Consider the following 112,765-nt stretch of genomic DNA (forward strand, 5'->3'; position numbering starts at 1 on the left):
AAAAAAAGATCGCAGCCTTCGGCAGCTCCTACAAAAGGCAACTGATATTTCTTTTAGGTCTTAATAAATAGCTTCTTATTCCTTAACGAATATAAATCCCGTCCCTATACTCGATCAGGAACAGACACGACGCAGGAGAGCTCCCCATGCGCAACGAATCAATCCGCTACCTGATTGTGCCGGGCTGGCAAGGATCGCCAGAAGATCATTGGCAAACCCACTGGCAGAACAGTCTGCCCAACAGCGCACGCGTGGAGCAGGCCGACTGGCTGACGCCGCGCCGTGAAGACTGGGTTGCGGCGCTGGCCGAAGCGATTGCCGCCGACAGCACGCCAGTGATCCTGATTGCTCACAGCCTGGGTTGCATCACCGTTGCACATTGGGCGGCTACCGCGCCTGTGCAATACCTGCGTCAGGTGCGCGGTGCGTTGCTGGTCGCACCTGCCGATGTCGAGCGTCCGGCCTGCGCGCCTGCGTTGCGCAATTTCGCGCCGATCCCGACCGATCTGTTGCCGTTCCCGAGCCAGGTGGTCAGTTCCGACAACGACGCCGCGGTCAGCGCCCCGCGCGCTCTTGAGCTGGCGCGTAACTGGGGCGCCGAGGCGGGAATTCTTGCCGGGGCGGGGCACATCAACGTCAAGTCCGGGCATCAGCGCTGGGAGCAGGGTTTCGCTTATCTGTATCGCCTGCAAAACCGCATGGAACACCACGCCCGGCGTCGCGCTTGAACCTTTTTCTTTTCTGAACGCCCCCGTCTGCCGGCGGTTCTGGGCGGGAGTCTGCCATGAGTTTCGAAACGTTCGGTCAGCCGTTGCTGACCTTTCCCGATGCGGAAAAAAGTCCCCTGAGCATCCGCGCCAAGGCGCTGGTTTTCGTCGATCCCCGGTCCCGCCAGTTGCGCGAAGAACTTGAGCACCTGGCGCCGCGTGCCATCTCGGTATTGATCCGTGGCGAGACCGGCACCGGCAAAGAATTGCTCGCGCGCCACATCCACCGTGCCAGTGATCGCAGCGGTCTGTTCGTCTCGGTCAATTGCGGCGCGATCAGTCCGACCTACGCCGATGCCGAGCTGTTCGGCTATGCCGCCGGCAGCTATACAGGTTCGGCGAGCAGTCGGGCCGGCTGGTTCGGTTCGGCCAACGGCGGCACCTTGTACCTCGATGAGATCGGCGATCTGCCGTTGCCGATCCAGATCAAACTGCTCGCCGCCCTGGAAAATCATGAAGTCACCCGCGTTGGCGCGCATCAGCCAAGCCCGGTGGATGTGCGGTTGGTCGCAGCCACCAGCATCGATCTGGCACAAGCGGTGGACGCCGGGAAATTCCACGAACGGCTCTATCACTACCTCAGCGAAGGGCAGCTGGAATTGCCGGCCCTGCGCGAGCGGATTGGCGACATCCTGTCGCTGGCCGAGTATTTCCTCGGCATCTACAGCCAGCGCCTGGATCTGCCGGTGCCGTTGATCAGCGAAGCGGCGCAGCACCTGCTGGAGCGCCACAGCTGGCCGGGCAACACCCGCGAGCTGGAAAACGTCATTCACTTTGCGCTGCTGGTCAGCACCGGCGACGAAATCCTCCCGGAGCACCTGAATCTGCCCGAAGTGTCTGGGCCGCAGCTTCAGATCGAACGACTGGTAGCACAAATCAATATCGGCGGTAGCGTTGACGAACGTAAGGCTTTGAAAGATCTGCTGATTGGTTTGAGCCAGCAGTTGTAGCCGTTTGGTTCTGTATGAACGAAATGGAATATCAAAGTGAATAAACGTTATTGTCCGGGAATAAAAAATCCCGGTATTGTCCGCTCCACGCCAGAGATAGCACTTCACTGGCACTCGTATTAATAGCCGTCGCCATTCGCGACCGTGATTCTCGATAAGGACACTGCATGAAAAAGGTTCTGTTGTTTACCGCATTGGCGGCTGCTCTGACTGCTTCCCTGGCCCAGGCCGGCGAGAAACTGGTGGTGGCGGCGACTCCGGTGCCGCACGCGGAAATTCTCGAGCTGATCAAACCGACCCTGGCCAAAGAAGGCGTGGATCTGGAAATCAAGGTCTTCACCGACTACGTGCAGCCGAACGTGCAGGTTGGCGAGAAGCGTCTGGATGCCAACTACTTCCAGACCAAGCCTTACCTGGACAGCTTCAACGCCGGCAAATACAAGGACGACAAGTCCAAGTACCTGGTGACCGTGCAAGGCGTGCACGTTGAACCGTTCGGTGGCTACTCGAGCAAATACAAGAAACTGGCTGATCTGCCAGACGGCGCGACCATCGCCATCCCGAACGAAGGCAGCAACAGCGGACGTGCGCTGATCCTGCTGCAGAAGGCTGGCCTGATCGAACTGAAAGATCCGAAAAATGCGCTGGCAACGCCGAAAGACATCGCCAAGAACCCGCACAACTTCAAGTTCAAGGAACTGGAATCGGCCCTGCTGCCACGCGTCCTGAAGGAAGTTGATCTGGACATGATCAACACCAACTACGCACTGGAAGCCAAGCTGAACCCGACCAAGGATGCGCTGGTGATCGAAGGCGCTGACTCGCCGTACGTGAACTTCCTGGTGGCCCGTGAGGACAACAAGAACAGCGACGCGATCCAGAAACTGGCCGCTGCCCTGACCAGCCCGGAAGTCAAAGCGTTCATCGAGAAGAAGTACAACGGCGCGGTACTGCCGGCGTTCTGATCCGACGCTTGAACCACCCCTTCAAGGTATGAAAACGCCGATGGCCAGTGATGGTCATCGGCGTTTTTGTGTGTGCTCGATTTGTGCGATCGACACAAAATCTATAGCCAGAAGCAAAAGATCGCAGCCTTCGGCAGCTCCTACAGAGGAATGCGATCTCCTGTAGGAGCTGCCGAAGGCTGCGATCTTTTGATTTTTTCGCTGACTCAGGCCACTTGAGTCTTCAACGCCCGGCGCAACGCCACGAGCAATTTCACGATGTCCTGCGGGTCCAGTCGCTGCGGCACTTTTACGTCCATGTTGTCTTCCTTGTAATGGTTTGGCCGGAGGAGTCTGGCCAAAAGCTGTTCGTCCTTGGAGGGCTTTCATGCAAAAAAGATCCTTCCTACAGCGCAAGGGAAAATAGCCTTCTTATTCCTTCCCGGCAAACCCACAGGATAGTTTTTTGGGTGATATCAATATGCTTTAACGGTATTTAAATTCTTGTTTTTATACCTATAAAGTCAGTGCCTGCCGGACAGCCACCCGCTGTCCATGGACTGCACCACCGCCACTTACCGAGTGGCGTCAGGACGTTTCATGACATTCGATTACGCATTTATCCTCAGCACCCTGCCGGCCTTTCTCAAAGCCGTGGGCGTGACGCTGCAGGTCGGTTTCATCGCTATCGGCACGTCGTTGCTGGTGGCGCTGCTCAACGCGACGATTCTGGTGTTTCGCACGCCTTACCTGCAGCGCGCCGTCGGCCTGTATGTAGAACTGGCGCGCAATACGCCGCTGCTGATTCAACTGTTCTTCGTCTACTTCGCCCTGCCGGCGCTGGGGATCAAGGTTTCCGGGTTCACCGCTGCAATCATCACCATGACCTTCCTCGGCGGTGCTTACCTCACTGAGGTGCTGCGTGCCGGTGTCGACGCGGTGCCGCAGGCGCAACTGGAATCGGGGCGTTCCATCGGCCTGTCCCACGGGCAGTTGCTGCGCTACGTGATCCTGCCGCAAGCGGGGATTCTCAGCCTGCCGTCGCTGTTCGCCAATTTCATTTTCCTGCTCAAGGAAACCACCGTGGTCTCGGCGGTGGCCGTGCCGGAAATCCTCTACACCACCAAGAGCTACATCGCGCTCTACTACAAAACCTACGAAATGCTCGCCGTGCTGACGCTGATTTGCGTGCTGTTGTTCTTGCCGCTGTCGCTGCTGCTCAGCCGTCTGGAAAGGAGGCTCCAGCATGGCCAGTTCGGGTCTTGAACTGCTTTGGGTGTCGTTGCCGCAACTGGCAAAAGGCGCCGGGCAAACCTTGTCGATCTCGTTCCTGAGCATTGCGATCAGCACCATTGGCGGCGTGCTCTACGGCGTATTGCGCACGCTCAACGTGACGTGGCTGAACGCGATCCTGCGGGTCTATCTGGAACTGTTCCGGGCGATCCCGGTGCTGGTCTGGCTGTACCTGCTGTTTTTCGGCCTGCCGATTTTCTTCGGTCTGAGCTTGCCGAGCTTCTGGTGCGCGGTGCTGGTGCTGTCGCTGTGGGGCGCCAGCGAGGTCGGCGAAGTGGCCCGTGGCGCGCTGCATTCGTTGCCGCGCGGGCAGCGTGAGGCGGGATTGTCGATCGGCCTCAATGCGGCGCAACTGTATGGCTACGTGTTGTTGCCGCAAGCGCTGAAACGCATGACGCCGCCGACCATCAACGTCTACACGCGGATCATCAAGACCAGCTCGCTGGCGGTGCTGATCGGCGTGGTCGATGTGATCAAGGTCGGCCAGCAGATCATCGAGCGCACCTACGAATCGGTGCTGATCTACGGCGCGCTGTTTCTGTTTTTCTTTTTCATCTGCTACCCGCTGTCGGCCGCCTCGCGCGTGCTGGAGCGGCGCTGGACGCAAGCATGAGCGCATTGATCGAGTTTCACGGTTTCAACAAATTCTACGGCGAACAGCAGGTGCTCAAGGGCATCGACCTGCAAGTGCGCAGCGGCGAAGTGATCGTCATCCTCGGCCCGAGCGGTTGTGGCAAAAGCACCTTGCTGCGTTGCCTCAATGGTCTGGAGGAGGCCCACAGCGGCAGCCTGAAATTTGTCGGCCGCGAGCTGCTGGACAAGGCCACCGACTGGCGCGAGATCCGCCAGCAGATCGGCATGGTGTTCCAGAGTTATCACCTGTTCCCGCACATGAGCGTGCTCGACAATTTGCTGCTCGGCCCGCTCAAGGTGCAAAAGCGCCAGCGCCGTGAAGCGCAGCAGCAAGCCGAAGCCTTGCTCGAACGGGTGGGCCTGGCGGACAAGCGCGATGCCTTCCCGCGCCAGCTCTCCGGCGGCCAGCAGCAACGCATCGCCATCGTCCGTTCGTTGTGCATGAACCCGCGGGTCATGCTCTTCGATGAAGTCACCGCTGCCCTCGACCCGGAGATGGTCAAGGAAGTGCTGCAAGTGATTCAGGGCCTCGCTCGCGAGGGCATGACCCTGCTGATCGTCACCCATGAAATGGCCTTCGCCCGCGCGGTGGCCGACCGTATCGTGTTCATGGATGCCGGACGCATCCTTGAGCAGAACCCGCCCGAGATTTTCTTTACGAACCCGCAAACCGCACGCGCGCAGCAGTTTCTGGAGAAGTTCTCCTTCGTTGCAACACTGCCTGAAACGAATCCGACAAAGGAACTGGAACCGCTATGAAAACTGCCAAGTCATCCCTGTTTTTACTGCCGCTGCTGGGGCTCGCGCTGCTCGCCGGCTGCAACAAATCCGAAGAACCGGCCACGCCGAAAGTCGCCAGCGAAAGCACCGCGCCGGCCAGCTATCTGGACAAGATCAAGGCCCGCGACAAACTGATCGTCGGCGTATTCACCGACAAGCCACCGTTCGGTTTCGTCGATGAAGCCGGGCGCTACGTCGGCTTCGACACCGATATCGGTCGGCGTTTCGCCAAGGATCTGCTGGGCGACGAGAACAAGGTCGAGTTCGTGGCCGTGGAGCCGGCGAGCCGCATTCCGTTCCTGCAAAGCGACAAGGTCGACCTGATCCTCGCCAACATGACCGTGACCCCGGAGCGCAAGGAAGCGGTGGAATTCACCAACCCGAACCTCAAGGTCGCAGTCCAGGCGCTGGTACCGCAGGGCAGTTCCGTGAAGAGCCTCGATGACCTGGCCACCCGCACCACTATCGTCACCACCGGCACCACCGCCGACATCTGGCTGACCAAGAATCACCCGGACTGGAAACTGCTGAAGTTCGAGAAAAACTCCGAGTCGCTGCAAGCTCTGGCCAACGGTCGCGGCGATGCCTACGCGCAGGACAATCTGGTGCTGTTCAGCTGGGCCAAGCAGAACCCGGGCTACCGCGTGCTGGACGAAAAACTCGGGGCTGAGGCGCCGATTGCGCCGGCAGTGAAGAAGGGCAATATCGAGCTGCGTGACTGGGTGAATACCGAGCTGGCCAAGTTGGGTGAAGAGAAATACCTGCTCAAGCTGTATGACCAATACGTGCGTAAAGAGCTGAGCGATGACACCAAGCCTGAGAGCGTGATTGTCGAGGGTGGCAAGTGGCAGGGGTGATTGGCCGTTAAATCTGCGCTGACCTGAAGGTCCTCTTCGCGAGCAAGCCCGCTCCCACAGTTGGAATGCATGTCCCTGTGGGAGCGGGCTTGCTCGCGAAAGCGGTGGTTCAGGCGCCGCTCAATCCGGCCAGTTCCACGCCGGCTCATCCAGCACCCGCTGGCCGACAATCCCGGTCTGCCCCAGCGTCTTCTCCAGCACGATGCAGTTGCACTCGGGATCTTCCTGCAACGCCGAAATCAACCGCCGCGCGTGGGACACCACCCACACCTGACACTCCTGCGAAGCGTGAATGATCAAGCGTGCCAGCGCCGGCAGCAGATCCGGATGCAGACTGGTTTCCGGTTCGTTGAGCACCATCAACGACGGTGGCCGCGGCGTCAGCAGCGCCGCGATCAGCAGCAGATAACGCAACGTGCCGTCCGACAGCTCCGCCGCCGACAGCGGTCGCAGCAATCCTTCCTGATAGAACTCGATGGCAAAGCGGCCGCCGGCCAGCGGCGCGATGTTCAGTCGTGCGCCGGGGAAGGCATCGCTGATCGCTGCCTGCAACGCTTCGGGGTCGCCGATTTCGCGAATGGTCTGCAACGCTGCGGCCAGATCCCGACCGTCGTGATGCAGCACCGGCGTGCGCGTACCCAGTTGCGGCTGGCGCACCGGGGCGTCGGCGTCGCTGCGAAAGTGATCGTAGAAGCGCCAGCGGCGGATGAATTCGCGCATCTGGAACACCTCCGGTGAACTGCGCAGGCTGCCGACCTGATCGAACAGGCTGTCGAAGTTCGGCGTGTGCTGGGCCAGCACGTCCCAGCCGCGCCCTTCGCGGGCGCGAATCATCGGGCCGTGGCGATCCACCAGCAGGCTCGCCGGACGATAGAGCGGCCCGGCCCAGATGCACTCCTTCTTGATCTCCGGATCGAGGGAGAAGAACGAAAGGCTCGGCTCCGGCAAGCCGAGAGCGATCGCGTAGCTGAAGTCTTCCCCGGCAAACCCCAGACGCAGGCGTTTGACGCCCTGACGCACGGTCGGCTCGATCGCCACTTCGCCGTTGCGCATGCGCCGGCTGATGGTTTCCGGCCCGGCCCAGAACGTCGAATCCAGCCCACCCTCGCGGGCCAGCGCATTGACCACGCCACCCTGCGCGGTTTCCGCCAGCAGGCGCAGCGCGCGGTACAGGTTGGACTTGCCACTGCCGTTGGGGCCGGTGATCAGATTCAAGCGGCCCAGCGGAATCACCAATTTATTGATCGAGCGGTAATTGGCTACCGCGAGGGTCTTGAGCATGGGCGTTTCCTTCTGCCGGAACCGATAGTGTGCCGTGCTGGTACCCCTGTGGCGAGGGAGCTTGCTCCCGCCGGGCTGCGAAGCGGCCCCAACCCCCGATTCGAGAGGTTTGCGCCTGCTTCGCAGTCGAGCGGGAGCAAGCTCCCTCGCCACGGCAATCAATGTGGAAAATGCGTTATTCCCGCGAGCGAAGGTTGAACCCTGTTCTAAGCTCACAGTCGTATCGTCACTTGCACGTTCGTACACAGGAAGGAGTCTGCATGGCGAGTCCCGGATTGAAAACAGTGGTCGTGCTGAGCCTGCTCACGGCGCTGACCGCTTGCGGCAAGAAAGAGGCCCCGGCGGAGTACTTGCCCCGGGTCTTTGTGCAAGTGGTGAAACCGGCTGACTATGCCGCTGCCGTGACCCTCACCGGTGACGTGCAGGCGCGGGTGCAGACCGAACTGTCGTTCCGGGTCGGCGGCAAGATCATCCAGCGCATGGTCGATGTCGGCGACCGGGTGAGCGCCAAACAGGTGCTGGCCAAGCTCGATCCCAAGGATTTGCAGACCAACGTCGATTCCGCCCAGGCGCAGGTTGTCGCCGAGCAGGCGCGGGTCAAACAAAGCGCTGCGGCGTTCGTGCGGCAGCAAAAACTGTTGCCCAAGGGCTACACCAGCCAGAGCGAATTCGACTCCGCCCAAGCCGCGTTGCGCAGCAGCCAGAGCGCTCTGAGCGCGGCCCAGGCGCAACTGGCCAATGCCAAGGATCAGTTGAGCTACACCTCGCTGATCGCCGATGCCCCCGGCATCATCACCGAGCGCCAGGCTGAAGTCGGCCAGGTGGTCCAGGCGACCGCGCCGATTTTCAAACTGGCCCGCGATGGCGACCGCGATGCGGTGTTCAACGTCTACGAATCGCTGCTCTCGGAACGGCCTGCCGATCGCTCGATCGTCGTCAGTCTGCTCGACAACCCCAACATCAAGACCACCGGCACCGTACGTGAAATCACCCCGGCGGTGTCGGCGCAATCGGGCACGGTGCAGGTCAAGGTCACCCTCGACAGCCTCCCGCAAGGCATGCAGCTCGGCTCGGTGGTCAGCGCCACCGCCAAGGGCACTGGCAAAACGGCGGTGGAATTGCCGTGGTCGGCGCTGACCAAGAACATCAGCGACCCGGCGGTGTGGATGGTCGACGACAAGGGGCAAGCGCAATTACATAACGTCACCGTCGGCCGCTACCTGACCGGTAAGGTGATCATCAGCGGCGGCCTCAACGGCGGCGAAAAAGTCATCGTTGCCGGTGGACAACTGCTGCACCCGGGCATGAAAGTCGAAATCGCCGAAAACACCTACAAGGATCTGCAACCGGGAGCACAGCCATGAAGCGTTTGGGGCTGTTGTCCATTGGCGTGCTGCTGGCTGCCTGCTCGAAAAGCGAACCACCGCCGGAGCCGGTGCGGCCGGTGCTGTCGATCAAGGTGCAGGCGCTGAACGAAGAAACCCTCGGGCGCTTCGCCGGCAGCATTCAGGCGCGTTACGAGAGCAATACCGGGTTTCGCGTTGGCGGGCGCATCGCCAGTCGCAACGTCGATGTCGGCGCCGAAGTGGATAAGGGCACGCTGCTTGCCACCCTCGACCCGACCGATCAGCAGAACCAGTTGCGCTCGGCCCAGGGCGATCTGGCCAAGGTGCAGGCGCAACTGATCAACGCTCAGGCCAATGCCCGGCGGCAGCAGGCGCTGTTCGATCGCGGAGTGGGCGCCCAGGCACAACTGGACATCGCCACCACCGACCTGAAAACCACCCAGGCTTCGCTCGATCAGGCGCGGGCGGCGGTCAACCAGAGCAAGGATCAGCTCGGCTACACCGAACTGCGCGCCGACCACAAAGCCGTGGTCACGGCATGGAATGCCGAGGCCGGCCAAGTGGTAACTGCCGGCCAGCAAGTGGTGACCCTGGCGCAACCGGACATCAAGGAAGCGGTGATCGACCTGCCGGATACGCTGGTCGATCAGATCCCCGCCGACGTGGTGTTTCTGGTGGCCGCGCAGCTCGACCCGAGCATCAGCACCACGGCGATCATTCGCGAAATCGAACCCCAGGCACAGAGCGCCACGCGTACCCGTCGTGCACGCCTGACCCTGAGCGAAACCCCGCCCGGGTTTCGTCTCGGCACGGCGATCAGCGTGACCCTCAGCTCGGCCATCAAGTCGCGGATCGAATTGCCCGCGACGGCGTTGCAGGAAGTCGACGGCAAGACCCGCATTTGGGTCATCGACCCCCAGAGCAAAACCGTCTCCCCCCGTGACGTCAGCGTGACCAGCCGCACTGACAGCACCGTGGTGCTGGCCGGCGGGGTCAAAAGTGGTGAGCAGGTGGTCAGCGCAGGCGTCAACAGCCTCAAACCCGGACAAGCCGTGAAACTCGACGAGGACAGTCAATGAAAGGCTCTTTCAATCTCTCCGAATGGGCCCTCAAGCATCAGTCGTTCGTCTGGTACCTGATGTTCGTCGCGCTGCTGATGGGGGTGTTTTCCTACTTCAATCTGGGGCGCGAAGAAGACCCGTCGTTCACCATCAAGACCATGGTGATCCAGACCAAGTGGCCGGGCGCGACCCAGGAAGAAACCCTCAAGCAGGTCACCGACCGCATCGAGAAAAAACTTGAGGAACTCGACTCCCTCGATTACGTGAAAAGCTACACGCGGCCCGGTGAATCGACGGTCTACGTGTACCTGCGCGATACCACCAGCGCCCAGGACATTCCGGAAATCTGGTACCAGGTGCGCAAGAAGATCGATGACATTCGCGGGCAGTTTCCCCAAGGGATTCAGGGACCCGGATTCAACGATGAGTTCGGCGACGTCTACGGCTCGGTCTACGCCTTTACTGCCGATGGCCTGACCATGCGCCAGTTGCGCGACTACGTGGAACAGGCCCGCGCCGAGATCCGCAACGTGCCGGGGCTGGGCAAGATCGAGATGGTCGGCCAGCAGGACGAAGTGATCTACCTGAACTTCTCCACGCGCAAACTCGCCGCGCTGGGCATCGATCAGCGCCAGGTGGTGCAGAGCCTGCAATCGCAGAACGCGGTGACCCCGGCGGGTGTGATCGAGGCCGGTCCGGAGCGGATTTCCGTGCGCACCTCGGGGCAGTTCGCTTCGGAGAAGGATCTGGCCGAGGTCAATCTCAAGCTCAATGACCGCTTCTATCGTCTGGCCGATGTCGCCGACATCAGCCGTGGTTACGTCGACCCGGCCACCCCGGAATTCCGCTTCGACGGCAAACCGGCCATCGGCCTGGCGATTGCCATGCAGAAGGGCGGTAACGTGCAGGCGTTCGGTAAGGCGCTGCACGCACGCATTGATCAACTGACGGCCGACCTGCCGGTGGGCGTCGGCGTGCACACCGTGTCCGATCAGGCGGTGGTGGTGGAAGAGGCCGTCGGCGGCTTCACCAGCGCGCTGTTCGAAGCGGTGATCATCGTCCTGGTGGTCAGCTTCATCAGCCTCGGCGTGCGCGCCGGGCTGGTGGTGGCGTGCTCGATTCCGCTGGTGCTGGCGATGGTCTTCGTGTTCATGGAGTACAGCGGCATCACCATGCAGCGGATTTCCCTCGGTGCGCTGATCATCGCCCTCGGCCTGCTGGTCGACGATGCGATGATCACCGTGGAGATGATGGTCACGCGCCTGGAAATGGGCGAGACCAAGGAGCAGGCGGCCACGTTCGCCTACACCTCCACAGCGTTCCCGATGCTCACCGGTACGCTGGTGACGGTCGCCGGGTTTGTGCCGATCGGCCTCAACGCCAGCTCGGCCGGTGAGTACACCTTCACCCTGTTTGCGGTAATCGCGGTGGCGATGCTGGTGTCGTGGATCGTCGCGGTGCTGTTCGCACCGGTGATTGGCGTGCACATTCTCAGCACCAACGTGAAACCCCACGCAGCCGAGCCGGGGCGCATTGGCCGGGCATTCAATCACGGCTTGTTGTGGTCGATGCGTAACCGCTGGTGGGCGATCGGCATCACCGTGTTGTGCTTCGTGCTGGCAGTGTTCTGCATGCGCTTTGTGCAGAACCAGTTTTTCCCGTCCTCCGATCGCCCGGAAATCCTCGTCGATCTGAACCTGCCGCAAAACGCCTCGATCGACGAAACCCGCAAGGCCGTGGACAAGCTCGAAGCCACGCTCAAGGGCGACCCGGACATCGTGCGCTGGAGCACTTACATCGGTCAGGGCGCGATCCGTTTCTACCTGCCGCTCGACCAGCAATTGCAGAACCCGTACTACGCGCAACTGGTGATCGTCAGCAAAGACTTCAAAGCCCGCGAGGCTCTGAGCCAACGCCTGCGTGAGCGCCTGCACAAGGACTTCGTCGGCATCGGCAGTTACGTGCAGGCGCTGGAAATGGGCCCGCCGGTGGGCCGGCCGATCCAGTACCGGGTCAGCGGCAAGGACATCGATCAGGTGCGCAAGCACGCCATCGACCTGGCGACCGAGCTGGACAAGAACGAACACATCGGCGAGATCATTTACGACTGGAACGAACCGGGCAAAGTCCTGCGTATCGACATCGCCCAGGACAAGGCGCGTCAGCTCGGGCTGTCGTCGGAAGACGTGGCGAAGTTGATGAACAGCATCGTCAGCGGTTCGCCACTGACCCAGGTCGATGACGATATCTACCTGATCAACGTGGTCGGGCGCGCGGTGGATTCCGAGCGCGGCACCCCGGAAACCCTGCAGAACCTGCAGATCGTCACGCCCAACGGCACCTCGATTCCGCTGCTGGCCTTCGCCACCGTGCGGTATGAGCTGGAGCAGCCGCTGGTGTGGCGTCGCGACCGTCTGCCGACCATCACCATCAAGGCCTCGGTGCGCGACGAGATCCAGCCGACCGACCTGGTGAAACTGCTCAAGCCATCAATCGATGCCTTCGCTGAAAAGCTGCCGGTCGGCTACAAAGTCGCCACCGGCGGTACGGTCGAGGAAAGCGGCAAGGCCCAGGGGCCGATCGCCAAGGTGCTGCCGTTGATGCTGTTTTTGATGGCGACCTTCCTGATGATCCAGCTGCACAGCGTGCAGAAGATGTTCCTGGTGGCGAGTGTCGCGCCGCTGGGTCTGATCGGCGTGGTGCTGGCGCTGGTGCCGACCGGCACGCCGATGGGCTTCGTGGCGATCCTCGGGATTCTGGCGCTGATCGGCATCATCATTCGCAATTCGGTGATTCTGGTGACGCAGATCGATGAGTATGAGAAGAAGGGCTATGCGCCGTGGGATGCGGTGGTGGAAGCGACCGAACACCGCCGCCGACCGATCCTGCTGACCGCCGCGGCGGCGAGCATGGGCATGATCCCGATTGCCCGCGAAGTGTTCTGGGGGCCGATGGCTTACGCGATGATTGGCGGGATCGTAGTCGCGACGTTGCTGACGCTGCTGTTTTTGCCGGCGCTGTATGTGGCCTGGTACAAGATTCGCGAGCCGAAGAAAGAGGACGCTTAAAAGCGAGTGCTGCGCACTCATCGCGAGCAGGCTCACTCCTACAGGGGAGCGCATTCCAACTGTGGGAGCGGGCTTGCTCGCGAAGGCGTCAGAATTGACTACGCAGATTTACGCCAAACGCTGGCCAGCCAAGGCTGCTGCTCGCGCGGCAACCCCGCGGGCCGGTAGTAATGCTCCAGCTCGACAAACCCCGCTGCCGTGAGCAACCCGCGCCACGCTTCCAGATCGTGGTACGAACCATAGCGCGGCCCGTTCCAGCCCTCACGGTTATCCCCGCGCGGATTCGAACTGAACAACACCCCGCCCGGTTTCAACGTGGCATGCAGCTGCTTGAGCACTCGCGGCAACTCCTGCAACGGCACATGAAACAGCACCGCATTGGCGAAGATCCCGTCGAAGCGCTCAGCCGGCAGATCGAGTTTCAGAAAGTCCTGACACCACACTTCACAGCCACTGTCTGCCCGTGCCATTTGCGCGAATTGCTCTGCACCGTCGAGGCCGACCGCAACGTGGCCCATGCGGGTGAACGTGCGCAAGTCACGCCCCGGCCCACAGCCGAAATCGAGAATGGAGAACGGCGCCGTGCCCTGGATATGGCGAAGCAAGGCGTCGATGTTCTGGCTGACATCGTGATCGCGGGTGCCTTCTCGAAAGTCTTCGGCCACCGAGTTGTAGTGGCCGAGGGTGGTGGCGGTGATCTGTTCCAGATCGGTGGGGGTTTGCTTCATGGTCGAGGGCTGCGCGGGCAATGAGGATTTGCCGAATATACGCCATCAGGTCTGGGGCTGCTGCGCAGCCATTCGCGAGCAGGCTCGCTCCCACAGGCGAACGCATTCCAAATGTGGGAGCGAGCCTGCTCGCGAAAGCGGTTTCAAAAGCGTCGAATGAGCCCTGCTGAAATCAGCGCTTGTTCAGGCCCCGCGCCAGACGATCCCCACCCAACTGAATCACCGCCACCAACGCCACCAGCAACACAATCACCGTCAGCATGATCTGGCTGTCAAAGCGCTGATAGCCGTAGCGATAAGCGATGTCGCCGAGGCCGCCGGCACCAATCGCCCCGGCCATGGCCGACGAGTTGATCATCGTCACCAGCGTAATCGTGAACCCGCCAACAATCCCCGGCAGCGCTTCAGGCAACAGCACATGCCAGACGATGTGCCAGCGTCGGCAGCCCATGGCCTGCGCCGCCTCGATCAAACCGTGATCGACCTCACGCAAACTCACTTCGGCAATCCGCGCAAAGAACGGCGTCGCGGCAATCGTCAGCGGCACCACCGCCGCCCACACACCGTACGTGGTGCCGACAATCAGCCGGGTGAACGGAATCAGCGCGACCATCAGAATCAGAAACGGGATCGAGCGGAACAGGTTGACGAACGCGCCCAACGCTTTGTTGAGTACGGGCGCTTCATAGATCCCGCCCTTGTCGCTGGTGACCAGAATCACCGCCATCGGGATCCCCACCAGCAAGGCGATCAGCGACGACACGCCGACCATCAGGAAGGTGTCGATGAAACCCTGGAGCAAACGATCAAACCACATAACCCGATACCTCCACCCGTTGTGCCCACTGCGCGGCGCGCTCGCGCAATTGTTCGGCGCTCAAGGGTGAGCCGCTGACCGCCAACAACAGTTGTCCCAGCGCGTGCCCCTGAATCCGTTCGACGCCGCCCTGCAGCAACTTCACCCGACCACCGAGGGCGGCGAACAGGGCTGCCAGATCCGGCTCGTCGCCGGCACTGCCAGTGAACTGCAAACGCAGCACCACCGCTGCGCCCGGGGAGGGCGGCTGGGCATGCAGACGGCTTTGCAGTTCTTCCGGCAAGGCGTGTTGCAGCGGCGCGAGCAAGGTCTGGCTGACCTCGTGCTGCGGATTGCCGAACACCTCCCAGACGGGGCCCTGCTCGACGATCCGTCCGTGTTCCAGTACCACCACGCGGTCGCAGATTTCGCGGATCACCGCCATTTCGTGCGTGATCAAAACAATCGTCAGGCCCAGGCGCTGATTGATCTCGCGCAGCAGGCCGAGGATCGACTGAGTGGTCTCGGGATCAAGCGCTGAAGTGGCCTCGTCGCAGAGCAGAATGTCCGGGTCATGCACCAATGCGCGGGCGATGCCGACGCGCTGCTTCTGCCCGCCGGACAGCTGCGCCGGGTAGGCCTTGTGCTTGGCTTGCAGGCCGACCAGTTCGAGCAGTTCACGCACCTTCTGCTCGCGTTGCGCCTTCGGCACGCCCGCGACTTTCAGCGGCAGCTCGACGTTCTGCCACACGGTCTTGGCCGACATCAGGTTGAAGTGCTGGAAGATCATGCCGATGCGCCGGCGCAGGGCGACCAGACGGTCTTCGTCGAACTCGCCGATGTCGACCTGATCGATCAGCACCCGCCCCGCGGTCGGTTGTTCCAGACGATTGATGGTGCGAATCAGCGACGACTTGCCGGCGCCGCTGCGACCGATGATGCCGAACACCTCGCCGCGCTGGATCGCCAGATCGATGCCTTGCAGGGCCGCGACCGGGCCTTGCCGCCCCTCGTAGGTTTTACCCAGGCCGATGAAGCGCACGTGGGCGCGATTCAGCTCGGGATGCAGTTCGGTTTTTTCAGCATTTTTGGGCTCTGGAATATCCAGTCGCCGTTGGATCGCGGCGGTCATGCTCAGCTTTCCCAACCGGCCTGATACAGCTTGCCGTGGGCCTTATCCAGCGCGGCGCGAACGGCCGGCGAGTGCTGATAGATGTCGACGAATTTGATCAGGCGCGGGTCGTCCTTGCTTTTGGGCTGGATCACGAACTGAATCACGTATTCCTTGTGGTCGAGACCGTCGAACAGCAACGCGGAGCCGGCGTCAAAAGTCTTCGCCAGACGGATGTAGGCCGGGTAGCCCTGGACCAGATCGGCGTCATCGTAGGCGCGCACCAGTTGCACGGCTTCGACTTGCAGGATCTTGATCTTCTTCGGGTTGGCGACGATGTCGTCCTCGGTGGCCTTGTAGCCGACCCCCGGTTTCAGGGTGATCAGACCGGCCTTGGCCAGCAGTTGCAGACCGCGACCGCTGTTGATCGGGTCGTTGGCGATGGCGACGCTGGCGCCTTCAGGCAACTCGTCGAAGCTTTTGTATTTTTTCGAATAGAGGCCGACGTTGTTGATGATCCCCGGGGCGAACGGCACCAGGTCAAAACCGGCGGCAGCCTTGGCATTTTCGAGGAACGGGATGTGCTGGAAGTAGTTCACGTCGATGTCGCCGGCGGCGAGGCTGACGTTCGGTGCGATCCAGTCGGTGAACTCCACCAGCTCGACTTTCAGGCCTTGCTTGGAGGCCTCTTCGACGGCGGCTTCCAGCGGAATGGCGAAGGCGGCGGTGGTGCCGATTTTCAGTGGAGCGTCGGCAGCGAACACCGCCGAGCTGAACAGGCCGAAGGCCAGGGCCAGTGCTTTGACTGGGTGGGACAGGAATTTCTGGGTCATGGTGTGGTTTCCAGTCAGTGCATGAATTTTGTGGTGTCTGGTCGGGCCTCATCGCGAGCAGGCTCACTCCTACATTTGGAATGCGTTCCCCTGTAGGAGTGAGCCTGCTCGCGATGCTTTTAGCGGCGGTACGAAGAACCGGTGTGTTGCTCAGGCAAATGCGCTTCACCGCGGAATAACTTCTCGCGCAAGCTGCCGTTGTCATACGCGGTCTTGTACGACCCGCGCCGTTGCAGCTCCGGAATCACCAGCTCAATGAAATCGACATAGCTTTCCGGGGTCACGATGCGCGTCAGGTTGAAGCCGTCGAGTCCCGTTTCAGCGATCCACGATTCCAGTTCATCCGCCACTTGCTCAGGCGAGCCGACCACGGTGATGTAGCGGCCACCGAGGGCGTGTTGCTCGAGCAATTTGCGCCGGGTCCAGTCGTTGTTCTGCAGGTTCTTGGTCGCGGACTGGATGGCATTGCTCTTGACGTACTGGATCGGTTCGTCGATTTCGTACTGGGAAAAGTCGATGCCGGTGGAGGCTGAGAAATGCGCGACGCCAGCCTCGGCGCTGGCATAACTCAGGTACTCGGCGTGCTTGGCCCACGCGGCTTCTTCGGTCGCGCCGACGATCACGTTGAGGCCCATGAACACCTTGATGTCCTCGGGATTGCGTCCGGCTTCGACGGCGCTGGCGCGGACCTTGTCTACCTGCACTTTGGTCGATGGCTTGTTCTGGCCGCTGATGAACACGCACTCGGCGTGACGCCCGGCGAACAGCAAACCACGATCGGAACTGCCAGCCTGGAACAGCACGGGTGTGCGCTGCGGCGACGGCTCGCAGAGGTGATAACCCTCGACCTGATAGAACTCGCCGTGGTGTTCGACCTTGTGCACCTTCTCCGGCTGCGCATAGATGCGCTGCTCACGGTCATTAAGCACCGCGCCGTTTTCCCAACTGCCTTCCCAGAGTTTGTAGAGCACTTCGAGGTATTCGTCGGCCTGATCGTAACGACGGTCATGCTCGACCTGTTCGCGCAGGCCCATGGCTTTGGCGGCGCTGTCGAGGTAACCGGTGACGATGTTCCAGCCGACCCGACCGCGGCTCAGGTGGTCGAGCGACGACATGCGACGGGCGAACAGATAGGGCGGTTCGTAGGTGAGGTTGGCGGTCAGGCCGAAGCCGAGGTTTTTCGTCACGGCGGCCATCGCCGACACCAGCAGCAGCGGGTCGTTGACCGGCAACTGGATCGACTCTTTGAGCGTGACGTCCACCGAGTTCTGGTAGACGTCATACACGCCGACGATGTCGGCGATGAACAGCCCGTCGAACAAGCCGCGCTCCAGCAACTGCGCCAGTTCGGTCCAGTATTCGAGCGTGTTGTAGCGCGTCGAGGTATCGCGTGGATGCGTCCACAACCCGTGGTTGATGTGGCCGATGCAGTTCATGTTGAACGCGTTGAGCAGGATCTTCTTTTTCGCGGTGCTCATCAGATCGTCCCTCGCAGCGGAGGGTTTTCATCGTTGAGGTAGTAATTGCCCACCGCGTGATACTTCCAGCGCACCGGGTCGTGCAGGGTGTGCACCCGGGCGTTGCGCCAGTGGCGGTCGAGGCCGTGTTCGATCAGGGTCGCCTGACTGCCTGCCAGTTCGAACAGGGTGCTGCCGGCGGCGAGCGAGATTTCAGTGCTGATCGCCCGTGCTTCGGCGACGGCAATCGACGCGGCGGCGACGGTTTCGGCGTTGGTCTCGGCCTGGGCCTTGTCGAGGAATTCGCCAGAGCGCTCAAGCAGCGCTTCGGTGGCGTGCAGACGAATGCTCAAGTGGCCGAAACTCTTCAGGGTCAGCGGGTCTTCGGTGGCCTTGTCGTTGCCGGAGTCGATCCACGGCCGGGTCTTGCTGCGCACGAAGTGCAGGGCATCTTCATAAGCAGCGCGGGCGATGCCGGTATCGATGGCGGCGTGAAGAATCTGCGCCAGCGGGCCGACCGTGGTCGGGCGCTCGAAAGCGCTCTGGAACGGGATCACGTCCTCGGCAGCGACATAGACGTCTTCGAACACCACCGAACCGCTGCCGGTGGTGCGCTGGCCGAAGCCGCTCCAGTCGTCGATCACCGTCAGGCCTTGGCTGTCACGCGGGACGAAAGCCAGTTGCTGCACGCCGTTTTCATCGACGACGGAAGTCGGGATGCGCTGCGCGTAGATCGCGCCGGTCGCATAAAACTTGCGACCGTTGATGCGATAGCCGTCGCCGTCACGCTTGAGGCTGGTGACGCGGTCGTGAGCGGTTTTGGTGCCCAGTTCCGCCAGGGCGTTGCCGAAACGTTGACCGGCCAGCACCTCGGCGTACAGCCGTTGCTTCTGCTCGTGGCTGCCGTTAACGCGCAGCACTTCGAGGGCGTAGAAATGGTTCTGCGGAATCTGTCCGAGGGAGCCGTCGGCCTGAGCGATCAGGGCGATGACTTTGGCCAGGGTCACGTTGGACACACCGGCGCCGCCGTATTCCTTGGGCACGCTGATGCCCCAGAGGCCGGAGCGGGAAAACACGTCGAGTTCCGGCAGTGGCAGGCGGCGTTCACGGTCGCGCACGGCACTGTCGCGTTTGAAATCTTCGGCCAGGTCGCTGGCGACGATCAGGGCTTGCTCATCGCTGGTGATGACCGCGACGTGATGAGAATAAGTCATGTGTTTCTCCAGAGATCTGGTCAAAAGTGTGCGGTCGTTAAATCCAGGAATGGCGAGCCGGCAAAGTACCGTTCAGGCGATAGGCGCCGACCGCGTGATACTTCCAGCGCACCGGGTCGTGGAGGGTGTGCACCCGGGCGTTGCGCCAGTGACGGTCGAGGTTGAATTCGGCGAGGGTGGCGCGGCTGCCGGCCAGTTCGAAAAGCTTCTCGCTGGCGAGCAAGGAAATCTCTGTAGTCAGCACTTTGGCTTCTGCCACCGCAATTGAAGCGCGGGCGGCGGACTCGGCGGTGAGCGGTGCAGCGTGCACCTGATCCAGCACGTGCCCGGCCTTGCGCAGCAACGCTTCAGCGGCGTGCAGTTCGATTTTCAGTTTGCCGATGTCGGCGATCACGTAGAGGTCATCGCTGGCGCGTTCGACCTTGGCGTCGATCCATGGCCGCGCGCGGGTTTTGACGAATTCGATGGCGTCGTCGATCGCGCCACGGGCGATGCCGGCGTCGATGGCCGCCTGAATCAGCTGCGACACGGCGCCTTGGGTATTCGGCTTCTCGTTGATCTTCCAGTTGTCGACGACCAGGCTCGACTCGACGCGCACGTTATTCAGCAGAATCGTGCCGCTGGCGGTGGTGCGCTGACCGAAGCCCGACCAGTCATCAACGATGCGCAGACCCGGGGTGCCACGGCGGACGAAGGCCAACACTTGCTTGCCGTCGTCATTGAGCGCCTTGACCGCCACCCAGTGCGCGAACAGCGCGCCGGTGGAATAGAACTTCTGGCCGTTGATCACGTAGTCATCGCCGTCGGCGGTGATGCGGGCTTTCAATTCCAGAGTATTTTTGGTGCCGCGCTCAGGGCCGGCATTGCCGATGCGCCAGCCTTCCAGAACACTCTGGAACAGCTGCTTTTTCTGCGCCTCGGTGGCGCTGCCGAGTACCAGGTTGATGATGCCGAACTGGTTCTGCGGGATCTGTCCCAGCGCCGGGTCGGCTGCGGAAATGATCGCGAATACCTCGGCCAGGGTGACGAATGAAACTTGTGGGCCACCGTATTCGCGCGGGATCGCAATGCTGCCCAGACCGCTGCGGGTGAACTGTTCGATTTCCGACCATGGCAGCTTGCGCTGGCGGTCGCGCTTGGCGGCCTGCACACGGGCAACCTGCGCCAGTTCGTGGGCAGCCTTGATGGCTTGGGCGTCGTTGCGCAAGACCTGCGCGGGCAACAACAGTGGGGCGATGTCCAGATCAGACTGGACGTTTGCATCGGCCAGACTGGACATCAATGCCGCTCCTTGGCTGCACGCAATGCCCTGGCGATCTGCACTGGGGTGATTGTGTTCCGGACCATACTACCTACCTCACATCTCATGAAAAACGCCGCAAAAGTGCGGCGAACGAAAGAATGTCCGGTGGTCCGGTTCATATACCCTAAGCGTGTATAAATATTAAATAAACTAACTTTTAGGAATATGTATAGAAGGGGTGGTGGTCGGGTTGGTTAACAACTTTGTTTCGGTGACTGGAGTCTGTGGCAAGGACGCTTGTCGAATCCTCGCACCGTCCCGTTCGGCTGCGCAGCAGTCGCGAAACCTGATCCCACCTTTCATTTGAATGAACGCGGTGCGCAGGTCTGGGGGCGCTTCGCACCCCAGCGGGAGCAAGCTCCCTCGCCACAAGGTTCAGCGTTCTTCTTGGCGCGATTCAGCGGTCTTCAGCTCCTGGCGCAGCGGCACCTTCAGATAAGGGTTCATACAGCCGATCTTCAGCGTTCGTGGTGGTGCCCAGCGTGAGTTGTTGCCCACCCAGTCGAGGACGCAATAGGTCACGTCCAGGCGCAGATCCTCACCTCCCTCGACGATCACCGCCGGTGGCACCCAGACCTGAATCGGCAGGCCGATATCGGCGGCGGTGATCGGTGCCAGGTCCATTCGCACGTCGCCCCAGCGCAAGGTGATTGCGTCATCCTCGGCCATGTTCAGGTAGGGTTCGATGGTCAGGGGCACACCGCGTTTGATCTGATTGGGGTTCACGCCCTGACGGCGGATGGTGTCGGGAAACGTGACTGGCGCGAGTTGCTGATTTTCATCACCGCACAACGGCGAAGGCTGGCCGCCGGGGCAGTCGAGCTTGACCTGCACTCGGGTTGCCGCCGACAGCGCCGGTCCCTGGCCGATCTGCATCACCCGATAATGAATCCGCGCGGTGCCACTGGCGATGAAACTCTCCGGCACCCGCAGGCTGACCGTTGCGCCAAAGTCTTCACTGGTCAGGACCCGCGAGGCGACGTAACAGTTGTTCCAGAACAGTTCGATCAGATCGCCGACGTCCATGCCGGGGTAGGGCATGACATCAATCAGCAAGTGCGCGGCAGCGGCCAGGTTGATGGCGTTTTTCTGCGCGGATGCGAGGTTCGGCGCTGCCAGTTCGGGGGTAGGCGAAGTGCGGGTCATCGGGTTCTCTCCTTGAAGTCTTGCGGCGAAGTCCGTTTCTTGAAAAAACAAAAGGCGTGATGAATCGGTAATGCAGCCATGAACTTTTGTTCGGGCTGAGTACGGATTGATTCAACTAATGGGTGCCGGTTGGCGACTAGATAAGAGCGTGCGGGAAAGAGTGTCAATAGAGCGCCTTAGTTAATCCATGAATTACGGATTAATCAGAAGCTTCCTACGCTGATGAGGCATGCTGCCTAGCGTTGATTGCGAATGGAACTACGGTTTTTCGCGAGTTTTTGCGATTTTTGTGCGGGCTCATCCAGTTCATTTCACAGGCGCGCAAGCGCGCATCAGATTAGTTGTATCTGTTGCAGAACATATATGAATTGTTTTGACAGGTTTAAGGTTGGAGCGGTTTAGATGTTTTTTTCAAATCGGGGGAAGTATAACTTCCATCCATGGAAGTTAATGATGCAAAACAATGATGCTCTCAGGCGTGATTCAGAAACTTGCTGAGAAACTGTTGGGTGCGCTCTTCTTTCGGGTTGGCAAACAACGCCTTGGCTTCGCCTTGCTCGACGATCACGCCCTTGTCGAAAAACACCACACGGTTGGCCACGTCGCGGGCGAAACCCATTTCGTGGGTGACGATGACCATGGTGCGTTTTTCTTCAGCGAGACCGCGAATGGTCGCCAGCACTTCGCCCACCAGTTCCGGGTCGAGGGCCGAGGTCGGCTCGTCGAACAGGATCACTTCCGGCTCCATCGCCAGCGCCCGGGCAATCGCCACGCGCTGTTGCTGACCGCCGGACAGACGACGCGGATACGCATCTTCCTTGCCGGCCAGACCGACCTTGGCCAGCAGCTTCATGCCCAGGGCAACGGCTTGCTCGCGCGGCATCTTCTTGACCACGATCGGCCCTTCGATGACGTTTTCCAGTGCGGTGCGGTGGGGGAACAGGTTGAAGTTCTGGAACACGAAACCCACGTGCTGGCGCAGGTTGCGCACCAGACTCTGCTGCTGGCTCAACGGGCGGCTGGTATCGATTTCGATATCGCCGACCTTGATCCGGCCGCTGGTGGGTTGTTCAAGGAAGTTCAGGCAGCGCAGGAACGTGGTTTTACCCGAACCGCTGGGGCCGATGATGGCCACGACCTCGCCTTCCTTCACCTCAAGATCGATGCCTTTGAGCACCTCTTGACCCTTGAACTGCTTTGTCAGTTTTTCCACGACAATCATGGGGTCAGGACTCCTGGTCGTGCCGATTGGCCCGCTCTTCCAACTTGTTCTGCAGGTGCGACAGCACCGTGGCCAGAATCCAGTAGATCAGTGCGGCGGCAAGATACATGGTGAAGACTTCGAAAGTCCGGGCGGTAATCAGTTGCGCCTGGCGGAACAGTTCCGGCACCTGAATGGTGGCGGCCAGTGCCGTGTCCTTGACCAGCGAAATGAAGCTGTTGCCCAGCGGCGGCAGCGCCGTGCGCATCGCTTGCGGCAGGATGGCCCGGCGCAGGGTTTGTGCACGGGTCATGCCGATGCTCGCAGCGGCTTCCCACTGACCACGCTCGATCGAACCGATCGCGGCCCGCAGGATTTCACAGGCGTAGGCGGCCATGTTCAGCGAGAAGCCGATCAGCGCCGCCGGGAGCGGATCCAGTTCCAGACCCAATTGCGGCAAGCCGTAATAGATCACGAACAGTTGCACCAGCAACGGCGTGCCGCGAAAGAACGACACGTAGATGCGGGCAATCCAGCTCACCAGTTTGAAGCGCGACAGGCGCATCAAGGCCAGGCCGAAGCCCAGCAGCAAGCCGAAGAACATGCCGCCCAGACTGAGGATGACCGTGTAGTACGCGCCCTTGAGCAGAAAGGGCGCAGAGTCCAGTGCGAGTTGGAAAGCTTCTTCCATTATTTGGTGACGTCAGCTTGGAAGTATTTTTCCGAGATCTTCGCCAGGGTACCGTCGGCACGCAGCTCATCGAGAGCCTTGTTCACCGCAGCCAGCAGCTCAGGCTCGCCTTTGCGCAGGGCGATACCGGATTCCTGACGGGAGAACGCTTGACCGGCAGCCACGGTTTTCGGGGCTTTCTTGGCGTATTCAAGCGCAGCCAGACGGTCGATCAGGATGGCGTCGGTGCGGCCGTTGTTCAGGTCGGCGAACTTGGTCGGATCATCATCGTAGGTACGCACGTCAGCGCCCGGCACATTGGCGCGGACCCATTGTTCGTAGTTGGTGCCCAGGCCGACACCGACTTTCTTGCCGGACAGGTCGGCAGCAGTCTTGATGTTCAGCGCGGCTTCCTTGCTCTTCAGCACCAGCGCCTGAATCCCGGAAATGGTGTACGGCTCGGAGAAGTCATACTTCTTCTTGCGCTCGTCGGAGATAGTCACCTGGTTGACCACGATGTCCAGACGCTTGGATTCCAGCGCTGCGAGAATGCCGTCCCACTTGGTCGGCTGAATCTTGGCTTTGACGTCCAGCTTTTTCGCCAGGGCTTCGGAAAGCTCGACTTCGAAACCGGACAGCTTGCCGTCGGCGTCAACGAAGCTGAACGGTGGGTAAGTGCCTTCCAGGCCGACGTTGATAACGCCCTTGTCCTTGATCTGTTGCAGTTGCTCACCGGCGGTTGCCTGGCCGATCAGGCCGGCGCTCAGTGCAAGGCCCAGCGAACCTACCAGCAGATTGCGACGTAGTGCGGAAAAATTCATGACAAGCCCCTGTGTTTTCTTATGGAAGACGCTTAAGGAAAGTTGGCGAATTCGGGATTTGAACGACTGCGTTATCGTGCCCTAAAGCAGCTTATGCGTCTTGCCCGAAATTCGCCTGCGGCGAGACTATAAGATGTCTGCTTTAGACTTGAAAATACTTAATATCTAATTTGATATTCGTATATGGAATATGTGGCATCTACCTGTGGCGAGGGAGCTTGCTCCCGCCCGACTGCGCAGCAGTCGCAATACCTTCCGCCAGTGTTCAACTGAAAATGGGGAAGCAAGTTTGGGGGCGCTGCGCGCCCCAGCGGGAGCAAGCTCCCTCGCCACAAAGGCGCTTCAACCGCTCAAAGCGTCCTTGTAGGCAAACAACGCCGGCGCCCCACCGGTGTGCAGGAAGATGATCGGGCCATCGTCGAAACGCTGGCGGCCGATCCCGTCGAGCAACCCGGCCATGGCCTTGCCGGTGTACACCGGGTCGAGCAGCACCGCGTCCTGACTGGCCAACAGTTTCACCGCCGCCAGTGTCCCGGCATTCGGCTCGCCGTAACGCGGGCCGAAGTATTCGTCCCACAACTCGACCTTGAAGCTCTCCGGCAATTTCACGCCCAGCAGGTCTGCCGTGCGTTCGGCCAGACCCTGCACTTTTGGTCGCTGATCTTCCTCAGTGCGCGATACGGTCACGCCGATCACTGGCAATTTCGGCAGTGCTTCGCTCAAGGCCAATGCCAGACCGCTGTGGGTTCCGGCGCTGCCCGAGGCCAGCACCACGGCGGCGAAATCGAGGCCGGTGTCCTTGATCTGCTCGGCCAGTTCCAGACCGGCACGCACGTAGCCCAATGCACCGAGAGCATTCGAGCCACCGATCGGCACCAGATACGGCTTCTTGCCATTGCTGCGCAGGCGCACGGCGAGGGCGGCGAGTTGTTCGTCGGCGTTGTCGAGGTTGTCCACCAGCTCGACCTTGGTGTCGAACAGATCCAGCAGCAGGCGGTTGCCGTTGCCGGTGTAGTTGCTGTCGTCGGTGCCCAGCGGATTTTCCAGCAGCGCCACGCAACCCAGGCCGAGTTTGGCCGCCAGCGCGGCGGTCTGGCGCACGTGGTTCGATTGCAGGGCGCCGGCGGTGATCAGCGTGTCGGCGCCCTGAGCGAGGGCATCGGCGGCGAGGTATTCGAGTTTGCGCAGCTTGTTGCCGCCCATGGCCAGCGGCGTCAGGTCATCGCGTTTGATGTACACATCGCGGCCCAGCCAGGCGGACAGGCGTTCGAGTTTTTCCAGCGGCGTGGGTTGGCCGAGCAGGTCGAGACGGTTAAAGCGATCCAGCTGTTGTTTGATCATGAGCCCGTACTGGCGGAGAAAGATGACAGGACTATAGGCACGCCGTTTTACCGGGGCAACCGTGAATCGCTTATAGCCAAATGTGCTTAACCCAGCACTATCGGTTCTTAATTCGCCTTCGTTGGCATGCCGTAAAGTAGTCGCCGTTGACGCGGCCCGACCGTCCGGCCGCCCGTGAGGAGTCTTTACCGTGAGCGAGCGTTCCAGCCATTGGCAATTGCAGACCATCGTCAGCCAACTGCGTACCGCGCGGGATCAGTGGCGTACCCAGAATGGCCGGGCCAGCGGCGAGCAGGGTGGCCGTGAGTTACCGTCTCGCGCCGCGATGGCCGAGATTCTCGAGGCGCTGTGTGGTGCGTTGTTCCCGATGCGGCTGGGGCCGGTGGACCTGCGTGAGGAGAGTGAGGACTTCTATGTCGGGCATACCCTCGATGCAGCCCTGAATGCGTTGCTGGGGCAAGCGCGGCTGGAGTTGCGTTATGTCGCCCGGCACAGCGCTCAAGGTGACGCTGACGTCGAAGCTCAGGCGATCCGCATCATTCAGGATTTCGCGCTGGCCTTGCCGGGCCTGCGCAGCCTGCTCGACACCGACGTGCTGGCCGCCTATCACGGTGATCCGGCAGCGCGCAGCGTCGATGAAGTGCTGCTCTGCTATCCGGGGATTCTGGCGGTGATTCACCATCGTCTGGCGCACCATTTGTATCGCGCCGGGCTGCCGTTGCTGGCGCGGATCAGCGCGGAGATTGCGCACTCGGCCACCGGTATCGATATCCATCCGGGTGCGCAGATCGGCCGCAGTTTCTTCATCGACCACGGTACCGGTGTGGTGATCGGCGAGACCGCGATCATCGGCGAGCGGGTGCGGATCTATCAGGCTGTGACCCTCGGGGCCAAGCGTTTCCCGGCGGATGAAGACGGGCAGTTGCAGAAGGGCCATCCACGGCACCCGATTGTCGAGGACGACGTGGTGATTTATGCCGGGGCGACGATTCTCGGGCGGATCACCATCGGCCAGGGTTCGACCATTGGCGGTAACGTCTGGCTGACGCGCAGCGTGCCGGCGGGGAGCAACCTGACGCAGGCCAATCTGCAGCATGATGACGGCACGCAGAAGTAAGATTTCCAGTTCGTTTGTGGCGAGGGAGCTTGCTCCCGCTGGAGGCCGCAGGACTCCCAATTGCGACTGACGCCGGATTGGGACTGCTGCGCAGTCCAGCGGGAGCAAGCTCCCTCGCCACAATTTGCCCATCAATTCAGGTTGATGGCATTCAGCCAATTCTCCATTGAACGAATCCCCTCAAACCCGCGTCATACCCCTCCTTGGGCTACTGTAGGAAAACTACCGCCTGGCCCTGCGATTAGTCCTTAGCGCCCTATCCATGTTTAACTTGAACGTTCATTCAAGTTAAACCGGTGGTTCGCTGCCCGCTCACAACAGGAGGCTTGCCTTTGCTGAGTCCGATCATTTCAGCCACGTTTCAACCCCTCGAGGTGCACGTTTCATGAGTGCATCGTCTACCCCCGCCAGCGGTCTGGTACGCATGAATCCGCCGGTGTTCTACTTCGCCGCGACGGTCATTCTGCTGTTTGGTCTGGTTGTCATCGCCATGCCGGAGCAGGCCGGTGCCTGGCTGCTGCAAGCGCAAAACTGGGCGGCCAACACGGTCGGCTGGTACTACATGCTCGCGATGACGCTGTATCTGGTCTTCGTGGTGGTCACCGCGTTATCGGGCTACGGCAAGATCAAACTCGGTGCCGACCACGACGAACCCGAGTTCAGTTACCTGTCCTGGGCCGGCATGCTGTTTGCCGCCGGGATCAGCATCACGCTGTTTTTCTTTTGTGTCTCTGAACCGCTGACGCATATGCTCCAGCCGCCACAAGGTGAGGCCGGCACGGCGGACGCGGCGCGGCAGGCGATGCAGATTCTGTTTCTGCACTGGGGCCTGCACGGCTGGGGCGTGTTTGCCTTCGTCGGCATGGCGCTGGCCTATTTCGCCTACCGACATAACCTGCCGCTGGCCTTGCGTTCGGCGCTGTATCCGCTGATCGGCAAGCGCATCAACGGCCCCATCGGTTACGCGGTGGACGGCTTCGGCATCATCGCCACGGTGTTCGGTCTGGGTGCCGACATGGGCTTCGGCGTGCTGCACCTCAACTCCGGTCTGGACTACCTGTTCGGCATCGCTCACACCCAGTGGATTCAGGTCGGCCTGATCACGCTGATGATGGGCGCGGCGATCATCGTCGCCGTGTCGGGTGTGGATAAAGGTGTGCGGGTGATGTCCGACATCAACATGCTGCTGGCCTGTGCGCTGCTGCTGTTCGTGTTGTTCGCCGGCCCTACCCAGCACCTGCTCAACACCCTGATCCAGAACCTCGGCGATTACCTCGGCGCGTTGCCGATGAAGAGTTTCGACCTCTACGCCTACGACAAACCAAGCGACTGGCTCGGTGGCTGGACGGTGTTCTACTGGGCCTGGTGGATCGCATGGTCGCCGTTCGTGGGCCTGTTCATCGCACGGATTTCCCGTGGTCGGACCATCCGTGAATTCGTCTTCGGCGTGCTGTTGATTCCGCTCGGCTTCACTCTGGCGTGGATGTCGATCTTCGGCAACAGCGCCATCGATCAGGTGCTCAACCACGGCATGTCGGCGCTGGGTATGTCGGCCATCGACAACCCGTCGATGACCCTCTACCTGCTGCTGGAAACCTACCCGTGGAGCAAGACCGTCATCGCGGTGACGGTGTTCATCAGCTTCGTGTTTTTCGTCACTTCCGCTGATTCCGGCACCGTGGTGCTCTCGACCCTGTCGGCCAAGGGCGGCAACCCGGATGAAGACGGGCCTAAGTGGCTGCGGGTGTTCTGGGGCGCGATGACCGCGCTGATCACCAGTGCGCTGCTGTTCTCCGGCAGTATTGATGCGCTGAAGTCAGCGGTGGTGCTGACCTCGCTGCCGTTCTCGCTGATTCTGTTGCTTATGATGTGGGGGCTGCACAAGGCTTTCTATCTGGAATCGCAGAAGCAGATCGCGCAGTTGCATTCGCTGGCACCGGTCTCCGGTTCGCGGCGTGGCAAGGGTGGCTGGCGCCAGCGTCTGAGTCAGGCGGTGCACTTCCCGTCGCGCGACGAGGTGTACCGCTTCATGGACACCACGGTGCGTCCGGCGATCGAAGAAGTGACGGCGGTATTCGTCGAGAAGGGCCTGAACGTGGTCACCCAGCCGGATCCGGCGCACGACAACATCAGCCTGGAAATCGGCCACGGCGAGCAGCATCCGTTCATCTACCAGGTGCAGATGCGCGGCTATTTCACGCCGTCGTTCGCCCGGGGCGGCATGGGTTCCAAGCAGCTCAACAACCGCCGCTATTACCGCGCTGAAGTGCACTTGAGCGAGGGCAGTCAGGACTACGATCTGGTCGGCTACACCAAAGAGCAGATCATCAACGACATCCTCGACCAGTACGAACGCCACATGCAGTTCCTGCACCTGGTGCGTTGATCGGCAACTGAGCGCCGGGACGTTTCACGACTCGGCGCTCAGCACCATGAACAACACCATCGCCGCCATCGGCACCCCGAACACTGCACTGCCTACCGCGATTTCCGACCCCAGCGGCTGCCCGGCATGCACCACCCCCACCGCACCATTGATCACCGTCAACGCCAGCCACAGCGCGGCGAAACTGTAGGCCAACGTTTGTCGGCTGAAGCCAACGCGCTCGCCGATGTAGAGCATCAGGGCGAGCAGGACCAGGCCGAAGAAGATGATGATGGCGGTGTGCATAGGCGTGCCTGCGGGTCATGCGGTGCTTGATCGGACGCCTTCGCGGGCAAGCCCGCTCCCACAGTGATCTCGGTCATTCACAGATTCTGTGTACAACCAAAATCCTGTGGGAGCGGGCTTGCTCGCGAAGGGGCCACCTCGGTGTTACTTGGAGCATAGCCAATCCAGCCTAGGCCATTTTGGTCAGGTGCTCTCGCGCTCAATCACCTTGCACTGCAACAGATTCAGCCGCTGCACCTCATCGCTCGGCAACACCCCAAGACTTTCCAATACCCGCGTTGCCGCCAGCACGCCGATCTCCAGTGCCGGTGGTTTGATCGTGCTCAGGCTCGGCAGGAGCATTTCGGCGAACGGGTAATCGCCGAAGCCGAGCACGGCGCAGTCTTCGGGGATCTTCAGGCCGGCGCGTTGCCCGGCGAGCAGGCCGCCGGCGGCGAGGTTGTCGTTGGCGAAGATGATGGCGTCGGGGCGGGGTGAAGCGTTCATCAGTGCTTCCATCGCTTGCTTGCCGGCTTCGAACGGCGCGCGGTCGGCGTCCGGGGCGAACACCCACGGCTGCAGTCCGAACTCGCGCACGGTGGCGGCGTAACCATCGCGGCGTTCCAGTGCGCTGAGGTCGCCGGGGGCACTGTTTTGCACGAAGGCGATGCGGCGATAGCCTTTGCCGTGGAGATATTGTGCAGCCGTGACGCCGACTTCGTAGTGCGAGAAGCCGATCTGCATCGGCTCGCGATCCGGCTGGTAATCCCAGGTCTCGATCACCGGAATGTCTGCCTCGGCGATCATCTTTTCCGTGCCCGAACTGTGGAAGTGGCTGGTCAACACCAGCGCCGCCGGCGACCAGCCGAGAAATGCGCGCACGGCGTTTTCTTCCTGGTCGGTACTGAAGTAACTCGACGCCAGCAGCAGTTGATAACCGTGGTGGCTGAGGGTGTCGCTGAAGCCCTGGATGGTGTTGGCAAAGATCGGCCCTGAGATGTTCGGCATCACCATGCCGACGATTTTGCCCCGCGCCGAGGCCAGCCCGCCGGCCACCAGGTTCGGCACGTAACCCAACTCGGCGACCACCGCCGCAATCCGCTCGCGGCGCTCCGGCGAGACGGTTTCCGGCTGATTGAAATAGCGCGACACGGTAATCGCCGACACCCCGGCCTCGCGCGCTACCGCATTGAGGGTCACGCGTCCGGCGCCACGGCGTTTGCGGGGCTTTTCCTGGCTCAAGGCTTGATCCTTCTTAAAAACCAAAACGCATATAAAAGTAATTTTTCAGTATTGGACGCTCTATGCCGAGCTTGCCGATACTGGCGATGTTAGCGCTAACAAAGCGCATTGTCTGCTACTCGCTCGAGCGAATGCCCAAGACACCGATTCAGGCGCTGTCGTCGCAGAACGGCAGCGGTTCAGGGCCAATTTCGAGCGGGCAAACATGCACAACATTCCTGGGGCGACACACAAACTGGCGCAATCGATTCGCGCCGCTGGCTGGATCCTTACCGGGCTGGCGGCGTTGCCGCTGACCAATGCTTTTGCCGCTGACAGCAGCGATCAAGAGCCGACCCTCAAGTCCGTCACGGTCACCGCCACCCGCCGCGAAGAGTCGCTGCAGAAGGTGCCGGTGGCGGTTTCGGTGATCGACGGCGAACAACTGGAGCGCGACAACCGCAATGGCGTGGGGAGCATCGTCCAGCAAGTGCCGTCGCTGAATTTCCGTACCGGTGCGTCGAACAAGGACACCTCGTTGTTCGTGCGTGGCGTCGGCACGATTTCCACCTCGCCCGGCGTCGAGCCAACGGTGGCCACGGTGATCGACGGCGTGGTCTACGCCCGTCCCGGTCAATCGACTCTCGACCTGCTGGATCTGGAGCGCGTCGAAGTGCTGCGTGGCCCGCAGGGCACCTTGTTCGGCAAGAATGCCTCGGCCGGTGTGCTCAACATCACCAGCAAGGCGCCGACCAACGAGACCCACGGCTACATCGATCAGTCGTACTACAGCGGCAACGAAAGCCGCACCCGCTTCGGCATTGGCGGCAGCCTGATTCCGGATACGTTGAAGGGCTCGATCAGCACCCTGGTCAGCAGCTACGACGGCAACGTCGACAACAAATACAACGGCCAGGAGGTCAACGGCTACAACCATCGCGGCGTGCGCGGCAAGCTCGAATTCACCCCGAATGACGACGTCACCTTCACCCTGATCGCCGACTACATGCAGTCCCACGACGACGGTCCCAACGGCGTCGTCAGCAAGTCGTTGACCCCGGCCTTCGCCAACGCGCTGAGCCCGGTCTATGCGAGCAACCACAACCGCGATATCAACACCGATACCCGCACCCACGTCGAGGACACCAACAAAGGCCTGTCCGGTCAGCTCGACTGGCAACTGGGCGATTACACCCTGACGTCGATCACCGCGTGGCGCGGCTGGGACAACACGCAATATCAGGACGGCGATCGGCTGAGCACGATCACCACCGCGTTCCCCGGCACCGCCGACAAGGGCGATCTGGCCTTCGATCAGTACTCGCAGGAGCTGCGCCTGGCCTCGCCAAAAGGTGAGTTCCTTGAATACGTCGGCGGCCTGTTCTACATGCACGGCAAGGATGACGAGACCTACCAGCGCACCCTGACGACGCCGACCAGCGTCAACCGTGGCGTGGCTGACTACAGCACCACCAGCGACAGCTACGCCGCGTTCGGTGAGACCACGCTGAACTTCACCTCGGCTTTCCGCGGCATCGCCGGCCTGCGCTACACCCACGATGATCTGGAATACGATCACCGTCGTGTCTCGACCTCGGCGACCACGGTCAGCGGCATCCAGCCGGCCACCAGCAGTTCCGGTTCGGTGGACGAGGACGGCTGGTCCGGCCGCCTCGGCGTGCAGTACGACCTGAGCGCTGCGGTCACCACGTACCTGACCTACTCGCGCGGCTACAAAGGCCCGGCCTACAACGTGTTCTTCAACATGCAGCCGCGTGACACCGAAGCGCTGAAGCCGGAAACCTCGAACACCTGGGAGGCGGGGATCAAGGCCACCAGTTGGAACAACCGGCTGACCACCAACCTCGCCGTGTTCCATAGCGATTACGACAACTATCAGGCGAACTTTTTCGACACCGTCGCCGGGCAAGTGGTGACGCGCCTGATCAACGCCGGCAGCGTCAGCACCGAAGGCGTCGAACTCGATTACGCCTTGCAGGCGACCCAGCAACTGAAGTTCTCCGGGGCGCTGGCCTACACCCGCGCACGCATCGACCAATTCAGCTGCCCGGCGGGCGCGGCGGCCTCGTGCAACGTCAATGGCAAACCGTTGCCGTTCAGTCCGGACTGGAAAAGCTACGTGCGTGCCGACTACACCATCCCGCTGGAAAACGGTCTGGATATCGAGCTCGGCACCGACTACAGCTGGCAGAGCGAAGTGCAGTACGACATCAGCCAGAACGCCGATACCAAGCAGGGCGCCTACGGCATCTGGAACGCCAGTGTGGCGCTGGCCGATTACAGCAACGGCTGGCGCGTGGCGCTGCTGGGCAAGAACCTCGCCGACAAATCCTACTCGCCGCTGCTGGCCAGCGGCGGCAACTACATCTACCGCGCCGTGCCACGGGATGACGAGCGCTACTTCGGCGTGCAACTGCGCAAGGATTTCTGAGATGAGCAGACAGCTGAAACTCGGCGCCTTTCTCATGGTCACCGGGCACCACGTCGCCGCGTGGCGTCACCCGCAGGTTCCGGCGAATGCCGGGTTGGATTTCGCCCACTACAAGCGTCTGGCGCAGATTGCCGAGGCGGCGAAGTTCGACACGCTGTTCGTCGCCGACAGTGTGGCCGCGCCGACCCAGGACATCGCCAGCCGCATGGCGCGCTCGGATCACTTCGAACCGCTGACCTTGCTCTCGGCCCTGAGTGCGGTGACCGAGCACATCGGCCTGATCGCCACGGCGACCACCAGCTACAACGAGCCGTACCACGTGGCGCGTAAATTCGCTTCGCTCGATCATCTGTCGGGTGGCCGCGCCGGGTGGAATCTGGTGACCTCGGACAACGCCGCCGAGGCGCTGAATTTCGGTCGCGACGAGCACATCGGCCACGCCGAACGCTACAGCCGCGCCCGCGAGTTTCATCAGGTGGTCACCGGGCTGTGGGACAGTTGGGAGGACGATGCTTTTGTCCGCGACAAGGCCAGTGGCGCGTATTACGACCCGTCGAAATTGCATGTGCTGGATCACGTCGGTGAGCATTTTCGGGTGAAAGGCCCGCTGAACGTGGCGCGTTCGCCGCAGGGACAACCGGTGATCGTGCAGGCAGGCTCGTCCGAAACCGGGCGTGAATTGGCGGCGCAGACCGCCGAAGTGGTGTTCACCGCGCAGACTTCGCTGGCCGGCGCGCAGGCGTTCTACGCCGACCTCAAGGGCCGCTTGGCCAAGTACGGGCGCAGCGCCGATTCGCTGAAAATCATGCCGGGGGTGTTTGTCGTCGTCGGGCAGACAGAAGCCGAAGCGCAGGAAAAATGTGAAACGTTTCAGCAATTGGTCGAACCGGAGGTTGGCGTGGCGTTGCTTGGGCGTATGCTGGGCAACTTCGACTTGTCGAAGTACCCGCTGGACGGACCGCTGCCGGCGTTGCCGCTGACCGACAGCGGCCAGCAGAGCCGGCAGAAATTGCTGACTGAACTGGCAGGGCGGGAGCATCTGACCCTCGCCGAATTGGGCCGCAGGATTGCCGGTGGGCGCGGGCATTACAGCCTGGTGGGCACGCCGGCGCAGATCGCCGACCGCTTGCAGGAGTGGTTCGAGCAGGGCGCGGCGGATGGCTTCAACGTGCTGGTGCCGCACCTGCCGGGCGGACTCGAAGACTTCGCTGATGGCGTGGTCCCGGAACTGCAGCGCCGTGGGCTGTTCAGAACCGAGTATGAGGGCCGAACCTTGCGCGAAAACCTGGGCCTGGCCCGACCCATAAACAAATTTGTGTAGAGCACTTTTGTGGCGAGGGAGCTTGCTCCCGCAGGTCTGCGAAGCAGACCCAAAACCTGCCATCGCATTCAGACAGGCATAGCGCGCTGGATGGGTTTGCGGTTGCTGCGCAACCGAGCGGGAGCAAGCTCCCTCGCCACAGGTTTGGGATTCACCCTCAATTTGCTGGCAATCAAACAAGAGAGGATTCGATGACTTACACCGCTGCCGAAAACCGCTACGACTCCATCCCTTACCGCCGCGTCGGCCGCAGTGGTCTGGTACTGCCGGCGCTGTCGCTGGGCCTGTGGCACAACTTCGGCGACAGCACGCCGATCGACACCCAGCGCGCCTTGCTGCGCACCGCGTTCGACCTGGGGATCAACCACTTCGACCTGGCCAACAACTACGGCCCGCCGTACGGCAGCGCCGAGATCAATTTCGGTCGCCTGCTGCGCGAAGACTTCAAGCACTACCGCGACGAGCTGATCATCTCCAGCAAGGCCGGTTGGGACATGTGGCCCGGCCCGTACGGTCAGGGCGGCGGTTCGCGCAAATACGTGCTGGCCAGTCTCGATCAGAGTCTGCAGCGCCTCGGTCTGGACTATGTGGATATCTTCTATTCGCACCGCTTCGACCCGGACACCCCGCTGGAAGAAACCGCCAGCGCCCTCGCCACCGCCGTGCAGCAGGGCAAGGCGTTGTACATCGGTATCTCGTCGTACTCCGGGGTGAAAACCCGCGAGATCGCTGCGCTGCTCAAGGAATGGAAAGTACCGCTGCTGATTCATCAGCCGGCGTACAACCTGCTCAATCGCTGGGTGGAAAAAGACCTGCTCGACACCACCGAAGAACTCGGTACTGGCGTCATCGCCTTCACGCCGTTGGCGCAAGGTCTGCTGACCGACAAATACCTCAACGGCGTGCCGGCGGATGCGCGGGTCAATCGTCCGGGCGGTGGTTCGCTGCAGGCTTCGCACCTGTCCGAGGCCAACATTGCGCATGTTCGCGCATTGAACGAGATCGCCAAGCGTCGCGGTCAGAGCCTGGCGCAACTGGCACTGGCCTGGACCCTGCGTGATCCACGCGTGACCTCGGCGCTGATTGGCGCGAGCCGGCCGGAGCAGATCATCGAGAACGTCGGGGCGTTGAAAAACCTGAGTTTCAGTGCCGAGGAACTGGCGGAGATCGACCGGTTTGCCCAAGAGGGCGGGATCAATCTTTGGGAGAAGCCTTCGACGGCGGAGTGAGTCACCCTCACCCCAGCCCTCTCCCGGAGGGAGAGGGAGCCGACCGAGGTGTCTTGCGTCATAAATCGACCTGAGAAACCGGGTCGATTATGGATTCAGCACAGATTGATCAGGTTGGCATACTTCTGATGCATCCCCCAATCAGTCCCCTCTCCCTCCGGGAGAGGGTTAGGGTGAGGGGCTTTTGATTCTGCTCTGGCCTTCAACGCTCAGCGAAAAAACGGCACATCCCCCAACACCGTAGCCCGTTGCATCACCCGTCGTGCCGGACGGTAATCATCCACCGCGTAATGCTGGGTCACGCGGTTGTCCCAGAACGCAATATCGTCCTTCTGCCAGCGCCAGCGAATGGTGAATTCCGGTCGGGTCGCATGAGCGAACAGGAATTTCAGAATCGCTTCGCTCTCGGTGTCCGACAATTCGTTGATCTTCGAGGTGAAGCCTTCGTTGACGAACAATGAGCGCCGTCCACTGACCGGATGGGTACGGATTACCGGGTGTGACAACGGTGGGTTCTTGCGTCGCGCCTCTTCCCACTGGGCCAGTGCTTGCGGCGTATTGCCGTAACGTTCCAACGGGAAAGAGCGGGTGAAATCGTGAGTCGCGGTCAGCCCTTCGAGCAGGTTTTTCATCGGTGCCGACAGCGCTTCATACGCGGCAATCCCGCTGGCCCACAGGGTGTCGCCGCCAAACTCGGGCAGCAGCTTGGCGCTGAGCACCGCGCCCATCGCCGGGGTCGGCAGGAAGGTCACGTCGGTGTGCCAGATCGCGTTGTCGCGCACGTCGGTGACGGCGGTGTCGAGGATCAGCACTTCGGGCTGCTCCGGCACGTTCGGGTAGATCGGGTGAATGTGCAGGTCGCCGAAGTACGCGGCGAAACGCGCCTGTTGCGACGGTTCGATCGGCTGGTCGCGAAAAAACAGCACTTGATACTTGAGCAGCGCCTGCTCGATGGCGTCGCGCTGTTCCGGGTTCAACGGCTGGCTGACGTCGACGCCGCTGATCTGCGCGCCGAGGGCCGAGCTTAATGGGGTGATGGTCAGGCTGCTCATGGTGGGTCTCTGGAATTCGGGTTTTGAGCTTTTGGTGGGAGCGGGCTTGCTCCGGGCGGCGTTCCGACGAATGCGGTGTGTCAGAAGACATTTCTGTGACTGATACACCGCATTCGCGAGCAAGCCCGCTCCCACAGGTTTTGGATGGCAAGTATTCAGTGGGTTTGGCCGTGCCACGGCACCAGTTTGCGCTGCAGGGCACGCAGGCCCATTTCCATGGCGAAGGCGATCAGGGCGATCACCAGGATCCCCAGCACCACCACATCGGTGACCAGGAACTGCGCGGCCGATTGCACCATGAAGCCCAAGCCGCTGGTGGCGGCGATCAGCTCGGCGGCGACCAGGGTCGACCAGCCGACGCCGAGACCAATGCGCACACCTGTGAGAATATCCGGCAACGCGCTGGGCAAAATCACATGACGAATCAGCTGTGCGCGAGTGGCACCGAGCGACTGCGCGGCGCGCAATTTAGCCGGGTCAACGGTGCGCACGCCGGTCGCGGTAGCGATGGCGATCGGCGCGAAAATCGCCAGGTAGATCAGCAGCACTTTCGACAACTCGCCGATGCCGCACCAGATCACGATCAGCGGCAGATAAGCCAATGGCGGAATCGGCCGGTAGAACTCGATCAGCGGATCTAGCACACCACGGGCAATACGGTTGGCACCGATGGCGATGCCCACCGGCACCGCGGTCAGAATCGCAAAACCAAGGCCCAGGCCAATGCGGCTCAGGCTCGCGCCCAGGTGCTGCCACAGGGTCGAATCCATGTAACCGGTGGTCGCGAGCAACCAGCCTTTTTGCAGCACGGCGGACGGTGGTGGCAGGAACAGCGGTTCGATCAAACCGCTGGCGGTCACGGCCCACCAGATCACCAGCAAGGCGAACAGTGTCAGCAGGCTGATGCAGCGGGTGTTGAGGCTGCGCCGCACCGGAATCACCACCGACGAAGCTTTTGCTACCGGGGCGGAAACGTCGTAACTGCTCATGCGCGCTCCTGCCGTTGAACGGCGCTGCGTTGCGAGAACACTTTGCTCAGCACGTGCTCGCGGGTCTCGATAAAACGCGGGTCGGATTTGATCGCCCGTGCCGATTCACCGGCGGCGTAGCGCTGACCGAAATCCAGGTGCAGGCGCTCGACGATCTGCCCAGGATTCGGTGCCAACAGAATCAGGTCAGTGGCGAGAAACACTGCTTCTTCGATGTCGTGGGTAATCAGGAACACCGGTTTGGCGGTGCGCTGCCAGACCTGTAGCAGCAGCTCCTGCATCTGCTCGCGGGTGAATGCATCAAGGGCGCCGAAGGGTTCGTCCATCAGCAGCACGCGCGGGTCGGCGGCGAGGGCGCGGGCCAGGCCGACACGCTGTTTCTGGCCGCCGGAAAGCTGCCAGATACGGCGGTGTTCAAAACCTGTGAGGTCGACCAGCGCAAGCATCTCGCGGGCGCGCTGTTCGCGTTTGTCCTTGGCAACGCCAGCCAGTTCCAGACCGAAGGCAACGTTGGCCAGCACGTCCTGCCACGGCAGCAGGGCGTCATCCTGGAACACCACGCCACGTTCGGCGCTCGGGCCTTTGACCGGCACGCCGTCGAGGGTGATGCGCCCGGCGCTGGGTTCGACGAAGCCGGCAATCAGGTTCAACAGCGAAGTCTTGCCACTGCCGGACGGGCCGAGGGCGACCAGCAATTGCTGAGGCCCGAGGGTCAGGGAAATGTCCGCCAGCACCGGTTCCGGGCTGCCTGGGTACTGTGCGCTGATGCGCTCCAGCTGTAGCAAGGCCATCGCAGTTAACTCCCGATCAGTTGGTGATGTATTTGGCGCTGACGTACGGCGCGTAGTCCGGCAGTACGGCTTCGACCTTGCCTTGCTCCTTGAGGAACGCGGCGGTGTCGGTGATGGCTTTGGTGGTCGGCGCGCCGAGGGTGATCACCTGATCAGCCGCCAGCGGGTAGACGTTGCCTTGCAGCAGCAATGGAATGTCGCTGGCCTTGGCGCCGGAGAGCTTCACCAGCTTGTCGACGTGGGACTGGTCGGCGAGCCAGGCTTTCGGGTCCTTGCGGTAATCGGCGTAGGCGTCGAGGGTGACCTTGGCGAACGCGGTGACGATTTCCGGGTGCTTCTCGGCAAAGTCTTTGCGCACGATCCAGGCATCGAAGGTCGGCGCGCCGAACTTGGCCAGTTCGCCGGAGGTGATCAGCACTTTGCCGTTTTCCTTGGCCACACCGAGGGCCGGATCCCAGACGTAAGTGGCGTCGATGTCACCGCGTTTCCATGCGGCGATGATCGCTGGCGGCGCGAGGTTGAGCACGGTGACTTTCGACGGATCGATGTTCCAGTGCTTCAACGCCGCGAGCAGGCTGTAGTGACCGGTGGACACGAATGGCACGGCGATCTTCTTGCCGACCAGATCCTGCGGGGTCTTGATCCCGGAACCGTCGCGAGCGACCAGCGCTTCGGCGGCACCGATCTGGGTGGCGATGAGGAACGTTTCCACCGGGACTTTGCGGGTGATGGCGGCGGTCAGCGGGCTGGAACCGAGATAGCCGATCTGCACGTCACCGGAAGCGATGGCGGCGATGATGTCGGCGCCGTTATCGAACTTGCGCCAGCTGATGTCGGCCTTGGTGGCTTTCTCGTAGGCACCATCGGCCTGGGCGACTTTCGCCGGATCAACGGTGGTCTGGTAGGCGACGGTGAGGTCGGCGGCCTGCGCCAGAAAGCTCGCAGCAGCCAACGAGGCCACGGCCAGCAGGCGAAGCGGGAAATTCAGTTTCATGGGGAGTGCTCCAAGTCAGGCGACCGATGATCGGCGTGAAAGGAGACTAAATGATCTAAGAATCTAAAAATAAATAACTTTTTAGACTTAGCTTATGAGCGGAAAAATCGAAGGCGTGAGGGATTGCTGGTGAGGTCATTGTGGCGAGGGAGCTTGCTCCCGCTGGAGGCCGAAGGACTCCAATATCAATTCATCACGGTGCTTCTTATGCACCGGGGGACTGAAATTGCGACTGCTGCGCAGCCGAGCGGGAGCAAGCTCCCTCGCCACAGGGAATAGTGGTTAGTTACTGATCGCCAGAATGCTCGCCTGATACGACCCGACAAACACATCGAAATCGCCCACCTCGTTCTGTTCCAGCTCCGCCTGTTGCGCTAGCGACGAACGCGCCAACTCCTCAAACTTCGCTTGCTCAGCCGCCGCCAACGGTTCGCTGCGGAAGAACTCGGCATGCGCCTGGCTCTGACGCAGGGAGAATTGCGCGAAGCTCTCCTTGTGCTCGGCCATCGCCGCCAGCACTTGGGCCGAAGGGGTCAGGGACGAATCCTTGACCTTGGCCAGTTGCGCGTCCAGCGCCTTGCTATGCGCGTCGCCGCCATGGCTCTGATCGAGCAGGGCCGCCAGTGGAGCGATTTTTTCCAGCAGCTCGGCTGCCCAAACCTTCAGCTCGACCGCTTCGCCGTCACGCTGCAATTGCAGGCCCGGACGGCGTCCTTCCTTGACCACGCTGAGGAAGTTCGAGGTGGCGTTGCTGCAGGAATTGCTGGTCAGCAACGGACTGTCGTTCAGCGCGCAGTACAGCAGGAACGCGTCAAGGAAGCGTGACTCGGTAAGGTCGATGCCCATCGGCAGGAACGGGTTGATGTCCAGGCAACGCACTTCGACGTACTGAATGCCACGGGCCATCAGGGCCTGGATCGGCCGTTCGCCGGTGTAGGTCACGCGTTTCGGGCGGATGTTGGAGTAGTACTCGTTTTCGATCTGCAGGATGTTGGTGTTGAGCTGTACCCACTCGCCATCCTTGTGCGTGCCGACCTCAACGTACGGCGCGTACGGCGTGGCGACGGCCTTGCGCAGGCTGTCGGTGTAGCTCGCCAGATCGTTGTAGCAAGGCGTCAGGCCGGCCTGGGCGTTGCTTTGGTAACCAAGGTCGCTCATGCGCAGGCTGGTGGCGTACGGCAGATACAAAGTATCCGGATCGAGCTGTTCCAGTTGATGCGAGCGCCCACGGAGGAAACCGGCATCCAGCGCCGGCGAAGCCCCGAACAGGTACATCAGCAGCCAGCTGTAGCGGCGGAAGTTGCGGATCAGCGCGATGTATGACGATGACTGGAAGTCGCGGTCGGTGCCGACAAAACCCTCGGCCTCGCGCAGCAGCGGCCAGAGCTTTTCCGGCAGGGAAAAGTTGTAGTGAATCCCGGCGATGCACTGCATGGTCTTGCCGTAACGCAGGGCCAGGCCCTTGCGGTAGACGTACTTGAGCTGACCGATGTTGGACGTACCGTAATAGGCGATCGGGATGTCTTCCTCGGCCGGCAACGGGCACGGCATCGATGGACTCCACAGGTACTCGTTGCCGAGCTTGCTGTAGGCAAAGCGATGAATCTTGTCCAGGCTCGCCAGCGTATCGGCCGGATCGGGCAGGGCGGGGGTGATGAATTCCAGCAGCGACTCGGAGTAGTCGGTGGTGATCTGTTCATTGGTCAGCGCGGAACCCAAGGCTTCCGGGTGCGGCGTTTGCGCCAGACGACCTTCACTGGTCACGCGCAGGCATTCACGTTCGATACCGTGGAGGCACTGTTCGAGCAGAGAGAGGTTGGCGCGCTCGCCGAGCAGAGCCAGGCGGCGGTTGAGAAGTTCGCTCAATTTGGATTCCTTCACGCGTCAGTCGCCCCAATATGGGGGTGGGCAGGACGGTCTACAAGGGTGAAGTTGAAACTGGCGTTTTCGCCTGGTTTTGTAGCGGCAGGCCATTTGCCGGTCAGTCAGGAACTGCACAATCCCTGTGGGAGCGAGCTTGCTCGCGAAGAGGGTTTATCAGTCAACATTTCGGTTGCCTGATACACCGCCTTCGCGAGCAAGCTCGCTCCCACAAGGTTCGTTGCGCCGAAATTAACTCAAAATGATGAAGAACATCTACAGGACAGCGAACGTGCCTTGCGCTTTTGCGACCAGTTTGTCGCCCTGCATCACGTCGGCCTCGACCACCAAAGTGCGGCGGCCCGGGTGGATGACCCGCGCCGTGCACAGCACCTCGCCGTCGGACACGGCGCGGATGTAGTTGATCTTGCACTCGATGGTCGCGCTCTGCTGATCGAAGCCGTGGGTGCTGGAACAGGCCAGCCCCATGGCGATATCGACCAGACTGAACAGCGCGCCACCGTGCAACTTGCCGCCGCGATTGCGCAGTTGTGGTTCCAGCACCAGGGCGACTTGCGCCACCCCGGTTTCCAGGCTGTGCAGGCGGCAGCCCAACAGCTTGAAAAACGCGCTCTCGACGAGCCCGGCCGGAACTTCCATCAGCGTTTCTTCAACTGCTTGGCGTTGGCGAACAGCGAGGCCATGGCGTTGTTCACCGGAGCGGCTGTGGCCGTTTCCTTACGCGGTGCGTTGCCCGAAGACTGGCGCGGTGCCGAGCCTGGACGCGAACCACGGGCGCCGTCGATTTTCTCGCCAGGAGTGTCGCTCATGCGCATCGACAGACCGACGCGTTTGCGCGGGATATCGACTTCCATGACCTTCACTTTCACCACGTCACCGGCCTTCACCGCTTCGCGTGGGTCCTTTATGAACTTTTCCGACAGCGCCGAGATGTGCACCAGACCGTCCTGATGCACGCCGATGTCGACGAACGCGCCGAACGCGGTCACGTTGGTGACGACGCCTTCAAGGATCATCCCCAGTTGCAGGTCTTTCAGGTCTTCGACGCCTTCCTGGAACTCGGCAGTCTTGAACTCCGGACGCGGGTCGCGACCCGGTTTTTCCAGTTCTTGAAGAATGTCGGTGACGGTTGGCAGACCGAAGGTTTCGTCGGTGAATTTCTTCGGATCCAGACGCTTGAGGAACGCGGCGTCGCCGATCAGCGAGCGAATGTCGCGGTCGGTTTCAGCGGCAATACGCTGCACCAGCGGATAGGCTTCCGGGTGAACAGCCGAGGAATCCAGCGGGTTGTCGCCGTTCATCACGCGCAGGAAGCCTGCGGCCTGCTCGAAGGTTTTCTCGCCCAGACGCGCGACTTTCTTCAGCGCTGCGCGGGTCTTGAACGCACCGTGTTCGTCGCGGTGAGCGACGATGTTCTGCGCCAAAGTCGCGTTGAGGCCGGAGATCCGCGCCAGCAGCGCCACCGAAGCGGTGTTCACATCGACGCCGACGGCGTTCACACAGTCCTCGACCACCGCGTCCAGGCCGCGCGCCAGTTTCAGTTGCGACACGTCATGCTGGTACTGGCCGACACCGATGGATTTCGGATCGATCTTCACCAGTTCGGCGAGCGGATCCTGCAAGCGGCGAGCAATCGACACCGCACCACGGATCGACACGTCCAGGTCCGGGAATTCCTTGGCCGCCAGTTCCGATGCCGAGTACACCGATGCACCGGCCTCGGAGACCATGACCTTGGTCATCTTCATCGCTGGGTATTTTTTGATCAGCTCGATCGCCAGTTTGTCGGTTTCACGGCTGGCGGTGCCGTTGCCGATGGCAATCAGGTCAACCGAGTGCTTGGCGCACAGGGCGGCCAGAATCGCGATGGTCTGATCCCACTTGTTGTGCGGCACGTGCGGGTAAACCGTGGCGTGATCGAGCAGTTTGCCGGTGGAGTCGACCACCGCGACCTTGCAGCCGGTACGCAGGCCCGGGTCGAGGCCCAGGGTGGCGCGCGGGCCGGCCGGCGCGGCCAGCAACAGGTCGTGCAGGTTATGGGCGAAGACGTTGATCGCCTCGGTTTCGGCACTGTCGCGCAGTTCGCCGAGCAGGTCGGTTTCGAGGTGGGTGTAAAGCTTGACCTTCCAGGTCCAGCGCACCACTTCGCCGAGCCATTTGTCGGCGGGGCGGTTCTGGTTCTGGATGCCGAATTGCTGGCCGATCATGCCTTCGCACGGGTGCATGGTGCCCGGCAGTTCGTCGCCGACTTTCAGCGCGGAACTGAGGATGCCTTCGTTGCGGCCACGGAAAATGGCGAGTGCGCGGTGCGACGGCATGCTTTTCAGCGGCTCGTCGTGTTCGAAGTAGTCGCGGAACTTCGCGCCTTCTTCTTCCTTGCCGGCGATCACGCGGGCGCTGATGGTCGCTTCCTGCTTGAGGAAGTTACGCAGCTTTTCCAGCAGGCTGGCGTCTTCGGCGAAGCGCTCCATCAGGATGTATTTGGCGCCTTCCAGCGCAGCCTTGACGTCGGCCACGCCTTTTTCGGCGTCGACGAAGCGGGCGGCTTCGGTTTCCGGCGTCAGGTTCGGGTCGTTGAACAGGCCGTCGGCCAGCTCGCCGAGGCCGGCTTCCAGGGCAATCTGGCCCTTGGTGCGGCGCTTCTGCTTGTACGGCAGGTACAAGTCTTCGAGGCGGGTCTTGGTGTCGGCGAGCTTGATGTCGCGCTCAAGGGCCGGGGTGAGTTTGCCCTGCTCCTGGATGCTGGCGAGGATGCTGATGCGCCGTTCGTCGAGTTCTCGCAGGTAGCGCAGACGCTCTTCCAGATGACGCAACTGGGTGTCATCGAGGCTGCCGGTGACTTCTTTCCGGTAACGGGCGATGAAGGGAACGGTAGAGCCTTCATCGAGTAGCGCGACGGCCGCTTCGACCTGTTGCGGGCGTACGCCGAGTTCCTCGGCGATGCGGCTGTTGATGCTGTCCATAAAACCACCTGACATATTGTGAAAGCAGGCTCGCAGGCACGGAAATAAAGGCCCGGAGTCTGGTTGAGCGGCTAGAAAATTGCCGCTGCCTGGGTCAAGAGGCAGCCCATTGACCCGTGAAATCGAACCATTACTGCGGCCACCGGGAAAAAAGCCCGGCCACCTGCGGTAACGATTCAGACGTTGCCTGGCACAAAACGCCGCGCATTATAACCAGCGTTCTGTCATTCGGGGGTGTAGCAGTCTGTAGGCATAAACCCCGGTTTTCTGGCAGTGAAGGAAAAATCTGCTAACAATGCACACGGTGCGTATAACGGCAGCTACGCCATAATGCGCGCCGAGCTAAAAGGAGCATCCAATGAGCAGCACTGCAAACAATGCTGAAGGCGAAAAAATTCTTATTGTTGACGACGATCCGGGGCTGAGCAGCCTGCTGGAACGTTTCTTCGTCAGCAAGGGCTACCGTGCCCGTGCCGTACCGAACACCGAGCAAATGGACCGTCTGCTGTCGCGTGAAGTGTTCAATCTGGTCGTCCTCGACCTGATGCTGCCGGGCGAAGACGGCCTGACCGCCTGCCGTCGCCTGCGGGCGGCGAACAATCAGATTCCGATCATCATGCTCACCGCCAAGGGCGATGAGATGAGCCGCATCAAGGGCCTGGAACTGGGCGCCGATGACTATCTGGCCAAGCCGTTCAACCCGGACGAGCTGATGGCTCGGGTCAAAGCGGTTCTGCGTCGTCAGGCCGCACCGGTGCCGGGCGCGCCGGGCAGCGAAGACGAAAATGTCACCTTCGGTGATTACGTGCTGTCGCTGGCGACCCGCGAGCTGAAACGTGGCGAAGAAGTGCACATGCTCACCACCGGTGAGTTTGCGGTACTCAAGGCACTGGTGATGAACGCGCGTCAACCGCTGACCCGCGACAAACTGATGAACCTGGCCCGTGGCCGCGAGTGGGATGCCCTGGAGCGTTCCATCGACGTGCAGATTTCCCGTCTGCGCCGGATGATCGAGCCGGATCCGTCGAAACCACGCTATATCCAGACTGTCTGGGGTGTGGGCTACGTGTTCGTACCGGACGGCGCCGCCACCAAGTGATCGGCGATTTGTAGGAGCGGGTCTGCGCATCGGGTTGATCGACCCTCTACGCAGACTCGCAATCCGCAATATGCGAGCATTGCTCGCTCCTGCAAGTGTTTAACGGTTATCGATGAAAACCCCCGTCTGGTTCCCCCAAAGTTTTTTCTCCCGCACCCTTTGGCTGGTGCTCATCGTCGTGCTGTTTTCCAAGGCACTGACCCTGGTTTATCTGTTGATGAACGAGGACGTGCTGGTGGATCGTCAGTACAGCCACGGCGTCGCCCTGACGCTGCGCGCCTATTGGGCGGCCGATGAAGAAAACCGCGCGAAGATCGCCGATGCCGCGACCCTGATCCGGGTGGTCGGCGCCGGGGTGCCGGAGGGCGAGCAGCACTGGCCGTACAGTGAAATCTATCAGCGGCAGATGCAGGCGGAGCTGGGCGCCGACACCGAAGTGCGTTTGCGCATGCACTCGCCGCCGGCGCTGTGGGTGCGTGCGCCAAGCCTCGGCGACGGTTGGCTGAAAGTGCCGCTGTACCCGCATCCGCTGCGCGGGCAGAAAATCTGGAACGTGCTCGGCTGGTTCCTCGCCATCGGTTTGCTGTCCACCGCCTCGGCATGGATTTTCGTCAGTCAGCTCAACCAGCCGTTGAAACGTCTGGTATATGCCGCGCGGCAACTCGGTCAGGGTCGCAGCGTGCGCCTGCCGATCAGCGATACACCCAGCGAGATGACCGAGGTGTATCGCGCCTTCAACCAGATGGCCGAAGACGTCGAGCAGGCCGGCCGTGAGCGTGAGCTGATGCTGGCGGGGGTGTCGCATGACTTGCGCACGCCGCTGACCCGCTTGCGACTGTCGCTGGAGCTGATGGGCGACCGCAACGATTTGACCGACGACATGGTGCGCGACATCGAAGACATGGACGCGATTCTCGACCAGTTCCTCGCGTTCATTCGCGATGGTCGCGACGAGTCGGTGGAAGAGGTGGACCTGAGCGATCTGGTGCGTGAGGTGGCCGCACCGTACAACCAGAACGAAGAGAAGGTGCGCTTGCGTCTGGAGCCGATCCAGCCGTTTCCACTGCGCCGGGTGTCGATGAAACGCCTGCTGAACAACCTGATCGGCAACGCCTTGAATCACGCTGGCAGCGGCGTCGAGGTTGCGGCTTATGTGTCCGGCGATACCAGCGCGCCGTACGTGGTGCTGAGCGTGATGGACCGTGGCGCTGGGATCGATCCGTCGGAGCTGGAAGCGATCTTCAATCCGTTCACCCGTGGCGACCGTGCGCGGGGCGGCAAAGGTACGGGGTTGGGCCTGGCGATCGTGAAGCGGATTGCTTCGATGCATGGCGGCAATGTCGAGTTGCGCAACCGCTCCGGGGGCGGACTGGAGGCGCGAGTGCGATTGCCGTTGGGGTTGATGTTGCCGCGGGATGCCGTCTGACAGCCGAGATATTCAGTGGGGCTGATGGCCTTTTCGCGAGCAAGCCCGCTCCCACAGGGGAACGCATGCCAAAATGTGGGAGCGGGCTTGCTCGCGAACGCGGCCGCCCAGCCACCACATTTCTGACGGGTTAACCCTTGCCTTTGGTCCGAGTCATATTCGGCCCGCCATTCTTCTCAAGGTGCTCGATGATGATCCCCGCCACGTTCTTGCCGGTGGTGGTCTCGATCCCTTCCAGCCCCGGCGACGAGTTCACTTCCATCACCAGCGGCCCGTGATTCGAACGCAGAATATCCACGCCCGCCACCGCCAGGCCCATGACCTTGGCCGCACGCAACGCGGTCATGCGTTCCTCCGGGGTGATCTTGATCAGGCTGGCGCTGCCGCCGCGGTGCAGGTTAGAGCGGAACTCGCCCGGCTTGGCCTGACGTTTCATGGCCGCGATCACCTTGTCGCCGACCACGAAGCAGCGAATGTCGGCACCGCCGGCCTCCTTGATGTATTCCTGGACCATGATGTTCTGCTTCAGACCCATGAACGCCTCGATCACCGATTCGGCCGCGGTCGCGGTTTCGCACAGCACCACGCCGATACCCTGAGTGCCTTCCAGCACTTTGATCACCAGCGGCGCGCCGTTGACCATGTCGATCAAGTCGGGAATGTCATCCGGCGAGTGGGCGAAGCCGGTTACCGGCAGGCCGATGCCGCGCCGCGACAGCAGTTGCAGCGAACGCAGTTTGTCCCGCGAACGGGCGATGGCTACGGACTCGTTGAGCGGAAACACTCCCATCATTTCGAACTGGCGCAACACGGCGCAACCGTAGAACGTCACCGACGCACCGATCCGCGGGATCACCGCGTCGAAGCCTTCCAGCGGCTTGCCGCGATAGTGGATCTGCGGCTTGTGGCTGGCGATGTTCATGTAGGCGCGCAGGGTGTCGACCACTACCATTTCATGCCCGCGTTCGGTGCCGGCTTCGACCAGACGACGGGTGGAATACAGACGCGGATTCCGCGACAGCACAGCGATCTTCATGCAACACCTGTGGAGGAGGTAGATACCGGGAACACCGGCTTGTCTTGTACATACTTGATGCCCGGATTGACCACCAACTGGCCATCAATCAGGGCTTTGGAACCGAGCAACAGGCGATATCGCATGGACTTGCGGCAGGCGAGGGTGAACTCGACTGCCCAGACCCGATCACCGAGGGCCAGGGTGGTGCTGATCACATAGCGCACCTGGGCCTGGCCGTTGGAGCTTTTAATGGTTTTGCGCGTCACCAGCGGTGCTTCGCAGCGCCGGTGACGCAACTGCACCACCGTGCCCAGGTGCGCGGTGAAGCGCACCCACTTCTCGCCGTCGCGTTCGAACGGCTCGATGTCGGTGGCATGCAGGCTGGAGGTGCTGGCGCCGGTGTCGATTTTCGCCCGCAGGCCCGCGACTCCCAGATCAGGGAGCGCCACCCACTCGCGCAGACCGACAACGGTCAAATGGTCAAATGTCTTCAAAGGTACTCAACCGGCAGAAACCGCTCGGGCCACGTACGGCCGAATTCGCGGTATTCACGCAGAATAATGGTTAAAAGGCGACAGATATCTACGGCCCGGATTGCCGACGCCTCAAGCGGGTGTCGGCTGCTGCGCATTGTAATCCGGGACGGCGTAATTCATGGCACGACAGAAACGGTAGTACAGTTCATCAATATTTCAGAATGAGGAAATTCCATGGCACAAAAAAGCGAAGAGGACGACAAGGTCCGTCTCGACAAGTGGTTGTGGGCGGCGCGCTTTTATAAAACCCGGGCCCTGGCCAAAGCGGCCATCGAGAGTGGCAAGGTGCATTGCCGAGGTGACCGCTGCAAGCCTGGCAAAGAGCCACGCATTGGTGATGAATTCGAGATTCGTACCGGTTTTGAAGAGCGCACGGTGAGGGTCGAAGCCTTGTCGATCGTGCGTCGCGGCGCACCCGAGGCGCAGACGCTGTATACCGAGACCGAGGCGAGTATTGCCAAACGTGAAGCGGCAGCGGCGATGCGCAAGGCCGGGGCGTTGGGCGTGAGCACCGATGGCAAGCCGAGCAAGAAGCAGCGGCGGGATCTGTTTAAGTTTCGTGGCAGCAGCAACGAGTAGTGTGCGACGAACACACTTGTGGCGAGGGAGCTTGCTCCCGCTGGCGGCCGAAGGACGCCCTGTACAGGCGAGCACGTATTTCAAAATACAACTGCATCGACGGGTAAAGCGACTGCTACGCAGCCGAGCGGGAGCAAGCTCCCTCGCCACAGGTCTTCACACAACTGTCAGTTTGCGGCAGACACCACACTCATCCGCGAAACCACCGGCAGCTTGCCCAGCAAAGCGAAAATCGGCGCTGTTACCTTCAGCCAGAAATTCGCCGCGTGACAGGCAAACGGCGTGTAGTAACCCCAGCCCAACGCCCACACCGCCAGCAGCAGGCCGCCGATGTAATCGTCCTGCCCCCAATGCGCGCCGGCCACCAGACGCGGCAGCATGAACAGCAGCGCCAGGCCCCAGACCGTCAGGAACTGCCCGACCGTACGGCTGAACACGCCCATGAACAGCGCCCAGATCAGCAACACTGAAGCATGGTCACCGGGGAAGCTCTGGCTTGAGCGATCCTTCAGCTCCCAGGCTTTTTCCAGTTGCGGGAAGTAGTCACTCAGGTGCACCGCGCCTTCCAGCACCATCGACGGACTGTTGTGTTGCCAGTCCATGTAGTCGGCGAATTTGGAAAACAGCGCACGGATCACCACCATCAACAGCAGAATGGAAAAAAAACCGAAGAAGGCGCGACGCACATCAATCGCCTTGAACACCCAGTCGCCCTTGATCAGCAGCGTCAGCAGAATCAGTCCGACAACGATGTCGAACGGGCGCAGACTTGCAATTGCCCAGATGTGGAGCCATATGGGGTTGCTGGCCAGTGGTGCATTGAGTGAGCGAAACAGCCACTCGTCGAAAATCACACACAGCATCTGGCCCGTAGGCCATAACCAGAAAGCCAGTAGTGCTAATGGCACTACGTTACACAGAACCAGCCGGCCGAGGTTCCACCTTGATTGGAACAAACCCGGATTGTTCATAAAATGCCTCCCGTGGCTGAACGTTTTGCACCAAACAGGTGCGAAGAAAGCGCGGGATTTTCATCTTTTGTAACCTTTTTGTCATCAATTCAGATACCCAGACCTATGACCGACCTACCGGATACCGACTACACCCAACGCTTCATCTTCGATGACAGCGACACTCGCGGCGAACTGGTGGCGCTGGAACGCAGTTACGCCGAAGTCCTCGCCAAGCACCCGTACCCGGAGCCGGTCGCGCAGTTGCTGGGCGAACTGATGGCGGCCGCTTCGTTGCTGGTGGGCACCCTGAAGTTCGACGGCTTGCTGATTCTTCAGGCGCGCTCCGAAGGCCCGATTCCGCTGCTGATGATCGAATGCTCCAGCGAGCGCGAGATCCGTGGTCTGGCGCGATACAACGCCGAGCAGATCGCGGCGGATGCCACGCTTGCCGACCTGATGCCGGGCGGTGACCTGACCCTGACCGTCGACCCGACGATCGGCCAGCGTTACCAGGGTATCGTCGACCTCGATGGTGAAACCCTGTCGGAATGCTTCACCAATTATTTCGTCATGTCGCAACAGGTCGGCACGCGCTTCAAGCTGTTCGCCGACGGCCGTCGTGCCCGTGGCATGCTGCTGCAGCAACTGCCGGCCGACCGTCTGAAAGACGAAGAAGACCGCGCCGCCAGCTGGCAGCACATCACCGCGCTGGCCAGCACCCTGACCGCCGATGAATTGCTCAGCCTGGACAACGAAACCGTGCTGCATCGCCTCTACCACGAAGAGCAGGTGCGCCTGTTCGATGTGCAGAACCTGCGCTTCCGTTGCAGCTGCTCGCGGGAACGCTCGGGCAATGCGTTGGTCAGTCTGGGTCTGGAAGACGCGCAGGCACTGGTGGCCGAACGCGGTGGCGAAATCGAGATCGATTGCCAGTTCTGCAACCAGCGTTACCTGTTCGATGCGGCCGATATTGCTCAATTGTTCGCTGGCGCAGGCGTCGACACGCCGTCAGATACCCGGCACTAAAACGGTTCAGCGCAGGTAAATTCACTGCGTAACGACGGAATTTCGCCGTTACGACGGGAGGACCCTACTCTTTTTGGGCTTTTCTGGCATAATCCGGCCCACTTTTTTCGCGGTAGTAGTGCACGACTTTCTACTACAAAACGTTTGGAGCACACTCGGCCACTGGCCGACGGGGAACCTCATGACGCAAGCCAATAACGCCGTGTACACCGATCTGAGTGTTGATGATCTGGTAAAAGAAGCCCTGCAACGCGGTGAGGGCGAGCTTGCCGATACCGGCGCTCTGGTCGTTCGCACCGGGCACCGTACCGGTCGTTCGCCAGTCGATCGTTTCATCGTTGAAGAGCCTTCCACCCAGGCCGCTATCGCCTGGGGCCCGATCAACCGCAAGTTCCCGGCCGACAAGTTCGACGCGCTGTGGGCTCGTGTCGAGGCGTTCAACAACGCGCAAGAGCACTTTGTTTCCCATGTGCATGTAGGTGCGGCTGAAGATCACTACCTGGCCGTGAAAATGACCACCCAGACTGCCTGGCAGAACCTGTTCGGTCGTTGCCTGTTCATCAACCCGGCCCAGTACAACCCGGCCGGTCGTGACGAGTGGCAGGTGCTCAACGTGGCCAACTTCGAGTGCGTACCAGAGCGTGACGGCACCAACTCCGATGGTTGCGTGATCATCAACTTCGCGCAGAAAAAAGTGCTGATCGCCGGCATGCGTTACGCCGGTGAGATGAAGAAAGCCATGTTCTCCGTGCAGAACTTCCTGCTGCCGGCCGCTGACGTGCTGCCAATGCACTGCGCTGCCAACATCGGCGAAGAAGGCGACGTGACCCTGTTCTTCGGTCTGTCGGGCACCGGTAAAACCACCCTGTCGGCCGACGAAAGCCGTTACCTGATCGGTGACGACGAACACGGCTGGGGCGAAGGCGTTGTCTTCAATATCGAAGGTGGCTGCTACGCCAAGTGCATCGACTTGTCCGAGAAGAACGAGCCGGTCATCTGGAAAGCCATCAAACACGGCGCGGTGCTGGAAAACGTGGTCATCGACGACGCCAAACACGCCGACTATACCGATGTCAGCCTGACCCAGAACAGCCGCGCGGCCTACCCGCTGGAGCACGTTGCCAAGCGTTCCGAGCAGAACCTGGGCGGCGAGCCAAACGCTGTAATCTTCCTGACCTGCGACCTGACCGGCGTGCTGCCGCCAGTGTCGATCCTCAACGAAGAACAAGCGGCCTACCACTTCCTGTCCGGCTACACCGCTTTGGTGGGCTCGACTGAAATGGGTTCGGGCAGCGGCATCAAGTCGACCTTCTCCACCTGCTTCGGCGCGCCGTTCTTCCCGCGTCCGGCTGGCGAATACGCCGAACTGCTGATCAAGCGCATCCGCGGCTTCGGCTCCAAGGTCTACCTGGTCAACACCGGCTGGACCGGCGGCGGCTACGGCGTCGGCAAACGCTTCAACATCCCGACCACCCGTGCGGTGATCGCTGCAATCCAGAGCGGCGCGCTGATCGGTGCCGCCACCGAGCACCTGGACACCATCAACCTCGACGTGCCATTGGCCGTACCGGGCGTTGAAACCAACCTGCTCAACCCACGCAACACCTGGGCTGACAAGGCTGCCTACGACGAAGCTGCCAAGGCCTTGGCCGGTCTGTTCATCGAGAACTTCAAGAAGTTCGAAGTGAGCGACGCGATCAAGGCTGCGGGTCCTAAGTTGTAAGATTGGTTCGTTGTGAAGTAAGAAGCCGCCTCCAGGGGCGGCTTTTTTGTGGGCATTAAAGGGCACTAAACGCTGTTGCCATAAGGTCCTGTTCACGCTTGGATAGTCCCAATACACGTGCTACTTCCGGCCAGTTGCTGATCTCGGATTTAAAGTGCTCAATTATTTCTTCTGCATGTATCGAGCTCACTCGAAAATACCCCGCCACTTCCCTCGCCAGCTCCAGATCCAACGCGTTGTCAGCATCAGTGATGTTCAGCTTCAACCCATCTGCATGCGCTACGGGGTTCATGTCATACGCTGCCGACAAGCGCCATCCCCGACCGGGATCCAGAATAAATCCGTGATTACGCAGGTGGTCGTCGGTGTTGGATACCAGGATGTTGAAGACGATTCTCGACCATAACTCGCGAAGGTCTGCATTGGGCTCCGAACCGTGTTCCATGAGTACTTCCGCCAACTCAAGGTAGCTGGCGCCTGTTGAAGCGTCGTCGCCGTCGGTGCGGTTGGTCAGGGTCATGGCTGAGGCGAAGTGGTGGCGCCCACCGCGTTCGGTTCGGTCGAAGCGTTTGACCAGAAAACAGTGGTGGTCGCTCGCGTAACGTCGTGCCATGCCGGTTGCGACACGTAGCCCGCAGTTGACCGCCAAGGCGTTCACCAGCATTTCCCAGCCACCTACATCGTGGTCGTCTCGCGTACTGGGAAACTTGGCGATCCACAGTTGACCATGCTCGTCGACCACACTGGCTTTTGGTCTGGCGCCGCCCAGTGAGCCACCCGGCGCGATGAGCATTCTTAGCCATTCGCGGCCATCGAGTGCGGTGTTGTCCGTGTCGTTTTCCAAGGCCAGACTCGCCTGTTCCAGCGCACGTAATTCAACAAAGGGTGGGGCAGCAACGCCATCGCGATCGTCGAGAAAATTACCCTCGTCGTTGAGCTTGTAGCGGATGGCGCCGACGCGGAACTGGTCATGCACGCCAAGGAGATAGTCAGACTCGAATAGCTTGCTGCCCTTGGGAATCAAACCGTCGCGTATATCCCTCTCCAGGCGCCGCTTCATTAGCAGTTGGCCCCAACGATCAGGGCTTGAGTCAGCGAAGACGCCAAAACGAGTCTGATGTTGACCAGGAAACTGACGTCCTTGAAAAAGTCCGATTCGTGGGTCCAGCTGTGTGAAGCTTAACTCGGGGTCGGCCAGCGCTACGGGATCGTATTCAAACTCGAATACGTTGGTGTTGCGTGTCTTACGGGCATGCAGGAAGCCGAGACGCCTGGCGCCGTTCAACGATTCCCAATCTGCATAAACAGCGATCAGCGTCATTTTTCACCTGTCGTGGAGCCTGGCTTTTTCTTCTTCAACAGATTGGAGAGAGTGTGCGTGTTGATTGGAAAATCGTCCGGAAGTTTTGTTGTAGTAGCGGCATCGATGACGCTTGAAGTCTCGCTGTGATCGGATGCAGCTTTTTTTAACGCGCTGACTCCGCGTACTCGCTGTGGCTTTTTGATTGGGGATCTTGATGCAGGCATTAACTGAGCATCCTGTAGCTGTCGGCCCATTTCATCGGTCGCGGCAAGCTGATTCAGATCCTTTTCCAGGCCCAGCACCTGCATGACCGACAGATAAGCGCCGATGGTTACTCCTGATTCGCCTGACTCCAGATTGCGCAAGGTGGTCAGCGACATGCCTGACCGTTCAGCGACCTGCTTTGCCGTCAGCTTGCGGCGCAGACGAGCCAGCTTCAGCCGTTCGCCAAATTCCGACAGCAGTCGAGCGGAGGCGGGCAGAAGTGGCGCTGTTTTCTTGGCCATGTGGCAGTATTCCTTCATTTTTTTTCCTTAACTGCCAGAATAATAGCACTTAAGTAGAAGGTTGCCTCTTTGCGTGGAGTCGGCAATAACGGCTCCTGTTAACTGCCATTATTCAAGATTTTTTTCATGTAAGCAGCCAGAATAATGCCACTTAAGCGCCGCAGATCACTCTCTGGGGTCAGCTAGTGTTGTGACGGTATCGATCAAGGATTTGCTGCCGAACAGGCAATGATTCAGCCGCATCGGCAGGCACCGTTTCAAAGCCTTCAATGCGTAAACTAGCGAGATAATTCGAGCGGCATACCTTGTCGTAATAGGCTTGTTTCTGCTGAAAAGTCAGCGTGTTCTTTTCAGATATTTTCGGAGCAAGGGGCGAGTTGCAGCGCTGCGCGTGCAAGATCTCGTCCATTTCCTGAACGCTTTCCATCAGTGCATCAAAAAACTCGCTCATGGTTGCTCCAATGTTTGATCACGTTTTTATTGATCGCTCTCAGGTGAGGCGGCAGAGCGATCCGAACATTGTCAATCTCAGGCCGGTGCTTTCCAGCCGAGCATCTGCTGCTGCGCGACCTGCAGCAGGTCACAGCCATCCTGCGTCAGCAGATAGAGGGCGTGGGTGATATGGGGGATGTCTTCGACGTCGCCTTGTTTGAAGCTGAGGCAGTAGAGGGTTTTCAGCAGGTCGCTGGAGGCGCGCAGGCGCTGGACGGCGCATTCGAGGATGTCTTGCGGGTTGGCCTCTGTGTCGATGATCAGGGGCTTGGTGTCGGTGAGGCTGGATTCGAGTGAGCGGTAGCGATCAGCGGCTAATTGATTCCATGTTTTCATTTTGTTGATCCTCAAATGCTTCAAGTGAAGCCACCACATCGTGACCAAGCGACAGGAGGCGACTGTGTTCGGGTTGGTCAACCGGTGAGGATCGTGCACAGACCCGGCACACCCGTAGGTGTCCCAAACACAGCCACCATAAAACTGCAGGCAATTGAGTGCCGGCAGCATACAGCGGACGCGTATGCACGATCCATTCAGGTGACCAAGCCCGAGCCGCTGATTTGCCAGCGACAGTCACGACTATAGATAGGTGCCCTCAAGCCGCGATAGGCGACAAAGAGTCGTGGCATGTAGGAACGGGATGAAGATCTCATCGGACGTTCCTACCGGTCTTTCGTCGTTTTTCAACGTAAATGCTGATACGCCGAAATATCCAGCAAGCTGGTTGCCAGGCCGGTCGCCGGCTTGTAGATCTCGCCCTTCACGCTGGTGAACGGTACACCTTTGCTGCCCAGCGAAACGTAGCGTTCGCCTTGATCCAGCTCGGTGAAGTAGGTGTAGGAAAGTTTGTGCATCAATTTGTATTTGGCTTCATCGCGTGCGATGCCGTTGGTGAGGTTTTCCAGATCGGCCTGGGTCAGATTCAACGTTTTTTGCAGTCGTACGCCCCATCGTTTGAGGCAGGTTTCAGCGAGGTGGCGCACGATGCGTCCGGGCTCGGACAGCGCTTTCAGATCACTGGCGCCGGTCGGGACGCCGCCGCTGCTGGTGGCATTGCCGGCCATGGTGGCGTGGCGGCCAGCCATAGGATAGATGTAGGTTTTGGTGCCGGTAGCGGTCTGCGGGATGACGCAGCTGAAACCTTTGGAGCGTTCGTCACGAGCATAGAACGCTACATACTCTTTGACATTGCCCGCGAGTTTGACGCGCTCTTCCTGAAAGTTACCAATGCCTGGCACGGGATCAAGCGCAAAGATATTGACCGGGATGTTTTTCAGCAGACTGTCCTTGAACATTGCATTGGCCAACATATGGCAACTGATGCCGCCTCGGCTCCAACCGACGAGATTGACTTGAGTAGGAATAACACCATCCTTGCGGTGGGTTTTGATGATTCCTTCCTGTAATTGCTGCTGGGTAATGCTGCGATTACCGTAATTATATTTGCGCCAAAACCACGAACCTTCGGCTTTTACATCTTCAATCGGAATGCCGGCAGCCTTCAGGCGATTGTATTCGGCTTCAGTCAGTTGCTCGCGTTGCCAGTCGCACTTGCCCTTGATGATATTGAGCGCGTGCAACACGTTTTCTTCCCAGCCCTTGCCGAACAAGGTGCCGCTCATGCCGTATTCCTTGGTCTTGGTGAATAGATCGTCGGCCTGCATGTTGCCGCTGCCGGGGCCATCGACCACGATCCACTCGGCAAACTCGTAACCTGTATGATTGGCAGCCAAGGTGGAAATCAGTTCGCCGTTCCAGAAGTTTTCGTGGGCGACGTCGAATTTATTGGAGCCAGTGCCGCAAAAAAAGATAGTTAAAACAGTCATTGTGTTGCTCTCGGTGAAAGTAAGAGTCAACAACTTAGTTCTATTTTGGTTGTTTATTAAAGCATTCTGTTGTTTCTGGATTTTAGTTGTTTTCAGTGTGGGTCTGGTTGTTGGGGTTTATGTTTTGCTACTTCGAGCAAGTCACAGCCATCCTGCACTAATAAATAAAGAGCATTGACGATGTTAGGTATATCTTTCACGTCGGCCTGTTTGAAACATAAACAGTAAAGGGTTTCCAGCAGATCGCTGGCGGCACGCAGTCGCTGGTCAGCGGCATCAAGCAGATCGCGATGGCTGGAGTGAGTATCGATGACCAATACGGGATTTTCGTTGTAGCAAGTCTTCAACGGGCGATAGCGGGTAATCATGGTCAGGCTTGTCCTTTACAAAGGCACTTGGGCGGGGCTGATTCAGTGGTCAGTCGCGCCGGCCACTATAGAAGTGCGTGGCGAGCACTCACAAGAGCGCCGCGATGGACAGAGTTCGTAGGGGTTTTTCCGAGGATCGGGCATATGCCCTACAAGGTTTTGCGGCTTTTTCGAGGTGAAACCCCTAGCGCTGAAAATTCCCACAGGATTCACAGGCGTTTCTTGGTAAACGTCTGTATGGTGCGCGCCAGAATCTGTAGGGCGTTTCCAAGCGTCCGATACGCACTTAAAGGGAATTAGGTATGCAGTGGCTACGTTTGGCCTCGATTTTATTGCTGTGGGCCAGTGGTTGTCGTTCGGTCCTGGCGTCGGACGTCGGTAACGGCTGGATGTTTGCCGACCTTGAACGCACCGGTTGGCCCGATGCGCTCTCCAGCCAGACCAGTATCGATACCGCCTCGCGTGCCGAGGTGTTGATGTTCGGTAAAGCCCTGCTCGCCAGCGAAGCGCTGGACGAGGCAGGGCTTGAGCAGCGGCTGGGTGTGCCGCATGTGCAGCTCAAGTCGATCAGACAGGTGCGTGATAGGTGGTGGGAGCGTTTGCTGAGTACCTATCGCAACGCCAGTCAGGACTGTGACGGACAGCCATTCTGCCCGCGCGTGCGCAGTGTCGCGGAACTGCGGCAGTTGGCGGCGGCCTTCACGGGTGACATCAGCCCGGCTCATGCGTTGTGGGCAAGCAAGAGCCAGGGCGTGCATGAGCAGATGTTGAACGAGCAACTGCGAGTGGCGGTTTTGCGGCCCTGAATGGTTTGTTTTGGTGTTGTTCGGCAGGGCCTCTTCGCGAACGGGTTCGCTCCCAGAGGGGACCGAGGTGTTTGCGCCATTGGCTGTATCATCCCGTATTGAATTGACCCCCGGCCTTTTCTCGACGCGCTGCGATCGCCCGCTAGGCTGTTGGCATCACAGCGGTCAACGGAGTGACAGCGCATGCACAACATCCTGGAACAGGTTTTCGGTTATCCACAGTTTCGACCCGGGCAGGAAGCCGCGATCAGCGCGGTACTGGCCGGGTGCTCGGCGGCAGCGATTTTCCCCACCGGGTCTGGCAAGTCGCTGTGCTATCAAGTACCGGCACTGTTGCTGCCACATCTGACCCTGGTGGTCTCGCCACTGTTGGCGTTGATGCAGGATCAACTGGCATTCCTCAAGGGCCACGGCATCAGTGCCGGCAGCATCGATTCGGCACAAAACCGCGATGACGCCAATGATGTGATGGCCCGCGCCCGTTCGGGTGAATTGAAGATCCTGATGATCTCGGTGGAGCGCCTGAAGAACGAGCGTTTTCGCAATTTTTTGCAGCAGGTGCCGATCTCGCTGCTGGTGATTGACGAGGCGCACTGCATCTCGGAATGGGGCCACAACTTCCGCCCCGACTACCTGAAACTGCCGGACTATCAACGCCAGTTCAACATCCCGCAAACGCTGCTGCTGACTGCCACGGCGACGCCGAAGGTCATCGCCGACATGCAGACCAAATTCGCCATCGCCGAAGCGGATGTTGTGACCACCGGTTTCTATCGACCCAATCTCAATCTGCTGGTGGAGCCGGTGCGCGGCCAGGACAAACGCCGACGTCTGGTGGAGTGGATGAGCGAGCGTCCGGGCCAGCCGAGCATCGTTTACGTCACGTTGCAGAAAACCGCCGAGCACATCGCTGAACATCTGGGGCGCAACGGCATACAGGCCGAGGCTTATCACGCCGGGTTGCCCAACGATCAGCGCGAGGCGATTCAGAAGCGCTTCATGGCCGGGCAGTCCAATTGCATTGTCGCGACCATTGCGTTCGGCATGGGGATCGACAAGAGCGACATCCGCAACGTAGTGCATTTCGACCTGCCGAAATCCATCGAAAACTACAGTCAGGAGATCGGTCGCGCCGGGCGTGACGGGCAGCCCTCGGATTGTCTGGTGCTGGCCAATCGCGACAGCCTCAACGTGCTGGAAAACTTCGTCTACGGCGATACCCCGGAGCGCGAGGGGATTCGTTGTGTGCTGGAGGAAATGCAGGCTGCCGCACCTGAAGGGCAGTGGGAATTTCTGCTCGGGCCGTTGGCGGATCAGAGCAACATTCGCACGCTGCCGCTGAAGACGTTGTTGGTGCAAATGGAGCTGCGCGGCTTGATTGCTCCGCGATATGCCTATTACGCCGAGTACCGTTTCAAATACCTGCTGGAGCCGGAAGCGTTGCTTGAGCGTTTCGACGGTGAGCGCAGGGATTTTGTCGCGGCCATCATCCAGACCTCCAGCCGTGCACGCACCTGGGCGACGGTGAATTTCGAGGCGATGTACACGCAGTATTCAGCTGAGCGCAATCGGGTGGTGAAGGCGCTGGATTACTTTCAGGAGAAGGGCTGGGTCGAGCTTGAAAGCAAGCAGATGACCGAGGTCTACAACGTGCTGCACAGTGATTTCGACAGCGCTGTATTGAGCGCTGAGTTGCATGCCTGTTTCACCCGGCATGAGCAGACTGAAATCGCGCGGATTCACGCCATGCTCGAACTGTTCGGCACTGAGCGCTGCCTGGGTTATCGCCTGGCCGAATACTTCGGCGATCACAACGCGCCCGAGCGCTGCGGGCACTGTTCGGTGTGCCACGGTGATGTCGCACGGCTTCCGGCCCCTCCCGAGTTGCCAGCGCTTGTGGATAAAAACTTCGCGGCGCTGTGCGGTGATTTTATCCACAGGCACGAACAGCACACCGGCAGTGTGCCGACGGCGGAGCGCCTGACGCGGTTTCTGTGCGGGATCAGTGTGCCGTTGTTTACCAGGTTGAAGGCGCGAACGATCTCGGGGTATGCGGCGCTGGAGGAGTATCCGTACGCGCAAGTCCGCAGTTGGGCTGACAATCATCTGCCCGAGTAAGTACAAACCCTGTGGGAGTGGGCTTGCTCGCGAAGGCGTCATGTCAGTTGAAATATCCATGCATGACACTCCGTTTTCGCGAGCAAGCTCGCTCCCACAGGGGAAGTGCGGTGCCCTGACGGCCTCATCCATGCGCTGAATGTCGCTCATCACGGTAATAAACTTCAAAAATGCCCGGTGCCTGACTATGGTGAAGGCTGTCTTCGGATCGCCAACAAGAGAACAACATGAGCCAGACATCGTTCGATATTCAGCAAGCTGCCGTGATCGGCGCGGGCACCATGGGCCGTGGCATCGTCATGTGCCTGGCGAATGCCGGCATTGCCGTGCAGTGGGTCGATAACAATCCACAGATGCTTGAACAGGCGTTGGGCACGGTGGCCGACACTTATGCTCACAACGTGCGCCAGGGCCGGATTGATCAGGCCGAAGCGGATGCGCGGATCGGCCGAGTTCGTGCAGCGGCGGATTATGCGGCGATCCGTAATGTCGATCTGGTGATTGAAGCGGTGTACGAAAATCTTGAGCTCAAACAGAAGATCTTTCGTGAACTGGACAGCGTGCTCAAGCCTGCGGCGTTGTTGGCGAGCAACACGTCGGCGCTGGATATCGACGCGATTGCCGCTGTAACAAAGCGTCCGTCGCAAGTACTCGGCCTGCATTTCTTCAGCCCGGCGCACATCATGAAGCTGCTGGAAATCGTTCGTGGGGCGCAGACTTCTCCAGCCGTGCTGGAAGCGGCACTGGCGCTCGGCAAACGCATGGGCAAGGTCAGTGTGATATCGGGTAATTGCCACGGGTTTATCGGCAATCGCATGTTGCATCCGTACGTGTTGGAGGCGCGCAAGATGCTGCTCGAGGGCGCTTTTCCACAGCAGGTCGATGCGGCGTTGCAGGGCTTCGGTTTCGCGATGGGGCCGTTCCGCATGTACGACGTGGTCGGCATTGATCTGGAATGGCGTGCGCGCGAATTGGCCGGCAAGGGCCAGGATGCGCCGGAGGTTCAGGTCGACAACCGCTTGTGCGAGTTGGGCCGCTTCGGGCAGAAATCCGGCAACGGTTATTACCATTATGAGCCGGGCAGTCGTCAGGCCGAACATGATCCCGAGGTCGATGCGCTGATATTGAGCGTCAGCGAAGGCCTCGGCTTTCAGCGCCGGGAGATTGGGTCCGAGGAAATCCTCGAGCGGTGTCTTCTGGCGCTGGTCAACGAGGGCGCGAAAATTCTGCAGGAAGGCATTGCCGGATCGGCCCATGACATCGATCTGGTGTACCTCAATGGCTACGGCTTCCCGGCGGACAGAGGCGGCCCGATGGCCTGGGCGGACGATCAGGGGCTGGCAGACATTCACAAGCGCTTGCTGGCGCTGGAGACGCGACAGGGCGATCAATGGCGGCCGGCGCCACTGATTGGCGAGTTGGCGGCGCGAGGGAAAGGTTTTTACCTTTAGACTGGGCAGAAACTCAAGGAATCGACACCGATGTCCAGCACCATGCCGCAACGCACCGATTACCCGCATTTCCAGCCGATCACCACCCGCTGGCACGACAACGATGCTTACGGACACATCAACAACGTTACCTACTACAGCTTTTTCGATACCGCGGTGAACACTTACTTGATTCAGGTCGGTGGCCTGGATATCCACGATGGCGAGGTAGTGGGGTTCGTCGTGAGTTCATCTTGCGATTACTTCGCCTCGATCGCGTTCCCGGATCAGATCGAGGTCGGTCTGCGGGTCGGCAAGCTGGGCAACAGTTCGGTGCAATATGAACTGGCGGTGTTCAAGGCTGGCGAAAGCGAGGCGTGTGCGGCGGGACGTTTCGTCCATGTGTTTGTGGATCGGGCGAGCAATCAACCGGTGCCGATTCCCGGCCAGTTGCGCCAGGCGCTGGAACGTTTGCTGGTTTGCTAAACGCAAAAAAGATCGCAGCCTGCGGCAGCTCCTACAGGGTTCGACTGTAGGAACTGCCGCAGGCTGCGATCTTTTGATCCGTTGCCCGCAAGGCTTGGCAATCAGCGGTGGTTGTAATACCGATGATGCTTGCGATGGCCGTAAGCATGGCCGCGACCGCGGTGGTCGTCGCGGTAGTAGCGACGGTCGTCGCGACCACGATCATAACGACGATCGTCTTCATTGCTCTTGTTGCCCATGTAATTGCCCAGCGCGCCACCGGCACCGCCACCTGCGGCGGCGCCGATCAGGCTGCCGGTGGTGCCGCCCATGCTGCGACCAACCACGTTACCGCCGGCTGCGCCCAACGCACCGCCAATGGCCGCTTCGCCACGGCTGTGTTTGTTGGCGCCGACCGCGCTACCACCCGCGCCGCCCAGGGCTGCGCCAATGGTTGAACCTGTGCTGCCGCCTAAAGACTGACCGACGACCGAGCCAAGAACCCCGCCCAATGCGCCGCCCACACCTGCTTCGGTGGTGCCTCCAGCAGATGCAAAACCACTGACCAGGCCAAGGGACAACAAGAGAATCGAGGAGAACTTCATAGAGGAGCCTCAAAGGGATGACGGCGCGATCCTGAAGTGGTGTAACAAGGCTGACAATCGAATTCCGACGAATAACACGACTTGTATACAATTCTGCAAGTTACTGTTTTTTATGCGGAACTTAAGCGATTTTTGCCGGTCTTTAGCTACTTCGGACAGGCCGCTTTTGTGAAAAAGCGGCCTTTTTTGTGGGCGTTTGAAAGGTGCAGGGTACAAAGGATTTTGTTGAATGAGCCACCGCCTTCGCGAGCAAGCCCGCTCCCACATTGAAATGCATTTCAAATGTGGGAGCGGGCTTGCTCGCGAAGGGGTCAGTCCAGGCACCGCATTACGCGGACTTGGCCATGATCAACCCCGTCTCACTCGCCGCTTCAAGGCGAATCGCAATGAACTTCGACGTCGGCGTATGGCTGCCATCACCGGTGCTTTCCAGCGGCACCAGCGGATTCACTTCCGGGTAGTAAGCCGCTGCCTGACCCGCCGGAATATCAAACGCCAGCAAGGTAAAACCCTTCACCCGACGCTCACGGCCATCGTCCCAGATCGACACGATGTCGGCCTTCTGTCCCGGGCGGAAGCCCAGACGAATGATGTCGGCCTCGTTGGCGAACAACACATCGCGCTGGCCCTTGACCCCACGATAACGGTCGTCGAGGCCATAGATCGTGGTGTTGTACTGATCGTGGGAGCGCATCGATTGCAGGATCAGGTCTGGCAGTTGTCCGGTGGCGCGGGTGCGCTCATGCACCAGATCTTTCGGCAACAGGTTCGCGCGGAAATTGGCGCGGCCCGATGGAGTGTTCCACTTGCGCGCGCCAGCGCTGTTGCCGAGGTAGAAACCGCCCGGGTTCTTGACCTTCTCGTTGAAGTCCTTGAAGCCCGGAATGGTATCGGCGATCAGGTCGCGGATGCGCCGGTAATCGGCCACCAGCCAGTTCCAGTCCACCGGTTTGCTGCCCAGCGTGGCGGCGGCGATGCCGGCGATGATCGCCGGTTCCGAGCGCATCTGGTTCGACAGCGGCTGCAACTGGCCGTTGGACGCGTGAACCATGCTGAACGAGTCTTCCACGGTGACCGCTTGCGGGCCTTCGCTCTGGATATCGATGTCGGTGCGGCCCAGGCACGGCAGGATCAGTGCATCTTTACCGTGGGCCAGGTGGCTGCGGTTGAGCTTGGTGCTGATCTGCACGGTCAGGTCGCAATTGCTCAGCGCCGCGAAGGTGCGCGGGCTGTCCGGCGTGGCCTGGGCAAAGTTGCCGCCCAGACCGATGAAGACCTTGGCGCGGCCTTCGGCCATCGCATGGATCGCCTCGACCACGTTGTGCCCGTTTTCGCGCGGCACCTTGAACTGGAAGCGCCGCTCAAGGGAATCGAGGAACGCCACCGGCGGACGCTCGTTGATGCCCATGGTGCGGTCGCCCTGCACGTTACTGTGACCGCGCACCGGACACAGGCCGGCGCCCGGCTTGCCGACGTTGCCACGCAGCAACATCAGGTTGGCGATTTCCTGGATGGTCGGCACCGAATGGCGATGCTGAGTGATACCCATCGCCCAGCACATGATCACGTTCTTGCCTTTGGCGTACATGCGCGCCGCTTGCTCGATCTCCACCAGAGTCAGGCCGGACTGCGCGACGATCTGCTCCCACGGCGTGTCATCGACCACGCCCAGATACTCCAGCACGTTGGCGCTGTGCGCATTGAGGAAGTCATGATCGAACACTGCCGGCGTGCCGGCCTTCTGCGCATCGCGCTCCCACTGCAGGAGGAACTTGGCCATGCCGCGCAGCACCGCCATGTCGCCGCCCAATGCCGGACGGAAATACGCGGTGTTGGTCGGCTTGTCGCCGTTGGTGAGCATTTCGATCGGGTGCTGCGGGTGCTGGAAGCGTTCCAGACCACGCTCCTTGAGCGGGTTGATGCACACCACTTGCGCGCCGCGCTTCACCGCTTCACGCAGCGGTTCGAGCATCCGTGGGTGGTTGGTGCCGGGGTTCTGGCCCCAGACGAAAATCGCGTCGGCGTGTTCGAAGTCGTCGAAGGTCACGGTGCCTTTGCCGACGCCAACACTCTGTGCCAATGCCACACCGCTGGCCTCGTGGCACATGTTCGAGCAGTCCGGGAAGTTGTTGGTGCCGTAGGCGCGCACGAACAGCTGATAGAGATACGCGGCTTCGTTGCTGGCACGGCCCGAGGTGTAGAACTCGGCCTGGTCGGGGCTCGACAGTGCTTGCAGGTGTTTGCCGATCAGGGCATAGGCATCGTCCCAGGCGATCGGTTTGTAACGATCGGTCTCGGCGTCGTAGACCATCGGCTCGGTCAGGCGACCCTGATATTCGAGCCAGTAGTCGCTCTGCTCCAGCAACGAGGTCACGCTGTGTTTGGCGAAGAACTTGCTGTCCACCCGGCGCTTGGTCGCTTCCCAGTTCACCGCTTTGGCGCCGTTCTCGCAGAACTTGACCATGCCGCTTTCCGGCGAGTCGCCCCAGGCGCAACCCGGGCAGTCGAAGCCGCCGTTCTGGTTGGTCTTGAGCATCATGCGCAGGTTTTTCAACGCGTTGTCGCTGGTCAACCAGGCTTGGGCCACGCTGATCAGCGCACCCCAGCCGCCGGCTGCACCTTTGTAAGGTTTGTAGCGCGGGACAGGTTTCTGGTCGGCTTGATGATGTTGGCTCACGCTTGATTCTCCATCGCTGGGCTGTAGACCCGCGGCGCATTCTTCTGCGGCAGGTGGATGAGATTGAGGTTGTGGCGACGGGCCCATTGCACGGCAAGGCCCGTGGGCGCGGACAGGCTGACCAGAGTCTGGATGCCGGCGCGTAAAACTTTCTGGATCAATTCGAGACTGCAACGGCTGGTGACAATCGCCAGACCGCCTTCTGTGGAAATCTTCTGACGGATCAGGCCGCCGATCAGTTTGTCGAGGGCGTTGTGCCGGCCGATGTCTTCACGGCCCAGCAACAGTTCACCACTGGCGTTCATGAACACCGCCGCGTGTACCGCGCCACAATGCTGGCCGAGGGGCTGGAACGCCCCGATGCGCTGGCGCAGACCGTCGAGCCACACGGCTGGCGGCAGCGGTGCGCCGGGCAAAACTTGCAGATCGGGCAAGGCTTGCTCGACAGCTTCAACGCCACACAGGCCGCAACCGCTGGTGCCGGCCAGTTGTCGGCGCTGTTGCTTGAGGTTCCAGAACGCGCGGTTGGCGATGGTCACCTGCGCGTATTGCGCCGAGCCCGCGCCGGTCAGTTGCAGGTCATAAATGTCGCCGGCGTCTTCGATGATGCCGCTGCCGAGGCTGAAACCGACGATGAAATCTTCCAGATCCGTCGGCGTCACCAGCATCACCGCCTGACTGATGCCGTTGTAGGCGATCGCCAACGCAACTTCCTCGGCGAGCGCGGTGCTGGCCGATTCCACAAGGGGCAGATCGCTGTAGCTGTAGGTCTGGCTGGCGGCGGGCGCGGGCGTTTCGAGTGCAGGCGCCGCGCAAGTTGGGCGCTTGGCGTTCATGGCATCACCGACGGATTGATCAACGCTAAGACTAGGCGCGGCAACTTGTCGCGTCTAATCGGTACTGTCGATCTATTGATAGATGGCGTCGATCAAGCGGCTGCCGGGTCATTGGTCGGCCCGGAACCGGGTTGGTCTGGTGTGGTCTAGGCTTGGACGTCTGGAATCCCAATCAAGGAGTGTGCGCTATGAGTCTGTTGAGCTTTGTGAAAGAAGCCGGTGAAAAGCTGATCGACCTGCTGACCCCGGGCAATGCCAATGCCAGCGAGCAGTTGAAGGAACATATCGACAAGGTCGGTCTGGGCGATCCAAATGTTCAGGCGACGGTGGATGGCGACAAGGTCACGGTTAAGGGTGAAGTCGCGAGTCAGGAAGAGAAAGAAAAAATTCTCCTGGCTCTGGGCAATATTGCCGGGATTGGCAGTGTTGATGACCAGATTACCGTTACGGGGCCGGTAGTGGTGGCTGCGGAATTTGTCGAGGTGAAGGCAGGTGACACGCTCAGTGCGATCTCCCTGCGGGTTTACGGCAACGCCAACCAGTACCAGAAAATCTTCGACGCCAACAAACCGATGCTCAAGGATGTGAACAAGATTTATCCAGGGCAGAAGCTCCGTATTCCGAAGTAATAACCACGCTGTGGCGAGGGAGCTTGCTCCCGTTCGGCTGCGCAGCAGTCGTGAACATTTGGGGCCGCTTCGCGGCCCATCGGGAGCAAGCTCCCTCGCCACAGTGGTGTTGCTAGAGTCCCCGAATCAAATCGCGGTAGTCCTCGACCGCCGCAAACTCGGCGGTGTCCTTCGGCCCCTTGCGGCTGTCCGGCTCTTTCACCGCCAGCAGATGTGCCACACCGAAATCCCGTGCACTACGCAGAATCGGCAACGTATCGTCGATGAACAGACTGCGCGCCGGATCAAAAGCGATATCCGCCTGCAAGGCATCCCAGAACTGCGGGTTCTCCTTGGGATAACCGTAATCGTGGGAGCTGATCAGCCGTTCGAAATACGGCGCCAGTTCGATCCGTTCCAGTTTCAGCGAAAGCGAGTCCCGGTGGGCGTTGGTGATCATGATCACCCGCTTGCCGGCCTGTTTTAGCGCGTGCAGAAAGGTATCGGCATCCGGGCGCAGCGCGATCAGGTGTGCGGTTTCCAGTTTCAGTTCACGCACCGAGAGCTTGAGTTCGGCACTCCAGAAATCCAGGCAGTACCACTGCAGTTGCCCGGCATGGCGCTCGAACAGCGGCTGCAGTTCCATGTCGGCCATGGCCCGGCTCACACCGTGCAATTCGGCGTAGCGTTGCGGCAGGTGTTCCAGCCAGAAATGGTTGTCGAAGTGCAGATCCAGCAGCGTACCGTCCATGTCCAGCAGGACGGTATCGATGTCAGACCACGGTAAAGAAGGCATGGCAACGTCTCGAGCGGTAGAAAGATATCCGACACAAACAATCGGGAAAGCCGCGTTATAGTAGCGCGTTCACGCCAAGGAGCTTTGCATGCGCCAGAAACCCACTGTACTCGCCCGCGAGATCGTCGCCACCAGTCGTCTGTTCTGCGTCGAAGAACTGAAACTGCGTTTTTCCAATGGCGTGGAACGCACTTACGAGCGTCTGGTCGGCAAAGGCGCGGGCTATGGCGCGGTGATGATTGTGGCAATGCTCGATAGAGAACACGCAGTGCTGGTCGAGGAATACTGCGGCGGCACTGACGAGTACGAACTGTCCCTGCCCAAAGGCCTGATCGAGCCGGGCGAGGATGTGCTGGCAGCCGCTGAGCGCGAGCTCAAGGAAGAGGCCGGTTACGGCGCCCGCCAACTGGAACATCTGACCGAGCTGTCGCTGTCGCCCGGTTACATGAGCCAGAAGATCCAGGTGGTGCTGGCCACCGACCTCTATGAGGAGCGTCTGGAGGGCGACGAACCCGAGCCGATGCGCGTCGACAAGGTCAACCTGAGTGAGCTGGCGGCGCTGGCGCAGAACCCGCAATTTACCGAAGGCCGTGCCTTGGCGGCGTTGTATCTGGCGCGTGATCTGCTGACGCAGCGCGGTTTTTTTCAGTCATGAGTGAGATGTCGATGAGTTTTCCCCATCCGTTGATGGCGCCAGTGGTTGAGCTGGCATTGCAGGCCGGCGAGGCGATCCTGCCGTTCTGGCGCGCTGATGTGGCGGTCACCGCCAAGTCCGATGACTCACCGGTGACGGCGGCGGACATCGCTGCGCACCATGTGATCGTTGCTGGGCTGACCGCGCTCGACTCCAGTATTCCGATTCTGTCCGAAGAAGATGCCGACATCCCGCAGAGCGTGCGTGCCGGGTGGCAGCGCTGGTGGTTGGTGGATCCACTGGATGGCACCAAGGAGTTCATCAGTGGCAGTGAAGAATTCACCGTCAACATCGCGCTGATCGAAAACGGTCGGGTGGTGTTTGGCGTGGTGTCGATGCCAACCAATGGGCGTTTCTATGTCGGCGGTGCGGGTCTCGGCGCGTGGCGTGGGGATAAAGGTGGCTCGCCGGTGGCGATTCAGGTGCGTGACGTACTCGCCGCTGGTGAAGCGTTCACCGTGGTGGCGAGCCGCCGGCATTCCAGTCCGGAGCAGGAGCGCCTGCTCGCTGGTTTGAGCGCCAGCCTTGGCGAGCTGCAACTGACGAATATCGGCAGTTCGTTGAAATTCTGTCTGTTGGCCGAAGGGGCAGTGGATTGCTATCCGCGACTGGCGCCGACTTCGCAGTGGGATACCGCGGCAGCACAGGGCGTGCTCGAAGGTGCGGGCGGTGAGGTGGTGGATCTGCAGGGCGAAGCGTTCTGTTATCCGGCGCGGGAATCGCTGCTCAATGAGTTCTTTCTGGCGCTGCCGGCGAAAGCGGCGTGGCGATCCAGATTGCTGGAGCTGGCGCGCTCATAAGATCAAAAGATCGCAGCCTGCGGCAGCTCCTACAGGGAAATGCGAATCCCGTGTAGGAGCTGCCGAAGGCTGCGATCTTTTGCTTCAGCGGTGCAGAACGTACTGCCCGCTGAACGTCACCGCATCCTCTTCACTCCCGGCGTTGACGATCCGCGTATTGAGCGTCAATCGCGCGCGCCCGTAGCGCTGATACATCGCCAGAAATTTCTTCCAGACCAGCGCTTGCGGTGGCGGACAAATCGCCGTGGCATCACCGGTCACGGGCAGCGGATAGTTGATCTGCCCTTCCTGAATCACGATGTGCCCGTCCTCGATGCCTTCTTCCTTCAGGCGCAGATGCAGCCAGCCCCATCCTGCCAATACCGCGCCGCAGTAGAGACTGCCGCCGAACATGGTGCTCTTGTGATTGACGTTCGGCTCCAGCGGCAAGTGCAGGCTTAACTGCTGCTCGTGCCAGGCGAGAACCTTGAGGCCCATTTCCCGGGTCAGGGGAATGTCGTGATGCAGCACCGATTCCAGATAGCGACTGTCGCGACTCATTCGGCTTCGTCTCCATGGGCGCTGCTGTCGGCAAAATTCAAGCCGTGCTTGCGCAGTTTGTCGTGCAGGGTCTTGCGCGGAATGCCCAGGGCTTCGGCGAGGCTGCGTACCGAACTGTGCGAGCGCGCCAGCTCGGCGGCAATCAACGATTTCTCGAAGTTTTCCACTTGCTCGCTGAGCCCGCCACTGATGACTTCCACCGTGCTGCCGCCGCCTTCGCTTCCACTGTTATCCAGCGCCAGTTCCAGACCGAGGGCGAAACGCTCGGCAGCGTTCTGCAGTTCGCGCACGTTGCCCGGCCAGGTGTGGCGCAGCAGCAAGGCGCGTTGCGCCGGTTGCAGTTCATGAGGCGGCAAACCGTGGCGGGCGCTGGCTTCATCGGCGTAATGCTGGAACAGCACCAGCGCGTCCTCGCCGCGTTCGCGCAGCGGCGGAATGCGTAGGGGGGCGACGTTCAGTCGGTAGTACAAGTCGGCGCGAAAACGCCCTTGATCGGCGGCCTGACGCAGGTCTTCCTTGGTCGCGGCGATGACCCGGATGTCCAACGGGATCAACTGATTGCCACCCAGACGTTCGACCACGCGCTCTTGCAGCATGCGCAGCAATTTCACCTGCACGTCCATGCTCATGCTTTCGATTTCATCGAGGAACAGCGTGCCGCCGTTGGCGAATTCGAACTTGCCGATGCGGCGTTTCTGCGCGCCGGTGAACGCGCCCGGCTCATGCCCGAACAGTTCGCTTTCGACCACCGATTCGGCCAGTGCCCCGGCGTTGATCGCCACGAATGGGCCGTTGCGCCGGCTCGACAAGTCGTGCAGCGCACGGGCCACGACTTCTTTACCGGCGCCGGTTTCACCGAGGATCAGCACGTCAGCCTTGGTCGCGGCCAGCGCGCCGATCTGCTCGCGCAAACGCAGCATCGGCGCCGAGTGGCCGACCAGTCGCGCGCTCAGTTCGTTGCGATCGCTCAGGGCCAGGCGCAGGCTGCGGTTGTCCAGTACCAGCCGGCGCAGGGCCAGGGCACGGCGCACGCTGTCGAGCAGCGCATCACTGGCGAACGGTTTTTCCAGAAAGTCATAGGCGCCGGCACGCATCGCCTGCACCGCCAGCGGCACATCGCCGTGGCCGGTGATCAGCAGCACCGGCAGCTCCGGGTCCTGAGCATGCAATTCGCTCAACAGCTCCAGGCCGTCCATGCCCGGCATGCGGATGTCGCTGACCACCACACCGGGCCAGTCACGCTCCAGTTGCCCGGCCAGACCTTTGGCTTCGGACAGCGGGAGGATTTTCAGCCCGGCCAGGTCCAGGGTCTGGCCGAGGGCCTGACGCAAGTGCGGATCGTCGTCGATCAACACCACCTGAATGCGATTGTCGATGGTCATGCACTTCGATCCTCGGACGGTTGCAGGCTGACCCCGGGCGCGCCGGCGCGCAGCCGCAGGGTGATCAAAGCGCCACCTTGCTTGTGGTTGGCGAACGACAGTTCACCACCGAAGGCGCGCATCAGGGTTTCACAGATGGCCAGCCCCAGGCCAAGGCCCTGGGTGCGGGTCTTGGTGGTGTAGAAGGGCTCGCTGGCGCGACCGAGGGCTTCCATGCAGAACCCCGGACCGTTGTCGCGAATGTACAGGTTGACGCCCTCGGCGGTGGATTCGGCACTCAGCCACAGTTTGCGCGGCGGGCCTTTTTCGGTCAGCGCATCGAGCGCGTTGGCCAACAAGTTGCCGAGCACCTGACGCAGCCGGGTTTCCCCGGCCTCGACCCACAGGGTGGCGGCCGGCAGGTCGCGGATCAGCTCGACTTCCATGCTGCGGCGCCGTTTGGCCAGCAACGCCAGCGCATCGTCCAGCGCCGGTTGCAGGGCCACGCTTTCCGGGGCATGGCGATCGCGGCGGGCGAAGGCCCGCAGGTGGGCGATGATCGAGGCCATGCGCCCGGTGAGTTCGCTGATCAGTTTGAGGTTGCCGCGGGCGTCGTCGGTGCGCTGATGATCGAGCAACACTTCGGCGTTTTCGGCGTAGCTGCGAATCGCCGCCAGCGGCTGATTGAGTTCATGGCTGATGCTCGCCGACATGGTTCCGAGCGCCGATAGTTTTCCGGCCTGGACCAGATCGTCCTGGGCGCGCACCAGTTCCTGCTGGGCCTGTTCGCGCTCCAGCACTTCTTGCTTGAGGCGACGGTTGAGGCCTTCGAGGTCGCTGGTCCGTTCAGCCACCCGGCCTTCCAGTTCACGACGGGCCTTGGCTTCGAAAGCGATGCGCTCCAGGTAATGCCGACGGCGTTGCATCATCAGCCCCAGCAACAGCATCACCACCAACAGTGTGGCGCCACCGATCGCCACCACGGTGCGTACCGGACGGTCGATCAGCGTACGGGGGGCGAGGATGCTGACGCTCCAGCCGGTTTCGGCGATGTTCACGGTTTGCGTCAGCCAGGCATTGGGGCTGAGGTTCAGCGGGCGCGGCTCACGCGTCGGATAGGGCTGGATGGCGGTGATCGCCAAGCGCTCGGGCTCGCTCAGGGGGCGGGTCGAGCGGAAGCGCCATTCCGGACGCGAGGTGAGAATCACCACGCCGTTATGGTCGGTCACCAGCAGTTGTTCCGGGGTTTTGCCCCACAGGCTTTCGGTGTGGTCGAGGTCAACCTTGATCACCAGCACCCCGATGATTTTCTCTCCGTTGCGCACTGCCGCCGCGAAGAAATAACCGCGCTTGGCCGAGGTGGTACCGAGGCCGAAGAAGCGCCCGAGGCGTCCGGCCATGGCTTCACTGAAGTACGGGCGGAAAGCGAAATTACGCCCGACGAAACTGTCGTGCTTGTCCCAGTTCGACGCTGCCAGGGTCTGGCCGCTGGTGTCCATCAGGTACATGACTTCGGCGCCGGTCTGCGCCGCGATGTTTTTCAGCAGGCGGTTGGCATTGCCTTGGGTGACGCCGTCGTCCGGTGCGCCGAGTACGGCGCGCAGGGCCGGCAGGTCGCCGAGGATCTGCGGCAGCACTTCATAGCGGTGCAGGGTACCGAGCAGGTTGGCAACGTAGAGGTCGAGGGTCTGGCGGTTTTGCCCGGCCAGTTCACTGCGGTAATAGCGCTCGGCCAGATGTTCCAGCGGCCATAGAAGCGGCGCCAGACACAGCGCCAGCAGGGCGAGGCTGCGCCAGCGAGGTCTGCGGGGAAGGGTAGGTTTCATGAGCCGGATGCGCCTGTGGTGACAGGCGCATTATGCCTAGGCTCAGGCGAAGACGTCAGCGTCCTTGAGCAGCGCGCCGGACTGATCCTTGGCCGACAGCTTCGGTGCTTCATCAAGCTGCCAGTCGATGCCCAGAGCGGGGTCGTCCCAGCGAATGCTGCGCTCGGACGATGGATCGTAGTAGTTGGTGGTCTTGTAGAGGAACTCGGCAAACTCGCTCAGCACCACGAAACCATGGGCGAAACCTTCCGGAACCCACAGTTGACGGTGGTTTTCAGCCGAGAGGCGTACGGCAACCCATTTGCCGAAGTGCGGCGAGCTGCGACGGATGTCCACGGCCACATCCAGCACTTCACCGGCCGTTACCCGGACCAGTTTGCCTTGAGTATTTTGCAGTTGGTAATGCAGGCCGCGCAGCACACCTTTCTGCGAGCGCGAATGGTTGTCCTGAACGAATTGGGTCTCCAGACCGGTCGCTTCCTGGAATGCCTTGGCGTTGAAACTCTCGTAGAAGAAGCCGCGCTCGTCACCAAATACCTTGGGTTCGATGATCAGAACACCCGGCAGATCGGTGGTGATTACATTCATGAGGTTTTTCCAGATAGAGATGAATGGCCGACATTCTTGCGCAAAGCGCTGGCGGATGCGAGCGCTTGAATAACACGGATCGGGGGTTGCGCATCCACGGTAGCAATGGCGATATAGGCGCCTAATAAAATTTCAGGGGTCGTTCCATGCCGCTCGCCACGTTGATTCATCGCGCCAGTTTGCCCAGCCCGCAGGTTTCTGAAGCGCAGGCCCGGCAGTGGTTGGCGGAGCATTACGGCCTCAGTGGCACGTTACAGGCACTGGGCAGTCAGCAGGATCTGAATTATCGGGTCGACACTGAGCGTGGGCGGTTTGTCCTGAAAATCTGCCGCGGCGACTATGCACTTGTGGAGTTGCAGGCTCAGCATGCAGGCCTCGAGTACCTTGCCGAACACTCTTCGGTGCACGTGCCCAGAGTGATCCCGGCCAGTAACGGAGCGGATCTGTTATCGCTGGAGGCCGACGGCGAGCCAGTGCACGTGCGTTTGCTGGACTACATCGAGGGTCAGTCGCTGACTCATCTTGATCACTTGGGCCACGACGTGGTGGCCGGTTTCGGTCAACTGTGTGGCGAGATGGATCTGGCCCTGGCCGGCTTCGATCACCCAGGCCTTCAGCGCACGCTGCAGTGGGATGCGCGTCACGCCAGTGCGCTGATCAAGCATCTGCTGCCGGTGATCAAGGATGAAGGCCAGCGCGCACTGATTGCTGACGCTGCCGAACAGGCCGAACGTCGCTTGCAGCCGCTGCTGGACAAGCTGCCGGTGCAGGCGATCCACATGGACATCACCGACGACAACGTGGTCTGGCAACGAGATGCCAAGCGTCATTGGCAATTGCAGGGCGTGATCGACTTCGGAGATCTGATCCGCACTTGGCGCATTACCGATCTGTCGGTGACCTGCGCGGCGCTGCTGCACCATGCCGGCGGTGATCCGTTGGTGATTCTGCCGGCAGTGCAGGCCTATCACGCAGTCAATCCGTTGCAACATGCAGAGCTGTTGGCGTTGTGGCCATTGACCGTGGCCCGCGCAGCGGTGCTGGTACTCAGTGGCGAGCAGCAGGTCAGCATCGATCCGGGCAACACCTACAGCCGCGATAACCTTGGCCACGAATGGGAAATTTTCCACGTGGCCACGTCTGTACCGCTGGCGCTGATGGAAGCGGCGATCCTCACGGCGGTCGGCCAGCCGCTGCCGGCCATTGACAGTGAAGGCTTCGCTCCGTTGTTGCCAGAGCTGGTCGGGCGCGAGTTTGCGCTGATAGATCTTGGCGTCCTCAGTCCGCATTTCGAAGCGGGCAACTGGGAGCAGGAGGGGATCGATCAACGGCTGCTGACTGAAGCCGCTGTCGCGCATGGCCTGGCGGCGAGTCGTTATGGGCAATACCGTTTGTCGCAGACGCGAGTGGACAGCGCGGTAGAGCCGGAGACCTTCCCGCTGCACGTTGAACTGCGCGTGCCACAGGGCACGACCGTGGAAGCGCCGTTTGCCGGTGTGCTGCACCACGCGGCGGACGGTGTGCTGCAACTCGACGGGCCGCAACTCAGCGTGCGTTTGCGCGGTGTGAATGCTTCGCTGCACAGCGGCGCGGCGTTGGTCAAAGGGCAGGTGCTGGGTGCGGTCAGCGGTCCGTTGCTTGTGCAGTTGAGTCGTGTGGCATCGCTGGATGCGCCATGGTTCTGCAGCCCTTCGCGCGCTGCCGCGTGGCAGGCCTTGTGTCCTTCGCCAGCCACTCTGCTCGGGCTGGCCTGTGATGCCGAGCCGGAGCTGGACGGCAAAACCTTGCTCGAACGGCGCGACGCGAGTTTCGCCCGCACGCAAAAACATTATTACGTCGACCCGCCGCGCATCGAGCGCGGCTGGCGCAATCACCTGATCGACATGCAGGGCCGCTCCTACCTCGACATGCTCAACAACGTCGCGGTGCTCGGCCATGGTCATCCGCGCATGGCTCAGGTGGCGGCGCGGCAGTGGTCGCTGCTTAACACCAACTCTCGCTTCAACTATGCCGCCGTGGCGGAGTTTTCCGAACGCTTGCTGAAACTGGCGCCGGACGGCATGGACCGGGTGTTTCTGGTCAACAGCGGCAGCGAAGCCAACGACCTGGCGATCCGTCTGGCGTGGGCCTACAGCGGCGGGCGCGACATGCTCAGCGTGCTCGAGGCCTATCACGGCTGGACGGTCGGCGCCGATGCGGTATCGACATCCATCGCCGACAACCCGCGTGCGCTGGAAAGCCGTCCGGACTGGGTGCACCCGGTGACCGCGCCGAATATTTATCGTGGCCAATTCCGTGGTCTCGATTCTGCGCCGGACTATGTGCGCAGCGTCGAAGCGCAACTGGCGCATATCGCCGCGCAGAAGCGCCAACTGGCCGGGTTCATCTGCGAACCGGTTTACGGCAATGCCGGCGGGATTTCCCTGCCGCCCGGTTATCTGAAACAGGTCTATGCGCTGGTACGGGCCCAGGGCGGGGTGTGCATCGCCGACGAAGTGCAGGTCGGTTACGGGCGCATGGGCCACTTCTTCTGGGGCTTCGAAGAGCAGGGCGTGGTGCCGGACATCATCACCATGGCCAAGGGCATGGGCAACGGCCAGCCGCTCGGCGCGGTGATTACGCGTCGGGAAATCGCCGAGGCGCTAGAGGCCGAAGGCTATTTCTTCTCGTCGGCCGGTGGCAGCCCGGTGAGCTGTCAGATCGGCATGGCAGTCCTGGATGTCATGGAAGAAGAAAAGCTCTGGGAAAACGCCCAGGTGGTCGGCGGTCACTTCAAGGCGCGGCTGGAAGCGCTGATCGATAAACATCCGCTGGTGGGTGCGGTACATGGCTCCGGCTTCTATCTGGGGGTGGAACTGATCCGCAACCGCCAGACGCTGGAGCCGGCCACCGAGGAGACCACGTTGTTGTGCGATCGCCTGCGCGAGTTGGGGATCTTCATGCAACCGACCGGGGATGACCTGAATATTCTCAAGATCAAACCGCCGATGGTCACCTCGCGGCGCAGTGTGGACTTCTTTGTCGACATGCTGGATCGGGTGCTCGAAGAAGGTCTGTAAACGCTGCTTTTGTGGGAGCGGGCTTGCTCGCGAATGCGGTTTTTCATTCAAAGGAGATATCGACGGATGTGCCGCCTTCGCGAGCAAGCCCGCTCCCACATGGGTTCAGTGCTAATTCGATTTGTATCGGTATTTAACTGTTTTTTTTAGACGAGCGTCATTTTAAAGCATTTAAAATACGATATTTATCGGTTATAAAGTCGCCATTGCTTTGCAACCCTTCGACGGTTCCCAGGAGTCCTGATCCGATGACCACTTTGAAAAGTACCCCGCGTGACGATGGCTTCTACATGCCGGCCGAGTGGGCGCCGCAGACTCAGACCTGGATGATCTGGCCCGAGCGCCCGGACAACTGGCGCCTGGGTGGCAAGCCGGCACAAGCTGCGCATGCCGCCGTGGCCAAGGCCATCGCCCGGTTTGAACCAGTGACCGTCGCGGTTTCCGCTGGCCAGTACGAAAACGCCCGTGCGCGCCTCGACGTGCCGAATATCCGTGTGGTCGAGATGTCCAGCGATGACGCCTGGGTGCGCGACAGCGGCCCGACTTTCGTCATCAATAACAGCGGTGAAGTGCGCGGTGTGAACTGGGACTTCAACGCCTGGGGCGGCTTTGAAGGCGGTCTGTACTCGCCGTGGAATCGCGACTCGCAGGTCGGCGGCAAGATCCTCGAAATCGAGCGCAGCCCGCGTTATCGCACCGAAGGTTTTGTGCTGGAAGGCGGCTCGATTCACGTCGACGGCGAAGGCACGCTGATCACCACCGAAGAGTGCCTGCTCAACCACAATCGCAACCCGCACCTGAGCCGCGAAGAGATCGAAGCGGTGCTTCGCGACAATCTGTCTGTGGATAAGATCATCTGGCTGCCGGATGGCCTGTTCAACGACGAAACCGACGGCCATGTGGATAACTTCTGCTGCTACGTGCGCCCGGGCGAAGTGCTGCTGGCGTGGACCGACGATCCGCAGGATCCGAACTACCCGCGCTGCCAGGCCGCAATGAACTTGCTGCAAAGCAGCACCGACGCCAAGGGCCGCCCGTTCACGGTGCACAAGATGCCGATCCCGGGGCCGCTGTATGCCACCGAAGAAGAGTGCGCGGGCGTCGATCCGGTCGACGGTACCCAGGAGCGCAATCCTTCTGTGCGTCTGGCCGGTTCCTACGTGAACTTCCTGATCGTCAACGGCGGCATCATCGCGCCGAGCTTCGACGATCCGATGGATGCCCCTGCACGAGAAATCCTGCAGAAGCTGTTCCCGCAGCACGAAGTGGTGATGGTGCCGGGTCGTGAACTGTTACTGGGCGGTGGCAATATTCACTGCCTTACCCAACAGCAGCCAGCGCCGCACAAAGAGTGAGTTGAGACGTAACAGCTTGAGTTGATTCATAAATCAGCCAGGCAACAATTAGCTCGCTGTGCATGCAAAGAAGCCCGCGGCCTTACTGGACCGCGGGCTTCTTTGTATCCGCTTGTCGACAAATCGGAAACCTTGGCATAGCTCTTGTATCGGACAAAGCGCACTAGGGAGAGGGGGGACTTCAATAGTTCTGTCATAAACCTTGGATAACTTGGCCGCTCACGAACGGGGAGAGAGCGCTGAAATGAACGCCGAAGTGAACGTAGTCAGCGAGCGGAATTTGCATCCCATGGTCGTAAACGGCGAATCGCTCCAGATTGTCGCGCACTTTTTGAAATCCAATGGAACGCGTCAGATCAGGGAACCTGATCCGCGCCGGATGATGATCGAGCGCTATCCCGCTGGCCTGTTCAGCGAGGCCGAACTGGAAGCGTTATGGGCTGTGATGCAAGGATAAGAAAAACAACAAGGATTGGTAAAAGCGCTGCCGGGATGGCGGCGCTTTTTTATGCACGACACAAAACCCACTGCGAACATTGGACCTGTGGGAGGGGGCTTGCTCCCGAATGCGGTAAGTCAGTGACGATGATGTTGCCTGATCCGACGCCTTCGGGAGCAAGCCCCCTCCCACAGGATTTGTGTGAAATCAGAAGCTGTAGGTACCGGTCATCACCACGCTGCGCGGTGCGCCAGGCTGGATCTGATATTGGCTGGTGGCCGAGGCGTAATACTCGCGGTCAGTGATGTTGTTCAGTGCCGCGCGCAAATCCCAGTCCTTGAAGCGGTAACCGACCAGTGCATCCCAGCGGCCATACCCCGGCAGCACGGTGGTGTTGGCGTTGTCGGCATAACGCTGGCCGACCAGGGTCAGGCCGGTTTCGCCGTACCAGCCCATTTCCGGTTTCCAGGTCAGGAACAGGCTGCCGTTGTGTTTGGCCACGTTGTTGACGCGCTTGCCTTCCAGGCCGTTGTTGTCCTTCTCGATGGTGGTGTCCTGCACGCCGACGCCGCCGCGCATGTACCAGTTGCCGACCAGTTTGCCGGTGGCGGTCAGCTCGACACCGCGGGAGCGCTGAAGACCGGTCATGACGGTCAGGGTCGGATCGTTCGGATCGCTGGTGCGGCGGTTGTAGAGTTCCAGGTCGTAGACCGCCAGGGTGGTGCTCAGGCGATCATCCAGCCAGTCGCTTTTCACCCCGATTTCTTTCTGTTTGGTCAGCTCCGGACTCAAGTCGTTGCTATTGCCGGCAGCCCCCGGGGTTATGCCGATCAGGCCGCCGCCCACTGGCGAGAAGGTCTTCGACCATGAGGCGTAGAACGAATGATTCTGCAGCGGCGTCCAGACAATCCCGACGCGCGGGCTGGTGCTGTGGCTGTCGCGATCCTCAGTGATGTTCTTGAGCTTGTTGGTCGACTCGATATCGAAGGTGTCGTAGCGCAGGCCGGCCAGCAGTTGCCATTGATCATTCAGGCGCAGTTGATCCTGGACGTAGACCGCGCGGCTTTCGACTTCGGTGTGGCTGTTGCTTGAGACCTGCATGCTGCCGGTGTGGCGCAGATTGCGGTTCGGGTTGTACAGGTCGAGCGATGGCACGGGTTGCGCGCCTTGCGTTCTGCCGGTGGCGGCGTTGTACAGCGTCGGGTCGCGGCGCTGGCTGCCGATCTCGATACCCGTGAGCAGGCGATGCTCAAGGCCGAAGGTATCGAATCCGCCTTCCAGTTCGAGGTTGTTGTAGACGTTGCGGGTGGTCAGATCCTGCTGCCAGTGCTGGCGCGCGACCTTGTTGGTTTTCGGGTCGAAGCCGGTCAGGTAGGTGTTGTCGAAATCGCTGTCGAGCTTGAACACGCCCAAGGTCTGGCGCAGCTGCCAGTTGTCGTTGATCTCGTACGTGAGTTTGGAGCGCAGGGACTGCGCCTTGTCATCGATGAAGTCGTGATCATTGCCGTAGGTGGTGTCGCGACCGACATCTGCTGGGCGCCCGTTGACGCCGGGAATACCGCGATCCGGCGTACGGTTGTAGCGACTGTACTCGTATTGCACCAGCCAGTTGAGGTCCGGGGTCAGCTGCCAGCTCATCGATGGCGCGAACAGCTGGCGGTTGCCACTGACGCCGTCGCGGAAGCTGTTTTCATCCATGTTGCCCATGTTCAGGCGCAGGCTGAGGTTTTCGCTGGGGTCGGTGCTGAGGTCGGCGTACAGGCTGCGTAGGTCTTCGCTGCCGCCCTGCGCTTCGATGGTCGAGCGACGGCCGAACTCGGGCAGCTTGCTCACGCGGTTGACGATCCCGCCCTGGCTGCCACGGCCGTAAAGTACCGCCGCCGGGCCTTTGAGCACTTCGACCCGTTCGATGTTGTGCAGGTCGCGCTTGTACTGGCTGTCGTCGCGAATACCGTCCAGATAGAAGTCGTTGCTGGCGTCGAAGCCACGGATGCGCAGGCTGTCGAAGCGGGTGTCGGCGCTGCTGCTGACGTTGGGAATGCCGCTCAGGGCGTCGCCGATGTCATTGGTGCCGTAGTCGGCGACGTTCGCGGTCTTGATCGAGTCGATGGCCTGCGGCACATAACGCACCGGGGTCGAGGTGCGGGTCGCGGTGCTGCTGATTTTGACGCGCGGGTCTTCGGCTTGTTCTTCGGCGCTGATCGCGGTGGCAGGCAGTTCGGTGGCGGAGTAAGCAAAACCGCTGGTTAGAAAGGCAGACAATCCAAGGGTGACGGGCGTGAGGCGGAACGGGGCAGGCATGGAAAAGCGCATCCGAAAGGGTAGGGAAATTCAAACGCGCAAATGGTAATGCTTTGCATTTGCTCCCGTAATTTATTCCTGAGAAGTTCCCCTATTGGATTGTTTCAATTTGTGTCGATCTCGATACACACCGACCCTTTGAACAATTTGACCGATTACCGAAACAGTCTGAAAGGCATTCCGACGTTTTTCGCCAACACACGAGGGAATAGTCTGCCGGCATCGAATTTTCCTGATTGGTTGCCGGAGTACTCCCATGATCCTTCACTACATCTACGACCCATTGTGCGGCTGGTGCTACGGTGCCAAACCGCTGGTGCAAGCGGCGCAGCAAGTGCTGCCGGTCGTTGCCCATGCGGGTGGAATGATGAGCGGCGCGAATCGCCAGCGCGTTTCGCCGCAACTGCGCGATTACGTCATGCCCCACGACCGGCGCATTGCCGAATACACCGGGCAGCCGTTTGGCGAGGCGTATTTCGAAGGCCTGCTGCGCGATCACTCGGCGGTTTTCGATTCGACGCCGCCGATCGCAGCGGTGATGGCGGCAGAGTCCATCGACGGCCGTGGTCTGCAACTGCTCGGACGTTTGCAAACGGCGCATTACGTGGAAGGGCGGCGCATTGCCGATGAATCTGTGCTGTTCGAACTCGCCAGTGAGTTGGGTTACGCCGAGCACACCTTTGCGGCTGCGTTCAAGTCCGTTGATACGACAGCGCATGTAAAAGCCAGCCGCGCGCTGTTGGCGCAACTGGGCGGCCAGGGATTTCCAACGTTGGCACTGGAGCAGGACGGACAATTTACCTTGCTCGACATCAGCCCATGGCTGGGCAAACCGCAGGCATTCGCCGAGTGGTTGGGGCAAGCGGTGGTCGCTGTTGAGCCAGGGCAATCCCCCGCGCAATGCGGTCTCGAGGGCTGCGTGTAATCGCGCTGGATTCACTGGCTGAGCGCATTTTCGAGCAATGCGCTATCGCAAAATTTACGATTCTTAGACGATTTTTACCTATTTAAAGACGATTCTTGAAATTGACACATTATTGAGGGCGCGGCTACGATTCGGCCCAACGCCTGTGGCCAACCGCCATGACTCAAAATAATAAACAGGCCCGCCACGGTTTTTCCGTGGGCGGGCCTTTTTGTTTTCGGGGTGAAAAAAGAGTGCATTAGCGCCGTTTCAGCCGTTCGACACAGCGCGTTTCAACCCGTAATAAGGAAAACAAAATGTTGAACAAGCGAATCAGTCTGATCGCACTGGGGATGTTGAGTGCCACACAGGCCATGGCTGACGGCCAGGCCGAGTCCAAGGGTTTTGTTGAAGACAGCAGCCTGAAAGTGCTGCTGCGCAATGCCTACATCAATCGTGATTACAAAGACGGCAACAAAGACAAGTCTGAGTGGGGCCAAGCGGCCATCGGTACGTTCTCGTCCGGTTTCACCCAAGGCACCATCGGTGTGGGTGTTGACGCCTTCGGCCTGTACGCCCTGAACCTGGAGCGTAGCGAAGATCGCAGCGGTGCCGGCGGCATCGACTTCTTCAAACGTGGCGACAGCGGCAAACCTGCCAACGACCTGTCCAAGGGCGGCGCAGCGGTCAAATTCCGTCTGTCCAATACCACGCTGACCTACGGCGACCAGATGCCGGCCCTGCCGGTGCTGAACTACGACAACTCGCGTCTGCTGCCGGAAAGCTACACCGGTACCTTGATCACTTCCAAAGAGATCAAAGGCCTGCAACTGGACGCCGGTCGTTTCACTGCCGAATCGCGCAAAAGCGCTGAAGGTCGTGACAGCGGTGGTCTGAAGGCTATCAACGTATTGGGCGGTAGCTACCAGTTCACCGAACAATTCAAGGCGGCGCTGTACGCTTCCGACGTTGAAGACGTGCTGAAGAAGCAGTACGTGAACGCCAACTACGTGTTCCCGATCGACAAGGATCAGTCCCTGACCCTGGACTTCAACGGCTACCGCACCAAGCTCGACGACTCCTATGTTCGTCAGAGCGGTGCTACCGGTGACGACAACAAGATCTGGAGCCTGGCAGCGACGTTCGCCACCGGCCCGCACTCGTTCACCGTGGCGCACCAGCGTTCCACCGGCGACAGCAACCTGGGCTACGCCTACGGCGGCTATCAGAAAGAGCAAGGTCGGGTCGGTGACGGTGGCAACACCATCTACCTGGCCAACTCCTACTGGTCGGACTTCAACGCTGAAGACGAGCGGAGCTGGCAGCTGGGTTACGGCCTGGACTTCGGTGCCTTCGGCGTACCGGGTCTGAGCTACAACTTCGCTTATGTGCGTGGCGACAACATCACCACCTCCACCACCACGGGTGGTACCGAGCGTGAGATCTTCAACCAGGTCAAATACGTCGTGCAAAGCGGTCCGGCGAAAGACCTGAGCGTGAAGTTGCGCAGCTCGATCCTGCGCGTTTCGCAGAAATCCAGCGAGTACAACGTCAGCGGCAACGAGCTGCGTGTATTCGTGGACTACCCGATCAACATCTTCTGATGAACGATCCGGTTTAAGAAATATGAGAAAACCCCGACTGGTTCGGGGTTTTTTTTCGAGGTCTTTTCTATAGAAACTGTAAAAAACCCGTGTTTTTGTCATGTAAAAGTTGTTTTTACGCTGCTGCAAACTCCGTTTCAAACTGGGCTTTAAATGCCTGAAATTCTTTCTCATGGACGCAAATTCTCCACCTAATAGATTAGGCCGCTCAACGCAGCGGAGAATTTGGTAATGATCGTTTTGAACAGAGAAGTGGGCGAATCGCTACGGCGCGACAAATATGTCAACGTCCAGGGTGGTGACTTCAATCTCTACGGTCATTTTGCCGACTTCGTCAGACTGACCAAAAGTTGGGAAAACATGGAGCCAGACAGTTACTACGGTCAGGCCGAAGCCGGCATGCGTTACCGTCGTTACAGCGACTTTGAGTACAACCCGAAAACACGTGAATTGAAGCAACTCGAGCATCGCGCGTACGTGCAGTCCAAAGAGAACAACGCCTACGTGGGTGGTGTTGTGCGGCACTTTCAGGACTTCTCCGATGAAGTGATTACTTCGCCGGTGATGCGCAGCCTGATCGACACCGATTTTGAAGTGTACAAAAGCGTGTTGCCGGAAGAGCTGCACGATGAAATCTGGCAATGCCAGATCCATCAGATCCGCATCGAGATCAAACCCGGCAAGCAACTGGAAATCACTCCGGAAGGAATTCACTGCGACGGCTATCCGTTCAGCGGTGTGCACTTCTGGGGGCGCAACAACGTCGAGGGCGCGGAAAGCCGTTTGTACGATGTTCACGAGCATCAACTGGCGTCGACCACCTACAAGGAAATCCTCGACACCACGTACTTCCTTGACCGCGACATGCGCCACTACGTGACTCCGGCGCGCAACACCCACACGCATGCCATGGCTTACCGGCAGATTCTGGCGATTTCCTTCTCGCGGCCCGGGACCGCTTTCGACATTGTTCGCTAATCAGATCACCCCAATCGATGGCGTCGAGTGCTCGACGCCGGTGGTGCTGCGACGCGCCACCGCCAAGGACGCGCAGCGCATGGAGCGTTTCTTCCGCCAGTTCGACGAGGTGTCGTTCTGTGAGTGGCAGGACGCCAAATGCCTGCGCGGTGTATTGATCCAGAAGACCACCACGGCCTATCTGGCCTTCGACGTCGAGGGTGAAATCGTCGGTGCGGTGCTCGGCGGCATGCTCGGCAGCCGCGGCACCATCAACCACCTGGCGGTCAGCCCACGCTATCGCAGCCAGGGCGTCGGCCAGCGGCTGGTGGAAGCGGCGTCGTCTGACATGAAACGGGTCGGTGTATTACGGATGTTTCTGTTCGTCGACGATGCTAACCTCGCGGGCAAGCGATTCTGGACTGCCCAGGGTTTTTGCGAACCCCACGGCGAGCGGACATTTGAGAGGGATCTATGAATGAAACGTCCGGCAGTGCGCCGCTGATGGCTGCCCATCAGCCATCGCGCACGTTTGCCGAAGCCAGCCCGGTGGTGGCCGGTTATTTCACGGTGTCGTTCGTGTTCGGGCTGATGGCGGTCAACGCCGGGCTGCCGATGTGGCTGCCGGTGGCGATGTGCTTGTTCGTCTACGCCGGCGCTTCGCAATTCGCCGCGCTGGCGCTGATCTCCAGCGGTGCTTCGCTGACTACCATCGTGCTGACCACGTTCCTGATCAATGCGCGGCACATGCTGATGTCGGTGTACATGGCCAAGGCCCTGCGCGCACTGGGGCTCAGCCGCATGGAGCGCTGGGCTTACGCGGGTGGACTGACCGATGAGTCTTTTGCGTTTCACAGCGTCAAGCTGGGCACCGGCGCGCCGGTCAATATCCGTTACCTGATCGGCTTCAACCTGTTCTGCCACACCTCCTGGGTGCTGGGCGGATTGCTGGGCGCCGTTTGCGCGCAATATGCATCGCACCTGATCAAATACCAGCTCGACTACGCACTGACCGCGATGATGCTCTACGTGCTGGTGTCGCTGTGCAACACCCGCAACAAACTCATCGCCGCAGCGGCTGCCGTCGCCTGCATGGGCGCGCTGAGCCTGGTCGGTACTTCGCCATTCAACGTATTCATCGCCACGTTTGTGGGCTGCGGAGTGGGTGTATGCCTGACCAAACGTTCCTGATTCTGGTGGTGGCGCTGATGATGGCCGTGACTTTCCTGCCGCGCGCGTTGCCACTGCAAGTCAACACCGAGCACTGGCCGCCATTCGTTGCGCGGGCGCTGGAATACCTGCCGGTGGCGATCGTCGCTGCGATCAGCCTGACTCCCTTGTTGATCAAGGATCAGCACCTACAGCTCGACCGCCCGGAATTTTATGCAGCCATTCCGACGCTGTTATGTGCGTATTTCAGCAAAAACCTCTTTCTCAGTGTGGCGGTTGGGACGGCTGCGTACATTGCGCTCGGCTCGTTCATGTAGCGGCAGATCGACCACGTCATTCAGGGCCTGGCCCGACAGGTTCGGATTGTTCACCGCCAGACGCACTTCGAGGAAATCCTCGAAACCGGGGAAAATCGTCAGGCCGTTCTTTTGCGCGGCCTCACGAGACACCATGCCGACCGCGTCCATCTGCGTGATCAACGATAGCGTCAGGGTCTCGCTGCAGGAATAGACCATGCGCTGACCGTTCTCGTGATTGCCCAGACCAGCGTCGAGAAAGCGCAGGAAGCTGTGGGAATACGGACAATCTTCCGCAGGACGCACCTGAAACTTGTTGCCCAGCAACGTCAGTGGATCGTTTTCCTGCCCGCAATGGGCACCGACCACCTGCACCTGCACATCCGGCAAAACAATGCTCGGCAGACCCGGACGTTGCGGGCCGATCAGCACCGCGAGGTCAAAGTCCTCATTCTTCAGCTTGCTCAGGTTCTCCATCGACTCGGCGTAGCTGAATTCCATCTGGTAATCGGGAAACACCTCGATCAGGCGTCCGATCATTCGCCGGTTGAAGTCAGACGACAACGTGTTGTTCAACGCAACCTTCAATGTGCGCTGGCCAGGCACCTTGAGCGCCTCGACCTTTTCTTCCATCTGTCGCGTGGCAATCAGCACTTTGTCGATGTAGGGCGTCAGCTCCGTGCCTTGCGGCGTCAGCGTCAGCCCTTTGTTGGAACGACGAAACAAGCGGAAACCGAACTGCTCTTCGACCTTGTTCAACTGTGCGGCCAAGGCCTGCACAGTCAGGCACGAATGCTCGGCCGCGGCCGACAACGAGCCGGTCTGCACGATGCGCATGAGGTTGCGTAAGGTTCTGCTATCCATGGGTAATGCCCTCTGAAGTGGGCTGGGTATTGTTGTTTACGAGACTGCCGATCCGGCGTCATATGCTGGCTATATTCCAGCACCTGAGCATAGTTGTCGCGGGTTTAGTAGCGAATTGATGTCCCCGCCGATGGCTGGAAGCTGACACAGGATCGGGATTTTTGATGACGTGGGGGTGATTGGGGTCAAGAAAAGTGCCCGGCTCGGACGAGTCGGGCACTTTTTTATGCCCCGGGACTACTGCATTTTTGAGTATTTCCCACACCGAAACGTCACTGTTTTGCACCGTTGTCGGAAGCCTCCTATAGAAAAGAGCGAACGGGCTGATTTACCGCCAATGCACAAGTGGCTGAAATATCAGGTAGTTATTTTCGGGACTTTTAGTCCGAGGCCATGGATTTCCAGGCAATGCCGGCATCCGCGAAGCTAGCGAGTCGATGCCATGAGTTTGCAGGGGAGCAGGGCGTTACCCGATCAAAAAACCTGGAAAGATCTGGGCTTACCGGATATTCGCGATATCGACCCCGGCCTCCTGATTTCTGCAGTTAGAGAGCTTCCGGGTGCCTCGAGTCTCAATGCAGCGTGGGAGCAAGTTGCCAGAGGCTTTGGGCTTGTTCACGGTCTTGATGCTGTTCTGATCGAAACGCCATATGGACCGGTTTTGGTGAAGCATGAGCATTTGCTTCATACGGTGGAAAAGCGCCCGAATGCCCGTGAGCGATTCACCGAATTTGCGCGAGATACCCTGACGAAACCGTTAGAAATATGGCGGGTCCCCTACGATGACGCCTCGTTTCGACTCTCCTTCATCGGCGCCTACAACGCGAGATACCAGATGCTGGTGGTCATCCATGTTGAGCGTGGCAACCTACTCTGGAATTTCATGAACTGTGACAAGAAGGGCCTGAACAAGCATCGGCATGGTGAACTGTTGTATCGACGTTACCGGTAGCTCAAACAAGAAAGGGCAGCCTTCTCAGGCTGCCCTTCACATGAATGTCGCTTGATATTGTGCTCCCTCAAGCAGGGGAGAAGAGGTCTCACCCGGGCGCTGATTTTCAGGTCATCAACGGGGTTCCTAACGCCGACTATTGCCACCTGAAGGCAGTCGGTTTCGCGCTCTTGAGCCGGATTCTCTGCCACCGAACATTGAGGTGTCAACCTGGGTTTTGAGGATTTTTATTCGTATGCGGATAGAGTTATTGAAAAAATTCATATGTGTACTACGCTGAGCTTGCGGAACAGCGAAGAAGGACGACCATGCCTACCTCATCCCCAGCCCTCACCCCGCGTGAACAACTCGACGTCCCCGAAGCCGGGCGCGTCGCGCTGAAGTTTTTCTTCAACCTCATGGAGCGCTGGGGTTGCAACGCCGAGCAGCAGCGCACGCTGTTGGGGGGCGTCGGCAACACCACGTTCTACAAGTACAAACATTTGCCGCCGAACATTCGCCTGCCGCATGACACGCTGGAGCGCATCTCGTACTTGATGGGCATTCATAAGGCGCTGAGCATCATCTTCAGCAATAGCCGCGAGCGCGCCTATACGTGGGTCAGCAGCCCGAATACGGCGGCGCCATTCAATGGCCGGACCGCGCTGGATTACATGCTGGCGGGGAGGGTGGTCGATATCGCCGACGTGCGCCGCTACCTCGACGGGGTGCGCGGTTGAAGGCCCCACCGCTGGCCGATCCGCAATGGCCCAAAGCCTACCGGATCGTCAACAGCAGCTTCCCGCCGATTGCGTTGTTCGAAGACGTGCTCGACCCCGAAGACCTGGAAATCGCCTACGCGCTGGAAGCGCTGACCAATGATCGCCTGATCGAGCAGGCCGGCGTCCTCGCCCGCGTGCGCCCCGAAGACCGGCTCTCCGGCCCCGGTTCAACCCCGGTGATGGCGGCGTTTACCCACATCGGCAAAAGCAGCCGCTTCACCGATGGCACCTTCGGCGTCTACTACGCCGCCAGCAGCCAGGCCGCGGCCATCGCCGAAACCTGCTATCACCAGGAACGTTTTCTTGCGGCCACCCACGAAGCGGATCTTGAGTTGACCATGCGGACTTACGTTAATCGCGTGGTTAAGCCGCTGCATGATGTTCGTCACGACTTTCCAGATTTGCATCAACCCGATCCAGACGCCTATGGCCCATCCCAGGCGTTTGCCCGACAACTGCGTGAGTCTGAATCGTGGGGGATGCTCTACAACAGCGTTCGCCTGCCGGGCCACGAATGTGTCGCCGCGTTCCGGCCGCCAGCGGTGTCGATTCCGAAGCAGGGCAAACATCTGCGTTATGTGTGGAGTGCGAGTCAACGCAGGATTTCGTTTGTGTTTGAGATCAGTCAGGTTTGAAGCGCAACAAGCCCTCGCGGTGCGGCGAGGCTTCTTACTGGCGGCTTGCCTGTACCTTACCCGGGTTCTCAGGGCCGGTCCTTGAATTGGCAGCGACGGGTTTGACGGTAGCTGGGGAATAGAGGCGCGCCATCGTGGCCAGTAGTGGCTTTGCCTGGCTTCTCGTTAGAACAAATTTCTCAGGACCTCGCGCCATGCGTTGCGGTACTTCCATCCTGCTTGCGATATCTACTGGTTCGGAAAAACAAAGCCTCAGCATATTCGTACGGGGTTTTTGTAATACATGCTTTTCAGTCTAGCTCCCCTCTATCAAGGCCCGCTCTTCCAGCCAGATCTCTTGAACAAACTGATCTGTAATCGCATAAATCCCATGGCCACGTCGCATGATGATGTTCTCGGCAACCAGCGCAATCACCACCGGTTGAATCTCCTCGACCCTCACCTCTCGCCCGACTGACTTTGAATACTCAGCAGCTGCGTCAGTGGAGAAAATTCCGCGAGCATCGCCTTCTGTAGATGCGATCTTGTTGAAAACGGCTTGAGCCAGGCTACCCAGTAGCTCGACTTTTTCCAGCTCGATGCTCGCCGCGGCCGAGCGTAATGTGCTGGCGATTACTGGTAGGAAAACATCGGGTTCGCCCTCTTGCTGCAAGAGTTGGCGTAGGGCTTTCAGCATTTCTTCAGGTCGATTTCCCAAAGTGTTGAACGCGTCGATAGCGGCTTCGAGGGATGGCAGTTTGTCCTTCTTCACTGTCATTGCGAGGCGGTTGAGCAGGAATTCAACGTAATCGCCTTTCAGCAATGGGTAGGCTGCTGACGTGGCGCCGGAAAAGGCGTGGTTGCGTTTGGCGGTCAATTCGCTGACTTGCGCCCTGTGCGAGCCGGTACCAATAAACAGAAAATATCCCGGCGTTTTCGGGCGAGGATTGATGGCGTCGCGGGCGGCTTTGAGTGCCAGGAGCAGTTGATTGCCGTCGTCTGAGGAAATGGCGTGCTGTACTTCGTCAATGATCAACACCAGATCAGTCTTGGCTTGATCTACAACTTCAGTGAGTGCATGCGCCAGAGTCGGGCCGTCGACGCTGCCAATACTGTCGAGTTTGAAACCGAACTTAAATCCAGCGGCGCCGATTTCAACATTGCTGACGCGCTTGAATGTTTCCAAGGCAGAGGAACCCGGAGTTTGCAGATCTTTCAGGGTTTCCCGGATGGCGTTGTGCACAAGCGTTGCCGGGTTGGCCAGAGTGTCGCTCCATAAGTCGACATAGATGACCAAAGCACCTGCTTCCTCCAAGGCCGGGATAAGGTCGCTCCTCAAAAACGTCGTTTTACCTGTACGGCGCAGGCCAGATAGAAACAGACCTGAGCGAAGACCTTCGTCGAGCACACCTGGATTGAGAAGCTGGTTAGCCATTGACTCTGCCAGTTCAGGGCGCTGAAAAATGCTGCTCATACGATTACACCTTTTTATGTGTACACCATAATTATTGCTATTTCATAATTTAGCATAAGACGGAAATATGAGCGTCGGGTCAAAGCCCGTTCTCTCTTAGTGTGTAAGAGGAAGTGTCCCTGATCGCCCGAAGGGCGGGGGAAGGGATGAAGCTATTTCCACTGAAGCTGAAACTGCAAAAATATAAACACCCCAGAAACAACAAAGCCCCTGCATTTCTGCAGGGGCTTCGTTTTGTATGGTGCCGGCACCAGGAGTCGAACCCGGGACCTACTGATTACAAGTCAGTTGCTCTACCAACTGAGCTATACCGGCGTGTGGGCGACGATTATAGCGATTGGGTTGGTTCTGTAAACCCCTGAATTCAGACTATTTTTACGCAGGCGCTGGATCAGGCTTGGCGTGAGCGGTGACGCCGAGTTTTTAGCCGCAAAACCGAGGTGCTACGCGATCAAGCCAGACTGAGCGTGAGGGCAGGATTTCCGCACCGTTCAAGCACCCATTTCACCCGTTTATGTCGTTTTGATTGGAAGCTTATGCACAACGGATCGACGCAACGGCAGTGTTGCAGGGGATTTTGTGGACACGTTCTCATTTTGTGCGCAAATCCCTGTTTTACAGGTTTTTTATCAATATGAACAAAAAATGACCAATGCTGTTTAAGCGGTCTAACGGCCGTGAATATTGGATCCACTGGAAAACCATCAACAGAGTTATCCACAGGCTGTAAAGATTTTAAGCGCGTTCGGCCAGCAGCAGGAAATTACGCGGTGTCAGTGGGGTGTCGCAAAAGGTGCCGAGGCGTACGTCGTATCCCTGTTCGACGAGGAAAAGTGCTCGATCCAGGTTCAACCAAAGCTCCAACGGTCGTCGGAACAGTCCGCGTAGTAGTTCCAGGTTGCGAACTTCGGCCAACCGCTGCCAACCGGCGGCTTCCAGTGCCTGCCAGTCTGGCGTGCCGATTGTGGATAACTCTTTCAGCGCTGCCAGGTCGCGGCAGTAATCGGCGAAGGGTTTGTCCAGCCAGACGCTGGGCAGGGACGGGGTTGGCAGGTATTCGTCGACGCCGCGCAGTTGCCGTTGCAGCAGGTCGAAGGCCAGGCGCCGGGCCATCGAGGTGTCGCGCTGACGTCGGACGCGTGCGCCGGCGGTGACGGTTTCGCTCATGGGCAGTGCCAGATCTTCGAGCGAGAGTTGTAGGGCAGATCGCATGCCGGCGCAGGACAAGGCCTGGTACTCGTTGCGATTGATCCGGTTGTAGCAGCACGGGGCGATGGCCATCTGCTGACATCCGGCAGCGCTCGCCAGTTGCATCAGGCGCACATGCAGGTCGCCGCAGGCGTGCAGGGCGACCGGGGTGTGTTGAGCGCTCAAAACAGTCGTGGCGTCTGCTGCCAGCACATCCTGCTCGACATGCAGGGCGTGCAAATGATGGCGCTGACTTAATGCCTGACCGCTGGCGACCAGCGCCGGATCGTATTCAACACAGGTCAGCTGTTGCCCGGCGCCCAGCAGGCGTCGGCCCAAATGCCCCTTGCCGGAACACCAGTCCAGCCAATGTGTTGGCGCAGAGGCGAAAGACAAGCGGCTGGCGAACGCTTCAATTTGCTGCCACTTGCGCCCCGGCACATCGACATTCAATCGATGGCTTGCCGCTTCCAGCGCATGTGCCGGCAACTCTCCGACTGCGCTCAGCTCAGCCGACAACGCCGCCAATGAAGCGAACGGCTCCGGCGCATCGATGAGATCGGCAGGGTGGTTATGCACAAGCTCTGCATCTTCCAGCGATCGTCCGCGTAGCCACGAAGCCAATTCGGGGTAGGCGGTTTCCCATGGAAGCGAAAGATGAGTGAACGGACGAGGTTTCCACAGCGCCTGATGCTCAATCAAAAAAGCATCCAGCGCAGTGAAACGGGCGAGTAGGTCCTCGCCCGTCAGCACGTGGGAAGTTTCAACGCCCTTGGCAGGCATCGACGCGCAGCCAGCGCTCCAGCAGCTTGAAGCCGCGCACCAGCACGTAGGACATCAGCAGATAAAACACGCCGGCGGCGAAGAAGATTTCCACCGGCAGGTAGGTGCGGGCAATGATCGTGCGGGCCATGCCGGTCAGTTCCAGCAGGGTCACGGTGCTCGCCAGCGCACTGGCCTTGAGCATCAGGATCACTTCGTTGCTGTAGGCCGGCAGGCCGATGCGCGCCGCACGCGGCAACATGATGTAGAACATTGCCTTGGGCTTGGACATGCCCAGTGCCCGCGCCGCTTCGATTTCGCCCGGTGGAATCGCCTGGATCGCGCCGCGCAGGATCTCGGCGATGTACGCCGCGGTGTGCAGGGTCATGGTCGCGGTGGTACACCAGAACGGATCGCGCAGGTACGGCCACAGTGCGCTGCTACGCACCGCATCGAACTGCGCCAGGCCGTAGTAGACGAGGAACAGTTGCACCAGCAGCGGCGTGCCACGGAAAAAGAAGATGTAGGCGTAGGGCAAAGCGCGCACGTACCACAGCTTCGAGGAGCGGGCGATGCCCAGCGGAATGGCCAGCAACAGGCCGGCAATCACGGCAATCGCCACCAGTTCCAGGGTCAGGGTCGCGCCCTGCGCCAGTTTCGGCAGCCACTTGATGATCACTTCCCAGTTCATGAAGCGCTCCTCGCAAAGCCGCGAGCGGCGCGTTTTTCCAGGAAGTGCATGCCGCTCATCGCCAGCACTGTCAGGCCCAGATACATGACCGCGGCCACCAGATAGAAGGTGAACGGCTGTTTCGACACGGTCACGCCGATCTGTGCGTGACGCATGATTTCTTCCAGGCCGATCACCGACACCAGTGCGGTGTCTTTCATCAGGATCATGAACAGGTTGCCCAGACCGGGCAGGGCGATGCGCCACATCTGCGGCATGATCAGCTTGGTGAAGATCCGCCATTTCGACAGGCCCAGCGCCACACCGGCTTCACGGTGGCCCTTGGGAATGGCGAGGATCGCGCCGCGGAACACTTCGGTGGCGTAGGCGCCGAAGCACAGGCCCAGCGCAATCACGCCAGCGGCGAATGCGCTGAGTTGCAGGTCGGGGTTGCCGAAGAACTCACCGAGGCTGCGCATCAGGTTGACCGTACCGAAGTAGATCAACAGCACCCAGAGCAATTCCGGGACACCGCGTACCAAAGTCGAATAAGTACCGCCAAGCCATTGCAGCGGCTTGTACGGGGAAGTCTTGGCCAAGGCGCCGAGCAGACCGAGCACCAGTCCCAGGCACAGGGCCGTCAGCGCCAGTTTGACGGTCATCAGCGCACCGGCGGCGAGGGCCGGGCCGAATCCGTAGAGGTCGATAATCATGGATTTCTTTTCAAATCGCGGCAGGCAAGGCCGGGAGCCGGCGCCGTCGGATCACGGCGCCGGTCCCGCAGGTCAGATCAATAGATGCTGAACGGGAAGTACTTGTCGTTGATCTTCTTGTAGGTACCGTCAGCGACGATTTCCTTCAGCGCGGCGTTCAGCTTCTCACGCAGCGGATCGCCTTTACGCACGGCGATGCCGATCTTGTCGCTTTCCACGACCGGGTCGCCCTTGAACTCGTAGTTCTTGCCGGCGTCGGTTTTCAGCCAGTCGTAGTTGGCGTACTTGTCGGCGAGGATCGCGTCGACACGACCGGAGGTCAGATCCAGGTAGGCGTTTTCCTGGGTGTCATAGAGCTTTACTTCGATATCGCTACCGTAAGTGTCCTCGAGCCAGGTGCCGGCGAGGGTGGCGCGCTGCGTGCCGATGATCTTGCCTTTGAGTGAATCCTTGTCGGTTTTGAACTCTTTATCTTTCTGCGCGATGAACTGCAGCTTGTTCGAGTAGTACGGGTCAGTGAAGTCCACCGCGCCCTTGCGCTCTTCGGTGATCGACAGCGAGGAGATCAGGAAATCGAACTTCTTCGCGTTCAACGCAGGGATGATGCCGTCCCAGTCGGAGGTGACCACGGTGCACTCGACTTTCATCTTGGCGCACAGGGCGTCACCGATGTCTTTGTCGAAGCCGACCACGTTGCCGCTGGCGTCTTTGTTGTTGAACGGCGGGTAAGCCGCTTCGATGCCCATCTTCAGGGTCTCGGCCATGGCACCGGCGCTGAACGCGAGGGTGACGGCGGCGGCCAGGAAGACCTTTTTAAAATTCTGCATGCAGGTTGCTCCGTTAGCGGTTGCTGGACATGAATTGTTTGCAGCGCGCCGAAAGCGGGTTGTCGAACACCTGCTGAGGCGATCCTTGCTCTTCCACCAACCCCTGGTGGAGGAACACCACTTCGCTGGAGACCTGACGGGCAAAGCCCATTTCGTGGGTCACCAACAGCATGGTGCGGCCTTCTTCGGCCAGTGCGCGGATGACACTAAGTACTTCCTGAACCATTTCCGGGTCAAGGGCGGAGGTGGGTTCGTCGAACAGAATCACCTTCGGCTGCATCGCCAGCGTGCGGGCGATCGCGGCCCGTTGTTGCTGACCTCCGGACAATTGCGCCGGGTAGGCGTGGCGCTTGTCGGCGATGCCGACCTTGGCCAGCAGCGCTTCGGCGACTTCGATGGCTTCGGCCTTGCTCTGGCCGAGCACGCGGCGCGGGGCTTCGATGATGTTGTCGAGCACGCTCATGTGCGGCCACAGATTAAAGTTTTGAAATACAAAACCAATCTCGGAACGCAGGCGGTTGATCTGTTTGCCATCAGCGGCAACCAGTTCGCCATTCTTGGCGGGCTTGAGCTTGAGTTCTTCACCGGCCACCAGAATCTGGCCCTGGTGCGGGTTTTCCAACAGGTTGATGCAACGCAGGAACGTGGACTTGCCGGAACCGGAGGAACCGAGGATCGAGATCACATCGCCGTCGCGGGCGGTCAGCGAGATGCCTTTGAGCACCTCAAGCTGTCCGTAGCGTTTGTGCAAGTTGCGGATTTCAAGCGCGGGCGTGGCCTCAGCCATGTGCGTTCCTCATATATGTTGCGCTCCTGCTGTTGGCGGGCCTTCCTGGCGAGGCGGCCAAGCTAGCATAGCGTTTCAATGGCAGCCAACAGCGCTACGAGCGGTAAGCGGATGGCGTGTGGCAGGTTGTCGCATCGGCACAGCAGACTGTCGCCCCATCAACAACCGAACGGGTGTTTAAACGTGCAGCCCCGTGGGTGTTGCGTAAAAAAAGGCGCGATGTTGCCAGCTTTGGCGGGGTGTTGGAAGCGCTATCCGGCCGAACGTTCCTGAATCGCCCTTTTATTGTGCATCCCACACTTTTTCAGTGTGTTCCTGGTGCGCTCGTTCGTTTGAAAAGTGAGTCGCAGGGTAACGTTCTGGCGAATTGCCATTAATTTTAAGGACTTGCGATGACTGTCCGGTCGCGTTAAAAGCCGCGGGCCAGAAGAGTTTGAAACATTTTGGCGCACTTATTGCGTGCAGAATCTGGAACGCCCCGTTGGTTTCTTTTTACGAGAAGGAAAACCAGACGGGACGGACGCAATCGCTTTCCTCGCAAAGGTAGTTCCGATGAGCAGTACCCCAAGCTCCAATGGCCTCGAACAGGGGCTCAAACCGCGTCATGTGACCATGTTGTCGATCGCCGGTGTTATCGGCGCCGGTCTGTTCGTTGGCTCCGGCCACGCTATCGCTGCCGCCGGCCCTGCTGTGCTGCTGGCTTACGCCGCCGCCGGTACCTTGGTGGTGCTGGTGATGCGCATGCTCGGTGAGATGGCTGTCGCTTCGCCCGACACCGGCTCGTTCTCGACTTACGCCGACCGTGCCATCGGGCACTGGGCCGGTTTCACCATCGGCTGGTTGTACTGGTGGTTCTGGGTATTGGTGATTCCGCTGGAGGCCAACGCCGCCGCGACCATCCTCCATGCCTGGTTCCCGAGTGTCGGCATCTGGGCGTTCGCACTGATCATCACCCTGCTGCTGACGGTCACCAACCTGTTCAGTGTGAAGAACTACGGTGAGTTCGAATTCTGGTTCGCCCTGATCAAAGTGCTGGCGATCATCGGCTTCATCATCCTTGGCCTTGCGGCGATCTTCGGCTTCCTGCCGAACAGCCAGGTCAGCGGTGTTTCGCACCTGTTCGACTCCGGCGGCTTCCTGCCCAACGGCATGGGCGCGGTGCTGGGTGCAATCCTGACCACCATGTTCTCGTTCATGGGTACCGAAATCGTGACCATCGCGGCCGCGGAATCGAAGAACCCGGGTAAACAGATCTCCAAGGCTACCAACTCGGTGATCTGGCGGATCGGCCTGTTCTACCTCGTGTCGATCTTCATCGTTGTGGCCCTGGTGCCGTGGAACGATCCGACCCTGGCCAACCTCGGTTCCTACCAGACCGTGCTTGAGCGCATGGGCATCCCGAACGCGAAAATGATCGTCGACATCGTGGTGCTGGTCGCGGTAACCAGCTGCCTGAACTCGGCGCTGTACACCTCGTCGCGCATGCTGTTCTCCCTCGGCAAGCGCGGTGACGCACCGGCCATGTCAACTCGGGTCAACAAAAGCGGCACGCCTTACTGGGCAGTGATGTTGTCGACCGGTGCGGCGTTCCTCTGCACCTTCGCCAACTACGTGGCCCCGGCCGCGGTGTTCGAATTCCTGCTGGCCAGTTCCGGCGCCATCGCGCTGCTGGTGTACCTGGTGATCGCGTTCTCGCAACTGCGCATGCGTAAACAACGCATGGCCCGCGGCGAAAAAATCGTCTTCAGCATGTGGCTGTTCCCGGGCCTGACCTACGCGGTGATCATCTTCATCGTCGCGGCCCTGACCATCATGCTGTTCCAGGAAGCCCACCGCGTGGAAATCCTCGCGACCGGCCTGCTGAGCCTCATGGTAGTCGTCGCCGGCCTGCTGGTGGCGCGTCGTCGCAAGCAGGAAAACCGTGGTGCGGTGGTGTTGAACTGATCCGCAACGCGTAATGCAAAACGGCCGCTGTCAGTGATGACGAGCGGCCGTTTTTGTTTGTGCGCGGGGTTTATTCGCTCTTTTCTTCCTGGGCATTCAGCGACTTGCCGTAAGTATCCAGCGCAATCCCGAAATCGGTGATGAACTGTGGCTCGGTCAGCCAGGCCTGGGCGGTTTCGATGTCCATGCCATCGGCCCACATGCGGTAGTCGATCAGCATGTCGGCGGCCAGGTGAGTGGCGGCCATGCCTTCGTTCTCGGCGTTTTCCATGTCCAGCAGTTCTGGATGGTCAACGATGATGAACGCCAGTTCGCGCAGCAGGGTCAGCAGCATTTCGTTGCGGCTGACGGCTTCGGCGTCGCGCATTTTGCTGAACATTGCGAGGGTGTATTCCGGGATCGGCTCGTCCAGATGCCCGAGATTGTCGTCCTGGTCCAGCGGCTTACGGCCGACCATGCGGATGTGCTTGGCTTTGGCCTTGGCGCGTTTGGCGCGTTTCTGTTGCTTGTTCAGGGATGCCATGGGTACTCAGTTCTTCTGTTGGGTTTGTGCGGCGATCGCGTCGGACGCCGCCACATAGTCGGCCTGGAAGGCCGGGGATTCGATCCACGCCAGGGCGCCGGCTTCGTCGGTTTCCTGGGACCACTGGCGATACTCGATCAGCGCGGCGAGGATGAAATCCATCGCGCCTTCTTCGCCTTCCTGCTCGTAGACCAGTCCTAGCAGCGGGTCTTCGAGGAACGCGGTGCACATGGCTTGCTGGCTGATCTTCTCGGCATCGATCATTTTCTTGAACAGCTCGGTCAGGTCCACCGACTCGAAGTCGATACGGTCATCGTTCGGGTCCAGTTCGACCGGCGTCTCGGCGCGTTTGCTGCGGTTTTGCTTGGCCTTGGTCTTGGCCCGGGCGGCGCGTTTTTGCTGCTTGTTGGCGGAGGCCATGGTGTGTTCCGTCGTGCGTTGAAAGGGCTCAGCTGCGTGGCACTGGCCGCCCGGGTGTGTCGGGGGCCAGCTCGCCGGTTTGCAGCCAGGTCAGAGCGATGGGCCATAGTGTGGCTTGGTATGCGCTGCGAAAAAAGGCGAAATGTCCGACTTGTTGTTCGCCGATGTCCTGCGGCTCGATGCGCAGGTGGGTTTTGTGCGCATGGCTGAAGTAGTCGAGCAGGCGTTCGATGGCTGGAATGGTGCCGTAGGGGTCGTCGCTAATACTGATCGCCAGGGTGTGTGCGCGGACGTTGGCGAAGGGCAGGCGACCGCTTGCCTTCAGCAGTCGGCGACCACTCGGACGCTGCTCGTAGCGCGCGGCAGGCGTGCTCCAGTCGCGTACGACACCGGCGGGCGTGTCCTCCAGCCAGCCGAGGCGCTTGCCCGGGAAATAGCCACAGAACCGCGTCAGCAGCGGCATCAGCAAATGCCATTTACCAAACATGCGCCAGCGCTGTGCCGGCGCATAGTCGCGCCAGTAAGCGAACTGCGCGCCGACCGTCACCAGCCGACGAATGACCTGCCCGGACTCGCCGAGTCCGGCCGCGCAACCGCCGAAACTGTGGCCGACCACATCGATTGGCTGGCCGGAGAATTCCCGTTGCGCGCGTTTGAGCATCGCCTCGAAATCCAGCGCGCCCCAGTCGGTCCATGAAGCCTCAAGGCCTTTCAGGGTTGCCGGGCGTGATTCGCCGATGCCTCGATAGTCGTAGGTGATCACGTCGAAGCCGTTGGCGAACAGGTAATCGGCGAAGCGTGAATAGTGTCGGCAGCGTACCGAGGTGGCGGCGTTGATGATGACTACCGGTCGCTGGATGTCGGGCAGGGCATGGCGCCAGGTGAAGCCGCCAAGGGCAAAGTCATCCTCGGCGGCTTCCGTGAAGGGTTCACCTTGCGCCGCGGTCAAAATTGGCAACCTTGACTGCATATCCTGCATCGCGGGCGTGTCCTGACAGGTCATGGCTTTCTACCTTTGCGGGTAAGTTGCCAACGATAGTCTCGGCGCCGCCCGGCAACAATCCAGAAGGTTTATTCAGTCGATTGAATGAGCAGGCGTTCTTCGATCAAGGCCTGTTCCCGATTGAGTTCTGCGCGTAATTCTTCCTCACTCGGCAGTATCGTCTTGTAACTGCTGGCGAACAGTTGCTCATTGCCCTTGAGCATCGAGTAACGCGCGACCGAATCATTGCTCTCTGCACACAGAATGATCCCGACTGTCGGCTTGTCGCCCTCGCTGCGCTTGAGCTCGTCGTACATGCGCACGTACATGTCCATCTGTCCGACATCGCCGGCACTGAGCTTGCCGCGCTTGAGGTCAATGATCACGAAGCATTTGAGCAAATAGTTGTAGAACACCAGGTCGATGTACAGATCGTCACCATCGGTGCTGATGCGTTGTTGTCGAGCGACAAAGGAAAAGCCTTTACCCAACTCCAGAAGAAAGCTCTGCAGGTGGTCAATGAGAGCCTGTTCGAGACGACTCTCCCTGACCTTGCCGGCCGACGGTAGCCCAAGGAATTCGAGTATGGCGGGATCGCGTATGAATTCGCGCGGATGGGGTTTCATGGCTGCAATGTGGGTGGTGGCCTCTTCGATCACATCGGCTTTGTCTCGACTCATCAGCAGTCGCTCGTAGTAGAGCGTATTGATCTGTCGATCAAGGGCGCGACTGGACCAGTTCAGATTGGCAGACTCTTCCATGTACCAATGGCGAGCCTTTTCACTGGTGACGCCCAAAAGCCGCCGATAGTGGGTCCAGCTCAATTCGTGACGCAGTGCGTCACGAATTGGAAATGCCTGATAAAAGAGGCGCATATAGCGCAGGTTGGAAGCATCAAACCCCTTCCCGAACTGCGCCGTCAGATCCTTCGCCAACAAGGCCAGCAACTGCTTGCCATACCCCGCCCGCTGCGCCCCTTGCTGTTCAAACTCGACAATATGCCGGCCGATCTGCCAACAGGTCTGGACTTGAATCGTATCAACAGCACGCAGCACTTTTTGCCGCGCCTGGCGAATCAGTTCGCCCAACTCCCCCAGCAATGAATCGATTTTCGGGTCTTGCGCATCAGTAGGTTTTACCTGGCTCATCGAGTCTTCCGCATCAGTGGAAACAGACGCAAAGCATGCCGGGATTCGCCGCTCGGCGATGTCGGGCGAGCCCTGTATAGACGGCAGGAAGAGGGGATGGGTATTGCAGGACGTTGCCGGCAAAAGGTGTTTCAGTGAGTGATGGTCTGTAGTCCATTTCGTACACAGGCCAAGTTCCAATCAATCTAAAACGCGTGCTTCCCTGGCCGGATCAAATAAGGAGTCACGGTTGGGCTCTAAAAGAGTCCGGGAGTAGGGATTATGAAGCGCATTCTTTCATTCATGCTGCCAGTCGCTGCGGTCGCTGTATTGGCTTTTCCGGCGATGCTGCAGGCGGCCAGCCTTGAGCCCGTCGACAGCGCAGGCGTACAGGCTCAACAACAGCAGCAAAACGGCATCAACTACTTGTCCGGCGGGATTGGCGTTGATGAGGCAAAAGCCATTCAACAATCCACCGGTTACAACCTGCACATGACGTTCGCGGTGGGGGCGCAAGACCAGTACACCGCTGATGTCGATGTGATGATTCAAAAGTCACCAGGGCAAACCGTACTGACCCTCACCCAAACGGGTCCGCTGGTTTACGTGCAACTACCACCCGGTAAGTACACGGTGGTCGCCACCCGCAATGGCGAAACAAGGCGCGATGAGACAGACGTTGGCAGCGGCGCTGCCCGCAATCTGGTGTTCCACTGGAATGACGCTGGATAGTGTTGGGTTCAATTGAAAGTCGAGGCGCGGGTACAATCCCGCGCCTTATGTTTCTGTGATGCAAGGAAGTGCTGGTTTGAAAGGGATTTTGCGTATTGGCTCAGCGGTGAGCCTGGTTTTGCTGTTGGCTGGTTGTGGAACGATGATGGGGCGCCTGAACGGTGATTCTGCAGAACCGTACTACAAAGGCGTCGACGGCAACCTGCACTTGCTTGGCGTGAGAGGGGGAGACGGCATGCCCGCCGCGGTCATCTGCTACATGATGATCGTTTGCCCGGTGATTACCGTGGTATCGCTGCCGGTAGACGCTGCGCTCGACACGGTTTTGTTGCCGGTCGACTACGTCAACACCCTCTGAGGGCCAACCGTCATTTACCCCCGCGTACGCTTGCCCTTCTGCTTGTCAGTGGGTTCTTGCGCCATTCGGTGAATCCATAGTCCGATCCAGCCGACGGCTATCAGGAATACGGTGCCGATGCATTGCGACACGATCTCGAACCAGAACATTCGCGGTTGCAGTGCAAGGGTGTAGGTGTGGCGTGGACCGGAGCGGTTCCATGTGGTGATGGAGCCGCTGATCAAGCTGTGGACGATCAGATAAATCGACGCGCCGATGAGGAAGGCGATTAGTACGCCGACCAGCGCCGTCAGCCAGAATGCAGTCCGACTCTGGCGATAGGGTGGCGGATGGGGCAGGGGCACGCGGGTTCTTTTCTGGTTCATCGAACGGATGACCCTCTTCCATAAGGTGCAGCCAAAGTAGCGCGGATCGCCTTTGTTCGAAACCCGTCGCGCATTTGCGCAATCAAAACCCGCGATGCCTGGGAAAGGCTCGCGGGTTTTTTCTGGGCTGCGCAAAGGGGCTGGATTGAGCCGCCATCAAATCGCAGGCATAAAAAAACCCTGAATCTTGCGATTCAGGGTTTTCGGTATTTGGTGCCCAGAGACGGAATCGAACCGCCGACACGGGGATTTTCAATCCCCTGCTCTACCGACTGAGCTATCTGGGCAACGGGGCGCATTAAAAGGGTTTTTCGGATTTACGTCAACGACTTTTTTAAAATTTCTTAAATTAATTCCGTCGCTTACGATCCGACCCCCGATTTTGCGGGTTTACTCTGCAGGCGGAACGTAGCCTTCAGCCTTGGCGTAATCCTCGCCAGAGAAGTACTTGTCCATTTCGCCCTGAAGATATTTGCGGTCTTCGGCGTTCATCATGTTCAGACGCTTTTCGTTGATCAGCAGGGTCTGGTGTTTCTGCCAGTCAGCCCAGGCCTTGGCCGAGACGTGGTCAAAAATATCCTGACCTTTGGCGCCCGGGAAAGGAGCGCGTTCCAGCGCGGGCAGTTCTTCTTTGTACTTGCGGCACATGATGGTGCGGGTCATGACGACTCTCCTGCGTTCAATACGGCGGCCGCGCGTTCGAGCAAGGTTTTGACCGGGGCGGCAAGGCCCAGGCGCGGCGGGGTGGCGAGGTTATACCAGAGCCAGTCGGCCTCGGCCACGTGCTGACCGGCCTCCTGCACCTGAACCAGCCAGGGTTCGATGGACAGCTGGAAATGGCTGAAGGTGTGGACGAGGCTTGGCAGCGCCTGCTGCTCGCCCATGGTCAGCGAGTGCTGGTCGGCCAGATGCTGCAGGTCGTCGAGGTCATCGAGTTCCGGCAGGCTCCATAAACCGCCCCACAGGCCTGTCGACGGGCGACGATAAAGCAGAATCGCGCCTTCGCCGTTGGCCAGCAGCGGCATCAGCGTGCGTTTCTGCGGGATGGCCTTGCGTGGTTTGGGGATCGGATAGCGCGTCTCCAGCCCAAGCATGTGCGCCTCACAGCCCTTTTCCAGCGGGCACAGCAGGCAGCTCGGTTTGCTGCGCGTACACAGCGTGGCGCCAAGATCCATCATCGCCTGGGTGTAGGCGTTGACCCGATCGTGCGGCGTGAAACGCTCTGCATTGGCCCACAGCTGTTTGGCGACCTTCGGCTCACCCGGGTATCCCTCCTGCGCGGTAAAGCGCGCCAGAACGCGTTTGACGTTGCCATCGAGGATCGGCGCGCGCAGGCCCATGCTGATGCTGGCGATAGCCCCGGCGGTGGACAGGCCGATCCCCGGCAGATCCGTCAGCTTTTCGACGTCCCGCGGAAATTCGCCGCCGTACTGGCTGACGACGATCTTCGCAGTCTTCTGCAGATTGCGCGCGCGGGTGTAGTAACCCAGCCCGGTCCACAAGTGCAGCACTTCGTCCTCCGGCGCTTCGGCCAGCGCTTGTACTGTTGGCAGCGCGGCCATGAAGCGGTCGAAGTAATTGAGCACGGTGCTGACCTGGGTCTGCTGCAACATGATCTCCGAGACCCATACCCGATACGGATTGATGTCTTGCTGCCAAGGCAAATCGTGGCGGCCGTGGCGGTCGAACCATTCCAGCACCGCCGTGGAAAACTGCTCCGCTCTCATCGCTTGAACAGCCCCTTCAATGCGTTTTTCAATTCCGGGCTGACCTTGTCGCCGAGTTTTTCATCGATCTTTTCGCTGAGTTTGTCACCGGCGATTTTGGTCGCGACCTGGCCGAGACGTTCGTTATCCACACGGCAGGCCTTGGCGCCCAGCTCCAGCGGGCCACGGCAGCGCAGCGGCCACTCGATACCGACGAATTTCTCGCCGACCTGACAGGCCGGATCCGGCATGGCGCTGGTGTCGCCCTCGACGATGATGCCGACGCGGTAATCCATGCCCAGCACTTTCAGGTCGATGTCGCCGTTGCCGTTGACGGTCATGCCCGGGATGCGCACTTTCAGGTCCGGGTTGCTCGCCACGCCGTTGCGCAAGGTCAGGTTGCCCTTGAGTTCCTGGAACGGTGTGTCCTTGCCTCGTGGCTCGCCGCTGAGGGTTTTGCGATTGAGGGTGGCGATGCCTTTGCACAGTTGCTGTTCAAGATTGGCGTTGAGCAGCACGCCGTTGTTGATCACGAAACTGGCGTTGCCGTTGAGGGTTTCGATCAGCGCCTGCTGGCTGTTGCCGCTGCCGGTGAGGTTGCTGGTCAGCGTGACCAGGCCTTTGACCGGCGGATTCTTGCCCTGGCTTTCGAGAATTTTCTCGGCCGGCACGCGGTTGATTTTGGTCTGCAGATTGAGCACGGGGGCGCTCGGGCGTACGTCGAGGGTGCCCTTGGCTTCGAAGTCGCCGCCGTATAGCTCGCCGCGCAGGTTTTGCAGGGTCAGCAGGCCGCTCTGGCCTGTGGCCTTGAGTGCAGCGTTCTGGATCGGCAGTTTGTCGAGGGTCAGTTGGCCGAAGGTCAGGTCGGCATCGACGTCGAGTTTGGCCAGACGCTCGACCGGCAGCAGACGCTCGGTGCTCCAGGCGCTTTTGCTCGGTTTGTCCGGCAGCGGTGTGCTGCCGGCGCCGGCCATGGCATCGGCTTCGGTGCTGGCGACTTCGGCCTGACGCACTTGCGTGGCGTTTTTGGTCTTGTCCGATTTCGGCGGCAGGTAGCGGTCGACATCAAAGGTGTCGGCCTTGAGGATCGCGCGCAGCGACTGCTTGGCGAAGTCTTCCACGGCAATGCGCCCGCTGAAGCTGCTGTCGTCGAGTTTCAGGTTGACGTTGTCGAAAGCCACGCTGGTTGGCGTGGCGGCCACGCGGCTGACCAGTTCGACTTTGCTCAGGCTGCCGGGCGCCATGGCGGGCAATGTCTGGCCGATGCTGTCGACGAATTTCGCCAGATCGAACTGGGCGATCGAGATCCCGCCAGTGATCTGCGGGGTCTTGTCGAGGTCGTTGGCCTTCAGCTCGCCGAGGGCGCGCAACTGGTTGGCGGAGATCTTGATCCCGGTCCATTCGGCGACATTCGCTGCCTTGTCCAGGGAGATCTGGCCTTGGGCGGAGAAGGTCATGGCCTTGCCCTGCAGTGGGTCGCCGGTCAGTTCGCCGGACAGTTTCATGTCTTCGAACTTGTAACGTTGCAGGGCGCGTTCGATGCGCAGCTCGCCATTGAGCTCGGTGCGTACCCGCAGCACAGGCTGATTGGTGCTGAGGAACGCCGTGGCTTTCAGCGGAATGTTGGTCGAGTCGTGTACCGCACCGGTGCTCAACTGAATGCTTTCGGCGCTGTACTGCTTGCCGGTCTGCTCGTCGTTGTATTCAACGCGGGCGTTATTGACCGTCAGGCTGTCGATGTCGAGGCGGATCGGCTGCGGCGGTTTTTCCGGCTGGGCAGGGGCTTCGGCAGCAGGTGCGCTGGCAGGCGCCGGGCTGCCGGCGGGCGCGGCGGCTGTCGGCAATTTGCCGATATCTTCCCAGTTGCCGTGGCCGTTCTTGTCGCGTTTGAGGCGCAGGTTCAGGCCTTCGACACGCACATCGCTCATCTGCACTTCACGGCGCAACAGTGGCAGAACGCGCACGGACAGGCCGAGCATCTGCAGGTCGGCATACGGTTCGGTCGGGTTGATCAGGGTGGCGATGCTGGCTTCATGCAGTTCCAGGCCGAGCCACGGGAACAGGCTCCAGCCGATATCGCCATTGAGCGTCAGCTCGATGTGGGCCTTGTCGCGGGCTATCTGGCGGATCTCGTCTTTGTAGTCGTTGGGATCAAACAGGTGGGTCAGGGCGAAGCCCGCCGCCACAATGATCAGCAACAGCCCGAGAAGTACCAGACCCAGGATTTTGCCGAACGCTTTCATGGGCGAGTCCTTGTAGTTAGTCGAATTCGTAATTTAGCCGGGGAGTATAGCGCTGCATCCGCCCGGTTCGGGGCGCTGTCATGTCGCGATGACTTCCAGCGGCACTTGCAGTTTGGCGGCCAGCGCCTGCGTTTCAAGGTGTCCGGCCGGTGCCAGCAGGCGCAGTTGGGCACCCGCTTGCGACGCCATTTTCTGCGCTTGGTTCACCAATCGCTCAGCCACCCCACGGCGCCGGGTGACTTTTCGTACACACAAATGCGACAAGTACCAAATCCCGTCGTGCCTTGTCAGGCGCGCCGCACCGAGCAGTCGGTCGTTGAAACGTCCTGTAATCAAAGACCCGTCCGCCAGGCTGCTTTCGATCAACTGGGCGTCCCCGGAATACGGCGCGAACAGCCACTGCGGAGCGTCACGATAGATCTTCTGCAAATCCTGTTGATCCTGATAACTGGCATCGTTCAGCGCTTGGACAACGATCGGCATGGCTTTTTCCTGAGGGGGCGAGATCAGATGACACGAAAAAGGTGATATCAGTTTGGTTTTTCTGTCACGTGCAAATGGTAACCTTCGCCGGTTCGTCCGTCCTTCTGCGACTTAACGTCGCGCCTTCAAGGAGCTTCACCTGAAAAAACGGTCATGCCTGCGTGCATAAAGGCCGAGGGTGAACAGTGGCTGGCGAACCATACTAATAATTGGGGGATACACAATGAGCACGAGTATCACGGCGGACGGCCTTCGCGCCGACCAGCCTGCGTTCCTGTCCAAGGAGCGCATCATCGCCAAGCCCGGTTTCAACCGCTGGCTGGTTCCACCGGCCGCGCTGGCCATCCACCTGTGCATCGGCATGGCCTACGGTTTCTCGGTGTTCTGGTTGCCGCTGTCCAAGGCACTGGGCGTCACCGCGCCAGTGGCTTGCGCGCCGGACATGAGCTTCATCGCTCAGGTCTTCTCTTCGCAATGCGACTGGCCGATCTCGATGCTCGGCTGGATCTACACCCTGTTCTTCATCTTCCTCGGCTGCTCGGCAGCGATCTGGGGTGGCTGGCTGGAACACGCCGGGCCACGCAAGGCTGGTGTGGTGTCGGCACTGTGCTGGTGCGGCGGTCTGCTGATTTCTGCACTGGGGATCTATACCCACCAGATCTGGCTGATGTGGATCGGCTCTGGCGTGATCGGCGGTATCGGTCTGGGCCTGGGCTATATCTCGCCGGTATCGACCCTGATCAAGTGGTTCCCGGACAAGCGCGGCATGGCGACCGGCATGGCGATCATGGGCTTTGGTGGCGGCGCGATGGTCGGTGCACCGTTGGCGACGGCACTGATGAGCCACTTCGCTTCGCCTGCCGGGGTCGGCGTGTGGCAGAGCTTCGTGGCCATGGCGGCGATCTACTTCGTGTTCATGATCGGTGGCGCCCTGGCCTACCGCGTGCCGCCAACCGGCTGGAAGCCTGAAGGCTGGACCGCGCCGGCGAAAAAAGCCTCGAACGCGATGATCACCCACCGTCACGTGCACGTGAATGTGGCGTGGAAAACCCCGCAGTTCCGTCTGGTGTGGCTGGTGCTGTGCCTGAACGTATCGGCCGGTATCGGCATTCTCGGCATGGCTTCGCCACTGCTGCAGGAAGTGTTCGGCGGCAAGTTGCTGGGCGTTGACGTGCCGTTCGGTCAACTGGATGCCGGGCAACTGGCTTCGATCGCCGCGATCGCTGCCGGCTTCACCGGCCTGCTGAGCCTGTTCAACATCGGTGGCCGCTTCTTCTGGGCTTCGTTCTCGGACTACCTGGGTCGCAAAAACACTTACTTCGTGTTCTTCGCCCTCGGTTTTGCCCTGTACGCGCTGATCCCGAACATGGGCCATCTGGGCAACGTTGCGCTGTTCGTCGCGGCGTTCTGCATCATCCTGTCGATGTACGGCGGTGGTTTTGCGACCGTTCCGGCGTATCTGGCCGACCTGTTCGGCACGCAAATGGTTGGCGCGATCCACGGTCGCCTACTGACCGCCTGGGCTGCGGCCGGTGTGCTCGGTCCGGTGCTGGTGAACTACCTGCGCGAGTATCAACTGAGCATCGGCGTTGAACGCGCTGCCGCTTACGACATCACCCTGTACATCCTCGCGGGCCTGCTGGTGCTGGGTTTCCTGTGCAACCTGCTGGTCCGTCCGGTGGCCGACAAGTACTTCATGACCGACGCCGAACTGGCTGCCGAACAGGCGCTGGGCCACGACAAGGGGGCTGATGCGAGCACCGTGCTGGAGTGGAAAGCCGCACCGGGCAGCAAGCCGCTGGCTGTAGCTGCATGGCTGGTGGTGGGTATTCCGTTGGCGTGGGGTGTGTGGGTGACCCTGCAGAAGACGGCGGTACTGTTTCACTAAGTAATGGGTAAAACGCAGTACCCCTGTGGGAGCGGGCTTGCTCGCGAAGGCGGTATGTCATTCAGCATTGATGTTGACTGACACTCCCTCTTCGCGAGCAAGCCCGCTCCCACATTTGTTTTGTGCTGCTTCAAATGGCTTGTATGGACATGTCTATCCCCGACAGCCGGGGCTTCTGTCCGTCAGCCATATCACGTCTCGTGTTTCTGTTTCCGCCCCGCGTGCCTATAATGGCTGCCTTTTTCGCCCAATGATTTTGCGGAGCTGGTGATGGCCGAACGTAAGGCGTCTGTCGAGCGCGACACTCTGGAAACCCAGATCAAAGCCTCGATCAACCTTGATGGCACCGGAAAGGCCCGATTCGATATCGGTGTTCCTTTTCTTGAGCACATGCTGGATCAGATCGCCCGTCACGGGTTGATCGACCTGGATATTGAATGCAAGGGCGATCTGCATATCGACGACCACCATACCGTGGAAGACGTCGGTATCACCCTCGGCCAGGCCTTCGCCAAAGCCATCGGCGACAAGAAAGGCATCCGTCGCTACGGGCACGCCTACGTGCCGCTCGATGAAGCGCTGTCGCGTGTGGTGATCGACTTCTCCGGCCGTCCAGGCCTGCAGATGCACGTGCCGTACACCCGCGCCACCGTGGGCGGCTTCGACGTCGACCTGTTCCAGGAATTCTTCCAGGGCTTCGTCAATCACGCGCTGGTCAGCCTGCACATCGACAACCTGCGTGGCACCAACACCCACCACCAGATCGAAACCGTGTTCAAGGCTTTCGGCCGCGCCCTGCGCATGGCCGTCGAGCTGGACGAGCGCATGGCCGGGCAAATGCCATCGACCAAAGGCGTTCTGTAATGCAGACGGTTGCAGTTATTGACTACGGCATGGGCAACCTGCACTCGGTGGCCAAGGCCCTCGAGCACGTCGGCGCCGGCAAGGTGCTGATCACCAGCGATGCGGACGTGATCCGCGAAGCCGACCGCGTGGTGTTCCCCGGCGTTGGTGCGATTCGCGATTGCATGGCGGAGATCCGTCGCCTCGGTTTCGACGCGCTGGTGCGTGAAGTCAGCCAGGATCGTCCGTTCCTCGGCATCTGCGTCGGCATGCAAGCCCTGCTCGACAGCAGCGAAGAGAACGACGGCGTCGACTGCATCGGCCTGTTCCCGGGCGCGGTGAAGTTCTTCGGCAAAGACCTGCATGAAGACGGCGAGCACCTGAAAGTCCCGCACATGGGCTGGAACGAAGTGCAGCAGAAGGTCAGTCACCCGTTGTGGCACGACATTCCGGACAAGGCGCGTTTCTACTTCGTGCACAGCTACTACATCGCTGCCGCCAATGCGCGGCAGGTAGTCGGCAGCGGTCATTACGGGGTCGATTTCGCAGCAGCGCTGGCCGAAGGCTCGCGTTTCGCCGTGCAGTTCCACCCGGAGAAGAGCCATACCCATGGCCTGCAATTGCTGCAGAACTTCGCCGCGTGGGACGGTCGCTGGTAAATGGCCGCCAAGAAGTCCAAACCGCCGATCCTGACCCTCACTCCCGAGCAGGAGAACGAGGCCAGCCGCAAGATTCAGCGGTTCATGGAGGATCGGTTCGAACTCGACCTGGGTTCGTTCGAGGCGGCGGAAATTCTTGAGCTGTTTACCCGCGAAATTGCTCCGCACTATTACAACAGGGCGATTTTCGATGTGCAGACCCACCTCAAAGAGCGGTTTGAAAGCATCGAAAGCGACCTGTGGGCGCTCGAGAAAAACTGATTTCCGAGCCAAGCTGAACATTCAAATTTGAAGGTTTGCCAGATGCTGATTATTCCCGCTATCGATCTTAAAGACGGTGCCTGCGTACGTCTGCGCCAGGGCCGCATGGAAGATTCCACAGTGTTCTCCGATGACCCGGTAAGCATGGCTGCCAAGTGGGTGGAGGGCGGTTGCCGCCGTCTGCATCTGGTCGATCTGAACGGCGCGTTCGAAGGCCAGCCGGTCAACGGCGAAGTGGTGACCGCGATCGCCAAGCGCTACCCGACCCTGCCGATCCAGATCGGCGGCGGTATCCGCTCGCTGGAAACCATCGAGCACTACGTCAAGGCGGGCGTGAGCTACGTGATCATCGGCACCAAAGCGGTGAAGGATCCGGCGTTCGTCGCTGAGGCCTGCCGCGCGTTCCCGGGCAAAATCATCGTCGGTCTGGATGCCAAAGACGGGTTCGTCGCCACCGATGGCTGGGCTGAAATCAGCACGGTGCAAGTCATCGATCTGGCCAAGCAGTTTGAAGCCGACGGTGTGTCCTCGATCGTTTATACCGACATCGCCAAAGACGGCATGATGCAGGGCTGCAACGTACCGTTCACCGCTGCGCTGGCGGCAGCGACGAAGATCCCGGTGATTGCTTCCGGCGGTATCCACAATCTGGGTGACATCAAGTCGCTGCTCGACGCCAAGGCGCCGGGCATCATCGGTGCAATCACTGGCCGGGCGATCTACGAAGGCACCCTCGACGTCGCTGAAGCGCAAGCTTTCTGCGATTCGTACCAAGGCTGAGGACTGACCATGGCGCTGGCCAAACGCATCATCCCTTGCCTGGACGTGGACAACGGCCGGGTCGTCAAAGGTGTGAAGTTCGAGAACATCCGCGATGCCGGCGACCCGGTGGAAATCGCCCGTCGTTATGACGAGCAGGGTGCCGACGAGATTACCTTTCTCGACATCACCGCCAGCGTCGATGGTCGCGACACCACACTGCATACCGTCGAGCGCATGGCCAGCCAGGTGTTCATCCCGCTGACCGTCGGCGGCGGCGTGCGCACCGTGCAGGACATTCGCAACCTGCTCAATGCCGGTGCGGACAAGGTTTCGATCAACACCGCAGCGGTGTTCAATCCGGAGTTTGTCGGCGAAGCCGCGCAGCATTTCGGCTCGCAGTGCATCGTCGTCGCCATCGACGCGAAGAAGGTTTCCGGTCCGGGTGAAACCCCGCGCTGGGAAATCTTCACCCACGGCGGGCGCAAGCCGACCGGTCTCGATGCAGTCGAGTGGGCGAAAAAAATGGAAGGCCTCGGTGCCGGCGAGATCCTGTTGACCAGCATGGATCAGGACGGCATGAAAAACGGCTTCGACCTCGGTGTGACTCGGGCGATCAGCGATGCACTGGGCATCCCGGTGATCGCTTCCGGTGGCGTCGGCAATCTGCAGCATCTGGCCGACGGCATCCTCGAAGGCCACGCCAGCGCGGTACTGGCGGCGAGTATTTTTCACTTCGGTGAATACACCGTGCAGGAGGCCAAGGCCTACATGGCGCAACGCGGAATTGTCATGCGCTAAACCGTACAGGCCAGTGGACAGCATGGCGTACCCAAGGCACTCTTGGGCACGCCATGGATTCCGGTAGCCCGACATGATCAAACGCCTGCTTCTTGTTCTCGCCAGTGCCTCTGTGTTGTTGCTCAACACGGCGCGGGCCGAAAACAGTCCCGACACCGATCTGGTGCTCCTCACCGAAAACTTCCCGCCCTACAACATGGCGAAAGACGGCAAGAATTTCGCCAAGGGCGAGAACATCAACGGCATTGCCGCCGACATTGTGCGCGAAATGTTCAAGCGCGCCGGGCTCACCTACAGCCTGACGCTGCGCTTCCCGTGGGAGCGGGTCTACAAACTGGCGCTGGAAAACCCCGGTTATGGCGCCTTCGTGATGGCCCGCCTGCCGGATCGCGAGAACCTGTTCAAATGGGTCGGCCCGATCGGTCCGGACGACTGGATCATGTTGGCCAGGGCCGACAGCAAGATCACCCTCGACACCCTCAACGATGCACGCAAATACAAGATCGGCGCCTATAAGGGTGACGCGATTGCCGAGACGCTGGCCAAGCAGGGCCTGAAGCCGATCGTGGTGCTGCGTGATCAGGACAACGCGAAAAAACTGGTCAATGGCCAGATCGACCTGTGGGCCACGGGTGATCCTGCCGGGCGTTATCTGGCGCGGCAGGATGGGGTCACCGGACTCAAGACCGTGCTGCGCTTCAACAGCGCCGAGTTGTACCTGGCGCTGAACAAGGACGTGTCGGATGCAACGGTCGCCAGGTTGCAGGCGGCGCTGGATCAGATGCGCAAGGACGGTGTGGTGGACGAGATCATGGGACGGTATCTATAGCGGTCGGCAACGCCTTGTCCGCAGTATCGTGGCTGCATTCATCCAGCGGATATTGCAGCAGATGCAGGTTTTCGCACTCGGTGTAGCCGAGGTTGATCCCTGCCTGTGAACCGTCTCCACGCACCAACTCGTAGAAACTCTCCAGTTGATACACCGCGACGAACTTGCCTTTGCCGGCCATGGCGAGGACTTGGGTGACAAACGCAGTCTGCCAGCCACTGCTTGAGGTCTCGCTGTGGGTGAACTGGCTGTTCAATCTCGCCGAGAACGGCAGTGATGGCTGAGCGTCTGCCGTCGTTGTCCACGGCCCCACGAAATTGATCGCTGTGAGCTGCGTGAACAGGCGCAGCATCTTGGAGTTCTGCAGTCGCTGCGCCGTCCACTTGAACGAGCAGGCCTGGTCGCTCGTGTTGTGTCCGCTCCCGACCAGATAGTAGTGATCGGTTCTTTCCAGACGATAGAGGGGGCTGGTGCGCAGTTGTTCCAGGGGTGACAGGTCATCCTTGATGACGAACCAGGGAAGTTCGACGACTTGAGCAAGCGTGGCCGCCGCGTGGATTTGCGAAACGTTCGATCCGGAAAGCGTCGGCAGCGAGGGCGCCGACAGGATCTGCGGCGCGATCTGCATCCGCAGTGAGTAAGCGCCGCCATCGCCCTCGGGTTTGCCGAAACCGTTGGCCGCCACAAAAGTGCCTGGCGCGAAGTGAATCTCTCCCGGCGGTGCACTGCGCGGCGCAATGCTCCAGGCACTGAAGCTCTGTCTGGCGCCGCTGCCCTTGTCATTCCAGATCAGCTCGCCGACGTCTGATGCGATCACCAGATCGGCACGCACACAGCGAACTGCATTGACTGAAGGTTTTTCATGATCGTTGGAGCAGA

General features: G+C 60.2%; 106 protein-coding genes and 2 tRNA genes (1 of these 108 cut by a window edge). 49 read left to right on the forward strand and 59 right to left on the reverse strand.

Annotated features, from left to right (window positions below; genetic code table 11):
- Positions 1-146: 146 nt before the first annotated feature.
- From NTD85_RS24525 to NTD85_RS24555, 7 genes are all read left to right on the forward strand, one after another.
- Entirely contained in the window at positions 147-728 is a 582-nt protein-coding gene (locus tag NTD85_RS24525) for an alpha/beta hydrolase (RefSeq protein WP_003220572.1), read from the forward strand.
- Positions 729-784: 56 nt separating this feature from the next.
- Entirely contained in the window at positions 785-1,717 is a 933-nt protein-coding gene (locus NTD85_RS24530; RefSeq protein ID WP_003220574.1) for a sigma 54-interacting transcriptional regulator, read from the forward strand.
- A gap of 167 nt (positions 1,718-1,884) precedes the next feature.
- Positions 1,885-2,682: a MetQ/NlpA family ABC transporter substrate-binding protein gene (locus NTD85_RS24535; RefSeq protein WP_103520457.1), complete on the forward strand. Its 798-nt coding sequence runs from the start codon at positions 1,885-1,887 to the stop codon at positions 2,680-2,682.
- A gap of 579 nt (positions 2,683-3,261) precedes the next feature.
- Complete coding sequence (locus tag NTD85_RS24540) at positions 3,262-3,927, forward strand: amino acid ABC transporter permease (protein ID WP_003220579.1); 666 nt, start codon at positions 3,262-3,264, stop codon at positions 3,925-3,927.
- Entirely contained in the window at positions 3,908-4,567 is a 660-nt protein-coding gene (locus NTD85_RS24545; RefSeq protein WP_003220580.1) for an amino acid ABC transporter permease, read from the forward strand. Before NTD85_RS24540 ends, NTD85_RS24545 begins: the two co-directional genes overlap by 20 nt.
- Complete coding sequence (locus tag NTD85_RS24550) at positions 4,564-5,346, forward strand: amino acid ABC transporter ATP-binding protein (RefSeq protein WP_103485223.1); 783 nt, start codon at positions 4,564-4,566, stop codon at positions 5,344-5,346. Before NTD85_RS24545 ends, NTD85_RS24550 begins: the two co-directional genes overlap by 4 nt.
- Entirely contained in the window at positions 5,343-6,224 is an 882-nt protein-coding gene (locus NTD85_RS24555) for a transporter substrate-binding domain-containing protein (protein ID WP_262143437.1), read from the forward strand. Before NTD85_RS24550 ends, NTD85_RS24555 begins: the two co-directional genes overlap by 4 nt.
- A gap of 120 nt (positions 6,225-6,344) precedes the next feature.
- On the opposite strand, the gene NTD85_RS24560 is transcribed toward NTD85_RS24555, so the two are convergent.
- Positions 6,345-7,505 (reverse strand): AAA family ATPase, encoded by a 1,161-nt coding sequence (locus tag NTD85_RS24560; protein ID WP_262143438.1) that lies wholly within the window; start codon positions 7,503-7,505, stop codon positions 6,345-6,347.
- A gap of 260 nt (positions 7,506-7,765) precedes the next feature.
- On the opposite strand from NTD85_RS24560, the gene NTD85_RS24565 reads away from it, so the two are divergent.
- The 3 genes from NTD85_RS24565 to NTD85_RS24575 are packed head-to-tail and all read left to right on the forward strand — an operon-like array spanning position 7,766 to position 12,980.
- A complete protein-coding gene (locus NTD85_RS24565) occupies positions 7,766-8,869 on the forward strand; it encodes an efflux RND transporter periplasmic adaptor subunit (RefSeq protein ID WP_103520321.1) in 1,104 nt (367 codons plus the stop codon).
- Complete coding sequence (locus tag NTD85_RS24570) at positions 8,866-9,930, forward strand: efflux RND transporter periplasmic adaptor subunit (RefSeq protein ID WP_003220590.1); 1,065 nt, start codon at positions 8,866-8,868, stop codon at positions 9,928-9,930. The genes NTD85_RS24565 and NTD85_RS24570 overlap by 4 nt, the downstream gene beginning before the upstream one ends.
- Positions 9,927-12,980: an efflux RND transporter permease subunit gene (locus tag NTD85_RS24575; protein WP_262143439.1), complete on the forward strand. Its 3,054-nt coding sequence runs from the start codon at positions 9,927-9,929 to the stop codon at positions 12,978-12,980. Before NTD85_RS24570 ends, NTD85_RS24575 begins: the two co-directional genes overlap by 4 nt.
- A gap of 98 nt (positions 12,981-13,078) precedes the next feature.
- Here NTD85_RS24575 and NTD85_RS24580 read toward each other — a convergent pair whose 3' ends face one another.
- From NTD85_RS24580 to NTD85_RS24635, 12 genes are all read right to left on the reverse strand, one after another.
- Positions 13,079-13,708: a class I SAM-dependent methyltransferase gene (locus NTD85_RS24580; RefSeq protein ID WP_262143440.1), complete on the reverse strand. Its 630-nt coding sequence runs from the start codon at positions 13,706-13,708 to the stop codon at positions 13,079-13,081.
- Between the two features lie 172 nt (positions 13,709-13,880).
- A complete protein-coding gene (locus NTD85_RS24585) occupies positions 13,881-14,525 on the reverse strand; it encodes a methionine ABC transporter permease (RefSeq protein ID WP_003220597.1) in 645 nt (214 codons plus the stop codon).
- Positions 14,515-15,636, reverse strand: coding sequence for a methionine ABC transporter ATP-binding protein (locus NTD85_RS24590; RefSeq protein WP_262143441.1), 1,122 nt, complete (start codon positions 15,634-15,636; stop codon positions 14,515-14,517). Before NTD85_RS24590 ends, NTD85_RS24585 begins: the two co-directional genes overlap by 11 nt.
- 2 nt (positions 15,637-15,638) lie before the next feature.
- Positions 15,639-16,448 (reverse strand): MetQ/NlpA family ABC transporter substrate-binding protein, encoded by an 810-nt coding sequence (locus NTD85_RS24595; RefSeq protein ID WP_262143442.1) that lies wholly within the window; start codon positions 16,446-16,448, stop codon positions 15,639-15,641.
- 119 nt (positions 16,449-16,567) lie between these two features.
- Positions 16,568-17,926, reverse strand: coding sequence for an LLM class flavin-dependent oxidoreductase (locus tag NTD85_RS24600; protein ID WP_201136069.1), 1,359 nt, complete (start codon positions 17,924-17,926; stop codon positions 16,568-16,570).
- Positions 17,926-19,119, reverse strand: a complete 1,194-nt coding sequence (locus NTD85_RS24605) for an SfnB family sulfur acquisition oxidoreductase (RefSeq protein WP_003220603.1) — start codon at positions 19,117-19,119, stop codon at positions 17,926-17,928. Before NTD85_RS24605 ends, NTD85_RS24600 begins: the two co-directional genes overlap by 1 nt.
- A 37-nt stretch (positions 19,120-19,156) precedes the next feature.
- Complete coding sequence (locus NTD85_RS24610; protein ID WP_262143443.1) at positions 19,157-20,398, reverse strand: SfnB family sulfur acquisition oxidoreductase; 1,242 nt, start codon at positions 20,396-20,398, stop codon at positions 19,157-19,159.
- Positions 20,399-20,797: 399 nt separating this feature from the next.
- Complete coding sequence (locus NTD85_RS24615; RefSeq protein WP_262143444.1) at positions 20,798-21,568, reverse strand: hypothetical protein; 771 nt, start codon at positions 21,566-21,568, stop codon at positions 20,798-20,800.
- A 472-nt stretch (positions 21,569-22,040) separates the two neighbouring features.
- On the reverse strand, positions 22,041-22,790 hold the full coding sequence (gene tcyN / locus NTD85_RS24620) for an L-cystine ABC transporter ATP-binding protein TcyN (RefSeq protein WP_003220606.1): 750 nt from the start codon (positions 22,788-22,790) through the stop codon (positions 22,041-22,043).
- 4 nt (positions 22,791-22,794) lie between these two features.
- Complete coding sequence (gene tcyL, locus NTD85_RS24625) at positions 22,795-23,460, reverse strand: cystine ABC transporter permease (protein WP_003220607.1); 666 nt, start codon at positions 23,458-23,460, stop codon at positions 22,795-22,797.
- Entirely contained in the window at positions 23,460-24,260 is an 801-nt protein-coding gene (tcyJ, locus tag NTD85_RS24630; protein ID WP_262143445.1) for a cystine ABC transporter substrate-binding protein, read from the reverse strand. Before tcyJ ends, tcyL begins: the two co-directional genes overlap by 1 nt.
- Positions 24,261-24,602: 342 nt before the next feature.
- Positions 24,603-25,601 carry a D-cysteine desulfhydrase gene (locus NTD85_RS24635; protein ID WP_262143446.1) on the reverse strand — a complete coding sequence of 333 codons (999 nt, stop codon included), beginning with the start codon at positions 25,599-25,601 and terminating at the stop codon, positions 24,603-24,605.
- A gap of 190 nt (positions 25,602-25,791) precedes the next feature.
- On the opposite strand from NTD85_RS24635, the gene epsC reads away from it, so the two are divergent.
- Positions 25,792-26,718, forward strand: a complete 927-nt coding sequence (epsC, locus tag NTD85_RS24640; protein ID WP_003220610.1) for a serine O-acetyltransferase EpsC — start codon at positions 25,792-25,794, stop codon at positions 26,716-26,718.
- Positions 26,719-27,142: 424 nt separating this feature from the next.
- Positions 27,143-29,104, forward strand: a complete 1,962-nt coding sequence (gene betT, locus NTD85_RS24645) for a choline transporter BetT (RefSeq protein ID WP_262143499.1) — start codon at positions 27,143-27,145, stop codon at positions 29,102-29,104.
- Positions 29,105-29,128: 24 nt separating this feature from the next.
- On the opposite strand, the gene NTD85_RS24650 is transcribed toward betT, so the two are convergent.
- Both NTD85_RS24650 and NTD85_RS24655 read right to left on the reverse strand, forming a co-directional pair.
- Positions 29,129-29,389 (reverse strand): hypothetical protein, encoded by a 261-nt coding sequence (locus tag NTD85_RS24650; protein ID WP_003220613.1) that lies wholly within the window; start codon positions 29,387-29,389, stop codon positions 29,129-29,131.
- A 183-nt stretch (positions 29,390-29,572) separates the two neighbouring features.
- Positions 29,573-30,610: a LacI family DNA-binding transcriptional regulator gene (locus NTD85_RS24655; RefSeq protein ID WP_262143447.1), complete on the reverse strand. Its 1,038-nt coding sequence runs from the start codon at positions 30,608-30,610 to the stop codon at positions 29,573-29,575.
- Positions 30,611-30,815: 205 nt separating this feature from the next.
- Here NTD85_RS24655 and NTD85_RS24660 point away from each other — a divergent pair, with 205 nt between their 5' ends.
- From NTD85_RS24660 to mgrA, 3 genes are all read left to right on the forward strand, one after another.
- Entirely contained in the window at positions 30,816-33,041 is a 2,226-nt protein-coding gene (locus NTD85_RS24660) for a TonB-dependent receptor (RefSeq protein WP_262143448.1), read from the forward strand.
- A 1-nt stretch (position 33,042) separates the two neighbouring features.
- Positions 33,043-34,362, forward strand: a complete 1,320-nt coding sequence (locus NTD85_RS24665; RefSeq protein WP_262143449.1) for an LLM class flavin-dependent oxidoreductase — start codon at positions 33,043-33,045, stop codon at positions 34,360-34,362.
- A gap of 191 nt (positions 34,363-34,553) precedes the next feature.
- A complete protein-coding gene (gene mgrA / locus NTD85_RS24670) occupies positions 34,554-35,591 on the forward strand; it encodes an L-glyceraldehyde 3-phosphate reductase (protein ID WP_003220623.1) in 1,038 nt (345 codons plus the stop codon).
- A 209-nt stretch (positions 35,592-35,800) separates the two neighbouring features.
- Here mgrA and tauD read toward each other — a convergent pair whose 3' ends face one another.
- The 7 genes from tauD to NTD85_RS24705 form a co-directional block, all read right to left on the reverse strand.
- Positions 35,801-36,643: a taurine dioxygenase gene (gene tauD, locus NTD85_RS24675; RefSeq protein WP_262143450.1), complete on the reverse strand. Its 843-nt coding sequence runs from the start codon at positions 36,641-36,643 to the stop codon at positions 35,801-35,803.
- Positions 36,644-36,798: 155 nt separating this feature from the next.
- On the reverse strand, positions 36,799-37,632 hold the full coding sequence (gene tauC / locus NTD85_RS24680; RefSeq protein ID WP_262143451.1) for a taurine ABC transporter permease TauC: 834 nt from the start codon (positions 37,630-37,632) through the stop codon (positions 36,799-36,801).
- Positions 37,629-38,423: a taurine ABC transporter ATP-binding subunit gene (gene tauB, locus NTD85_RS24685; RefSeq protein ID WP_103485314.1), complete on the reverse strand. Its 795-nt coding sequence runs from the start codon at positions 38,421-38,423 to the stop codon at positions 37,629-37,631. The genes tauC and tauB overlap by 4 nt, the downstream gene beginning before the upstream one ends.
- Positions 38,424-38,439: 16 nt before the next feature.
- Positions 38,440-39,417, reverse strand: coding sequence for a taurine ABC transporter substrate-binding protein (gene tauA, locus NTD85_RS24690; protein WP_007964707.1), 978 nt, complete (start codon positions 39,415-39,417; stop codon positions 38,440-38,442).
- A gap of 282 nt (positions 39,418-39,699) precedes the next feature.
- Positions 39,700-41,283, reverse strand: coding sequence for a glutamate--cysteine ligase (gene gshA / locus NTD85_RS24695; protein WP_262143452.1), 1,584 nt, complete (start codon positions 41,281-41,283; stop codon positions 39,700-39,702).
- A gap of 270 nt (positions 41,284-41,553) precedes the next feature.
- Positions 41,554-41,937, reverse strand: a complete 384-nt coding sequence (locus NTD85_RS24700) for a PaaI family thioesterase (protein ID WP_003220635.1) — start codon at positions 41,935-41,937, stop codon at positions 41,554-41,556.
- A complete protein-coding gene (locus tag NTD85_RS24705; protein ID WP_045122251.1) occupies positions 41,937-44,261 on the reverse strand; it encodes a Tex family protein in 2,325 nt (774 codons plus the stop codon). The genes NTD85_RS24700 and NTD85_RS24705 overlap by 1 nt, the downstream gene beginning before the upstream one ends.
- Positions 44,262-44,619: 358 nt before the next feature.
- Between NTD85_RS24705 and ompR the strand changes: the two genes are divergently transcribed.
- Positions 44,620-45,360, forward strand: a complete 741-nt coding sequence (gene ompR / locus NTD85_RS24710; RefSeq protein WP_003220637.1) for a two-component system response regulator OmpR — start codon at positions 44,620-44,622, stop codon at positions 45,358-45,360.
- A gap of 112 nt (positions 45,361-45,472) precedes the next feature.
- The gene (locus NTD85_RS24715; protein ID WP_003220639.1) at positions 45,473-46,786 is read left to right on the forward strand and encodes an ATP-binding protein; all 1,314 of its coding nucleotides are present in this window, start codon (positions 45,473-45,475) and stop codon (positions 46,784-46,786) included.
- A 130-nt stretch (positions 46,787-46,916) separates the two neighbouring features.
- Here NTD85_RS24715 and rimK read toward each other — a convergent pair whose 3' ends face one another.
- Together rimK and NTD85_RS24725 are read right to left on the reverse strand one after the other, a co-directional pair.
- The gene (gene rimK / locus NTD85_RS24720; RefSeq protein WP_003220641.1) at positions 46,917-47,822 is read right to left on the reverse strand and encodes a 30S ribosomal protein S6--L-glutamate ligase; all 906 of its coding nucleotides are present in this window, start codon (positions 47,820-47,822) and stop codon (positions 46,917-46,919) included.
- Positions 47,819-48,280 (reverse strand): ATP-dependent zinc protease, encoded by a 462-nt coding sequence (locus NTD85_RS24725; protein ID WP_007964698.1) that lies wholly within the window; start codon positions 48,278-48,280, stop codon positions 47,819-47,821. Before NTD85_RS24725 ends, rimK begins: the two co-directional genes overlap by 4 nt.
- A 234-nt stretch (positions 48,281-48,514) precedes the next feature.
- Here NTD85_RS24725 and NTD85_RS24730 point away from each other — a divergent pair, with 234 nt between their 5' ends.
- Positions 48,515-48,919, forward strand: a complete 405-nt coding sequence (locus tag NTD85_RS24730; protein WP_003220645.1) for an RNA-binding S4 domain-containing protein — start codon at positions 48,515-48,517, stop codon at positions 48,917-48,919.
- Between the two features lie 167 nt (positions 48,920-49,086).
- Here the strand turns inward: NTD85_RS24730 and NTD85_RS24735 are convergent, their stop codons facing one another.
- A complete protein-coding gene (locus NTD85_RS24735) occupies positions 49,087-49,890 on the reverse strand; it encodes a phosphatase PAP2 family protein (protein ID WP_103485311.1) in 804 nt (267 codons plus the stop codon).
- Positions 49,891-49,995: 105 nt separating this feature from the next.
- On the opposite strand from NTD85_RS24735, the gene hslO reads away from it, so the two are divergent.
- Together hslO and NTD85_RS24745 are read left to right on the forward strand one after the other, a co-directional pair.
- The gene (gene hslO, locus NTD85_RS24740; RefSeq protein WP_103485310.1) at positions 49,996-50,898 is read left to right on the forward strand and encodes an Hsp33 family molecular chaperone HslO; all 903 of its coding nucleotides are present in this window, start codon (positions 49,996-49,998) and stop codon (positions 50,896-50,898) included.
- Positions 50,899-51,079: 181 nt separating this feature from the next.
- Positions 51,080-52,621, forward strand: coding sequence for a phosphoenolpyruvate carboxykinase (locus NTD85_RS24745; protein WP_262143453.1), 1,542 nt, complete (start codon positions 51,080-51,082; stop codon positions 52,619-52,621).
- A gap of 55 nt (positions 52,622-52,676) precedes the next feature.
- Here NTD85_RS24745 and NTD85_RS24750 read toward each other — a convergent pair whose 3' ends face one another.
- From NTD85_RS24750 to NTD85_RS24775, 6 genes are all read right to left on the reverse strand, one after another.
- A complete protein-coding gene (locus tag NTD85_RS24750) occupies positions 52,677-53,942 on the reverse strand; it encodes a type II toxin-antitoxin system HipA family toxin (RefSeq protein ID WP_262143454.1) in 1,266 nt (421 codons plus the stop codon).
- Positions 53,939-54,430 (reverse strand): helix-turn-helix domain-containing protein, encoded by a 492-nt coding sequence (locus NTD85_RS24755; RefSeq protein WP_045122694.1) that lies wholly within the window; start codon positions 54,428-54,430, stop codon positions 53,939-53,941. The genes NTD85_RS24750 and NTD85_RS24755 overlap by 4 nt, the downstream gene beginning before the upstream one ends.
- 178 nt (positions 54,431-54,608) lie before the next feature.
- Positions 54,609-54,770, reverse strand: coding sequence for a YhfG family protein (locus NTD85_RS24760; protein ID WP_410017551.1), 162 nt, complete (start codon positions 54,768-54,770; stop codon positions 54,609-54,611).
- 188 nt (positions 54,771-54,958) lie between these two features.
- Positions 54,959-55,258 carry a hypothetical protein gene (locus tag NTD85_RS24765; protein WP_262143455.1) on the reverse strand — a complete coding sequence of 100 codons (300 nt, stop codon included), beginning with the start codon at positions 55,256-55,258 and terminating at the stop codon, positions 54,959-54,961.
- Between the two features lie 347 nt (positions 55,259-55,605).
- On the reverse strand, positions 55,606-56,748 hold the full coding sequence (locus tag NTD85_RS24770) for a hypothetical protein (RefSeq protein ID WP_103485306.1): 1,143 nt from the start codon (positions 56,746-56,748) through the stop codon (positions 55,606-55,608).
- A gap of 92 nt (positions 56,749-56,840) precedes the next feature.
- Complete coding sequence (locus NTD85_RS24775) at positions 56,841-57,116, reverse strand: hypothetical protein (RefSeq protein WP_003220660.1); 276 nt, start codon at positions 57,114-57,116, stop codon at positions 56,841-56,843.
- 302 nt (positions 57,117-57,418) lie between these two features.
- Between NTD85_RS24775 and NTD85_RS24780 the strand changes: the two genes are divergently transcribed.
- The 4 genes from NTD85_RS24780 to NTD85_RS24795 all read left to right on the forward strand — a co-directional run bounded on the left by NTD85_RS24780 (position 57,419) and on the right by NTD85_RS24795 (position 61,956).
- Positions 57,419-57,922 carry a polysaccharide deacetylase gene (locus NTD85_RS24780; protein WP_262143456.1) on the forward strand — a complete coding sequence of 168 codons (504 nt, stop codon included), beginning with the start codon at positions 57,419-57,421 and terminating at the stop codon, positions 57,920-57,922.
- Positions 57,923-58,105: 183 nt separating this feature from the next.
- Positions 58,106-60,040, forward strand: a complete 1,935-nt coding sequence (locus tag NTD85_RS24785; RefSeq protein ID WP_262143457.1) for an ATP-dependent DNA helicase RecQ — start codon at positions 58,106-58,108, stop codon at positions 60,038-60,040.
- 227 nt (positions 60,041-60,267) lie between these two features.
- Complete coding sequence (locus NTD85_RS24790; RefSeq protein WP_262143458.1) at positions 60,268-61,491, forward strand: 3-hydroxyacyl-CoA dehydrogenase; 1,224 nt, start codon at positions 60,268-60,270, stop codon at positions 61,489-61,491.
- 30 nt (positions 61,492-61,521) lie between these two features.
- Positions 61,522-61,956, forward strand: coding sequence for an acyl-CoA thioesterase (locus NTD85_RS24795; protein ID WP_003220668.1), 435 nt, complete (start codon positions 61,522-61,524; stop codon positions 61,954-61,956).
- 101 nt (positions 61,957-62,057) lie between these two features.
- Here the strand turns inward: NTD85_RS24795 and NTD85_RS24800 are convergent, their stop codons facing one another.
- From NTD85_RS24800 to fdhD, 3 genes are all read right to left on the reverse strand, one after another.
- Positions 62,058-62,540 (reverse strand): glycine zipper domain-containing protein, encoded by a 483-nt coding sequence (locus NTD85_RS24800; protein WP_003220670.1) that lies wholly within the window; start codon positions 62,538-62,540, stop codon positions 62,058-62,060.
- A 328-nt stretch (positions 62,541-62,868) separates the two neighbouring features.
- Complete coding sequence (locus NTD85_RS24805; protein WP_201136054.1) at positions 62,869-65,217, reverse strand: FdhF/YdeP family oxidoreductase; 2,349 nt, start codon at positions 65,215-65,217, stop codon at positions 62,869-62,871.
- Positions 65,214-66,053 carry a formate dehydrogenase accessory sulfurtransferase FdhD gene (gene fdhD / locus NTD85_RS24810; protein ID WP_103485301.1) on the reverse strand — a complete coding sequence of 280 codons (840 nt, stop codon included), beginning with the start codon at positions 66,051-66,053 and terminating at the stop codon, positions 65,214-65,216. Before fdhD ends, NTD85_RS24805 begins: the two co-directional genes overlap by 4 nt.
- A gap of 188 nt (positions 66,054-66,241) precedes the next feature.
- Between fdhD and lysM the strand changes: the two genes are divergently transcribed.
- On the forward strand, positions 66,242-66,682 hold the full coding sequence (gene lysM, locus NTD85_RS24815; protein WP_003220676.1) for a peptidoglycan-binding protein LysM: 441 nt from the start codon (positions 66,242-66,244) through the stop codon (positions 66,680-66,682).
- A gap of 112 nt (positions 66,683-66,794) precedes the next feature.
- Here lysM and yrfG read toward each other — a convergent pair whose 3' ends face one another.
- Positions 66,795-67,457, reverse strand: a complete 663-nt coding sequence (gene yrfG / locus NTD85_RS24820; protein ID WP_262143459.1) for a GMP/IMP nucleotidase — start codon at positions 67,455-67,457, stop codon at positions 66,795-66,797.
- Between the two features lie 88 nt (positions 67,458-67,545).
- On the opposite strand from yrfG, the gene nudE reads away from it, so the two are divergent.
- Both nudE and cysQ read left to right on the forward strand, forming a co-directional pair.
- Positions 67,546-68,112: an ADP compounds hydrolase NudE gene (nudE, locus tag NTD85_RS24825; RefSeq protein ID WP_262143460.1), complete on the forward strand. Its 567-nt coding sequence runs from the start codon at positions 67,546-67,548 to the stop codon at positions 68,110-68,112.
- A gap of 11 nt (positions 68,113-68,123) precedes the next feature.
- Positions 68,124-68,951 carry a 3'(2'),5'-bisphosphate nucleotidase CysQ gene (gene cysQ, locus NTD85_RS24830; RefSeq protein ID WP_262143461.1) on the forward strand — a complete coding sequence of 276 codons (828 nt, stop codon included), beginning with the start codon at positions 68,124-68,126 and terminating at the stop codon, positions 68,949-68,951.
- Between the two features lie 84 nt (positions 68,952-69,035).
- Here cysQ and NTD85_RS24835 read toward each other — a convergent pair whose 3' ends face one another.
- From NTD85_RS24835 to rfbC, 4 genes are read right to left on the reverse strand one after another with little or no spacing between them, the layout of a single operon-like run.
- On the reverse strand, positions 69,036-69,491 hold the full coding sequence (locus tag NTD85_RS24835) for a thioesterase domain-containing protein (RefSeq protein ID WP_262143462.1): 456 nt from the start codon (positions 69,489-69,491) through the stop codon (positions 69,036-69,038).
- Positions 69,488-70,873: a sigma-54-dependent transcriptional regulator gene (locus tag NTD85_RS24840; RefSeq protein ID WP_003220686.1), complete on the reverse strand. Its 1,386-nt coding sequence runs from the start codon at positions 70,871-70,873 to the stop codon at positions 69,488-69,490. The genes NTD85_RS24835 and NTD85_RS24840 overlap by 4 nt, the downstream gene beginning before the upstream one ends.
- Entirely contained in the window at positions 70,870-72,678 is a 1,809-nt protein-coding gene (locus NTD85_RS24845) for an ATP-binding protein (protein WP_103485296.1), read from the reverse strand. The genes NTD85_RS24840 and NTD85_RS24845 overlap by 4 nt, the downstream gene beginning before the upstream one ends.
- 42 nt (positions 72,679-72,720) lie before the next feature.
- Positions 72,721-73,266, reverse strand: a complete 546-nt coding sequence (gene rfbC, locus NTD85_RS24850) for a dTDP-4-dehydrorhamnose 3,5-epimerase (protein WP_262143463.1) — start codon at positions 73,264-73,266, stop codon at positions 72,721-72,723.
- A 146-nt stretch (positions 73,267-73,412) separates the two neighbouring features.
- Here rfbC and NTD85_RS24855 point away from each other — a divergent pair, with 146 nt between their 5' ends.
- From NTD85_RS24855 to NTD85_RS24865, 3 genes are all read left to right on the forward strand, one after another.
- Positions 73,413-76,325, forward strand: a complete 2,913-nt coding sequence (locus NTD85_RS24855; RefSeq protein ID WP_262143464.1) for an aminotransferase — start codon at positions 73,413-73,415, stop codon at positions 76,323-76,325.
- A gap of 248 nt (positions 76,326-76,573) precedes the next feature.
- On the forward strand, positions 76,574-77,680 hold the full coding sequence (aguA, locus tag NTD85_RS24860; RefSeq protein ID WP_262143465.1) for an agmatine deiminase: 1,107 nt from the start codon (positions 76,574-76,576) through the stop codon (positions 77,678-77,680).
- A 244-nt stretch (positions 77,681-77,924) separates the two neighbouring features.
- Positions 77,925-78,137 (forward strand): hypothetical protein, encoded by a 213-nt coding sequence (locus NTD85_RS24865; RefSeq protein ID WP_003220694.1) that lies wholly within the window; start codon positions 77,925-77,927, stop codon positions 78,135-78,137.
- A 189-nt stretch (positions 78,138-78,326) separates the two neighbouring features.
- Here NTD85_RS24865 and NTD85_RS24870 read toward each other — a convergent pair whose 3' ends face one another.
- A complete protein-coding gene (locus NTD85_RS24870) occupies positions 78,327-80,420 on the reverse strand; it encodes a TonB-dependent receptor (protein ID WP_262143466.1) in 2,094 nt (697 codons plus the stop codon).
- A gap of 256 nt (positions 80,421-80,676) precedes the next feature.
- Between NTD85_RS24870 and NTD85_RS24875 the strand changes: the two genes are divergently transcribed.
- The 6 genes from NTD85_RS24875 to NTD85_RS24900 all read left to right on the forward strand — a co-directional run bounded on the left by NTD85_RS24875 (position 80,677) and on the right by NTD85_RS24900 (position 85,372).
- Positions 80,677-81,345: a DsbA family protein gene (locus NTD85_RS24875; RefSeq protein ID WP_262143467.1), complete on the forward strand. Its 669-nt coding sequence runs from the start codon at positions 80,677-80,679 to the stop codon at positions 81,343-81,345.
- Between the two features lie 296 nt (positions 81,346-81,641).
- Positions 81,642-82,928, forward strand: coding sequence for an OprD family porin (locus NTD85_RS24880; protein WP_103485291.1), 1,287 nt, complete (start codon positions 81,642-81,644; stop codon positions 82,926-82,928).
- 231 nt (positions 82,929-83,159) lie between these two features.
- Complete coding sequence (locus NTD85_RS24885) at positions 83,160-83,906, forward strand: 2OG-Fe dioxygenase family protein (protein ID WP_003220699.1); 747 nt, start codon at positions 83,160-83,162, stop codon at positions 83,904-83,906.
- Positions 83,907-83,985: 79 nt separating this feature from the next.
- Positions 83,986-84,363, forward strand: a complete 378-nt coding sequence (locus NTD85_RS24890; protein ID WP_003220700.1) for a GNAT family N-acetyltransferase — start codon at positions 83,986-83,988, stop codon at positions 84,361-84,363.
- Entirely contained in the window at positions 84,360-85,076 is a 717-nt protein-coding gene (locus NTD85_RS24895) for an AzlC family ABC transporter permease (RefSeq protein WP_003220701.1), read from the forward strand. Before NTD85_RS24890 ends, NTD85_RS24895 begins: the two co-directional genes overlap by 4 nt.
- Positions 85,055-85,372 carry an AzlD domain-containing protein gene (locus tag NTD85_RS24900; protein WP_003220702.1) on the forward strand — a complete coding sequence of 106 codons (318 nt, stop codon included), beginning with the start codon at positions 85,055-85,057 and terminating at the stop codon, positions 85,370-85,372. Before NTD85_RS24895 ends, NTD85_RS24900 begins: the two co-directional genes overlap by 22 nt.
- Here the strand turns inward: NTD85_RS24900 and NTD85_RS24905 are convergent.
- Positions 85,289-86,215: a LysR family transcriptional regulator gene (locus NTD85_RS24905; RefSeq protein WP_045122253.1), complete on the reverse strand. Its 927-nt coding sequence runs from the start codon at positions 86,213-86,215 to the stop codon at positions 85,289-85,291. The two genes, NTD85_RS24900 and NTD85_RS24905, sit on opposite strands and share 84 nt — an antisense overlap.
- A gap of 442 nt (positions 86,216-86,657) precedes the next feature.
- On the opposite strand from NTD85_RS24905, the gene NTD85_RS24910 reads away from it, so the two are divergent.
- From NTD85_RS24910 to NTD85_RS24920, 3 genes are all read left to right on the forward strand, one after another.
- Entirely contained in the window at positions 86,658-87,167 is a 510-nt protein-coding gene (locus NTD85_RS24910) for a PBECR2 nuclease fold domain-containing protein (RefSeq protein ID WP_201136045.1), read from the forward strand.
- Between the two features lie 308 nt (positions 87,168-87,475).
- Positions 87,476-87,886, forward strand: a complete 411-nt coding sequence (locus tag NTD85_RS24915; RefSeq protein WP_007961687.1) for an MbcA/ParS/Xre antitoxin family protein — start codon at positions 87,476-87,478, stop codon at positions 87,884-87,886.
- Positions 87,883-88,563 carry an RES family NAD+ phosphorylase gene (locus NTD85_RS24920; protein WP_262143468.1) on the forward strand — a complete coding sequence of 227 codons (681 nt, stop codon included), beginning with the start codon at positions 87,883-87,885 and terminating at the stop codon, positions 88,561-88,563. Before NTD85_RS24915 ends, NTD85_RS24920 begins: the two co-directional genes overlap by 4 nt.
- 295 nt (positions 88,564-88,858) lie before the next feature.
- Here NTD85_RS24920 and NTD85_RS24925 read toward each other — a convergent pair whose 3' ends face one another.
- The 7 genes from NTD85_RS24925 to NTD85_RS24955 all read right to left on the reverse strand — a co-directional run bounded on the left by NTD85_RS24925 (position 88,859) and on the right by NTD85_RS24955 (position 94,963).
- Complete coding sequence (locus NTD85_RS24925; RefSeq protein ID WP_103520121.1) at positions 88,859-90,016, reverse strand: AAA family ATPase; 1,158 nt, start codon at positions 90,014-90,016, stop codon at positions 88,859-88,861.
- A gap of 239 nt (positions 90,017-90,255) precedes the next feature.
- Positions 90,256-90,331 (reverse strand) — tRNA-Thr (locus NTD85_RS24930).
- A gap of 420 nt (positions 90,332-90,751) precedes the next feature.
- Positions 90,752-91,987, reverse strand: coding sequence for an SAM-dependent methyltransferase (locus NTD85_RS24935; protein ID WP_262143469.1), 1,236 nt, complete (start codon positions 91,985-91,987; stop codon positions 90,752-90,754).
- Complete coding sequence (locus NTD85_RS24940) at positions 91,968-92,657, reverse strand: ABC transporter permease (RefSeq protein WP_003220713.1); 690 nt, start codon at positions 92,655-92,657, stop codon at positions 91,968-91,970. Before NTD85_RS24940 ends, NTD85_RS24935 begins: the two co-directional genes overlap by 20 nt.
- On the reverse strand, positions 92,654-93,349 hold the full coding sequence (locus NTD85_RS24945; protein WP_003220715.1) for an ABC transporter permease: 696 nt from the start codon (positions 93,347-93,349) through the stop codon (positions 92,654-92,656). The genes NTD85_RS24940 and NTD85_RS24945 overlap by 4 nt, the downstream gene beginning before the upstream one ends.
- Positions 93,350-93,426: 77 nt before the next feature.
- Positions 93,427-94,176, reverse strand: a complete 750-nt coding sequence (locus NTD85_RS24950) for an ABC transporter substrate-binding protein (RefSeq protein ID WP_003220717.1) — start codon at positions 94,174-94,176, stop codon at positions 93,427-93,429.
- Positions 94,177-94,189: 13 nt separating this feature from the next.
- Positions 94,190-94,963: an ABC transporter ATP-binding protein gene (locus tag NTD85_RS24955; protein ID WP_003220720.1), complete on the reverse strand. Its 774-nt coding sequence runs from the start codon at positions 94,961-94,963 to the stop codon at positions 94,190-94,192.
- A 552-nt stretch (positions 94,964-95,515) separates the two neighbouring features.
- Here NTD85_RS24955 and gabP point away from each other — a divergent pair.
- Entirely contained in the window at positions 95,516-96,907 is a 1,392-nt protein-coding gene (gene gabP, locus NTD85_RS24960; RefSeq protein ID WP_201136038.1) for a GABA permease, read from the forward strand.
- Between the two features lie 70 nt (positions 96,908-96,977).
- Here gabP and NTD85_RS24965 read toward each other — a convergent pair whose 3' ends face one another.
- The 4 genes from NTD85_RS24965 to NTD85_RS24980 form a co-directional block, all read right to left on the reverse strand.
- A complete protein-coding gene (locus NTD85_RS24965; protein ID WP_262143470.1) occupies positions 96,978-97,430 on the reverse strand; it encodes a hypothetical protein in 453 nt (150 codons plus the stop codon).
- Between the two features lie 6 nt (positions 97,431-97,436).
- Positions 97,437-97,850 carry a hypothetical protein gene (locus NTD85_RS24970; RefSeq protein ID WP_003220725.1) on the reverse strand — a complete coding sequence of 138 codons (414 nt, stop codon included), beginning with the start codon at positions 97,848-97,850 and terminating at the stop codon, positions 97,437-97,439.
- A gap of 28 nt (positions 97,851-97,878) precedes the next feature.
- Positions 97,879-98,853, reverse strand: a complete 975-nt coding sequence (locus tag NTD85_RS24975) for an alpha/beta fold hydrolase (RefSeq protein WP_262143471.1) — start codon at positions 98,851-98,853, stop codon at positions 97,879-97,881.
- A gap of 68 nt (positions 98,854-98,921) precedes the next feature.
- On the reverse strand, positions 98,922-99,980 hold the full coding sequence (locus tag NTD85_RS24980) for a YhcG family protein (protein ID WP_262143472.1): 1,059 nt from the start codon (positions 99,978-99,980) through the stop codon (positions 98,922-98,924).
- 261 nt (positions 99,981-100,241) lie between these two features.
- On the opposite strand from NTD85_RS24980, the gene NTD85_RS24985 reads away from it, so the two are divergent.
- Together NTD85_RS24985 and NTD85_RS24990 are read left to right on the forward strand one after the other, a co-directional pair.
- Positions 100,242-100,691, forward strand: coding sequence for a hypothetical protein (locus NTD85_RS24985; RefSeq protein ID WP_003220731.1), 450 nt, complete (start codon positions 100,242-100,244; stop codon positions 100,689-100,691).
- Between the two features lie 76 nt (positions 100,692-100,767).
- Entirely contained in the window at positions 100,768-101,049 is a 282-nt protein-coding gene (locus NTD85_RS24990) for a YceK/YidQ family lipoprotein (RefSeq protein ID WP_045122255.1), read from the forward strand.
- Positions 101,050-101,063: 14 nt separating this feature from the next.
- On the opposite strand, the gene NTD85_RS24995 is transcribed toward NTD85_RS24990, so the two are convergent.
- The 6 genes from NTD85_RS24995 to NTD85_RS25020 all read right to left on the reverse strand — a co-directional run bounded on the left by NTD85_RS24995 (position 101,064) and on the right by NTD85_RS25020 (position 105,846).
- Entirely contained in the window at positions 101,064-101,414 is a 351-nt protein-coding gene (locus tag NTD85_RS24995) for a hypothetical protein (protein WP_262143473.1), read from the reverse strand.
- 211 nt (positions 101,415-101,625) lie between these two features.
- Positions 101,626-101,701: transfer RNA gene (locus NTD85_RS25000), tRNA-Phe, on the reverse strand.
- Positions 101,702-101,804: 103 nt separating this feature from the next.
- Positions 101,805-102,077: an oxidative damage protection protein gene (locus NTD85_RS25005; protein ID WP_003220737.1), complete on the reverse strand. Its 273-nt coding sequence runs from the start codon at positions 102,075-102,077 to the stop codon at positions 101,805-101,807.
- Positions 102,074-103,141 (reverse strand): A/G-specific adenine glycosylase, encoded by a 1,068-nt coding sequence (mutY, locus tag NTD85_RS25010; protein WP_047600902.1) that lies wholly within the window; start codon positions 103,139-103,141, stop codon positions 102,074-102,076. The genes NTD85_RS25005 and mutY overlap by 4 nt, the downstream gene beginning before the upstream one ends.
- Positions 103,138-105,363: an AsmA family protein gene (locus NTD85_RS25015; protein ID WP_262143474.1), complete on the reverse strand. Its 2,226-nt coding sequence runs from the start codon at positions 105,361-105,363 to the stop codon at positions 103,138-103,140. Before NTD85_RS25015 ends, mutY begins: the two co-directional genes overlap by 4 nt.
- A gap of 78 nt (positions 105,364-105,441) precedes the next feature.
- Positions 105,442-105,846, reverse strand: a complete 405-nt coding sequence (locus tag NTD85_RS25020) for an acetyl-CoA sensor PanZ family protein (protein ID WP_003220743.1) — start codon at positions 105,844-105,846, stop codon at positions 105,442-105,444.
- A gap of 223 nt (positions 105,847-106,069) precedes the next feature.
- Between NTD85_RS25020 and NTD85_RS25025 the strand changes: the two genes are divergently transcribed.
- The 7 genes from NTD85_RS25025 (at position 106,070) to NTD85_RS25055 (ending at position 111,886) form a co-directional block, all read left to right on the forward strand.
- Positions 106,070-107,734, forward strand: a complete 1,665-nt coding sequence (locus NTD85_RS25025; protein ID WP_103520112.1) for an OFA family MFS transporter — start codon at positions 106,070-106,072, stop codon at positions 107,732-107,734.
- Between the two features lie 270 nt (positions 107,735-108,004).
- Entirely contained in the window at positions 108,005-108,598 is a 594-nt protein-coding gene (gene hisB / locus NTD85_RS25030; RefSeq protein WP_007909204.1) for an imidazoleglycerol-phosphate dehydratase HisB, read from the forward strand.
- Positions 108,598-109,236, forward strand: a complete 639-nt coding sequence (gene hisH, locus NTD85_RS25035) for an imidazole glycerol phosphate synthase subunit HisH (protein ID WP_103520111.1) — start codon at positions 108,598-108,600, stop codon at positions 109,234-109,236. The genes hisB and hisH overlap by 1 nt, the downstream gene beginning before the upstream one ends.
- Complete coding sequence (locus NTD85_RS25040; RefSeq protein WP_103485273.1) at positions 109,237-109,497, forward strand: DUF2164 domain-containing protein; 261 nt, start codon at positions 109,237-109,239, stop codon at positions 109,495-109,497.
- Between the two features lie 42 nt (positions 109,498-109,539).
- Positions 109,540-110,277 (forward strand): 1-(5-phosphoribosyl)-5-[(5-phosphoribosylamino)methylideneamino]imidazole-4-carboxamide isomerase, encoded by a 738-nt coding sequence (gene hisA, locus NTD85_RS25045; RefSeq protein WP_003220753.1) that lies wholly within the window; start codon positions 109,540-109,542, stop codon positions 110,275-110,277.
- Positions 110,278-110,286: 9 nt separating this feature from the next.
- Positions 110,287-111,057: an imidazole glycerol phosphate synthase subunit HisF gene (gene hisF, locus NTD85_RS25050; protein WP_003220755.1), complete on the forward strand. Its 771-nt coding sequence runs from the start codon at positions 110,287-110,289 to the stop codon at positions 111,055-111,057.
- 73 nt (positions 111,058-111,130) lie between these two features.
- A complete protein-coding gene (locus tag NTD85_RS25055) occupies positions 111,131-111,886 on the forward strand; it encodes a substrate-binding periplasmic protein (RefSeq protein WP_003220757.1) in 756 nt (251 codons plus the stop codon).
- Here the strand turns inward: NTD85_RS25055 and NTD85_RS25060 are convergent.
- Positions 111,867-112,765, reverse strand: the 3' portion of a protein-coding gene (locus tag NTD85_RS25060) for a Vps62-related protein (protein WP_262143475.1). The gene runs 406 nt beyond the window's last position; the window shows 899 of its 1,305 coding nt (coding positions 407-1,305); its start codon lies off the right edge, out of view — the gene reads right to left on this strand; its stop codon occupies positions 111,867-111,869. The genes NTD85_RS25055 and NTD85_RS25060 overlap by 20 nt on opposite strands.

This window comes from Pseudomonas sp. 13B_3.2_Bac1 (genome assembly GCF_025466205.1).
GTDB classification, from domain to species: domain Bacteria; phylum Pseudomonadota; class Gammaproteobacteria; order Pseudomonadales; family Pseudomonadaceae; genus Aquipseudomonas; species Aquipseudomonas fluorescens_H.

What these genes read in the sequence shown, in the direction of transcription:
- NTD85_RS24525 (WP_003220572.1), top strand. Translation starts at nt 147, where the DNA reads ATGCGCAACGAATCAATCCGCTACCTGATTGTGCCGGGCTGGCAAGGA.
- NTD85_RS24530 (WP_003220574.1), top strand. Translation starts at nt 785, where the DNA reads ATGAGTTTCGAAACGTTCGGTCAGCCGTTGCTGACCTTTCCCGATGCG.
- NTD85_RS24535 (WP_103520457.1), top strand. Translation starts at nt 1,885, where the DNA reads ATGAAAAAGGTTCTGTTGTTTACCGCATTGGCGGCTGCTCTGACTGCT.
- NTD85_RS24540 (WP_003220579.1), top strand. Translation starts at nt 3,262, where the DNA reads ATGACATTCGATTACGCATTTATCCTCAGCACCCTGCCGGCCTTTCTC.
- NTD85_RS24545 (WP_003220580.1), top strand. Translation starts at nt 3,908, where the DNA reads ATGGCCAGTTCGGGTCTTGAACTGCTTTGGGTGTCGTTGCCGCAACTG.
- NTD85_RS24550 (WP_103485223.1), top strand. Translation starts at nt 4,564, where the DNA reads ATGAGCGCATTGATCGAGTTTCACGGTTTCAACAAATTCTACGGCGAA.
- NTD85_RS24555 (WP_262143437.1), top strand. Translation starts at nt 5,343, where the DNA reads ATGAAAACTGCCAAGTCATCCCTGTTTTTACTGCCGCTGCTGGGGCTC.
- NTD85_RS24560 (WP_262143438.1), bottom strand. Translation starts at nt 7,505, where the DNA reads ATGCTCAAGACCCTCGCGGTAGCCAATTACCGCTCGATCAATAAATTG.
- NTD85_RS24565 (WP_103520321.1), top strand. Translation starts at nt 7,766, where the DNA reads ATGGCGAGTCCCGGATTGAAAACAGTGGTCGTGCTGAGCCTGCTCACG.
- NTD85_RS24570 (WP_003220590.1), top strand. Translation starts at nt 8,866, where the DNA reads ATGAAGCGTTTGGGGCTGTTGTCCATTGGCGTGCTGCTGGCTGCCTGC.
- NTD85_RS24575 (WP_262143439.1), top strand. Translation starts at nt 9,927, where the DNA reads ATGAAAGGCTCTTTCAATCTCTCCGAATGGGCCCTCAAGCATCAGTCG.
- NTD85_RS24580 (WP_262143440.1), bottom strand. Translation starts at nt 13,708, where the DNA reads ATGAAGCAAACCCCCACCGATCTGGAACAGATCACCGCCACCACCCTC.
- NTD85_RS24585 (WP_003220597.1), bottom strand. Translation starts at nt 14,525, where the DNA reads ATGTGGTTTGATCGTTTGCTCCAGGGTTTCATCGACACCTTCCTGATG.
- NTD85_RS24590 (WP_262143441.1), bottom strand. Translation starts at nt 15,636, where the DNA reads ATGACCGCCGCGATCCAACGGCGACTGGATATTCCAGAGCCCAAAAAT.
- NTD85_RS24595 (WP_262143442.1), bottom strand. Translation starts at nt 16,448, where the DNA reads ATGACCCAGAAATTCCTGTCCCACCCAGTCAAAGCACTGGCCCTGGCC.
- NTD85_RS24600 (WP_201136069.1), bottom strand. Translation starts at nt 17,926, where the DNA reads ATGAGCACCGCGAAAAAGAAGATCCTGCTCAACGCGTTCAACATGAAC.
- NTD85_RS24605 (WP_003220603.1), bottom strand. Translation starts at nt 19,119, where the DNA reads ATGACTTATTCTCATCACGTCGCGGTCATCACCAGCGATGAGCAAGCC.
- NTD85_RS24610 (WP_262143443.1), bottom strand. Translation starts at nt 20,398, where the DNA reads ATGTCCAGTCTGGCCGATGCAAACGTCCAGTCTGATCTGGACATCGCC.
- NTD85_RS24615 (WP_262143444.1), bottom strand. Translation starts at nt 21,568, where the DNA reads ATGACCCGCACTTCGCCTACCCCCGAACTGGCAGCGCCGAACCTCGCA.
- tcyN (WP_003220606.1), bottom strand. Translation starts at nt 22,790, where the DNA reads ATGATTGTCGTGGAAAAACTGACAAAGCAGTTCAAGGGTCAAGAGGTG.
- tcyL (WP_003220607.1), bottom strand. Translation starts at nt 23,460, where the DNA reads ATGGAAGAAGCTTTCCAACTCGCACTGGACTCTGCGCCCTTTCTGCTC.
- tcyJ (WP_262143445.1), bottom strand. Translation starts at nt 24,260, where the DNA reads ATGAATTTTTCCGCACTACGTCGCAATCTGCTGGTAGGTTCGCTGGGC.
- NTD85_RS24635 (WP_262143446.1), bottom strand. Translation starts at nt 25,601, where the DNA reads ATGATCAAACAACAGCTGGATCGCTTTAACCGTCTCGACCTGCTCGGC.
- betT (WP_262143499.1), top strand. Translation starts at nt 27,143, where the DNA reads ATGAATCCGCCGGTGTTCTACTTCGCCGCGACGGTCATTCTGCTGTTT.
- NTD85_RS24650 (WP_003220613.1), bottom strand. Translation starts at nt 29,389, where the DNA reads ATGCACACCGCCATCATCATCTTCTTCGGCCTGGTCCTGCTCGCCCTG.
- NTD85_RS24660 (WP_262143448.1), top strand. Translation starts at nt 30,816, where the DNA reads ATGCACAACATTCCTGGGGCGACACACAAACTGGCGCAATCGATTCGC.
- NTD85_RS24665 (WP_262143449.1), top strand. Translation starts at nt 33,043, where the DNA reads ATGAGCAGACAGCTGAAACTCGGCGCCTTTCTCATGGTCACCGGGCAC.
- mgrA (WP_003220623.1), top strand. Translation starts at nt 34,554, where the DNA reads ATGACTTACACCGCTGCCGAAAACCGCTACGACTCCATCCCTTACCGC.
- tauD (WP_262143450.1), bottom strand. Translation starts at nt 36,643, where the DNA reads ATGAGCAGCCTGACCATCACCCCATTAAGCTCGGCCCTCGGCGCGCAG.
- tauC (WP_262143451.1), bottom strand. Translation starts at nt 37,632, where the DNA reads ATGAGCAGTTACGACGTTTCCGCCCCGGTAGCAAAAGCTTCGTCGGTG.
- tauB (WP_103485314.1), bottom strand. Translation starts at nt 38,423, where the DNA reads ATGGCCTTGCTACAGCTGGAGCGCATCAGCGCACAGTACCCAGGCAGC.
- tauA (WP_007964707.1), bottom strand. Translation starts at nt 39,417, where the DNA reads ATGAAACTGAATTTCCCGCTTCGCCTGCTGGCCGTGGCCTCGTTGGCT.
- NTD85_RS24700 (WP_003220635.1), bottom strand. Translation starts at nt 41,937, where the DNA reads ATGGAAGTTCCGGCCGGGCTCGTCGAGAGCGCGTTTTTCAAGCTGTTG.
- NTD85_RS24705 (WP_045122251.1), bottom strand. Translation starts at nt 44,261, where the DNA reads ATGGACAGCATCAACAGCCGCATCGCCGAGGAACTCGGCGTACGCCCG.
- ompR (WP_003220637.1), top strand. Translation starts at nt 44,620, where the DNA reads ATGAGCAGCACTGCAAACAATGCTGAAGGCGAAAAAATTCTTATTGTT.
- NTD85_RS24715 (WP_003220639.1), top strand. Translation starts at nt 45,473, where the DNA reads ATGAAAACCCCCGTCTGGTTCCCCCAAAGTTTTTTCTCCCGCACCCTT.
- rimK (WP_003220641.1), bottom strand. Translation starts at nt 47,822, where the DNA reads ATGAAGATCGCTGTGCTGTCGCGGAATCCGCGTCTGTATTCCACCCGT.
- NTD85_RS24730 (WP_003220645.1), top strand. Translation starts at nt 48,515, where the DNA reads ATGGCACAAAAAAGCGAAGAGGACGACAAGGTCCGTCTCGACAAGTGG.
- NTD85_RS24735 (WP_103485311.1), bottom strand. Translation starts at nt 49,890, where the DNA reads ATGAACAATCCGGGTTTGTTCCAATCAAGGTGGAACCTCGGCCGGCTG.
- hslO (WP_103485310.1), top strand. Translation starts at nt 49,996, where the DNA reads ATGACCGACCTACCGGATACCGACTACACCCAACGCTTCATCTTCGAT.
- NTD85_RS24745 (WP_262143453.1), top strand. Translation starts at nt 51,080, where the DNA reads ATGACGCAAGCCAATAACGCCGTGTACACCGATCTGAGTGTTGATGAT.
- NTD85_RS24750 (WP_262143454.1), bottom strand. Translation starts at nt 53,942, where the DNA reads ATGACGCTGATCGCTGTTTATGCAGATTGGGAATCGTTGAACGGCGCC.
- NTD85_RS24755 (WP_045122694.1), bottom strand. Translation starts at nt 54,430, where the DNA reads ATGGCCAAGAAAACAGCGCCACTTCTGCCCGCCTCCGCTCGACTGCTG.
- NTD85_RS24765 (WP_262143455.1), bottom strand. Translation starts at nt 55,258, where the DNA reads ATGAAAACATGGAATCAATTAGCCGCTGATCGCTACCGCTCACTCGAA.
- NTD85_RS24770 (WP_103485306.1), bottom strand. Translation starts at nt 56,748, where the DNA reads ATGACTGTTTTAACTATCTTTTTTTGCGGCACTGGCTCCAATAAATTC.
- NTD85_RS24775 (WP_003220660.1), bottom strand. Translation starts at nt 57,116, where the DNA reads ATGATTACCCGCTATCGCCCGTTGAAGACTTGCTACAACGAAAATCCC.
- NTD85_RS24780 (WP_262143456.1), top strand. Translation starts at nt 57,419, where the DNA reads ATGCAGTGGCTACGTTTGGCCTCGATTTTATTGCTGTGGGCCAGTGGT.
- NTD85_RS24785 (WP_262143457.1), top strand. Translation starts at nt 58,106, where the DNA reads ATGCACAACATCCTGGAACAGGTTTTCGGTTATCCACAGTTTCGACCC.
- NTD85_RS24790 (WP_262143458.1), top strand. Translation starts at nt 60,268, where the DNA reads ATGAGCCAGACATCGTTCGATATTCAGCAAGCTGCCGTGATCGGCGCG.
- NTD85_RS24795 (WP_003220668.1), top strand. Translation starts at nt 61,522, where the DNA reads ATGTCCAGCACCATGCCGCAACGCACCGATTACCCGCATTTCCAGCCG.
- NTD85_RS24800 (WP_003220670.1), bottom strand. Translation starts at nt 62,540, where the DNA reads ATGAAGTTCTCCTCGATTCTCTTGTTGTCCCTTGGCCTGGTCAGTGGT.
- fdhD (WP_103485301.1), bottom strand. Translation starts at nt 66,053, where the DNA reads ATGAACGCCAAGCGCCCAACTTGCGCGGCGCCTGCACTCGAAACGCCC.
- lysM (WP_003220676.1), top strand. Translation starts at nt 66,242, where the DNA reads ATGAGTCTGTTGAGCTTTGTGAAAGAAGCCGGTGAAAAGCTGATCGAC.
- yrfG (WP_262143459.1), bottom strand. Translation starts at nt 67,457, where the DNA reads ATGCCTTCTTTACCGTGGTCTGACATCGATACCGTCCTGCTGGACATG.
- nudE (WP_262143460.1), top strand. Translation starts at nt 67,546, where the DNA reads ATGCGCCAGAAACCCACTGTACTCGCCCGCGAGATCGTCGCCACCAGT.
- cysQ (WP_262143461.1), top strand. Translation starts at nt 68,124, where the DNA reads ATGAGTTTTCCCCATCCGTTGATGGCGCCAGTGGTTGAGCTGGCATTG.
- NTD85_RS24835 (WP_262143462.1), bottom strand. Translation starts at nt 69,491, where the DNA reads ATGAGTCGCGACAGTCGCTATCTGGAATCGGTGCTGCATCACGACATT.
- NTD85_RS24840 (WP_003220686.1), bottom strand. Translation starts at nt 70,873, where the DNA reads ATGACCATCGACAATCGCATTCAGGTGGTGTTGATCGACGACGATCCG.
- NTD85_RS24845 (WP_103485296.1), bottom strand. Translation starts at nt 72,678, where the DNA reads ATGAAACCTACCCTTCCCCGCAGACCTCGCTGGCGCAGCCTCGCCCTG.
- rfbC (WP_262143463.1), bottom strand. Translation starts at nt 73,266, where the DNA reads ATGAATGTAATCACCACCGATCTGCCGGGTGTTCTGATCATCGAACCC.
- NTD85_RS24855 (WP_262143464.1), top strand. Translation starts at nt 73,413, where the DNA reads ATGCCGCTCGCCACGTTGATTCATCGCGCCAGTTTGCCCAGCCCGCAG.
- aguA (WP_262143465.1), top strand. Translation starts at nt 76,574, where the DNA reads ATGACCACTTTGAAAAGTACCCCGCGTGACGATGGCTTCTACATGCCG.
- NTD85_RS24865 (WP_003220694.1), top strand. Translation starts at nt 77,925, where the DNA reads ATGAACGCCGAAGTGAACGTAGTCAGCGAGCGGAATTTGCATCCCATG.
- NTD85_RS24870 (WP_262143466.1), bottom strand. Translation starts at nt 80,420, where the DNA reads ATGCCTGCCCCGTTCCGCCTCACGCCCGTCACCCTTGGATTGTCTGCC.
- NTD85_RS24875 (WP_262143467.1), top strand. Translation starts at nt 80,677, where the DNA reads ATGATCCTTCACTACATCTACGACCCATTGTGCGGCTGGTGCTACGGT.
- NTD85_RS24880 (WP_103485291.1), top strand. Translation starts at nt 81,642, where the DNA reads ATGTTGAACAAGCGAATCAGTCTGATCGCACTGGGGATGTTGAGTGCC.
- NTD85_RS24885 (WP_003220699.1), top strand. Translation starts at nt 83,160, where the DNA reads ATGATCGTTTTGAACAGAGAAGTGGGCGAATCGCTACGGCGCGACAAA.
- NTD85_RS24890 (WP_003220700.1), top strand. Translation starts at nt 83,986, where the DNA reads ATGGAGCGTTTCTTCCGCCAGTTCGACGAGGTGTCGTTCTGTGAGTGG.
- NTD85_RS24895 (WP_003220701.1), top strand. Translation starts at nt 84,360, where the DNA reads ATGAATGAAACGTCCGGCAGTGCGCCGCTGATGGCTGCCCATCAGCCA.
- NTD85_RS24900 (WP_003220702.1), top strand. Translation starts at nt 85,055, where the DNA reads ATGCCTGACCAAACGTTCCTGATTCTGGTGGTGGCGCTGATGATGGCC.
- NTD85_RS24905 (WP_045122253.1), bottom strand. Translation starts at nt 86,215, where the DNA reads ATGGATAGCAGAACCTTACGCAACCTCATGCGCATCGTGCAGACCGGC.
- NTD85_RS24910 (WP_201136045.1), top strand. Translation starts at nt 86,658, where the DNA reads ATGAGTTTGCAGGGGAGCAGGGCGTTACCCGATCAAAAAACCTGGAAA.
- NTD85_RS24915 (WP_007961687.1), top strand. Translation starts at nt 87,476, where the DNA reads ATGCCTACCTCATCCCCAGCCCTCACCCCGCGTGAACAACTCGACGTC.
- NTD85_RS24925 (WP_103520121.1), bottom strand. Translation starts at nt 90,016, where the DNA reads ATGAGCAGCATTTTTCAGCGCCCTGAACTGGCAGAGTCAATGGCTAAC.
- NTD85_RS24935 (WP_262143469.1), bottom strand. Translation starts at nt 91,987, where the DNA reads ATGCCTGCCAAGGGCGTTGAAACTTCCCACGTGCTGACGGGCGAGGAC.
- NTD85_RS24940 (WP_003220713.1), bottom strand. Translation starts at nt 92,657, where the DNA reads ATGAACTGGGAAGTGATCATCAAGTGGCTGCCGAAACTGGCGCAGGGC.
- NTD85_RS24945 (WP_003220715.1), bottom strand. Translation starts at nt 93,349, where the DNA reads ATGATTATCGACCTCTACGGATTCGGCCCGGCCCTCGCCGCCGGTGCG.
- NTD85_RS24950 (WP_003220717.1), bottom strand. Translation starts at nt 94,176, where the DNA reads ATGCAGAATTTTAAAAAGGTCTTCCTGGCCGCCGCCGTCACCCTCGCG.
- NTD85_RS24955 (WP_003220720.1), bottom strand. Translation starts at nt 94,963, where the DNA reads ATGGCTGAGGCCACGCCCGCGCTTGAAATCCGCAACTTGCACAAACGC.
- gabP (WP_201136038.1), top strand. Translation starts at nt 95,516, where the DNA reads ATGAGCAGTACCCCAAGCTCCAATGGCCTCGAACAGGGGCTCAAACCG.
- NTD85_RS24965 (WP_262143470.1), bottom strand. Translation starts at nt 97,430, where the DNA reads ATGGCATCCCTGAACAAGCAACAGAAACGCGCCAAACGCGCCAAGGCC.
- NTD85_RS24970 (WP_003220725.1), bottom strand. Translation starts at nt 97,850, where the DNA reads ATGGCCTCCGCCAACAAGCAGCAAAAACGCGCCGCCCGGGCCAAGACC.
- NTD85_RS24975 (WP_262143471.1), bottom strand. Translation starts at nt 98,853, where the DNA reads ATGACCTGTCAGGACACGCCCGCGATGCAGGATATGCAGTCAAGGTTG.
- NTD85_RS24980 (WP_262143472.1), bottom strand. Translation starts at nt 99,980, where the DNA reads ATGAGCCAGGTAAAACCTACTGATGCGCAAGACCCGAAAATCGATTCA.
- NTD85_RS24985 (WP_003220731.1), top strand. Translation starts at nt 100,242, where the DNA reads ATGAAGCGCATTCTTTCATTCATGCTGCCAGTCGCTGCGGTCGCTGTA.
- NTD85_RS24995 (WP_262143473.1), bottom strand. Translation starts at nt 101,414, where the DNA reads ATGAACCAGAAAAGAACCCGCGTGCCCCTGCCCCATCCGCCACCCTAT.
- NTD85_RS25005 (WP_003220737.1), bottom strand. Translation starts at nt 102,077, where the DNA reads ATGACCCGCACCATCATGTGCCGCAAGTACAAAGAAGAACTGCCCGCG.
- mutY (WP_047600902.1), bottom strand. Translation starts at nt 103,141, where the DNA reads ATGAGAGCGGAGCAGTTTTCCACGGCGGTGCTGGAATGGTTCGACCGC.
- NTD85_RS25015 (WP_262143474.1), bottom strand. Translation starts at nt 105,363, where the DNA reads ATGAAAGCGTTCGGCAAAATCCTGGGTCTGGTACTTCTCGGGCTGTTG.
- NTD85_RS25020 (WP_003220743.1), bottom strand. Translation starts at nt 105,846, where the DNA reads ATGCCGATCGTTGTCCAAGCGCTGAACGATGCCAGTTATCAGGATCAA.
- NTD85_RS25025 (WP_103520112.1), top strand. Translation starts at nt 106,070, where the DNA reads ATGAGCACGAGTATCACGGCGGACGGCCTTCGCGCCGACCAGCCTGCG.
- hisB (WP_007909204.1), top strand. Translation starts at nt 108,005, where the DNA reads ATGGCCGAACGTAAGGCGTCTGTCGAGCGCGACACTCTGGAAACCCAG.
- hisH (WP_103520111.1), top strand. Translation starts at nt 108,598, where the DNA reads ATGCAGACGGTTGCAGTTATTGACTACGGCATGGGCAACCTGCACTCG.
- NTD85_RS25040 (WP_103485273.1), top strand. Translation starts at nt 109,237, where the DNA reads ATGGCCGCCAAGAAGTCCAAACCGCCGATCCTGACCCTCACTCCCGAG.
- hisA (WP_003220753.1), top strand. Translation starts at nt 109,540, where the DNA reads ATGCTGATTATTCCCGCTATCGATCTTAAAGACGGTGCCTGCGTACGT.
- hisF (WP_003220755.1), top strand. Translation starts at nt 110,287, where the DNA reads ATGGCGCTGGCCAAACGCATCATCCCTTGCCTGGACGTGGACAACGGC.
- NTD85_RS25055 (WP_003220757.1), top strand. Translation starts at nt 111,131, where the DNA reads ATGATCAAACGCCTGCTTCTTGTTCTCGCCAGTGCCTCTGTGTTGTTG.